At 68.6% G+C, this 110,929-nt stretch carries 114 protein-coding genes, 2 tRNA genes and 1 other RNA gene (2 of these 117 only partly in view); 93 read left to right on the top strand and 24 right to left on the bottom strand.

The window, feature by feature from the left end; all coding sequences use genetic code 11:
- The 16 genes from rpsH to rplQ all read left to right on the top strand — a co-directional run.
- A protein-coding gene (rpsH, locus tag ACWGO6_RS10395) for a 30S ribosomal protein S8 (protein WP_029260924.1) crosses the window boundary here: on the top strand, positions 1–94 show its end. It extends 305 nt beyond the left edge of the window; the window shows 94 of its 399 coding nt (coding positions 306–399); its start codon lies off the left edge, out of view; its stop codon occupies positions 92–94.
- A 6-nt stretch (positions 95–100) separates the two neighbouring features.
- Positions 101–637 (top strand): 50S ribosomal protein L6, encoded by a 537-nt coding sequence (rplF, locus tag ACWGO6_RS10390; RefSeq protein WP_183150772.1) that lies wholly within the window; start codon positions 101–103, stop codon positions 635–637.
- Between the two features lie 2 nt (positions 638–639).
- Complete coding sequence (gene rplR, locus ACWGO6_RS10385) at positions 640–999, top strand: 50S ribosomal protein L18 (RefSeq protein ID WP_029260926.1); 360 nt, start codon at positions 640–642, stop codon at positions 997–999.
- Between the two features lie 20 nt (positions 1,000–1,019).
- Positions 1,020–1,712, top strand: coding sequence for a 30S ribosomal protein S5 (rpsE, locus tag ACWGO6_RS10380; protein ID WP_372491805.1), 693 nt, complete (start codon positions 1,020–1,022; stop codon positions 1,710–1,712).
- Positions 1,712–1,897: a 50S ribosomal protein L30 gene (gene rpmD / locus ACWGO6_RS10375; protein WP_017201575.1), complete on the top strand. Its 186-nt coding sequence runs from the start codon at positions 1,712–1,714 to the stop codon at positions 1,895–1,897. Before rpsE ends, rpmD begins: the two co-directional genes overlap by 1 nt.
- Positions 1,897–2,532, top strand: a complete 636-nt coding sequence (rplO, locus tag ACWGO6_RS10370; protein WP_036302867.1) for a 50S ribosomal protein L15 — start codon at positions 1,897–1,899, stop codon at positions 2,530–2,532. The genes rpmD and rplO overlap by 1 nt, the downstream gene beginning before the upstream one ends.
- 182 nt (positions 2,533–2,714) lie before the next feature.
- Positions 2,715–4,037, top strand: coding sequence for a preprotein translocase subunit SecY (gene secY / locus ACWGO6_RS10365; RefSeq protein ID WP_452326653.1), 1,323 nt, complete (start codon positions 2,715–2,717; stop codon positions 4,035–4,037).
- Positions 4,034–4,639, top strand: a complete 606-nt coding sequence (locus ACWGO6_RS10360; RefSeq protein WP_136041046.1) for an adenylate kinase — start codon at positions 4,034–4,036, stop codon at positions 4,637–4,639. The genes secY and ACWGO6_RS10360 overlap by 4 nt, the downstream gene beginning before the upstream one ends.
- 1 nt (position 4,640) lies before the next feature.
- On the top strand, positions 4,641–5,492 hold the full coding sequence (gene map / locus ACWGO6_RS10355) for a type I methionyl aminopeptidase (RefSeq protein ID WP_452326652.1): 852 nt from the start codon (positions 4,641–4,643) through the stop codon (positions 5,490–5,492).
- Entirely contained in the window at positions 5,492–6,157 is a 666-nt protein-coding gene (locus ACWGO6_RS10350) for a DsbA family protein (RefSeq protein ID WP_136041044.1), read from the top strand. Before map ends, ACWGO6_RS10350 begins: the two co-directional genes overlap by 1 nt.
- A 164-nt stretch (positions 6,158–6,321) precedes the next feature.
- Positions 6,322–6,543, top strand: coding sequence for a translation initiation factor IF-1 (infA, locus tag ACWGO6_RS10345; RefSeq protein ID WP_017201569.1), 222 nt, complete (start codon positions 6,322–6,324; stop codon positions 6,541–6,543).
- A gap of 64 nt (positions 6,544–6,607) precedes the next feature.
- Positions 6,608–6,724 (top strand): 50S ribosomal protein L36, encoded by a 117-nt coding sequence (gene rpmJ / locus ACWGO6_RS10340; RefSeq protein WP_005050492.1) that lies wholly within the window; start codon positions 6,608–6,610, stop codon positions 6,722–6,724.
- 178 nt (positions 6,725–6,902) lie between these two features.
- Entirely contained in the window at positions 6,903–7,277 is a 375-nt protein-coding gene (gene rpsM, locus ACWGO6_RS10335; RefSeq protein ID WP_017829190.1) for a 30S ribosomal protein S13, read from the top strand.
- A gap of 31 nt (positions 7,278–7,308) precedes the next feature.
- On the top strand, positions 7,309–7,707 hold the full coding sequence (gene rpsK / locus ACWGO6_RS10330; RefSeq protein WP_017829189.1) for a 30S ribosomal protein S11: 399 nt from the start codon (positions 7,309–7,311) through the stop codon (positions 7,705–7,707).
- Between the two features lie 134 nt (positions 7,708–7,841).
- Positions 7,842–8,831: a DNA-directed RNA polymerase subunit alpha gene (locus tag ACWGO6_RS10325; protein WP_029260932.1), complete on the top strand. Its 990-nt coding sequence runs from the start codon at positions 7,842–7,844 to the stop codon at positions 8,829–8,831.
- 33 nt (positions 8,832–8,864) lie between these two features.
- A complete protein-coding gene (gene rplQ / locus ACWGO6_RS10320) occupies positions 8,865–9,428 on the top strand; it encodes a 50S ribosomal protein L17 (RefSeq protein WP_452326651.1) in 564 nt (187 codons plus the stop codon).
- 215 nt (positions 9,429–9,643) lie between these two features.
- Here rplQ and ACWGO6_RS10315 read toward each other — a convergent pair whose 3' ends face one another.
- Positions 9,644–11,218 (bottom strand): AMP-binding protein, encoded by a 1,575-nt coding sequence (locus ACWGO6_RS10315; RefSeq protein ID WP_452326650.1) that lies wholly within the window; start codon positions 11,216–11,218, stop codon positions 9,644–9,646.
- 92 nt (positions 11,219–11,310) lie between these two features.
- Complete coding sequence (locus tag ACWGO6_RS10310) at positions 11,311–12,531, bottom strand: PAS domain-containing protein (RefSeq protein WP_452326649.1); 1,221 nt, start codon at positions 12,529–12,531, stop codon at positions 11,311–11,313.
- A 163-nt stretch (positions 12,532–12,694) separates the two neighbouring features.
- Between ACWGO6_RS10310 and ACWGO6_RS10305 the strand changes: the two genes are divergently transcribed.
- The 13 genes from ACWGO6_RS10305 to ACWGO6_RS10245 all read left to right on the top strand — a co-directional run bounded on the left by ACWGO6_RS10305 (position 12,695) and on the right by ACWGO6_RS10245 (position 24,696).
- On the top strand, positions 12,695–13,717 hold the full coding sequence (locus tag ACWGO6_RS10305; RefSeq protein ID WP_452326648.1) for a Bug family tripartite tricarboxylate transporter substrate binding protein: 1,023 nt from the start codon (positions 12,695–12,697) through the stop codon (positions 13,715–13,717).
- A 40-nt stretch (positions 13,718–13,757) separates the two neighbouring features.
- On the top strand, positions 13,758–14,288 hold the full coding sequence (locus ACWGO6_RS10300; RefSeq protein WP_452326647.1) for a tripartite tricarboxylate transporter TctB family protein: 531 nt from the start codon (positions 13,758–13,760) through the stop codon (positions 14,286–14,288).
- The gene (locus ACWGO6_RS10295) at positions 14,288–15,835 is read left to right on the top strand and encodes a tripartite tricarboxylate transporter permease (protein ID WP_136041039.1); all 1,548 of its coding nucleotides are present in this window, start codon (positions 14,288–14,290) and stop codon (positions 15,833–15,835) included. Before ACWGO6_RS10300 ends, ACWGO6_RS10295 begins: the two co-directional genes overlap by 1 nt.
- Positions 15,836–15,886: 51 nt before the next feature.
- Complete coding sequence (locus tag ACWGO6_RS10290) at positions 15,887–16,684, top strand: sulfite exporter TauE/SafE family protein (RefSeq protein ID WP_452326646.1); 798 nt, start codon at positions 15,887–15,889, stop codon at positions 16,682–16,684.
- Positions 16,685–16,754: 70 nt separating this feature from the next.
- Entirely contained in the window at positions 16,755–17,042 is a 288-nt protein-coding gene (locus ACWGO6_RS10285) for a hypothetical protein (protein WP_452326645.1), read from the top strand.
- Positions 17,035–18,597 carry an ATP-binding protein gene (locus tag ACWGO6_RS10280; protein WP_452326644.1) on the top strand — a complete coding sequence of 521 codons (1,563 nt, stop codon included), beginning with the start codon at positions 17,035–17,037 and terminating at the stop codon, positions 18,595–18,597. The genes ACWGO6_RS10285 and ACWGO6_RS10280 overlap by 8 nt, the downstream gene beginning before the upstream one ends.
- A 1-nt stretch (position 18,598) precedes the next feature.
- Positions 18,599–19,258, top strand: a complete 660-nt coding sequence (locus tag ACWGO6_RS10275; protein WP_452326643.1) for a response regulator transcription factor — start codon at positions 18,599–18,601, stop codon at positions 19,256–19,258.
- Positions 19,255–20,868 (top strand): SLC13 family permease, encoded by a 1,614-nt coding sequence (locus tag ACWGO6_RS10270; RefSeq protein ID WP_452326642.1) that lies wholly within the window; start codon positions 19,255–19,257, stop codon positions 20,866–20,868. The genes ACWGO6_RS10275 and ACWGO6_RS10270 overlap by 4 nt, the downstream gene beginning before the upstream one ends.
- 118 nt (positions 20,869–20,986) lie before the next feature.
- Entirely contained in the window at positions 20,987–22,189 is a 1,203-nt protein-coding gene (locus ACWGO6_RS10265) for a glycerate kinase family protein (RefSeq protein ID WP_452326641.1), read from the top strand.
- Positions 22,190–22,235: 46 nt separating this feature from the next.
- Positions 22,236–22,703, top strand: a complete 468-nt coding sequence (locus ACWGO6_RS10260; protein WP_452326640.1) for an FAS1-like dehydratase domain-containing protein — start codon at positions 22,236–22,238, stop codon at positions 22,701–22,703.
- Positions 22,703–23,101 (top strand): MaoC/PaaZ C-terminal domain-containing protein, encoded by a 399-nt coding sequence (locus ACWGO6_RS10255; protein WP_452326639.1) that lies wholly within the window; start codon positions 22,703–22,705, stop codon positions 23,099–23,101. The genes ACWGO6_RS10260 and ACWGO6_RS10255 overlap by 1 nt, the downstream gene beginning before the upstream one ends.
- Before the next feature lie 13 nt (positions 23,102–23,114).
- Entirely contained in the window at positions 23,115–24,248 is a 1,134-nt protein-coding gene (locus ACWGO6_RS10250) for a UDP-N-acetylmuramate dehydrogenase (protein WP_452326638.1), read from the top strand.
- 46 nt (positions 24,249–24,294) lie between these two features.
- On the top strand, positions 24,295–24,696 hold the full coding sequence (locus ACWGO6_RS10245; RefSeq protein WP_452326637.1) for a VOC family protein: 402 nt from the start codon (positions 24,295–24,297) through the stop codon (positions 24,694–24,696).
- Positions 24,697–24,854: 158 nt separating this feature from the next.
- On the opposite strand, the gene ACWGO6_RS10240 is transcribed toward ACWGO6_RS10245, so the two are convergent.
- Positions 24,855–26,054: a pyridoxal phosphate-dependent aminotransferase gene (locus ACWGO6_RS10240; RefSeq protein ID WP_452326636.1), complete on the bottom strand. Its 1,200-nt coding sequence runs from the start codon at positions 26,052–26,054 to the stop codon at positions 24,855–24,857.
- A 180-nt stretch (positions 26,055–26,234) separates the two neighbouring features.
- The gene (ald, locus tag ACWGO6_RS10235) at positions 26,235–27,320 is read right to left on the bottom strand and encodes an alanine dehydrogenase (RefSeq protein ID WP_452326635.1); all 1,086 of its coding nucleotides are present in this window, start codon (positions 27,318–27,320) and stop codon (positions 26,235–26,237) included.
- A 102-nt stretch (positions 27,321–27,422) separates the two neighbouring features.
- On the opposite strand from ald, the gene ACWGO6_RS10230 reads away from it, so the two are divergent.
- Entirely contained in the window at positions 27,423–27,941 is a 519-nt protein-coding gene (locus ACWGO6_RS10230; protein ID WP_452326634.1) for an Lrp/AsnC family transcriptional regulator, read from the top strand.
- Positions 27,942–28,050: 109 nt separating this feature from the next.
- Here ACWGO6_RS10230 and pdxR read toward each other — a convergent pair whose 3' ends face one another.
- Positions 28,051–29,478 carry a MocR-like pyridoxine biosynthesis transcription factor PdxR gene (pdxR, locus tag ACWGO6_RS10225; RefSeq protein ID WP_452326633.1) on the bottom strand — a complete coding sequence of 476 codons (1,428 nt, stop codon included), beginning with the start codon at positions 29,476–29,478 and terminating at the stop codon, positions 28,051–28,053.
- Between the two features lie 67 nt (positions 29,479–29,545).
- On the opposite strand from pdxR, the gene ACWGO6_RS10220 reads away from it, so the two are divergent.
- Entirely contained in the window at positions 29,546–30,544 is a 999-nt protein-coding gene (locus ACWGO6_RS10220; protein ID WP_452326632.1) for an aldo/keto reductase, read from the top strand.
- A 13-nt stretch (positions 30,545–30,557) separates the two neighbouring features.
- Here the strand turns inward: ACWGO6_RS10220 and ACWGO6_RS10215 are convergent, their stop codons facing one another.
- The 3 genes from ACWGO6_RS10215 to aceA all read right to left on the bottom strand — a co-directional run bounded on the left by ACWGO6_RS10215 (position 30,558) and on the right by aceA (position 34,171).
- A complete protein-coding gene (locus ACWGO6_RS10215) occupies positions 30,558–30,989 on the bottom strand; it encodes a hypothetical protein (RefSeq protein WP_452326631.1) in 432 nt (143 codons plus the stop codon).
- Between the two features lie 96 nt (positions 30,990–31,085).
- Entirely contained in the window at positions 31,086–32,741 is a 1,656-nt protein-coding gene (gene aceB, locus ACWGO6_RS10210) for a malate synthase A (protein WP_452326630.1), read from the bottom strand.
- A gap of 104 nt (positions 32,742–32,845) precedes the next feature.
- Positions 32,846–34,171: an isocitrate lyase gene (aceA, locus tag ACWGO6_RS10205; RefSeq protein WP_452326629.1), complete on the bottom strand. Its 1,326-nt coding sequence runs from the start codon at positions 34,169–34,171 to the stop codon at positions 32,846–32,848.
- 133 nt (positions 34,172–34,304) lie between these two features.
- Between aceA and ACWGO6_RS10200 the strand changes: the two genes are divergently transcribed.
- From ACWGO6_RS10200 to ACWGO6_RS10165, 8 genes are all read left to right on the top strand, one after another.
- Positions 34,305–35,777: a helix-turn-helix domain-containing protein gene (locus tag ACWGO6_RS10200; RefSeq protein ID WP_452326628.1), complete on the top strand. Its 1,473-nt coding sequence runs from the start codon at positions 34,305–34,307 to the stop codon at positions 35,775–35,777.
- A gap of 225 nt (positions 35,778–36,002) precedes the next feature.
- Positions 36,003–37,559, top strand: coding sequence for a glucoamylase family protein (locus ACWGO6_RS10195; protein ID WP_136040728.1), 1,557 nt, complete (start codon positions 36,003–36,005; stop codon positions 37,557–37,559).
- A 37-nt stretch (positions 37,560–37,596) separates the two neighbouring features.
- Positions 37,597–38,223: a TetR/AcrR family transcriptional regulator gene (locus ACWGO6_RS10190; protein WP_136040726.1), complete on the top strand. Its 627-nt coding sequence runs from the start codon at positions 37,597–37,599 to the stop codon at positions 38,221–38,223.
- A 269-nt stretch (positions 38,224–38,492) separates the two neighbouring features.
- A complete protein-coding gene (locus tag ACWGO6_RS10185; protein ID WP_240744969.1) occupies positions 38,493–39,596 on the top strand; it encodes an ABC transporter substrate-binding protein in 1,104 nt (367 codons plus the stop codon).
- Complete coding sequence (locus tag ACWGO6_RS10180; RefSeq protein WP_452326627.1) at positions 39,596–40,393, top strand: ABC transporter ATP-binding protein; 798 nt, start codon at positions 39,596–39,598, stop codon at positions 40,391–40,393. Before ACWGO6_RS10185 ends, ACWGO6_RS10180 begins: the two co-directional genes overlap by 1 nt.
- Positions 40,386–41,234, top strand: coding sequence for an ABC transporter permease (locus tag ACWGO6_RS10175; RefSeq protein ID WP_136040720.1), 849 nt, complete (start codon positions 40,386–40,388; stop codon positions 41,232–41,234). The genes ACWGO6_RS10180 and ACWGO6_RS10175 overlap by 8 nt, the downstream gene beginning before the upstream one ends.
- A 108-nt stretch (positions 41,235–41,342) precedes the next feature.
- The gene (locus ACWGO6_RS10170) at positions 41,343–42,722 is read left to right on the top strand and encodes an NtaA/DmoA family FMN-dependent monooxygenase (RefSeq protein WP_452326626.1); all 1,380 of its coding nucleotides are present in this window, start codon (positions 41,343–41,345) and stop codon (positions 42,720–42,722) included.
- A complete protein-coding gene (locus tag ACWGO6_RS10165; protein WP_452326625.1) occupies positions 42,715–43,599 on the top strand; it encodes a ribokinase in 885 nt (294 codons plus the stop codon). The genes ACWGO6_RS10170 and ACWGO6_RS10165 overlap by 8 nt, the downstream gene beginning before the upstream one ends.
- Before the next feature lie 4 nt (positions 43,600–43,603).
- Here ACWGO6_RS10165 and ACWGO6_RS10160 read toward each other — a convergent pair whose 3' ends face one another.
- Entirely contained in the window at positions 43,604–44,209 is a 606-nt protein-coding gene (locus tag ACWGO6_RS10160) for a PadR family transcriptional regulator (RefSeq protein ID WP_452326624.1), read from the bottom strand.
- Positions 44,210–44,312: 103 nt separating this feature from the next.
- Here ACWGO6_RS10160 and ACWGO6_RS10155 point away from each other — a divergent pair, with 103 nt between their 5' ends.
- The 3 genes from ACWGO6_RS10155 to ACWGO6_RS10145 all read left to right on the top strand — a co-directional run bounded on the left by ACWGO6_RS10155 (position 44,313) and on the right by ACWGO6_RS10145 (position 45,825).
- Complete coding sequence (locus ACWGO6_RS10155) at positions 44,313–44,822, top strand: flavin reductase family protein (RefSeq protein ID WP_452326623.1); 510 nt, start codon at positions 44,313–44,315, stop codon at positions 44,820–44,822.
- A complete protein-coding gene (locus ACWGO6_RS10150; RefSeq protein ID WP_452326622.1) occupies positions 44,819–45,253 on the top strand; it encodes a riboflavin kinase in 435 nt (144 codons plus the stop codon). Before ACWGO6_RS10155 ends, ACWGO6_RS10150 begins: the two co-directional genes overlap by 4 nt.
- Before the next feature lie 98 nt (positions 45,254–45,351).
- Complete coding sequence (locus tag ACWGO6_RS10145) at positions 45,352–45,825, top strand: hypothetical protein (protein ID WP_136040710.1); 474 nt, start codon at positions 45,352–45,354, stop codon at positions 45,823–45,825.
- A gap of 25 nt (positions 45,826–45,850) precedes the next feature.
- Here ACWGO6_RS10145 and ACWGO6_RS10140 read toward each other — a convergent pair whose 3' ends face one another.
- A complete protein-coding gene (locus ACWGO6_RS10140) occupies positions 45,851–47,563 on the bottom strand; it encodes a GAF domain-containing protein (RefSeq protein WP_452326621.1) in 1,713 nt (570 codons plus the stop codon).
- Positions 47,564–47,844: 281 nt separating this feature from the next.
- Here ACWGO6_RS10140 and ACWGO6_RS10135 point away from each other — a divergent pair, with 281 nt between their 5' ends.
- The gene (locus ACWGO6_RS10135) at positions 47,845–48,489 is read left to right on the top strand and encodes a response regulator (RefSeq protein WP_136040708.1); all 645 of its coding nucleotides are present in this window, start codon (positions 47,845–47,847) and stop codon (positions 48,487–48,489) included.
- Between the two features lie 418 nt (positions 48,490–48,907).
- Here ACWGO6_RS10135 and ACWGO6_RS10130 read toward each other — a convergent pair whose 3' ends face one another.
- Positions 48,908–50,416: a PucR family transcriptional regulator gene (locus ACWGO6_RS10130; RefSeq protein ID WP_136040707.1), complete on the bottom strand. Its 1,509-nt coding sequence runs from the start codon at positions 50,414–50,416 to the stop codon at positions 48,908–48,910.
- 97 nt (positions 50,417–50,513) lie between these two features.
- Here ACWGO6_RS10130 and gabT point away from each other — a divergent pair, with 97 nt between their 5' ends.
- The 7 genes from gabT to ACWGO6_RS10095 all read left to right on the top strand — a co-directional run bounded on the left by gabT (position 50,514) and on the right by ACWGO6_RS10095 (position 59,198).
- Complete coding sequence (gene gabT / locus ACWGO6_RS10125; RefSeq protein ID WP_136040705.1) at positions 50,514–51,875, top strand: 4-aminobutyrate--2-oxoglutarate transaminase; 1,362 nt, start codon at positions 50,514–50,516, stop codon at positions 51,873–51,875.
- Between the two features lie 79 nt (positions 51,876–51,954).
- Entirely contained in the window at positions 51,955–53,358 is a 1,404-nt protein-coding gene (locus ACWGO6_RS10120) for a flavin monoamine oxidase family protein (protein WP_452326620.1), read from the top strand.
- Positions 53,358–54,242 carry a universal stress protein gene (locus ACWGO6_RS10115; protein WP_376100621.1) on the top strand — a complete coding sequence of 295 codons (885 nt, stop codon included), beginning with the start codon at positions 53,358–53,360 and terminating at the stop codon, positions 54,240–54,242. The genes ACWGO6_RS10120 and ACWGO6_RS10115 overlap by 1 nt, the downstream gene beginning before the upstream one ends.
- Entirely contained in the window at positions 54,242–55,789 is a 1,548-nt protein-coding gene (locus ACWGO6_RS10110) for an APC family permease (RefSeq protein ID WP_136040701.1), read from the top strand. Before ACWGO6_RS10115 ends, ACWGO6_RS10110 begins: the two co-directional genes overlap by 1 nt.
- A 22-nt stretch (positions 55,790–55,811) precedes the next feature.
- On the top strand, positions 55,812–57,278 hold the full coding sequence (locus tag ACWGO6_RS10105) for an NAD-dependent succinate-semialdehyde dehydrogenase (RefSeq protein ID WP_136040700.1): 1,467 nt from the start codon (positions 55,812–55,814) through the stop codon (positions 57,276–57,278).
- Between the two features lie 25 nt (positions 57,279–57,303).
- Positions 57,304–58,668: an NAD-dependent succinate-semialdehyde dehydrogenase gene (locus ACWGO6_RS10100; RefSeq protein WP_136040699.1), complete on the top strand. Its 1,365-nt coding sequence runs from the start codon at positions 57,304–57,306 to the stop codon at positions 58,666–58,668.
- A 92-nt stretch (positions 58,669–58,760) separates the two neighbouring features.
- Complete coding sequence (locus ACWGO6_RS10095; RefSeq protein ID WP_452326619.1) at positions 58,761–59,198, top strand: pyridoxamine 5'-phosphate oxidase family protein; 438 nt, start codon at positions 58,761–58,763, stop codon at positions 59,196–59,198.
- 6 nt (positions 59,199–59,204) lie between these two features.
- Here ACWGO6_RS10095 and ACWGO6_RS10090 read toward each other — a convergent pair whose 3' ends face one another.
- Entirely contained in the window at positions 59,205–59,375 is a 171-nt protein-coding gene (locus ACWGO6_RS10090) for a KOW domain-containing RNA-binding protein (protein WP_168429495.1), read from the bottom strand.
- A 182-nt stretch (positions 59,376–59,557) separates the two neighbouring features.
- Between ACWGO6_RS10090 and poxB the strand changes: the two genes are divergently transcribed.
- Positions 59,558–61,282 (top strand): ubiquinone-dependent pyruvate dehydrogenase, encoded by a 1,725-nt coding sequence (poxB, locus tag ACWGO6_RS10085; protein WP_136040697.1) that lies wholly within the window; start codon positions 59,558–59,560, stop codon positions 61,280–61,282.
- Positions 61,283–61,285: 3 nt separating this feature from the next.
- Here the strand turns inward: poxB and ACWGO6_RS10080 are convergent, their stop codons facing one another.
- Positions 61,286–64,084 (bottom strand): hypothetical protein, encoded by a 2,799-nt coding sequence (locus ACWGO6_RS10080; RefSeq protein WP_452326618.1) that lies wholly within the window; start codon positions 64,082–64,084, stop codon positions 61,286–61,288.
- Between the two features lie 23 nt (positions 64,085–64,107).
- Positions 64,108–65,931, bottom strand: a complete 1,824-nt coding sequence (locus tag ACWGO6_RS10075) for an HSP90 family protein (protein ID WP_452326617.1) — start codon at positions 65,929–65,931, stop codon at positions 64,108–64,110.
- A 195-nt stretch (positions 65,932–66,126) separates the two neighbouring features.
- Here ACWGO6_RS10075 and ACWGO6_RS10070 point away from each other — a divergent pair.
- The 3 genes from ACWGO6_RS10070 (at position 66,127) to nusG (ending at position 67,601) form a co-directional block, all read left to right on the top strand.
- A tRNA-Trp gene (locus ACWGO6_RS10070) sits at positions 66,127–66,199 on the top strand.
- A 40-nt stretch (positions 66,200–66,239) separates the two neighbouring features.
- Positions 66,240–66,512, top strand: a complete 273-nt coding sequence (gene secE / locus ACWGO6_RS10065) for a preprotein translocase subunit SecE (RefSeq protein WP_029260992.1) — start codon at positions 66,240–66,242, stop codon at positions 66,510–66,512.
- Positions 66,513–66,554: 42 nt separating this feature from the next.
- Positions 66,555–67,601: a transcription termination/antitermination protein NusG gene (gene nusG, locus ACWGO6_RS10060; RefSeq protein ID WP_136040694.1), complete on the top strand. Its 1,047-nt coding sequence runs from the start codon at positions 66,555–66,557 to the stop codon at positions 67,599–67,601.
- Positions 67,602–67,754: 153 nt separating this feature from the next.
- Here nusG and ACWGO6_RS10055 read toward each other — a convergent pair whose 3' ends face one another.
- Positions 67,755–68,153, bottom strand: coding sequence for a VOC family protein (locus ACWGO6_RS10055; protein ID WP_452326616.1), 399 nt, complete (start codon positions 68,151–68,153; stop codon positions 67,755–67,757).
- A gap of 97 nt (positions 68,154–68,250) precedes the next feature.
- Here ACWGO6_RS10055 and ACWGO6_RS10050 point away from each other — a divergent pair, with 97 nt between their 5' ends.
- From ACWGO6_RS10050 to ACWGO6_RS10020, 7 genes are all read left to right on the top strand, one after another.
- A complete protein-coding gene (locus ACWGO6_RS10050) occupies positions 68,251–69,255 on the top strand; it encodes a helix-turn-helix transcriptional regulator (protein ID WP_452326793.1) in 1,005 nt (334 codons plus the stop codon).
- A 122-nt stretch (positions 69,256–69,377) separates the two neighbouring features.
- The gene (rplK, locus tag ACWGO6_RS10045) at positions 69,378–69,809 is read left to right on the top strand and encodes a 50S ribosomal protein L11 (protein WP_017829145.1); all 432 of its coding nucleotides are present in this window, start codon (positions 69,378–69,380) and stop codon (positions 69,807–69,809) included.
- Positions 69,810–69,820: 11 nt separating this feature from the next.
- Positions 69,821–70,510 (top strand): 50S ribosomal protein L1, encoded by a 690-nt coding sequence (gene rplA / locus ACWGO6_RS10040; protein WP_029260994.1) that lies wholly within the window; start codon positions 69,821–69,823, stop codon positions 70,508–70,510.
- Positions 70,511–70,699: 189 nt separating this feature from the next.
- Entirely contained in the window at positions 70,700–71,512 is an 813-nt protein-coding gene (locus ACWGO6_RS10035; RefSeq protein WP_452326615.1) for an amino acid ABC transporter substrate-binding protein, read from the top strand.
- Positions 71,513–71,515: 3 nt separating this feature from the next.
- Positions 71,516–72,181, top strand: coding sequence for an amino acid ABC transporter permease (locus ACWGO6_RS10030; protein ID WP_136040690.1), 666 nt, complete (start codon positions 71,516–71,518; stop codon positions 72,179–72,181).
- The gene (locus tag ACWGO6_RS10025; protein ID WP_452326614.1) at positions 72,168–72,971 is read left to right on the top strand and encodes an amino acid ABC transporter ATP-binding protein; all 804 of its coding nucleotides are present in this window, start codon (positions 72,168–72,170) and stop codon (positions 72,969–72,971) included. Before ACWGO6_RS10030 ends, ACWGO6_RS10025 begins: the two co-directional genes overlap by 14 nt.
- Before the next feature lie 48 nt (positions 72,972–73,019).
- A complete protein-coding gene (locus ACWGO6_RS10020; RefSeq protein WP_136040689.1) occupies positions 73,020–73,376 on the top strand; it encodes an iron chaperone in 357 nt (118 codons plus the stop codon).
- 4 nt (positions 73,377–73,380) lie between these two features.
- Here the strand turns inward: ACWGO6_RS10020 and ACWGO6_RS10015 are convergent, their stop codons facing one another.
- On the bottom strand, positions 73,381–74,043 hold the full coding sequence (locus ACWGO6_RS10015; RefSeq protein WP_452326613.1) for a LysE/ArgO family amino acid transporter: 663 nt from the start codon (positions 74,041–74,043) through the stop codon (positions 73,381–73,383).
- Between the two features lie 70 nt (positions 74,044–74,113).
- Here ACWGO6_RS10015 and ACWGO6_RS10010 point away from each other — a divergent pair, with 70 nt between their 5' ends.
- The gene (locus tag ACWGO6_RS10010) at positions 74,114–75,058 is read left to right on the top strand and encodes a LysR family transcriptional regulator ArgP (protein WP_452326612.1); all 945 of its coding nucleotides are present in this window, start codon (positions 74,114–74,116) and stop codon (positions 75,056–75,058) included.
- Here the strand turns inward: ACWGO6_RS10010 and ACWGO6_RS10005 are convergent.
- Positions 74,997–75,485 (bottom strand): MarR family winged helix-turn-helix transcriptional regulator, encoded by a 489-nt coding sequence (locus ACWGO6_RS10005; RefSeq protein ID WP_452326611.1) that lies wholly within the window; start codon positions 75,483–75,485, stop codon positions 74,997–74,999. The genes ACWGO6_RS10010 and ACWGO6_RS10005 overlap by 62 nt on opposite strands.
- A complete protein-coding gene (locus ACWGO6_RS10000) occupies positions 75,472–77,199 on the bottom strand; it encodes an MDR family MFS transporter (protein ID WP_452326610.1) in 1,728 nt (575 codons plus the stop codon). Before ACWGO6_RS10000 ends, ACWGO6_RS10005 begins: the two co-directional genes overlap by 14 nt.
- A gap of 278 nt (positions 77,200–77,477) precedes the next feature.
- Here ACWGO6_RS10000 and ACWGO6_RS09995 point away from each other — a divergent pair, with 278 nt between their 5' ends.
- From ACWGO6_RS09995 to ACWGO6_RS09975, 5 genes are read left to right on the top strand one after another with little or no spacing between them, the layout of a single operon-like run.
- The gene (locus ACWGO6_RS09995; protein WP_136040684.1) at positions 77,478–78,035 is read left to right on the top strand and encodes a SipW-dependent-type signal peptide-containing protein; all 558 of its coding nucleotides are present in this window, start codon (positions 77,478–77,480) and stop codon (positions 78,033–78,035) included.
- Entirely contained in the window at positions 78,002–78,667 is a 666-nt protein-coding gene (locus tag ACWGO6_RS09990; RefSeq protein WP_136040683.1) for a SipW-dependent-type signal peptide-containing protein, read from the top strand. Before ACWGO6_RS09995 ends, ACWGO6_RS09990 begins: the two co-directional genes overlap by 34 nt.
- 8 nt (positions 78,668–78,675) lie before the next feature.
- Positions 78,676–79,299 carry a signal peptidase I gene (locus tag ACWGO6_RS09985; protein ID WP_452326609.1) on the top strand — a complete coding sequence of 208 codons (624 nt, stop codon included), beginning with the start codon at positions 78,676–78,678 and terminating at the stop codon, positions 79,297–79,299.
- Entirely contained in the window at positions 79,296–79,940 is a 645-nt protein-coding gene (locus ACWGO6_RS09980) for a hypothetical protein (protein WP_452326608.1), read from the top strand. The genes ACWGO6_RS09985 and ACWGO6_RS09980 overlap by 4 nt, the downstream gene beginning before the upstream one ends.
- A complete protein-coding gene (locus ACWGO6_RS09975; protein ID WP_136040680.1) occupies positions 79,937–80,479 on the top strand; it encodes a hypothetical protein in 543 nt (180 codons plus the stop codon). The genes ACWGO6_RS09980 and ACWGO6_RS09975 overlap by 4 nt, the downstream gene beginning before the upstream one ends.
- Before the next feature lie 15 nt (positions 80,480–80,494).
- On the opposite strand, the gene ACWGO6_RS09970 is transcribed toward ACWGO6_RS09975, so the two are convergent.
- Complete coding sequence (locus tag ACWGO6_RS09970) at positions 80,495–81,178, bottom strand: YqaJ viral recombinase family protein (RefSeq protein WP_136040679.1); 684 nt, start codon at positions 81,176–81,178, stop codon at positions 80,495–80,497.
- A gap of 315 nt (positions 81,179–81,493) precedes the next feature.
- Here ACWGO6_RS09970 and ACWGO6_RS09965 point away from each other — a divergent pair, with 315 nt between their 5' ends.
- The 3 genes from ACWGO6_RS09965 (at position 81,494) to rplL (ending at position 83,833) form a co-directional block, all read left to right on the top strand.
- The gene (locus ACWGO6_RS09965; RefSeq protein WP_136042466.1) at positions 81,494–82,471 is read left to right on the top strand and encodes a hypothetical protein; all 978 of its coding nucleotides are present in this window, start codon (positions 81,494–81,496) and stop codon (positions 82,469–82,471) included.
- Between the two features lie 441 nt (positions 82,472–82,912).
- Positions 82,913–83,401, top strand: coding sequence for a 50S ribosomal protein L10 (gene rplJ, locus ACWGO6_RS09960; protein ID WP_029261006.1), 489 nt, complete (start codon positions 82,913–82,915; stop codon positions 83,399–83,401).
- A gap of 48 nt (positions 83,402–83,449) precedes the next feature.
- Positions 83,450–83,833: a 50S ribosomal protein L7/L12 gene (gene rplL, locus ACWGO6_RS09955; RefSeq protein ID WP_029261007.1), complete on the top strand. Its 384-nt coding sequence runs from the start codon at positions 83,450–83,452 to the stop codon at positions 83,831–83,833.
- Between the two features lie 80 nt (positions 83,834–83,913).
- On the opposite strand, the gene ACWGO6_RS09950 is transcribed toward rplL, so the two are convergent.
- Positions 83,914–84,918 carry a LacI family DNA-binding transcriptional regulator gene (locus tag ACWGO6_RS09950; RefSeq protein ID WP_136040772.1) on the bottom strand — a complete coding sequence of 335 codons (1,005 nt, stop codon included), beginning with the start codon at positions 84,916–84,918 and terminating at the stop codon, positions 83,914–83,916.
- Between the two features lie 288 nt (positions 84,919–85,206).
- Between ACWGO6_RS09950 and ACWGO6_RS09945 the strand changes: the two genes are divergently transcribed.
- From ACWGO6_RS09945 to ACWGO6_RS09910, 8 genes are all read left to right on the top strand, one after another.
- The gene (locus ACWGO6_RS09945; RefSeq protein WP_136040771.1) at positions 85,207–86,523 is read left to right on the top strand and encodes an ABC transporter substrate-binding protein; all 1,317 of its coding nucleotides are present in this window, start codon (positions 85,207–85,209) and stop codon (positions 86,521–86,523) included.
- A gap of 103 nt (positions 86,524–86,626) precedes the next feature.
- A complete protein-coding gene (locus tag ACWGO6_RS09940) occupies positions 86,627–87,766 on the top strand; it encodes a carbohydrate ABC transporter permease (protein WP_136040770.1) in 1,140 nt (379 codons plus the stop codon).
- Positions 87,763–88,722, top strand: a complete 960-nt coding sequence (locus ACWGO6_RS09935) for a carbohydrate ABC transporter permease (protein ID WP_452326607.1) — start codon at positions 87,763–87,765, stop codon at positions 88,720–88,722. The genes ACWGO6_RS09940 and ACWGO6_RS09935 overlap by 4 nt, the downstream gene beginning before the upstream one ends.
- A 95-nt stretch (positions 88,723–88,817) precedes the next feature.
- The gene (locus ACWGO6_RS09930; protein ID WP_136040767.1) at positions 88,818–90,194 is read left to right on the top strand and encodes a cystathionine beta-synthase; all 1,377 of its coding nucleotides are present in this window, start codon (positions 88,818–88,820) and stop codon (positions 90,192–90,194) included.
- Between the two features lie 71 nt (positions 90,195–90,265).
- Positions 90,266–91,420, top strand: a complete 1,155-nt coding sequence (locus ACWGO6_RS09925) for a cystathionine gamma-synthase (protein WP_452326606.1) — start codon at positions 90,266–90,268, stop codon at positions 91,418–91,420.
- Positions 91,421–91,579: 159 nt separating this feature from the next.
- Positions 91,580–92,974, top strand: coding sequence for a multidrug effflux MFS transporter (locus ACWGO6_RS09920; protein ID WP_452326605.1), 1,395 nt, complete (start codon positions 91,580–91,582; stop codon positions 92,972–92,974).
- A gap of 31 nt (positions 92,975–93,005) precedes the next feature.
- Positions 93,006–93,635, top strand: a complete 630-nt coding sequence (locus ACWGO6_RS09915; RefSeq protein WP_452326604.1) for a phosphatase PAP2 family protein — start codon at positions 93,006–93,008, stop codon at positions 93,633–93,635.
- Positions 93,636–93,663: 28 nt separating this feature from the next.
- Positions 93,664–94,266 (top strand): N-acetyltransferase family protein, encoded by a 603-nt coding sequence (locus ACWGO6_RS09910; protein ID WP_452326603.1) that lies wholly within the window; start codon positions 93,664–93,666, stop codon positions 94,264–94,266.
- 185 nt (positions 94,267–94,451) lie between these two features.
- Here ACWGO6_RS09910 and ACWGO6_RS09905 read toward each other — a convergent pair.
- Positions 94,452–94,539, bottom strand: a tRNA-Ser gene (locus tag ACWGO6_RS09905).
- A 177-nt stretch (positions 94,540–94,716) separates the two neighbouring features.
- Between ACWGO6_RS09905 and mpaB (ACWGO6_RS09900) the strand changes: the two genes are divergently transcribed.
- From mpaB (ACWGO6_RS09900) to trhO, 13 genes are all read left to right on the top strand, one after another.
- On the top strand, positions 94,717–95,793 hold the full coding sequence (gene mpaB / locus ACWGO6_RS09900) for a daptide biosynthesis RiPP recognition protein (protein ID WP_136040762.1): 1,077 nt from the start codon (positions 94,717–94,719) through the stop codon (positions 95,791–95,793).
- Complete coding sequence (mpaB, locus tag ACWGO6_RS09895; protein WP_452326602.1) at positions 95,790–96,842, top strand: daptide biosynthesis RiPP recognition protein; 1,053 nt, start codon at positions 95,790–95,792, stop codon at positions 96,840–96,842. The genes mpaB (ACWGO6_RS09900) and mpaB (ACWGO6_RS09895) overlap by 4 nt, the downstream gene beginning before the upstream one ends.
- Positions 96,839–98,098 (top strand): daptide-type RiPP biosynthesis aminotransferase, encoded by a 1,260-nt coding sequence (mpaD, locus tag ACWGO6_RS09890; protein WP_136040758.1) that lies wholly within the window; start codon positions 96,839–96,841, stop codon positions 98,096–98,098. The genes mpaB (ACWGO6_RS09895) and mpaD overlap by 4 nt, the downstream gene beginning before the upstream one ends.
- A complete protein-coding gene (gene mpaC / locus ACWGO6_RS09885) occupies positions 98,095–99,282 on the top strand; it encodes a daptide-type RiPP biosynthesis dehydogenase (protein ID WP_452326601.1) in 1,188 nt (395 codons plus the stop codon). Before mpaD ends, mpaC begins: the two co-directional genes overlap by 4 nt.
- Positions 99,283–99,417: an MpaA1 family daptide-type RiPP gene (mpaA1, locus tag ACWGO6_RS09880; RefSeq protein WP_275087554.1), complete on the top strand. Its 135-nt coding sequence runs from the start codon at positions 99,283–99,285 to the stop codon at positions 99,415–99,417.
- A gap of 42 nt (positions 99,418–99,459) precedes the next feature.
- Complete coding sequence (mpaA2, locus tag ACWGO6_RS09875) at positions 99,460–99,585, top strand: MpaA2 family daptide-type RiPP (RefSeq protein WP_258131036.1); 126 nt, start codon at positions 99,460–99,462, stop codon at positions 99,583–99,585.
- Between the two features lie 35 nt (positions 99,586–99,620).
- Positions 99,621–99,740: an MpaA3 family daptide-type RiPP gene (mpaA3, locus tag ACWGO6_RS09870; RefSeq protein WP_308737017.1), complete on the top strand. Its 120-nt coding sequence runs from the start codon at positions 99,621–99,623 to the stop codon at positions 99,738–99,740.
- A gap of 88 nt (positions 99,741–99,828) precedes the next feature.
- Complete coding sequence (gene mpaM / locus ACWGO6_RS09865) at positions 99,829–100,632, top strand: daptide-type RiPP biosynthesis methyltransferase (RefSeq protein WP_452326600.1); 804 nt, start codon at positions 99,829–99,831, stop codon at positions 100,630–100,632.
- Positions 100,613–102,292: a daptide biosynthesis intramembrane metalloprotease gene (gene mpaP, locus ACWGO6_RS09860; RefSeq protein ID WP_452326599.1), complete on the top strand. Its 1,680-nt coding sequence runs from the start codon at positions 100,613–100,615 to the stop codon at positions 102,290–102,292. Before mpaM ends, mpaP begins: the two co-directional genes overlap by 20 nt.
- Positions 102,293–102,305: 13 nt before the next feature.
- Complete coding sequence (locus tag ACWGO6_RS09855; protein ID WP_376100563.1) at positions 102,306–103,022, top strand: ATP-binding cassette domain-containing protein; 717 nt, start codon at positions 102,306–102,308, stop codon at positions 103,020–103,022.
- Positions 103,019–103,747 carry an ABC transporter permease gene (locus ACWGO6_RS09850; RefSeq protein ID WP_452326598.1) on the top strand — a complete coding sequence of 243 codons (729 nt, stop codon included), beginning with the start codon at positions 103,019–103,021 and terminating at the stop codon, positions 103,745–103,747. The genes ACWGO6_RS09855 and ACWGO6_RS09850 overlap by 4 nt, the downstream gene beginning before the upstream one ends.
- Before the next feature lie 65 nt (positions 103,748–103,812).
- Positions 103,813–104,478, top strand: a complete 666-nt coding sequence (locus ACWGO6_RS09845) for a hypothetical protein (RefSeq protein WP_452326597.1) — start codon at positions 103,813–103,815, stop codon at positions 104,476–104,478.
- Between the two features lie 51 nt (positions 104,479–104,529).
- Complete coding sequence (gene trhO, locus ACWGO6_RS09840; RefSeq protein ID WP_452326596.1) at positions 104,530–105,420, top strand: oxygen-dependent tRNA uridine(34) hydroxylase TrhO; 891 nt, start codon at positions 104,530–104,532, stop codon at positions 105,418–105,420.
- A 39-nt stretch (positions 105,421–105,459) separates the two neighbouring features.
- Here the strand turns inward: trhO and ACWGO6_RS09835 are convergent, their stop codons facing one another.
- The 3 genes from ACWGO6_RS09835 to ACWGO6_RS09825 are packed head-to-tail and all read right to left on the bottom strand — an operon-like array spanning position 105,460 to position 109,905.
- Positions 105,460–107,727 (bottom strand): transglutaminase family protein, encoded by a 2,268-nt coding sequence (locus ACWGO6_RS09835; protein WP_452326595.1) that lies wholly within the window; start codon positions 107,725–107,727, stop codon positions 105,460–105,462.
- On the bottom strand, positions 107,714–108,904 hold the full coding sequence (locus ACWGO6_RS09830) for a DUF58 domain-containing protein (protein WP_452326594.1): 1,191 nt from the start codon (positions 108,902–108,904) through the stop codon (positions 107,714–107,716). The genes ACWGO6_RS09835 and ACWGO6_RS09830 overlap by 14 nt, the downstream gene beginning before the upstream one ends.
- Positions 108,905–108,915: 11 nt before the next feature.
- Complete coding sequence (locus ACWGO6_RS09825; RefSeq protein WP_136040742.1) at positions 108,916–109,905, bottom strand: AAA family ATPase; 990 nt, start codon at positions 109,903–109,905, stop codon at positions 108,916–108,918.
- 778 nt (positions 109,906–110,683) lie between these two features.
- Here ACWGO6_RS09825 and ffs point away from each other — a divergent pair.
- Together ffs and ACWGO6_RS09815 are read left to right on the top strand one after the other, a co-directional pair.
- An RNA gene (gene ffs / locus ACWGO6_RS09820) (signal recognition particle sRNA small type) lies at positions 110,684–110,780 on the top strand.
- A 64-nt stretch (positions 110,781–110,844) separates the two neighbouring features.
- Positions 110,845–110,929, top strand: partial view of a rhomboid family intramembrane serine protease gene (locus ACWGO6_RS09815; protein WP_452326593.1) — the 5' end (the start) only. 527 nt of this gene lie beyond the right edge of the window; only the first 85 of its 612 coding nucleotides appear in the window; the start codon lies at positions 110,845–110,847; its stop codon lies off the right edge, out of view.

Here is a 110,929-nt window from a genome sequence, read left to right as displayed (position 1 = left end):
CGTGGCCATCCTGTCCACCTCCTCCGGTCTTCTCACCGACCGTCAGGCTGAGCAGAAGGGCGTGGGCGGAGAAGTTCTCGCCTACGTGTGGTAATTCGAAATGTCGCGTATTGGACGACTTCCCATCGACGTTCCCGCGGGCGTGACCGTTTCGGTCGACAACCGCGTGGTCTCGGTGAAGGGCCCCAAGGGTGAGCTCACCCTGACGGTCGCCAACCCCATCGAGGTCGCGGTCGAGGAGAACCAGGTTCTGGTCTCCCGTCCCGACGACGAGCGCGAGTCGCGGTCGCTTCACGGCCTGACCCGCACGCTCATCAACAACAACATCATCGGCGTGACCCAGGGCTACACCAAGGGTCTCGAGGTCGTCGGCACCGGTTACCGCGTGCAGCAGAAGGGGAGCTCGGTCGAGTTCGCCCTCGGCTTCTCGCACCCGGTCCTGATCGACCCGCCCGCCGGCATCACGCTCACGGTAGAGGGCACCACGAAGCTCACCGTCAGCGGGATCGACAAGCAGGCTGTCGGCGAGGCAGCTGCCAACATCCGCAAGATCCGCAAGCCCGAGCCGTACAAGGGCAAGGGTGTGCGCTACGCCGGCGAGAACGTGCGTCGCAAGGCCGGAAAGAGTGGTAAGTAACCATGGCTCTCAAGTCAAAGTCTGACGCCCGCGCGCGTCGTCACGCCCGCCTTCGCAAGAAGGTCGTCGGCACCGAGGTGCGTCCGCGCCTCGTCGTCAACCGCTCGGCCCGCCACGTCTTCGTGCAGCTGGTCGACGACAGCAAGGGTCACACCGTCGCGTCGGCATCGACGCTCGAGACCGACCTGCGCTCGCTCGAGGGTGACAAGACCGCCAAGGCCCGCAAGGTCGGCGAGCTTCTCGCCGAGCGTGCGAAGGCTGCCGGCGTTTCCGAGGCAGTGTTCGACCGTGGCGGCAACCGCTACGCCGGTCGTGTCGCCGCCATCGCCGACGGCGCCCGCGAGGGGGGTCTGGCACTGTGAGTGACAACAAGGAGAACGAAGTGACCGAAACGGCTGCTGCCGCTCCCGAGGCGGCTGCTGTCGTCTCTGAGACGGCCGCCGGCACGACCCAGGCTGAGCCTGCTCGCGAAGGCCGCCGCGGTGGCGGTCGCGATCGCAACCAGGGCGGCGGTCGTGACCGCAACTCGCGTGACCGTGGCGACAACCAGTTCCTGGAGCGCGTCGTCACCATCAACCGCGTCTCGAAGGTCGTGAAGGGTGGTCGTCGCTTCAGCTTCACCGCCCTCGTGGTCGTCGGTGACGGCAACGGTCTGGTCGGCGTCGGCTACGGCAAGGCCCGAGAGGTCCCCCTGGCGATCTCGAAGGGTGTCGAAGAGGCCAAGCGCAACTTCTTCCGCGTTCCGCGCGTCGGCAGCACCATCCCGCACCCCGTGCAGGGTGAGGCCGCCGCTGGTGTGGTCCTGCTCCGCCCGGCCGCTGCCGGTACCGGTGTCATCGCCGGTGGTCCGGTCCGCGCCGTGCTCGAGTGCGCCGGTATCCACGACGTGCTGTCGAAGTCGCTCGGCTCGTCGAACACGATCAACATCGTGCACGCGACGGTCGCCGCCCTGAAGCAGCTCGAGGAGCCCCGTGCGGTCGCCGCGCGTCGTGGCCTCGAGTTCGACCAGGTCGCCCCTGCCCGCCTCGTGCGCGCAGAGGCCGAGGCCATCGCCGCACAGAAGGTAGGTGCCTGATGGCCGCGCGACTGAAGGTCACGCAGATCAAGTCCAAGGTGAGCGAGAAGCAGAACCAGCGTGACACGCTGCGCAGCCTCGGTCTCAAGCGGATCGGTGACACCACCGTCCGCCCCGACGACGCGCAGACGCGCGGTTACGTCAAGACCGTCGCACACCTCGTCAAGGTTGAGGAGATCGACTAATGGCTGAGAAGAACGAGGCCGTCGAGGCCGAGAAGGCCCCGAAGAAGGCTGCAGCTCCCAAGGCTGCCGCCGAGAAGAAGCCCGCCGCGAAGAAGGCTCCGGCCAAGACCGCTGCGTCCGCCGCCAAGGCTGACGCTCCGGCCAAGAAGCCGGCTGCCAAGAAGGCTGCGCCCGCGAAGGATGCTCCGGCATCCCGCCCCGGCGTGCTGAAGGTCCACCACCTGCGTCCGGTCCCCGGATCCAACACCGCCAAGACTCGCGTCGGCCGTGGTGAGGGCTCCAAGGGTAAGACCGCTGGTCGTGGTACCAAGGGCACCAAGGCGCGCAACACCGTTCGCGTCGGCTTCGAGGGTGGGCAGATGCCGCTGCACATGCGCACCCCGAAGCTGCGCGGGTTCAAGAACCCGTTCCGCGTCGAGTACCAGGTCGTGAACCTGGAGAAGCTCGCGGAGCTGTACCCCAAGGGTGGCGATGTCACCATCGGCGACCTGGTCGCCAAGGGTGCCGTTCGCAAGAACGAGAAGGTCAAGGTTCTCGGAAACGGCGACATCGCCGTGAAGCTCACCGTTTCGGTCGACAAGGTCTCGGGTTCTGCCGAGCAGAAGATCGTCGCGGCCGGCGGATCCGTCAAGTAACCGCACAATGAGAGGGGCCGGAGATTCTCCGGCCCCTCTCGTCGTTTCACACTCCGAGACCTCGCTCTGGGGCCGCATCCGGCGGGCCTGGTATCGGTGACGAATTCCGGGAACCCCGGATTGCGTTACCCTGGTCTTTCAGCCGTCCTTCGGGAATCGGCAACTTTTCAGGAGGAACGTCCTTGTTTAGCGCCATCGCGCGGATCTTCCGCACCCCGGACCTGCGTCGGAAGATCGGTTTCACCCTCGCCATCATCGCGATCTACCGTCTCGGCTCCAACGTCCCCGCGCCGTTCGTGAACTTCCCGAACGTCGAGGAGTGCCTCGCGGAGAACGCGGGCACCGACGGCCTGCTCGGACTGGTCAACCTCTTCTCCGGCGGTGCGCTGCTGCAGCTGTCGATCTTCGCGCTCGGCGTCATGCCGTACATCACGGCGACGATCATCACGCAGCTGCTCCGCGTGGTCATCCCGCACTTCGAGGCGCTGCACAAGGAAGGACAGGCCGGTCAGGCCCGTCTGACCCAGTACACCCGCTACCTCACCATCGCTCTCGCGTTGCTCCAGTCGACGACGCTCGTGACGGTGGCGCGCAGCGGGCAGCTCTTCGGCTCGACCGACCTCGCCGCCTGCCAGCAGCTCCTGACGAACGACGTGTGGTGGGCGCAGCTGCTCATCATCATGACGATGACGGCCGGCACCGGACTCATCATGTGGTTCGCCGAGCTCGTCACCGAGCGCGGAATCGGCAACGGCATGTCGCTGCTCATCTTCACGTCCATCGCCGCGACGTTCCCCGGCGCCATGGGCCTCATCTGGCAGACCAAGGGCTTCGAGGTCTTCCTGCTCGTACTGCTGGTCGGAATCGTCGTCATGGGTCTCGTCGTCTTCGTCGAGCAATCCCAGCGGCGGATCCCCGTGCAGTACGCCAAGCGCATGGTCGGCCGCCGCACGTACGGCGGCACCAACACGTACATCCCGATCAAGGTGAACATGGCGGGTGTGATCCCCGTGATCTTCGCGTCGTCGCTGCTGTACATCCCGGCCCTGATCGCGCAGTTCAACACTCCGCAGGACGGATCGACGCCGCCCGAGTGGGTCAGCTGGATCACCGCGAACTTCACGACGGGCAACAGCCCGGTCTACATGGCGGCGTACTTCCTCCTGATCATCGGCTTCACCTACTTCTACGTGGCGATCACGTTCAACCCGGTCGAGGTCGCGGACAACATGAAGAAGTACGGCGGGTTCATCCCCGGCATCCGTGCGGGTCGTCCGACCGCCGAGTACCTCGACTACGTGCTCACCCGCATCACGCTCCCGGGCTCGCTGTACCTCGGTCTGATCGCGCTCATCCCGCTGATCGCACTGGCCACGGTCGGCGCGAACCAGAACTTCCCGTTCGGCGGCGCCTCGATCCTCATCATCGTCGGTGTGGGTCTCGAGACGGTCAAGCAGATCGACGCGCAGCTGCAGCAGCGACACTATGAAGGGCTCCTCCGATGACAGCATCCGCACGTCTTCTCATCGTCGGCCCGCAGGGCTCCGGCAAGGGCACGCAGGGCGTGCGCATCGCCGAGTCCTACGGCATCCCGGTCGTCTCGACCGGTGACATCTTCCGCGCGAACATCAAGGAGGGGACGCCGCTGGGCCAGCAGGTCACGGCGATCCTCGACAAGGGTGACCTCGTCCCGGACGAGCTGACGAGCGAGATCGTGCGCGATCGGCTGTCGCAGGAAGACGCGGCTCACGGGTTCCTGCTCGACGGGTACCCGCGCAACACCGCGCAGGTCGCACATCTGGAGTCGTTCCTCGCGGAGCGGGGGGAGTCGCTCGACGCGGTCATCCTCCTCGACGTCCCGCGCGAGGAGAGCCTCGAGCGTCTCACGCTCCGTGCCACCGAGCAGGGCCGTTCGGACGACACGCCTGAGGCCATCGGCCACCGTCTGGACATCTACGAGCGCGAGACCGCTCCGATCATCGAGGTGTACGGCGCCAAGGGCATCGTCGACCGCATCGACGGCACCGGCGCTCTCGACGACGTCACCGAGCGGATCACGGCGGCTCTGGCCGCTCGTGGACTCCGCCTCGCGGCCTCCGCCTCCTGAGATGTTCCGCCGGTCGATCTACAAGACCCCCGCTCAGCTGAGCGCCATGGTCGAGCCGGGGCTCATCACCGCCGCGGCCCTGAAAGCCGTCCGCCCGCTGATCAAGGCCGGCGTCACGACGCTCGAGCTGGACGCGGTGGCCAACCGCACCATCCTGGCCCGCGGCGCGGAGTCGAACTTCCAGCTGGTGCGCGGCTACCACCACACGACGTGCATCTCGGTGAACGAGCAGGTCGTGCACGGGATCCCGAGTGACCGGGTGCTGCAGCCCGGGGACATCGTCTCGGTCGACTGCGGTGCGCAGTTCAAGGGCTGGAACGGCGACAGCGCGATCACGGTCGTGGTCCCCGACCCGGAGCGGCCCGAGCTGGTCGCGCAGCGCCAAGAGCTCTCGCGTGTGACCGAGGGGTCCATGTGGGCCGGCATCGCCGCCATGGCATCCGTGTCGTCGATCGACGAGATCGGCGCGGCGATCCAGGACTACATCGAGGCCCAGGGCCCTTCGGCGGTGTCGGGGGAGCCGTATGGCATCCTCCGCGAGTACGTCGGCCACGGCATCGGGCGCAAGATGCACGAAGCGCCCAGCGTCTTCAACTACCGCACGCCGGACCGCGGCGAAGAGGTCAAGCCGGGCCTGGTGCTCGCGATCGAGCCCATGGTCACGGCCGGTGGAGATTCGACGTTCATCGAGGACGACGACTGGACCGTCACGACGGTGGACGGCACGGACGGCTCCCATTGGGAACATAGCGTCGCCCTGCATGATGGGGGTGTCTGGGTGCTGACTGCGCCCGATGGCGGAAGAGCCGGACTCGCTCCATTCGGAGTCGAGCCTCGAGAGATCGGAAAGTAATGGCAGCGGCGAAGAGCAACACCAACTGGTTCGCGATCGGCGTCTCCATCGCCGTGGTCGTGGTGCTGGTGGCGATCGGTGGACTCGTGGTGTTCCTCAACCAGCAGGCGACTTCGCCCGGTGCGGCGCCCAAGGCTAACGACACGTTCAATTCCGAGACCGGTGCGATCTCGTTCGGCGACGGCGAGGACACGGTCGCGGTGTTCGTCGACTTCCAGTGCCCGATCTGCGCCAGCTTCGAAGAGCAGTACGGGGAGCAGCTGGAAGCGGCTGCCGCCGATGGTCGTATCACCCTCGAGTACCACCCCATCGCGATTCTGGACCGCTTCTCGCAGGGCACCGAGTACTCGTCTCGCTCCGCCGGCGCGGCATTCTGCGTTGCGGAGTCGAACCCGGATCTCTACCTCGATTACTCCAAGACGCTTTTCGAGAACCAGCCGGCAGAGAATTCCGCCGGTCTCACCACCGACCAGCTCGCCGAGTTCGCATCGCAGGTCGGCGCCGACGACGCGGTCTCGTGCATCACGGACGAGACGTACCGCAAGTTCGGAGCGGCGCAGGCGAAGGCCCATGACATCAAGGGCACGCCGACCATCGAGGTCAACGGCAAGCGCCTCGACCTGCAGGCCGGCGAGATCACCGAGATGGAGAAGCTGATCGGTTGATCCGACGGCTTCCCGCCGCGGACGGTCAAGTTGCCGGATGGCTCCGGAGCGTCTAACATAGATCTTTGGTGCTTTGTGCCTTGATTCGGCGTGTCCGTCGGCGCAGCACCACAAACCAATCACCCACCGCAGATCGACCGATCTGCAGAAGCGTCAGCGAGGCTATGGCTAAGAAAGACGGTGTCATCGAGATCGAGGGCGTGATCTCCGAGGCTCTGCCCAACGCGATGTTCCGCGTTGAGCTCAGCAACGGACACAAGGTCCTTGCAACGATCTCCGGCAAGATGCGACAGAACTACATCCGCATCATCCCCGAGGACCGTGTGGTCGTGGAGCTCAGCCCCTACGACCTGACCCGCGGCCGTATCGTCTACCGCTACCGCTGATCGGTCGAGAAGTAACGGCCTGCCCCTGCCTGGGGCGGTACGAAGACAGCGAACAGGAAACATCATGAAGGTCAACCCCAGCGTCAAGCCCATCTGCGATCACTGCAAGGTGATCCGCCGTCACGGCCGCGTCATGGTGATCTGCAAGAGCAACCCGCGTCACAAGCAGCGCCAGGGCTGAGTCCCCGGCGGGCCCGCCGATCCGATCGACGGGCCCGAGCTGCGCGGCATCGCTCACGCACATCTCATAACTGAACACACAACGGCAGGATCAGAACCCGCGCAAGCGGGGGACACCTCGGGGCGGAGGCCCGGGCACCGATCCTGTTCCATACCTCCACAACACCCAGGAGAACCGCATGGCACGTCTTGCCGGCGTTGACATCCCGCGCGACAAGCGCGTGGTGATCGCCCTTACCTACATCTACGGCGTCGGCCGTACCCGCTCGGTCGAGATCCTCAAGGCGACGGAGATCGACGAGAGCATCCGCGTGAAGGACCTCAGCGACGACCAGCTGATCGCCCTCCGCGACCACATCGAAGGCAACTACAAGGTGGAGGGTGACCTGCGCCGCGAGGTTGCAGCAGACATCCGCCGCAAGGTCGAGATCGGCTCCTACGAGGGCATCCGCCACCGTCGTGGTCTCCCGGTCCGTGGTCAGCGCACCAAGACCAACGCCCGTACCCGCAAGGGCCCGAAGCGCACCGTCGCAGGCAAGAAGAAGGCCCGCTAAGCGCGGCCCCAGGGACTAGGAGAACACTTTCATGGCTGCACCCAAGGCCGCCGCGCGCAAGCCGCGCCGCAAGGAAAAGAAGAACATCGCGCTGGGCCAGGCCCACATCAAGTCGACGTTCAACAACACGATCGTCTCGATCACCGACCCGTCCGGCGCTGTCATCGCCTGGGCATCGTCGGGTGGCGTGGGCTTCAAGGGCTCCCGCAAGTCGACCCCGTACGCCGCCGGTATGGCTGCCGAGTCCGCAGCCCGCCAGGCCGCGGAGCACGGCGTCAAGAAGGTCGACGTCCTCGTGAAGGGTCCGGGCTCCGGCCGCGAGACCGCGATCCGCTCGCTGCAGGCCGCAGGCCTCGAGGTCGGTTCGATCCAGGACGTCACGCCCCAGGCGCACAACGGCTGCCGTCCGCCGAAGCGCCGCCGCGTCTGATACGCGCCTCGAGCCGCTCGGCCCATTCGTGGTCCGAGCGGCTCGACGCCCGCGTACGGGCATCGACTTCCACAACTCAAAACCTCACCCCACCACATGTCATATAGCGGGCATGTGATCGAAAGGAACACAGAGTGCTTATTGCACAGCGTCCCACACTGACCGAGGAAAAGATCGTCGAGAACCGTAGCCGGTTCATCATCGAGCCTCTGGAGCCCGGCTTCGGTTACACGATCGGCAACGCGCTGCGCCGCAGCCTGCTGTCGTCGATCCCCGGTGCTGCTGTCACCAGCGTTCGCATCGACGGCGTGCTGCACGAGTTCAGCACCATCCCCGGCGTGAAGGAGGATGTCACCGAGATCATCCTCAACATCAAGCAGCTGGTCGTCTCCTCGGAGCGCGACGAGCCCATCACGGCGTACCTGCGCAAGACCGGTTCGGGCGAGGTCACCGCCGCCGACATCTCGGCTCCGGCCGGTGTCGAGGTGCAGAACCCCGAGCTCGTCATCGCGACGCTGAACGAGACCGCCAAGTTCGAGCTCGAGCTCACGATCGAGCGTGGCCGTGGCTACGTCTCGGCGACGCAGAACCGCAACGAGTACGCAGAGGCCGGTCAGATCCCGATCGACTCGATCTACTCGCCGGTCCTCAAGGTCAGCTACCGCGTCGAGGCGACTCGTGCCGGTGAGCGCACCGACTTCGACAAGCTCGTCCTCGACGTCGAGACCAAGTCGGCGATCAGCCCCCGCGACGCCGTCGCTTCGGCTGCGAAGACGCTCACCGAGCTGTTCGGTCTCGCCCGCGAGCTGAACGTCGAGGCCGAGGGCATCGAGATCGGCCCGGCGCCGGTGGAGGCTGTGAACTCCAGCGAGCTGTCGATGCCGATCGAGGACCTCGACCTGTCGGTCCGCTCGTACAACTGCCTGAAGCGTGAGGGCATCAACACTGTTTCGGAGCTCGTCGCCCTGTCGGAGACGCAGCTCATGAACATCCGCAATTTCGGCCAGAAGTCGGTCGACGAGGTGCGCGACAAGCTCATCTCGCTCGGTCTGTCGCTCAAGGATTCGGTGCCCGGTTTCGACGGCGCCCACTTCTACGGCGGCAGCGAAGACGAGTCCTTCTGAAACCCGACCTTTCTGACCAGGAGTTAGACGATTATGCCCAAGCCCACTAAGGGTCCCCGCCTCGGAGGCGGCCCCGCACACGAGCGCCTCATGCTTGCCAACCTCGCGGCGGCGCTCTACACCCACAAGTCGATCAAGACGACCGAGACCAAGGCCAAGCGCCTTCGTCCGCTCGCCGAGCGTCTGATCACCTTCGCCAAGCGTGGCGACCTGCACGCGCGTCGTCGCGTGCTGTCGGTCATCGGTGACAAGGAAGTCGTGCACATCCTGTTCTCCGAGATCGCACCGCTCGTCGCCGAGCGCGAGGGTGGCTACACCCGCATCACGAAGGTCGGCAACCGCAAGGGCGACAACGCTCCGATGGCCGTGATCGAGCTCGTTCTCGAGCCCGTCACCCCGAAGGCGAAGTCGACCAAGAAGGCTGCTGCGGCGCCGAAGGCCGACAAGGCCGAGAAGCCCGCCGAGGACGCTCCGGCTGAGGAGACCCCCGCTGAGGAGGCTCCCGCCGAGGACGCCGCCGCCGGTGCCGAGTCGCAGGCCGAGGGCGAAGCAGCCGAGGCTGCCGCCGAGGACGCTGTCGAGAAGAAGTCCGAGTAAGCACTTCGCTCAGGAAGAAGCCCGCCGCCCCAATTCGGGGTGGCGGGCTTCTTCGTTTTCCGGGCATGGGCGAGGCGGCGATCAGCGGAGTGACTGACGATTCGCCGAACCTTTCGCCCGATTCCGCAGTGGATCGTCAACTCCTCGGTGAATCGTCCGGGGCGGCGGCGCGGACGTGGCCGGGATGGACGTCGCGACGGGATGGTGGCTGCGGGTCAGCGGGCGCGCAGATCCTTGCGGAGGATCTTCCCGGAGCTGGACTTCGGGATCACGTCGATGAACTCGACCTGGCGCACCTTCTCGTGCGGGGCGACGCGGGCGGCGACGTGCGCCATGACGGCATCCGCGTCGAGGGCGGCATCGGGCTGCCGCACCACGAAGGCCTTCGGCACCTCCTGGCCGTCTTCGTCGAGCGCACCGATCACGGCGGCGTCAGCGATGGCGGGGTGTTCGAGCAGCACGGCCTCGAGCACCGCGGGGGCGACCTGGTAGCCCTTGTACTTGATGAGCTCCTTGAGCCGGTCGACGATGCGGTAGACGCCGTCGGGGGTGACGGTCGCGACATCGCCGGTGTGCAGCCAGCCGTCGGCGTCGAGCATCTCCGCCGTGGCGTCGGGGCGGTTCAGGTAGCCGACCATGACCTGCGGGCCGCGCACCCACAGCTCGCCCGGCCCGCTGGCGCCCTCGGCGGGCACGGCCACGTCCTCGCCCGATTCCGGATCGACGAGCCGCGCCTCGGTGTTGGGTACGAGGGGACCGATGGCCGAGCGGTCGATGTCGGTGCGCGTCTCGGAGGTGAGGTTCACGGCCGGGCTCGTCTCGGTCATGCCGTAGCCCTGGGTGACGATGCACCCGAGCCGGTTGGCCACCGCCGACGCCAGAGCGCCGTCGAGCGGAGCGGCTCCGGAGAAGACGACCTTCACAGACGAGAGGTCGTACTGGTCGACGATCGGATGCTTCGCCAGCGCGACCGCGATCGGGGGCGCGACGAAGACCCAGGTCGTCCGGTGCTCCGCGATGATGCGGAGGAACTCGGGCAGATCGAACTTCGGCATCGTGACGAGTCCGGCGCGCTGACGGAGGGCGAAGTTCAGCAGCACGGTCATGCCGTAGATGTGGAAGAAGGGGAGCACCGCGAGGAGTCGGTCGCTCGCCCCGACGCCGAGCACCGGCCGGCACTGCGACACGTTGGCCACGAGGTTCCGATGCGTGAGCATCACGCCCTTGGGGCGCCCGGTCGTGCCGGAGGAGTAGGGCAGGACGGCCAGGTGCGTCGCCGGATCGAACGACACCTCCGGTGCGTGATGCCCTTCGCTCAGCAGCGCGGGCAGCGACGGATGGCCCTCCGCTCCGTCGAGGACGATCACGTGATCGGCGGCGAAGCCGAGCTTCTCCGCAGCCGCCTGCGCCCCGGGGAGCAGCGGGGAGACCGTCACGAGCCAGGTCGCCCCGGCATCAGTGAGCTGATTCGCGATTTCTTCCGCCGTGTAGAGGGAGTTGATGGTCGTCGCCGTCGCGCCCGCGCGGAGGATGCCGTGGAACACCGTCGCGAACGCGGGGATGTTGGGACACAGCACGCCGACCGTGGTCCCCACACCCACTCCGCGGGCGGCGAGGGCTCCTGCGAAGAGGTCGATCTGCCCGACGAGCTGCCGGTAGCTGGTGGTCGCCCCGCTCACCCCGTCGATCAGCGCGATCGAGTCGAGCTCGGTCTCGTCGAGCCCGCCGAAGAGGAACTCGTGGATGGAGACCTCGGGGATCTCCACATCGGGATAGGCGCTGCGAACCATGAGATCTCCTTCGATCCGGGGATGCCGACGTCGTCGTCGAATGCGATCCAGTGTCGCACACAACGGCACCGGGTCCCAGAGATCGGAAAGGGTCAGACTGCACCGTTCAACCGGTAGCGCGTGCTCGGCCGGCCCTTCGTCGAGTAGTCGAGTGTGCGGATCGCTCGGCCGGTGCTCGCGAGATGCTCGAGATAGCGTCGTGCGCTGACCCGGGAGATGTCGACGTCCTCGCCGATCTCCGTCGCGGAGGCATCGGGGCGCGCTGCGAGCGCCGCGGAGACACGGTCGAGGGTCTCGGCGCTGAGTCCCTTGGGGACGCCGAACCGCTTACGGAACGCGATGATCGCATCCGCGGCCTCGACGCGGCGGACGACGTCGTGCAGCTCGGTGTGATCCCGAAGCAGCAGGGTCGCCCCGATGCCGCCGCCGTCCGCGTCGCTGCCGGTGCTCCGCGCGACGAGCACGTGGGAGCCGATGATCACGGGCCGCCCCGCCGACTCTCCCTCGCGGAGCACGGTCGTCAGCTCGGCGCCCAGCACCTCCGCGGCGGGAGCGCCGTCGAGGTCGGCGGCATCCCGGCCGAGGAATCGCGCGGCGGCATCGTTGACCAGTGTGATCCGCCCGGCTCCGTCCACCGTGATCACGCCTTCGCTGAGACCGTGCAGCGTGGTCTCCTGGTTCTTCACGAGCGCGGCGATCTGATGGGGCTCGAGGCCGTAGATACGACGACGGATGATCGAGGTCACCCACGCCGAGCCGAACACCCCGAACACGGCGGCGGCGAGCATCGCCGAGATCAACCAGGCGAGGTTGGCGGTGAACTCCTCGTTCAGCTCCGACTCGAGGATCCCGACCGACGCGGTGCCGATGACGATGCCGTCGTCGTCGCGGATCGGCACCTTGACCCGCCAGGACGTGCCGAGCGTTCCGGTCTGCGTGCCCACGAAGATCTCACCGGAGAGGGGTATCGAGGGGTCGGTGGAGACCTCCTCGCCGATGCGGTCCGGATTCGGGTGCGAGTAGCGGATGCCGTCCTCGTCGGCCACGACCACATACGCGAGATCGGACGCCTCGCGGATGACCTCGGCAATCGGCTGGATGGTGGTCGAGGGCTCCGGATCATCGAAGGCGTCCAGGACGGTCGGCAGCGCGGCCACCGACTGCGCCACCGCCTGCATCCGATCCTTGTAGGCCTCGCGGAGAGCCTGCTCCTGGAAGGCCCCGGCCACGATGCCGGTCGCCAGGGTCACCAGGAACACGATCAGCGCCTGGAGCAGGAGCAGCTGCACGCGGAGCGTCATCTTCGAGGCCACCTGATCATTGTCGCGCCTGCGTGAGGGCCCCGCGAGCCGGGGCGGAAACCGTCTCCGACCAATAGTTCCGAAACTCCGACCAATGGTTTCCGAAGCTTGAGCGACGGCGGCTGTCCTCCCAGGGTGGACGGACAGCAGCACGAACGCTCAAGGAGGAGCGCACATGAAGAACGCACGCATCGTCACCCTGACCGCACTCGCAGCGGTGGCCGCATTGACACTGACCTCGTGCGCCGGAGGGCGCACGGCCAACGGCGACGGCGACGGCGGCGAAGCCGATGTCGCGGCTGTCACGGACGTCTCGATCGTCGTCCCCGCAGACCCCGGCGGAGGCTGGGACCAGACCGGTCGCGCCCTGTCGCAGGTGCTCACCGAGGAGGACATCGTCAGCTCGGCGCCCGTGACGAACGTAGGCGGTGCCGGCGGAACCGTGGGCCTGGCGCAGCTCGCGAACGAGAAGGACCCGAACACCCTCATGGTGATGGGGCTCGTGATGGTCGGCGCCGTCGAGACGAACGCCTCGGCGGTGCGGATCGAGGACACGACGCCGATCGCCCGTCTCACGGACGAGCCGCTCGTCGTGGTCGTCCCCGCGGATTCGAAGTACGACACGCTCGAGGATCTGGCGGAGGACGTCGCCGACAACGGGCAATCGGTCACGATCACCGGCGGCTCGGCCGGAGGCGCCGATCACATCCTCGCCGGACTCATGCTCGAGGAGGCGGGCCTCGACGGTGCGGAGATCGCGGAGAAGCTGAACTACACCCCGAACTCGGGCGGCGGCGAGGCGGTCCCGCTGCTCATCGGCGGCAAGGTCGCGGCGGGCATCTCCGGTGTGGGGGAGTTCGCTCAGCACATCGAGAGCGGCGACCTCCGTGCGCTGGCGGTGTCGAGTGAGGAGCCGGTCCCGCAGCTCCCGGACGTGCCGACCATCACCGAGGAGGGCTACGACGTGGTGCTCACCAACTGGCGCGGCGTGATCGCGCCGGGGGGCATCTCGGACGGGGAGAAGGACGAGCTGGTGCGCGTGGTCACCGAGCTGCACGAGTCCGAGGCGTGGACCGAACAGCTGGAGACGAAGGGCTGGACCGATGCGTTCCTGGTCGGAGCCGAGTTCGACGAGTTCCTCACCGGGGACATCGAAGAGGTCACAGCGACGCTGAAGAACATCGGCCTGGTGCAGTGACATGACGGTCCCCGCATCGTCGGGGACCGAGGAGCGGGGCGTGCGAGACGGCCATGACGGCCGGCTCGCACGCCGTGCTCCCTCCGTCCCCATCGGCGAGCTCGTGTTCGCCGGAATCATGGTCGCCCTCGGCGTCTTCGCCGTGGTCGGCATTTTCCTGATCCATGTCCCCGTCGGCATGAAGGCCGGGCCGACGGTCTTCCCGATCTTCGTCTCGGTGATCCTGCTCGCCTCGGCGGTCGCCGTCCTGATCGGTGTGCTGCGCGGGGAGCGCGGCGGGGCGGAGGAGGCGGAGGACGTCGATCAGAGCCTCCCGACCGACTGGGTCACCCTCGCCAAGCTCGCGGGGCTCGTCGTCGCGCACCTGCTCCTGATCGAGCCGTTGGGATGGGTGCCCGCGGCCGCCCTGCTGTTCGGCGGAGTCGCGTGGTCACTCGCCGCCAAACGGTGGTGGATGGCGTTCCTCATCGGGCTCGTCGTGGCCCTCGTGATCCAGATCGTCTTCGGCGGTCTGCTCGGCCTGTCGCTGCCCTGGGGTCCTGCCCTCGGTTGGCTCGGAAGGATGTTCTGATGGACAGCTGGACCCTGCTCCTGGAGGGATTCGCGACGGCGCTGCAGCCGCAGTACCTCGCGTTCGCCTTCCTCGGCGTCTTCGTCGGCACCGCGGTCGGCGTGCTCCCGGGCATCGGCCCCGCCATGACGGTGGCGCTGCTGCTTCCCCTCACCTACACGCTCGACCCCGCCGCCGCGCTGATCACCTTCGCGGGCATCTATTACGGCGGCATGTACGGCGGCTCGACGACGAGCATCCTCCTGAACACACCGGGGGAGTCGGCGTCGATAGTCACGGCGATCGAGGGCAACAAGATGGCTCGGATGGGGCGCGGCGCAGCGGCGCTCGCCACCGCGGCCATCGGATCGTTCATCGCCGGCACCCTGGCGACCCTGGGACTCACGATGCTGGCCCCGCTGCTCGCGCAGTTCGCGGTGAACCTCGGGCCTGCCGACTACGTGGCCCTCATCGTCATCGCGTTCATCACGGTCGGCGCACTGATCGGCAGCTCGGTCTCCCGCGGCATGCTCTCACTAGGCGTGGGCCTGTTCCTCGGTCTCGTCGGCACCGACTGGCTCTCCGGGCAGCAGCGGTACACGCTCGGACTTCCCGCTCTGTCCGACGGCGTGGACATCGTCCTGGTCGCCGTCGGCCTGTTCGCTGTCGGGGAGACGTTCTACATCGCCGCGCGACTGCGGCACGGCGGCGTCGATGTGATCCCCGTGACGCGCGGATGGCGTTCGTGGATGACGAAGGCGGACTGGCGTCGTTCCTGGAAACCGTGGCTGCGGGGAACCGCGATCGGCTTCCCGATCGGCACCATCCCGGCCGGCGGAGCGGATGTCGCGACGTTCCTGTCGTATGCGACCGAACGCAAGCTGTCGAAGCACCGCGACGAGTTCGGACGCGGTGCGATCGAGGGCGTCGCGGGTCCCGAGTCGGCGAACAACGCGGCCGCGGCGGGTGTGCTGGTGCCCCTGCTCACGCTCGGCCTGCCGACGACGGCCACCGCGGCGATCATCCTCACGGCGTTCCAGTCGTACGGCATCCAGCCGGGGCCGCTGCTGTTCGAGGGGCAGTCGAACCTGGTGTGGGCGCTGATCGCGAGCCTGTACATCGGCAACGTCATCCTGATCGTGCTCAACCTTCCGCTGGTGGGCATGTGGGTGAAGCTGCTGCAGATCCCGCGGCCGTACCTCTACGCGGGCATCCTGCTCTTCGCCGTCTTCGGCGCATATGCGCTGCACAGCTCGCCGACCGACATCGTGATCCTCCTGATCGTCGGCATCCTCGGCTACTTCATGCGGCGCTACGGCTACCCGGTGGCGCCACTGGTGGTCGGGATGATCCTGGGGCCGATGGCCGAGGAGCAACTGCGCAAGGCGCTGCAGCTGAGCCAGGGCGACCTGAGCACGCTGGTCATGCAGCCGTTCGCGGCGATCGCCTACGGCGTGCTCGCGCTCCTGATCGTCGGCGGGCTGTGGCTGCGTCGACGGCAGCGCCGGTACGAGCAGGCGCTGACCGAGTCGATCGCCGTGCCGATCAAGGCCGACTCGGAGGTCTGAGTTCGAGGCGGGCGGTTCGAGAGGAGACCGGGCCGCGAGTAGGCTGATCCGGTGAGCGACGTACAGGCCCCCGCACGAGGGCCTCGCGCCTACGCAGCATTCATCGGCATCGGCCTTCTCGCCGGTCTCCTCTCCGGACTCTTCGGCGTCGGCGGCGGCACCGTCATCGTCCCGCTGCTGGTGCTGCTGCTGCACTTCGACCAGCGACTCGCGGCCGGGACCTCGCTCGCGGCGATCGTGCCGACGGCCAGCGTCGGCGTCATCTCCTACGCCACGACCGGGTCAGTGGCCTGGATCCCCGCCATCATCCTCGCGGCGGGGGCCGTCGTGGGCGCGCAGATCGGCACGCGATTGCTGCCGCGCATCTCGCAGACCGCGCTGCGGTGGGGATTCGTCGGCTTCCTCGTCGTCGTGATCGTCAGCCTGTTCCTGGTGATCCCCTCGCGCGACGCGGCCTTCGAACTGACCTGGCTGACCGGCATCGCCCTCGTCGGGGTCGGCATCGGCACCGGCATCCTCGCCGGGCTGATCGGTGTCGGCGGCGGCGTCATCGTGGTCCCGGTGCTGATGCTCGCCTTCGGCACGAGCGACCTGGTCGCCAAGGGGACCTCGCTGCTGATGATGATCCCGACCGCGATCTCGGGCACCGTGGGAAACCTCCGCAACCGCAACGTCGACCTGCTCGCCGCCGTGCTCATCGGCGTCTCCGCCTGTACGACGACCGCGCTCGGAGCGTGGCTGGCGACCGTCGTCGACCCCACGCTGGGCAACATGCTGTTCGCGGCATACCTCGTCGTGATCGCGGTGCAGATGGCGATCAAGGCGGTCCGAGGGCGCAAGCGCGCCTGAACGCCTGAGGATGAAAGGATCTTCATCCTCGGCTCATCTGCGCCTCATCATCGCCCGACATCATGGGGGGATGACCAGCCCCCGACGCCTTCTGATCCCCGGTGCCCTGATCGCCATCCCGGTGGCTTTCGCGGTCGGCAGCGTCGTGCTGGCGCAGATGCCGCCGTCGCCGCGGATACCGCCCGAGCCCGTGTCGGTGCAACTGGACCCGACGGCCCCGGTGCCCCCACCCGCTCCTGCACCGTCGGGTGCGCCGACGAAGAGCAGCCCGGTGCTGCCTCCCGCCCCGGCGCCGGCCCCCGCTCCCGCCCCGTTCGGCGGCGACGACGACGACGACGATGGCGGCGACGATGACTGACGCTCCCACGCTGCCGCTCGCGATCGATGCGAACGAGAAACCGGCGAGACGCCAGCCGATTCTGCCGCCTCGCGGCCACATCGTCGCGGGAGCTCCATTGCGCACGCTCCGCCGGCGCACCCTCCCTGCGCGCTGGCGGATCACCCTGTGGATCATCCTCAGCACCGTGATCACGATCCTCGCCGTCGGCATGATCGGGCGGGGGATCTTCCTCGCCAGCGTCGAGCAGGCGGCGAATGCCGAGATCGAGCAGGAGGCGGCCGAGTTCTCGCGATTCGCCGCGGATGCCGCAGGGAGCGGACACAGCACAGCCGAGGCGATGCTGAGCGAGTACCTCGCCCACCAGTCGGTGCACGAGGACGAGGTCGTCATCGGGACGGTGGAGGGCGGGGTCGTCGCGATCGCGAACGGTCGTACGGCGGCGACCGACCCCTCGACGCTGTCGGCCGTGCCCGGCGGCGAGGCGCTCGTGACGACGCTGCTCGGTGAGACGGCAGCCTCTGGAGCGACCGAGACGCCGGAGGCCGGTCCGCTGCGATGGGGTCGGCTCGACTTCGAGGCGGGAGACCGCTCCGGGGCGATCCTGATCGTGCAGTACACGCAGGAGGCGCGCGCCCAGGTGGACGCGGAGTTCACGACGATCGCGTGGGTGGCGCTGGTGGGAATCCTCCTCAGTTCGGGTGTCGCGTGGCTCGTGGCCGGTCAGATCTTGGCACCGGTGCGGGAGGTCTACCGCGTCGCCCGCGACATCGGCGAGCACGACCTCAGCGCCCGGGTCCCGGTCGAGGGCACGGACGACATCGCTGCGGTGGCCACGACCTTCAACCAGATGCTCGACCGCCTCGAAGCCGTGCATGCGACGCAGCAGCGCTTCGTGGACGACGCCGGGCACGAACTGCGCACGCCCATCACGATCGTGCGGGGGCAGCTCGAGCTGCTCAGCGAAGAGCCCGAGGAGCGTGCGGCGACCCTGCGGCTCGTGAGCGATGAGCTCGACCGGATGAGCCGTATCGTCACCGACCTCCTCGTCCTCGCGCGGGCGGAGCAGCCTGATTTCGTGCGGGTCGCGAACTGCGAGGTCTCGGCGCTCACCCTCGACATCGAGGCGAAGGCGCAGAACCTCGGCGATCGTCGCTGGCAGCTCATGGAGGTCGCAGAGGGAGTCGCGCCGCTGGACCCTCAGCGGGTCACCCAGGCGGTGCTGCAGCTCGCGGCGAATGCAGTGCAGGTCACCGAACAGGGCGACCGCATCCTGATCGGCTCTCGCTTCGAGGGCGACGGTGCCGAGCGGCGATTGCGCCTGTGGGTTCGTGATTCGGGTCCGGGCGTCGCGGCTGCCGATGCCGAGCGCATCTTCGAGCGCTTCGCGCGAGGTGACAGCTCCGGCGTGCGGCGCGGGTCGGGACTGGGGCTGGCGATCGTGCGTGCCATCACCGATGGTCACGGCGGCTCGGCCTGGGTGGACAGCGTGTTCGGCGAGGGCGCCACGTTCGGGATCGACCTCCCCGCCGCCGCCGATGAGCGGCGGGATGCCGCCGCAGAGAGGAGCGTGTGAGATGCGCAGCATCCTGATCGCCGAAGACGACCCGCACATCACCTCGTTCGTCCGTCGTGGTCTCCGCGCGGCCGGCTACGAGACGGCCGAAGCCGACGACGGACACAGTGCTCTCCTGATGGCGCGCAGCGGCATGCTCGACCTGGTGCTGCTCGACATCGGCCTCGGGGGCATGGACGGCTTCGACGTCGTCGCCAACCTGCGCGGCGAGGGCGTGACGACTCCGGTCATCATCCTCACCGCCCGCGACTCGGTCATCGACACCGTGCGGGGGCTCGAGAGCGGTGCGAACGACTACGTCACCAAGCCGTTCCAGTTCGCCGAGCTCATCGCCCGCGTGCGACTGCGGATCGGTGACGGAGAGGGGCGCGCGGCGGGCCCCGTCCTCACTCACGACGACGTCCGGGTCGACGTCCGCGCCCGCACCGTCACCGTCGACGGGGAGATGCGCGAGCTCACCTCGCGGGAGTTCTCGCTGCTCGAGGTGTTCCTCCAGAATGCGGGGCAGGTGCTGTCACGGGACCAGCTGATCGGGCACGTGTGGGGGATGGACTTCGATCCCGCATCCAACGTGGTCGATGTCTACGTGCGGGCCCTGCGTGGCAAGATCGGCGTCGATCGCATCGAGACCGTCCGCGGGGCGGGATACCGATTCCGATGACCGAGCAGACGCAGGCGGAGTCCGCTGCCGACCTGGACCAAGGCCCGGGAGAGCGTGCACGCTTCACGACGGTGCCGCCGCAGAGCTACGCCCTGCCCGCCGGGCGACGTCCGGTTCGGGTCCGCTCGTCCGGGCGACGTCTCGCGGTGGCTCGACCGCGGCGAGGCACCGTCCTTCGCCTCGTGGCCCTCGTATTCGTCTTCGCCATCGGTATCGCGATGGCCCTGTCGTCGATCAGGTCTCCCTCGGGGCCGGGCTCGATCACCCTGCCGATCACGATCACGGTCACGGTGTTCCTGCTCGCGGTGTGGGCCTGGACATCCACGCGCCTCGACGACACGCTCGTGGCCTTCCTCGCGGCCATCGCCCTGATCGTCACGGGCGTGCTCCCGGCCAGCGACTTCTTCGCGTCGCTGGGGGCTGAGACCATCTGGCTGCTCATCGGAGCATTCGTGATCGCGTCCGCCGTCTCGTCCTCGGGGCTCGCCCTGCGCGGAGCCTCGCATCTGCTCCGATTCGCGCGGGGACCGCGGAGCCTCTTTCACCTCACGACCGTCGCCCTCACCGTCACCGCTTTCGCGGTCCCCGCCACTTCGGGGCGTGCGGCGCTCGCCGTCCCGGTGTTCACGGCCGTGTCCGCGACCCTTCCCGGGCGCGAGCGCGCGATTCGATCCCTGGCGCTGCTGATGCCGACCGTGGTGCTGCTGTCGGCCGTCGCATCGCTCCTCGGCGCAGGTGCCCATGTCATCACGGACCAGCTGCTGCGGGCAGCCGGCGAGCAGGGCTTCACGTTCCTGAGCTGGCTCTGGTTCGGGTTGCCCCTGGCCCTCGTGTCGTCGCATCTCGCCTGCGAGCTCATCCTCTGGCGCTTTCTGCGCCCCGAGGACCGCGCGACGCCACTGCGCGTGGATGCCGCCGAGATCGGCCGTTCCGCCTCGACGGCGGTGACAGGACCACTCAGTGCGATGGAGCGGCGGGCGGCCCTGCTGCTGGGCGGCGTGATCCTGCTCTGGAGCACCGAGCCGCTGCACCACCTGCCTCCGGCCCTGGTCGCCCTCATCGGCGCCGTCGCCGCCGTCACACCCGGCATCGGCTGTCTCACCTTTCCGGCCGCGATCAAACGTGTGCCGTGGTCTCTGCTCCTGTTCCTCGCCGCCACCCTCGCTCTCGCCTCCGCGCTCACCACCACGGGCGCCGCGGCCTGGCTGAGCTCTTCGGCCCTCGCGCCGCTCCGCGGCCTGGGGGCCGCGGGAGCCGTCGCCTTCGTGATCGTGGTCATCGCGATCTCGATCGCCGCGCACCTGCTGATCCCGTCCCGGTCTGCACGCTCGGCCGCGATCATCCCCGTGGTGATCGCCCTCGCCCCGGCGGTGGGCGTCTCCCCGATGGCGGCCGCGTTCGCCTCGACGGCCGCGGCCGGCTTCTGCCACACGCTGCCCAGCTCCGCGAAGCCGGTCGCGATGTTCGCCGACCCCGACATCGTCAGGGGAGGGTTCACGGCGCAGGATCTGCGTCGATTGTCGGTGCTGCTGGCACCGGCGATGTTCATCCTGGTCGCCGTCTTCGCGCTGTGGGTCTGGCCCCTCATGGGGCTGCCGCTGCTGCTCTGAGTCGCGGCGCTCGCCCCATAGCCCCCCGCAATCACCCGAGTGCGCCGTCGGCGCACCGCTGTTCGTCGTGCCCGAAGATCGGGCGGTCGTCGCCCGTTCGGGCGCAGAAGGAGGAATCATGTCGATCCACACCCCGCAGCGGATCCTGGTCGCACCGAGCGGCTTCAAGGAGAGCCTGAGCGCTGAGACCGTGGCGCAGGCGATCGCGGCCGGCGTCCGCCGGGTGATCCCCGGCGTCCAGGTGGACGAGTATCCGGTGCCGGACGGCGGGGAGGGCACTGCCGCCGCGCTCGCCGCGGCCACGGGTGGCCACCTGGTCACTGCGCGGGTCACCGGACCGGTCGGCGATCCGGTGGACGCGCACTGGGCGCGGCTCGGCGGCCACGCCAGCGATACTGCCGTCGTCGAGATGGCCGCTGCGGCGGGACTCCGGCTCGTGCCGCGGGATCGGCGCGATCCGGGGGAGACCACCACCCGCGGGGTCGGAGAGCTCATCGTCGCGGCGCTGGACTCCGATGTCGAGCGCATCGTCGTCGGGTGCGGCGACTCCGGCACGAGCGACGGTGGCGCGGGGGCGCTCGAAGCGCTCGGTGCGCGCATCCTCGACCGTGATGGGAAGCCGCTTCCCGTCGGCGGACGACACCTCATCGAAGCCGCGCACCTGGATCTCACGGACCTGCACCCGCGCATCGGCGAGGTCGAGATCGTGCTCGCGTGCAACATCCACAACGTGCTGTGCGGACCCCGAGGCGTGGCGAGGGTTTTCGGTCCGCAGAAGGGTGCGACCCCGGATCAGGTGGATCAGCTCGCGGACGCCCTCGACGTCTGGGCCGGTGTGCTGGAAGCGCAGAGCCCATACGGCGCGGCGATGGATGTGCGCACCGGCGGCGGCACGGGAGCATCCGGCGGACTGGGCGCCGGGCTGGCTGCCGTGCTCGGCGCAGGCCTCGTTCCGCGCTTCGAAGTGCTGCTCGACGGCGGTCTGCTGCCCGAGGCGCTCGACGACCTGATGGCCGTCGCCGATCTCGTCATCACCGCCGAAGGCGCGATCGACTTCCAGACGCCGCGCGGCAAGGTGCCGGCGGAGATCGCGATGCGCGCCCGAGCGGCAGGTGTGCCGGTGCTCGGCATCGCCGGCTCCCTCGGCGTCGGGGCTCCGACCGTGCACGACATCGGCATCGGTGCCATCGCCTCGATCATCACGGTGCCCATGCCGCTGGAACAGGCCGTGGAGCAGGGGGAGGGGTTGCTCCGCGACGCTGCGGAACGCTGCATGCGGATGGTCCTCCTCGGATCGGCGATGTCGGCGCGGGCAGCCTGACACCCTCGCGGCCTGGTTCACCGCCACCCCTCGGTAGGATCGAGGGGTGGCAGTGAACCAAGAACTGGTCGGCCGGGAGTTCCCGCCGACGGCCCCCTACCTCGTCGGCCGCGAGAAGGTACGCGAGTTCGCTCGCGCCGTCTTCGCCGACGCCCCTCAGCACACCGACGTGGAGGCCGCCCGCGCGGCCGGCTTCTCCGACGTCGTCGCACCTCCGACCTTCGCGATGGTGATCCAGGACCTCACGCTCCAGCAGCTGCTGGAGCAGGAGGATTCGGGCATCGTGCTCGCCCGCACCATCCACGCCGAGCAGCGCTTCACCTACACGCGACCGATCGTCGCGGGCGATGAGCTCACCGCGCAGCTGCGCGTCACCGGCATCCGCATGATGGGCGGCAACGCCATGATCACCAGCGAGGCTGCGATCGCGGATGCCGCGGGAGCCCATGTCGTCACGGCGACGAGCGTGCTGCTGGTGGGTGCCGAGAGCACGGATGAAGGGGAGGCCGCCTGATGGGCTACACCGTCGGAGACGTGGTCGCCGAGCGCGCCGTGCATCTCACCCGCGAATCCCTCGTGCGCTACGCAGGGGCATCCGGAGACTTCAATCCGATCCACTACCGCGACGATGTCGCCGCCTCCGTCGGGCTTCCCGGCGTGCTCGCGCACGGCATGCTCACGATGGGCATCGCCTCGTCGGTGGTCGTCGCCGCCCTCGACCCGGCGACGAAGATCCTCGACTACGGGGTGCGCTTCACCAAGCCGGTCGTCGTCGACCCGGTCGACGGTGCCGACATCACCGTCGTCGCCACGGTCGGTGCGGTGGATGACGAGGTCGCGCGCATCGACCTCAAGGTCACGTTCGGCGAGACCACCGTGCTCGTCAAGGCGCAGCTGCGCGTCGCCGTCTGATGAGGACGCGGTGATGCGGGAGATCGAGCCGGTCCGACTGGCGGAGCTGACCACGCTCCGCACGGGCGCCGCACCCGAGCGGATGCAGGAGGCGACGACGACCGAGGGCCTGATCGAGGCGCTGCGTGACACCTGGGCGCGCGGCGACGAGTGGTTCGTCCTCGGTGGCGGATCCAACCTCTTCGTCGGCGACGAACCCTTCGAGGGCACCGTCATCCGGGTGCGCACCGAGGGCATCGAAGAGCTGCCGTCCCCGCACGCGGGCCGCATCCGTCTGCGCGCGCAGGCCGGGCACTCGTGGGACGACTTGGTCGCCTACGCGGTCGCGCACGGCTACGCCGGCCTCGAGGCCATGAGCGGGATCCCGGGTACGGTCGGCGCGTCCCCCGTGCAGAACATCGGGGCGTACGGGCAGGAGATCCAGGAGACGCTGGTCGAGGTCGAGCTCATCGACGAGTCGACCGGTGAGATCTCGACCGTTCCGGCGGCCGAGCTCGGACTGGGCTTCCGAACCTCGGTCCTCAAGCACCACCACGGCAGTGTGCCGCTCCGGCGTGCCGTGATCCTCTCCGTCACCGTCGACCTGGCGATCGCCGGTGAGCGGGTGGTGCGCGGCGAGCAGCTGCGTCGTGCACTCGGACTGACCGACGAGACACCGGTCCCGCTGAGCTGGGTGCGCGAGCGCATCCTCGCGACGCGTGCGTCGAAGGGCATGCTGCTCGACGAGGCCGACCCCGACACCCACGGCGTGGGCTCCTTCTTCCAGAACGCGATCGTGACCGCGGCGGTCGCCGGCGCGCTGCCGCCGGAGTGCCCGCGCTGGCCGGTCGCCCCCGATCTCGATGCGGTCACCGTGATCCCCCTCGCCTCCTACGACGGCCAGGTCCCGCTCTCGAAGCCGGCGACCGTGTCGGACGTGAAGGTGAGCGCGGCGTGGCTGATCGAGCAGGCCGGCATCCGCAAGGGGTTCAAGCTCCCGCGCTCCCGCGCATCCGTGTCGACGAAGCACGCGCTCGCGTTGACCAACCGCGGCGGCGCGACGGCGGGCGAGGTCGCCGAGCTCGCCCGGTTCATCCAGAGCCGGGTGCACGCCGAGTTCGGCCTCGTGCTGCAGCCGGAGCCGGTGCTGGTCGGCGTCGACCTGTAGGGCGATCCGCCTACAGGGCGTCGGCGGTCGCGGCTACACTCGCGGGATGAGCGGACTGATCCCGTACCTGCTGTTCCCCGGCAATGCCGCAGAGGCGCTGCGTCACTACCGCTCGGTGTTCGGCGGCGAGCTGCAGCTGCTCGACTACGCCGCGGCAGGTCGGCGCGACGGGCCCGACGATGCCATCGCGCACGGCCAGCTGAGCGGACCGGTCGAGCTCGCCGGTGCGGATGCCGGAGCCGACGACGACGCCGTGCAGATGAGCGGCATGTTCCTCTCGCTGCTCGGCACGGCCGATGCGCTGACCCTCACGGGGTGGTACGACACACTTGCCGCCGACGGCCGAGTGATCGACGCTCTGCAGAAGCGCCCGTGGGGAGACTTCGACGGCACGCTCGTCGACCGCTACGGCATCCGCTGGCTGATCGGCTTCCACCCCGAGGACTGATCGCGGCCGGAAGTCTGGGCCGGGGGGACTGGGCCGGAAGTCTGGGCCGGACGTCGAAGCCCCGGGTAGATGCCGAGACCCCCTCCTTGCGACGCGCATAGGAGGGGGTCTCGGCGATTAACCGGGGCTTCGGCGCACCGGATCGGTGCTTCCGTGGATCAGGTGAACAGTCGCTGGAGGCGCTGCACACCCTCGAGCAGCTGGTCGTCGCCCAGGGCGTACGACATGCGGATGTAGCCGGAGGGACCGAAAGCCTCGCCGGGGACGACCGCCACCTCGGCCTGGTCGAGGATGAGGTCGGCGAGTTCGAGCGAGGTGGTCGGCGTCACGCCGCCCCAGGTGCGACCCAGCAGACCCTGCACGTCGGGGTACACGTAGAACGCGCCGAGCGGGTTCGGCACGACGAGTCCGTCGATCTTCGACAGCTCGGAGACGATGAGCTTGCGGCGGCGGTCGAATGCCTCGCGGAACTGCTCGGCTTCGGTCTGCGGGCCGTTGAGCGCGGCGATCGCCGCCTTCTGCGCGACGTTGTTCACGTTGCTCGACAGGTGCGACTGCAGGTTGCCGGCGACCTTGATGGCGTCGGCGGGGCCGACCATCCAGCCCACGCGCCAGCCGGTCATGGCGTAAGTCTTCGCGACGCCGTTGACCAGGATGGTCTGGCCGGCGACCTCGGGCACGGCCTCGACGATCGAGGTGGCCTTGACCCCCTCGTAGGTGAGGTTCTGGTAGATCTCGTCGCTGATGATCCAGATGCCGTGCTCGAGTGCCCACTCGCCGATCGCGCGGGTCTCCTCGGCGGTGTACACCGAGCCGGTGGGGTTCGACGGCGAGACGAACACGAGGGCGGTGGTACGGGCGGTGCGAGCGGCCTCGAGCTGCTCCACCGTGACCTTGTACTCCTGGTCGGCGCCGGCGAACACCTCGACGGGCGTGCCGTCGGCGAGGCGGATGGCCTCGGGGTACGTGGTCCAATACGGCGCGGGCAGCAGCACCTCGTCGCCGGGGTTCACCACCGCCTGGAAGGCCTGGTAGACCGACTGCTTGCCGCCGTTGGTGACGATGACCTGGCTCGGTGAGACCTCGAGACCGGAGTCGCGTAGCGTCTTCGCGGCGATCGCCTCACGCAGCGCGGGAAGGCCCGGTGCCGGCGTGTAGCGGTAGCTCGCCGGGTCGGCCAGAGCCTCGGCCGCGGCATCCACGATGAACTGCGGCGTCGCGAAGTCGGGCTCACCGGCGGCATAGGAGATGACGTCCTTGCCTTCGGCCTTGAGGGCCTTGGCCTTGGCGTCTACCTTGAGGGTCGCGGACTCGGCGATGGCGGACAGCTTGCGGGAGAGAGGAGCGCGTTCGGTCACGACTACGAGCGTACTCGGGGGCGCGGGCGTCGTGCGGGCGAGGACGCCAGCAAGATCGCCGATTCTTTCCGCGGCGCCCCCGTGAGGGGTCAGGACATGCCGTATCGGGGAGTGGGCGTGCGGCGTGTTCTGACCCCTCAGGTTCGGCCGGCTGCCCGCGCCGCCCGGAGGATCTCCTCCTCAGAGGCCGTGCGCGCGGGCGACCGCGTCGAGCGTGATGCGTCCGCCCTGCACGTTCAGACCCTTCGCGAGTGCGGCGTCTTCGGATGCGGCGCGCTCCCAGCCCTTGCCGGCGATCGCCGAGACGTAGGGGAGGGTTGCGTTCGTCAGCGCGCGGGTCGCGGTCTCCGGAACGGCGCCCGGCATGTTCGCGACGCAGTAGTAGATGGAGTCGTGCACGGCGAACGTGGGGTCGTCGTGGGTGGTCGGCCGCGAGCCTTCGAAGCATCCGCCCTGGTCGATCGCGATGTCGACCAGCACCGAGCCGGGCTTCATCGCGGCGACCATGTCGTCTGTCACGAGCTTGGGGGCGGCCGCGCCGGGGATCAGCACGGATCCGATCACGAGGTCGGCCGTCTTGAGCTCTTCGGCGATGTCGTAGCGGCTCGACGCCCGGGTCTCCAGCGCGCCGCCGTAACGGTGCTCGAGCTCGCGCAGACGCGGCAGCGAGACGTCGACGACCGTCACCTTCGATCCGAGGCCGAGCGCGTTCGCGGCCGCGTGCTCTCCGGCGACGCCGCCTCCGATCACGACGGTCTTCGCACGCGGGGTGCCGGCGATCCCGCCCAGCAGCATCCCGCGGCCGCCTTGCGAGCGCAGCAGCGAGTGCGAGCCCATGACGACCGAGAGTCGTCCGGCGATCTCGCTCATGGGCACGAGCAGCGGCAGGCTGCGGTCGGGCAGCTGCACCGTCTCATAGGCGACGGCGGTGGTGCCGGCATCCACGAGCGCCGTGGTCAATGCGCGGTCGGCGGCGAGATGCAGGTAGGTGAAGAGGGTGAGGTCCTCGCGCAGGAATCCGTACTCCTGCGCGATCGGCTCTTTGACCTTGATGACGAGGTCGGCGTCGCCCCAGGCCTCGGCGGCGGTCTCCACGATCTCGGCGCCGGCTGCGCGGTAGTCGTCGTCGGTGATGCGCGAGCCGAGGCCCGCGCCGGACTGCACGAGCACGCGATGGCCCTCGTGCACCAGACGATCGGTGCCGGCGGGGGTGAGGGAGACGCGGTTCTCGTTGTTCTTGACCTCGGTGGGGACGCCGATCTTCATTGATCCTCCTGGGTTGATGCGGTGCGGCACCAGGATCGCAGAAACATCGACGGAACAACAGAATCACTGAAGATGATTCGATTTGAGGCAGCATCCTGAATAATGCTTCGTATGGAGACGACTTCCGGAGCCTCAGAGCCGAATACCGTTCGGGCGCCCGCCCTCGACCCGATCGACGCGCGGATCGTGCAGTTGATGACGGCCGACGGACGCATGACGAACGCCGAGCTCGCCGGTCGCCTCGGCGTCGCGCCCTCGACTGCGCACACCCGGCTGCGGGCCCTCGTCGACCGCGGCGTGATCACGGGGTTCCACGCGAGTGTGGACGAGCGGATGCTGGGCGCCGGACTCCAGGCCGTCATCGGCGTTACTCTGCGTCCGAGCGGACGGCGCGAGAGCATCGTCGAGTTCGCGGACCGCGTGCGTGTGCTGCCGCAGGTGATCCAGGTGTTCTTCCTCGGCGGCGACGACGACTTCCTGCTGCACATCGCGGTCGCCGACTCGTCCGAGATGCGCGAGTTCGTGCTCGAGCATCTCTCGGCGCAGAGCAGCGTCGCCTCCACCCGCACGAGCATCGTGTTCGACTATCACCGCAACTCGGTCGCGGCCTCGTTCCGCTGACGGGGGTCGAAGGCCTCGAGTTCGGTTCCGGTCGCAGTTTCTGTCGCTTCGACGCGCGACATCCGGCAGAAAGTGCGACCGGAGATGCGGGTGTGCGTGGCTCGAGCCTTCATCGGACGAGAGCCGCGAGGCGAGCGACTGCCTCCTCGACGAGGGTGTCGTCGAGATCTCCGTATCCGAGGACCAGCGCGTCCGGGCGATCGGCCGCGTCGGTGTAGCGGCGCAGCGAAGTGAGAGCCAGCCCCTCGGCGGCACCGGCGTCGACCACAGCGGAAGCCGGTAGATGCGACGGGAGCGTCAGCACCAGGTGCATACCGGCGGCGATACCCGCGACCGACAACTCGGGGAGTTCGATCGTCAAGGCGTCGAGCAGTCGCTGCCGACGGCGACGGAAGCGCGTGCGCGAGGCGCGCAGATGCCGCTCGAAGTCACCCTGAGTGACGAAATGCGCGAGGGCGGCCTGGTCGATCAGCGAGGGCGGCGCCGTCGAGACCGGGGGAGCGATGCCCGGAGGGAGCAGCATCCATCCGAGGCCCAGCGCGGGCGAGACCGACTTCGACAGCGAGCCGATGAGCGCGACGCGGTCCGGTGCGAGGCGCTGCAGGGCGGGAACGGGCCGGCGGTCGTAGCGGAACTCGGCGTCGTAGTCGTCTTCGATCACCAGCGCGTCGTGATCCCTGGCCCAGCGCACCAGCTCCTCGCGGCGGGCGGGGGCGAGCGCCGCGCCGAGGGGGAACTGGTGGGCGGGGGTGACGAGGGCGGCCCTTGCCCCGGTGCCGGATGCGAGCGAGCGCAGCTGCCCGGTGTCGATGCCGTCGCCGTCCACGGGCACCGGAATGGGGCGCAGGCCGTTGTCTTCGGCGACGATGCGCAGCCGTGGCCAACTCGGATCCTCCACGAGAATCGTCCGATGGCCGCGGCGGTGCAGTTCCCGGGCGAGCAGTCCCATGCCGTCGGTGGCGCCGTGGGTGATCGTGATCCGGGTGGCGTCGGCGACCGCGTGCCGCGAGCGCGAGAGGTACGCGGCGACCGCCTCGCGCGCCGGTGCGTAGCCGGACGGGTGAGCGGCGGCGAGGTCCTGGTCGGGGAGCGCTGCGAGGGCGGCGCGCAGCGCTGCCGCCCACCGCGATCGGGGAGTGGCGCGCAGGTCGGGGATGCCCGGACGCAGGTCGTAGCGGATGGGCGGTGCGGATGACGGCGCGGGGTCGCGCGGCACGGGAAACTCGATGCCCCGCGTGGCGTCCGGCATCTCCTGCCGCTCCGCCACGCGGGTGGCCGATCCGGTCCGGGCCTCCAGCACACCCTCCGCCACCAGCTGTCCGTACGCCTCGGTCACGACCCAGCGCGAGACCCCGAGCGTCTCTGAGAGAGTGCGGCTGGGCGGCACGGCGGCGCCAGCGGAGAGGCGACCCTCGTCGATGGCGCGGCGCAGCGCGGTCTCCACTCTGTCCCGCAGCGGTCCGGCAATGTCGGAGCCGCTCGCCGAGTCGAGGTCGAGGAGCGTCTCCCACGCAAGAATCGGTCTGGTGTTCTGCATCGTGATTGGAGTGTATCCCCGAGCCGATCACTCCCTACGGTGGAGCCATCCCTGAGAAAGGAACACCATGCAGTACCGCACCCTCTCCGATGCCCGCACCTCGTTCGACGTCTCGACGCTGTGCCTGGGAGCCATGAACTTCGGCACCCGCACCGACGGGGACACCTCGCGCGCCATCCTCGACCGCTTCGTCGAGGCGGGCGGCACCTTCATCGACACCGCCAACAACTACAGCCTCTGGGCGGGTGGTGCCGGCCGCGACAGTGAAGATCTGCTCGGGCGCTGGATGAGCGACCGCGGCAATCGCGACACGCTCCGCATCGCCACAAAGCTCGGCGCCGCGCAGAAGGACCCGTCGAAGCCGCTGTCGAACACACCGCCGACGAACTTCGAGGGCCTCTCGGCCGAGGTCATCCGTCGGCAGGCGCCGGAAAGTGCCCGCCACCTCGGCATCGACCACATCGACGTCCTCTACGGCCACGTCGACGACCGTGAGGTGGCGCTCGCGGAGACGGTCGGTGCCTTCGGGGAGCTTCAGGAAAAAGGCCTCGTCGGGATCACCGGCATCTCGAACGTGCCCACCTGGCGCGTGGTCGAAGCGCGACTGGAAGCGCAGCGGCAGGGCATCGCCCCCTATGGCCTGGTGCAGCAGCAGTACAGCTACCTCTATCCCGCACCGCGCATCGGGCGGAACAACTTCGTCACGCCCGACCTGCTCGACTACGCGGCATCCACCGGTACTCCCGACCGGCCGCCGCTCGCCATCACCGTGTACTCCCCGCTGCATCAGGGTGGGATCGCGCGTCTCGACAAGCCGCTGTGGGGCGGGGTCGATCATCCGACCAGCCATGCCCGTCGTGCGCTGCTGCACGAGGTTGCGGCCGAGATCGGCGCGACGCCGAATCAGGTCGCGCTCGCGTGGCTCCTCGGCGGCGAGGTCCCGGTCATCCCCGTCGTCGGGGTGTCGTCGCTCGCGCAGTTGGACGAGGCGCTGGGGGCGGCCGACCTGGTGCTGGATGACGAAGTCCGCGCGCGCCTCGACGCCGAACCGGGCGACGCACGCTGAGGGGGCTCGCGGATCAGGCTCCGTACGAGGCGGGCAGCGAGCAGTAGTCGGCGAACCGTCGCGCCGGATGCGCGGGGTCGCTCACATCGACGATCGACCCGGCGACCGTGTGCGGCGGTTCGTCGCCGGCGAGCTGCCACACCGCGTAGTTCCACATGCCCCTGGTGCGCTCGCCGAGCAGGGCCGCCGGCCCGGAGACGAGCAGGACCTCGTCGCTCTTGGGGCCCTCGCGGAACGTGGTGACCACGGCGCGGAGCCCGGCTTCGTCGCCTTCCGGCGAGTGCTCGCGGACGACCTGCTGCCCCGACGCCGTCAGCGCGGTCGTGAGGTCGTCAGCCGCCTGTCGTGAGCGCTCGGCATCCGCGCCAGCCACCGCGAGCAGCCGCCGCCCGCGCGGGTAGAAGTGCAGGAACTCGGTGGCGATGTCCGCCCAGGCGTCGGTCATGCCTCCAGGCTACGCCTGCCCGACAGCACGGGCTCCGGTTGCGGAAGAGCCCCCGGACCACGGCAGCAGCCGCAGCCCGGGGGCTCTTCCGTGCGCTCAGTCCTCGTCGACCAGGAACCGGCTGTAGGCGCCGAGGGTGAGGAAGGTGGGGAATTCCTCCTGCAGGGCGACCTCGCGGAAGATCTCCGCGGCATCGTCGTACCGGTCGCCGTGGCTGCGCGTCGCCTGCGCGAGCACCTGGGTGATCAGCCCTTCGATGTACTCCGCCGTGATCGGGGTGCCGTCCTGTGTGGTGCGGTCCTGGTGGATCCACTGCCACACCTGCGAGCGGCTGATCTCGGCCGTCGCGGCATCCTCCATCAGGTTGTCGATCGCCACGGCACCCAGTCCGCGCAGCCAGGCCTCCAGGTAGCGGATGGCGACCGACACGTTGTCCCGCACGCCCTGCGCGGTGATCGGCCGACCGATGTGCAGGTCGAGCAGGTCGCGGGCCTCGACGTGCACGTCGTCGCGCTGACGGTCGACCTGGTTGGGGCGGTCCCCCAGCACGGCGTCGAACTCCGCCTGAGCCGTGGGGATCAGGTCGGGGTGCGCCACCCAGGTGCCGTCGAAGCCGTCTCCGGCCTCGCGCTTCTTGTCGGCGGTGACCTTCTCGATCGCGCGTGCCGTCACCTCGGGGTCGCGGCGGTTCGGGATGAACGCGCTCATGCCGCCGATCGCGAAGGCGCCCCGCTTGTGGCAGGTCTGCACGAGCAGGTCGGTGTACGCCCGCATGAACGGCACCGTCATCGTGACCTCGCTGCGGTCGGGGAGCACGAAGCGCGCTCCGCGGCCGCGGTAGTTCTTGATGATCGAGAAGATGTAGTCCCAGCGGCCGGCGTTCAGCCCCGCGCAGTGATCGCGCAGCTCGTAGAGGATCTCGTCCATCTCGAACGCCGCCGGCAGCGTCTCGATCAGCACGGTCGCGCGAATCGTGCCATGCGGGAGGCCGATGTACTCCTCGCTGAACGAGAACACGTCGTCCCACAGCTTCGCCTCTTCACTCGATTCGAGCTTGGCGATGTAGAAGTACGGTCCGCGTCCTCCGTCGATCAGCGCCTGCGCGTTGTGCAGGAAGTAGAGGCCGAAGTCGACCAGCGATCCGGATGCCGAGGTGCGACGACCGGCACGGTCGATGAACGCGATGTGCTTCTCGGGCAGGTGCCACCCGCGCGGGCGCATCACGATCGTGGGCGTGCGCTCGGCCGTCACGCGGTACTCCTTGCCTTCCGGCGAGGTGAACGACAGCTCGCCGCGGATGGCGTCCCGCAGCGAGAGCTGGCCCTCGATGACGTTCTTCCAGGTCGGACTCGTGGCGTCCTCCTGGTCGGCGAGCCACACCCGGGCCCCGGAGTTCAGGGCGTTGATGGTCATCTTCGGGTCGGTGGGCCCGGTGATCTCGACGCGGCGGTCCTCGAGGCCGGGCCCGGCACCGGCGACGCGCCAGTCGCGGTCCTCGCGGATGTGAGCGGTGTCTTCGCGGAAACGGGGGTCGTGCCCGTTGCCGATCTCGAAGCGGCGGCGCATCCGGTCTGCGAGGCGGTCGTGACGGCGCGACGCGAAGCGGTGGTGCAGCTCGGTGAGGAAGGCGATGGCCTCGGGGGTGAGGATCTCGTCGTACCGGTCGCGCAGGGCGCCGGTGACCTCGATCGCGGGACCCTGCTGGGTCGTCTGGATCGGAGCCGTGGTCGGGGGAGCGGTGGGAGTGGTCATGATCGAGTCCTTTACGTGTGCTGAGACCCCGGCTTGTCGCCGAGACCCCGGGCTGTGGATGCTGACAGCGCGGGGTCTCGACGAGAACCGGGGGTCTCGACGGATCAGTGGAACTGCGCGGCTTCGGTGGAGCCGGCGAGGGCGAGCGTCGCGCTGTCGGGGTTGAGCGCGGTGGAGATGACGTCGAAGTAGCCGGTGCCCGCCTCGCGCTGGTGCTTGGTGGCGGTGTAACCGTGGGCTTCGGCGGCGAACTCGGCTTCCTGCAACTCGACGTACGCGCTCATGGCGCGATCGGCGTAGCCGCGGGCGAGGTCGAACATCGAGTGGTTCAGGGCGTGGAAGCCGGCGAGGGTGATGAACTGGAACTTGTAGCCCAGGTCTGCCAACTCCTGCTGGAACGTCGCGATCTCGGCGTCCGACAGGTGCTTCTTCCAGTTGAAGCTCGGCGAGCAGTTGTAGGCCAGGAGCTTACCCGGGAACTGCGCGTGGATGGCGGCGGCGAAGTTGCGCGCGAGCTCGATGTCGGGCTCTCCCGTCTCGACCCACAGCAGGTCCGCGTACGGGGCGAAGGCGAGGCCACGGCTGATGACCGATTCCAGACCTGGGCGGATCCGGTAGAACCCCTCGGTGGTGCGCTCGCCGGTGGTGAACTGCTGGTCGCGCTCGTCGACGTCGCTGGTGAGCAGGTCGGCGGCGAGGGCATCCGTGCGGGCGATGATGACGGTCGGCACACCCGCCACGTCAGCGGCGAGGCGGGCGGCGTTCAGCGTGCGGATGTGCTGCTGGGTGGGCACGAGCACCTTGCCGCCGAGGTGACCGCACTTCTTCTCGCTGGCCAGCTGGTCCTCCCAGTGGATGCCCGCGGCTCCCGACTGGATGAGCGACTGCGCGAGCTCGTAGGCGTTCAGCGGTCCGCCGAAGCCGGCCTCGGCGTCGGCCACGATCGGCGCGAGCCAATCCTGCGTGGTCTCGCCCTCGGCGTGCTCCAGCTGGTCCTGGCGGATGAGGGCGTTGTTGATGCGGCGCACGACCGCCGGCACCGAGTTCGCGGGGTACAGCGACTGGTCGGGGTAGGTCTGACCGGCGAGGTTGCCGTCGGCGGCGACCTGCCATCCGGAGAGGTAGATGGCCTTGAGGCCCGCCCGCACCTGCTGCACGGCCTGACCTCCGGTGTAGGCGCCGAGCGCCCGGACGTAGTCCTCGGTGTGCAGGAGGTTCCAGAGGTTGTCGGCACCGCGGTGCGCGAGGGTCGACTCTTCCCGGACCGAGCCGCGGATGCGGATGACGTCTTCGGCCGAGTAGGTGCGCTCGACGCCGTCCCAGCGGGGATCGGTGTCCCAGATCTCCTGGAGCTCGGCGGCCGTCTGAACCTGGTCGCCGGCTCGCAGACCGGCGGGGCGGGGCGTCGGGGTGTGGGCGGTGTTCGTCATGGTGTCTCCTCGGTGGATCCGGCTGCGGTGCCAGGGTGGCGTGGTTCCACTGTGGGTGAACTTCGGGACATCCGACGACCGATTTCGGAGAGAAGATCGTGCGAAATTCTGTTTCTGTGACAGAATCGTCGCCATGAGCCCATCGACGAGCTCAGGGACCCAGAGCTCTGAGGCAGAAGAGACCGACGCCCTCACGATCGGTCGACGCATCCGCCGGCTCCGTACGGCGAAGGGGATGACCCTCGACGACCTGGCCTCGGCCGTCGATCGGGCGCCGAGCCAGATGTCGATGATCGAGACCGGCAAGCGCGAACCCAAGCTCACCCAGCTGCAGGCGATCGCCCGAGCGCTCGGGGTCACGATCGACGCGTTGCTGGAGGGGGAGCCGCTCGACGAGCGCAGTGCCATCGAGATCGCCCTGGAACGCGCGATGAAGGGACAGACGTTCCAGGCGCTGGGCATCGAGCCGTTCCGCATCGCGAAGAGCCTGCCGACGGATGCTCTGAAGGCCCTGCTCGCGCTGCACGGGGAGATCGACCGGCTCAAGGACGAGCGCGCCGCGACGCCCGAGGAGGCCCGGCGGGCGAACGTCGAGCTGCGGCATCTGATGCGCCGGCAGGACAACCACTTCGCCGACCTCGAGGCCAAGGCCGCCGAGATCCTCGCGGCGGTCGGCCACCCCGGCGGGCCGCTGACGCAGCGCACCGCATCCGAGATCGCCGCCTACCTGGGCTTCACCCTGCACTACGCGCCCGACCTGCCGCAGACCACCCGCAGCGTCGCCGACCTCGCGAACGGCCGGCTGTACCTGTCGAGCAGCGTGCCCGCGAAGGGGGACGCCCGCACCGCGGTGCTGCAGGCGCTGTCGAGCCGTATTCTCGGCCACTCCGAGCCGCGCAGCTATGCCGAGTTCCTGCGGCAGCGGGTCGAGACCAACTATCTGACCGGTGCGCTCCTCATCCCGGAGGCGCATGTCGTGCCCGCGTTGAAGGATGCCAAGCAGCGGCGGGCGATCTCGATCGAAGACCTGCGCGACGCGTACTCGGTGTCGTACGAGACGGCGGCGCACCGCTTCACGAACCTCGCGACGCGTCACCTCGACATCCCGGTGCACTTCCTCAAGGTGCACGAGTCGGGCACGATCACGAAGGCGTACGAGAACGACGACGTGAACTTCCCGACCGATCGTCTCGGGGCCATCGAGGGGCAGATGTGCTGCCGCCGGTGGACCTCGCGGGTCGTGTTCGATGAGGACGACCGCTTCAACCCGTACTACCAGTACACCGACACCGGCAACGGCACGTACTGGTGCACCGCCCGGGTGGAGTCGTCGAGCGAGGGGTTGCACTCCGTGAGCGTGGGCGTGCGCTTCGACGACACGAAGTGGTTTGTGGGGCGCGACACCTCGCACCGCGGCGTCTCGAAGCACTCGGTCGAGGTGTGCTGCCGCCGGGCGCCCGCCGAGCTGGAAGGCCGCTGGCGCGAGAACTCCTGGCCCAACGTGAAGACGCCCCGCACGCTGCTCGCGACCCTGCCGACCGGCGCGTTCCCCGGCGTCGACACGACCGACGTGTACGAGTTCCTCGAGGCGCACGCTCCGCGCTGATCCCCACCCCACCCCTCGCCTCCAGCCCCTCGCTTCCAGCCCTCGCCCCTCGCCTCCGGTCGCACTTTCTGCCGCCCGGGAGCCGCGAGCGCGACAGAAAGTGCGACCGGAACGGATAGGGATGCTCCTCCGCGGGAGGGGGTTGAGTGAACACTGAACGCATGTTAGGTTTTCGCGTGTTGAGTGCGCCGTGATCAACGGCGCCGTTCTCGATGAGGAGACGCGATGAAGCGATGGATGAGCACGCTGGCGACGGTCGGACTGGTCGTCTCGGGACTGGCCCTCGCGGGGCCGGCCGCAGCGGGAGACGGACGCCAGGGCAACGCGGAGCTCAAGCGCTGGGCGCAGGACACCTGGGGTTCCCTGGTGGCGATGACCGACGAGGAGACGGGTCTTCCCGCCGACAACATCACCGGCGATCTGCAGACGTCCAGCGCCTACACCTCACCGACGAATATCGGCGGGTATCTGTGGTCGACCGTCACCGCGCGCGACCTCGGCATCATCAGTGCCGACGAGGCGCGGGGCCGGTTGTCCGCCACGCTCGACACCCTGCAAGGGCTCGAGCGCAACGAAGCGAGCGGGATGTTCTACAACTGGTACTCGCCGACGACGGGGGAGAAGCTGACGACCTGGCCCGATTCCGGGGACCCCGTGCATCCGTTCCTCAGCACCGTGGACAACGGGTGGCTGGCCGCAGCTCTACGCATCGTCGGTGAGGCCGATCCCGCGCTGGCTGCGCAGGCGGACGCCCTTTACGACTCGATGGACTTCGCCGCGTTCTTCGACCCTGCCGGTGCCGCAGGTCTCCCCGCCGGCACGAACCGCGGCGGCTTCTGGGAGCAGGCCCCGCCGGACTGCAGCGTTGCAGCTCCGATGTACAACGGATCGGGGGAGACCGCGTACTACACCTGCCACCACTACGACACGACCGTGAGCGAGAGCCGCATCGCCACCTACCTCGGCATCGCCAACGGGCAGATTCCGGCGACGGCGCTGTACGGCACGCACCGCACAATGCCGCCCGGCTGCGACTGGGCGTGGCAGGAGCAGCTCCCGCAAGGGGAATACCGCACCTACAGCGGAGTCGAGGTCTGGGAAGGCGCATACAGCTACGCGGGGATGTCGTTCGTTCCGAGCTGGGGTGGCAGCATGTTCGAGTCGCTGATGCCCGATCTCCTGGTCCCGGAGACGAAGTGGGGGCCGAAGTCCTGGCGGCTCAATCATCCGATCACCGTGGCCGTGCAGAAACAGCACGGTCTCGACGAGGCCGGATACGGGTACTGGGGGTTCTCGCCCGCGAGCAACCCGTTCGGTGGCTACGCGGAGTACGGCGTCGACATCGCGGGAATGCGGTCCGACGGCTACACGTCCGACGCCGAGAAGACCGACGTCGACATCGATCGGCCGGGGTGCGCGGCGGGCACGAATCCCTCCCCGGATTTCGGGGACGGCGTGGTGACCCCGCATGCGGCGTTCCTCGCGCTCCCCTATGACCGCAAGGGCGTGCTGAGCAACCTCGAGAGCATCGAGAACGACCTCGGCGCCTATGGTCCCGGCGGCTTCTACGACGCGGTCGCCGTGAAGAGCGGCACGATCGCCGAGCGCTATCTCTCGCTCGACCAGTCGATGATCATGGCGGCGATCGGCAACGAGCTCACGAAGGATAAGCTCAAGGACTACTTCGTGGATCGCGAGATGGAGAAGCTCCTGCGTCCCGCGATGCGACAGCAGGACTTCAGCTCGTCGTGGGGTGCGGGAGGCGACGGTCACCAGGGCTGAGCCCTCGCTTCCTCGCGTCGACAGACAGGAGCGCGCGGTGGGAACGGACGGGCAGTCGACGGCGGGGCGAGGCTCTCGCGGCCCCTACGCAACGGGGCAGGCGCGGCGGCAGGCGATCGTCGACGAGGCGCTGGTCGTCTTCTCTCGGACCGGGTTCCACGGCGGATCCCTGCGGGAGATCGCGAAGCGCGTCGGCGTGACACCCGCCGGGCTCCTGCATCATTTCGCCGACAAGGAGGAGCTGTTCACCGAGGTGCTGCACCAGCGCGACGAGAAGGTGCGGGCGGCGGCAGGCGACCCCGCCGAGCACACCCTGGTCGAGCAGGCCAAGCGGGTCGTCGCGCACAACCAGACCTCGCGCGGTCTCACGTCGCTCTACGCCATCGTGTCTGCCGAGGCGACCGACCCCGAGCATCCGTCGCATGCCGATTTCGCCGCGCGCTATCGGGCGCGTGCCGATGAAGCCGTGGAGATCCTCCGTCGCGGGCAGGAGGCCGGAGAAGTCCGGGATGACATCGACCCCGCGCTCGCCGCACGTCTGATCAGTGCGGTCATGGACGGCATCCAGCTGCAGTGGCTTCTCGATGAGTCGGTCGACATGGTTCCCCTCTTCGACGAGTTCGTCAGCCGCTACCTCTACCCGGCTGACGCGCCCCAGTCCTGACTCGCCCCGCTCCCGCTTCGCCCCGCTCCCTCTTCGCCCCTCGCCCCACTCGGGCTACGCCCCCGCGTCCTCGAGCGCACGGGATCCTGCCGAGTGCACCGCCTATTCGCGTCAACACGCCGTGCGCTCGGCGCGAAGCCGTGCACTCGACGTCTGGGCGGGCGGGGGTGCACGCGTTCTCGCCCCGTTTAGTTTGATCTTGCTTAGTCAATCTTGACTATGTTACTTTCGACGAGCCATCAATGACGAACGGCCGAGAAGGGACCCTCATGGCTACTTCCTCTGCGGAAACCCGATTCCGCATCACTGCCACCCTGACGTGCGTTCTCGCCGCCACGCTGACGCTCGGAGCATGCTCCGCGCAGACGCCAGGCGGCGATTCCGCCCCCACGAGTGCGAGCGACACCGACGCCTGCAAGCGCAATCAGGATGCCGGCACCATCACCTACATCTCCGGCTACGGCTACTCCGCCAGTGCCGGCCAGCTCGACGTGTTCCTCGCCGAGGAGCTGGGCTACTTCGACGACCTCTGCCTCGATGTCGAGATCAACGCCTCCGGGGCGAACGGGCAGCAGCTCGTGGCATCCGGTCAGGCGCAGTTCACGGCTCTCGGCTCGGCATCCGACGTGATGCTGGCAGCCGCGAACAGCAAGAACCTCACGGCAGTCGCCACCTACGGCACGACCCCGCCGTTCTCGATCTTCGGCAACGAGAAGCTCGAGAGCCTCAAGGATCTCGAGGGCGGATCGCTCGGCTACTTCATCAACCTGACCCCGATCGCCTCGGCCATGCTCGACGAGGCCGGTGTCGACGTCTCGAAGGTCGAGATGGTGAAGATGACCAACTACGACCCGACGGTCGTCGTCCGTGAGCAGGTCGACGCGATCGTCGGCTACGCCTCCAACCAGCCGCAGTCGCTCAAGGCGCAGGACCTGCCGTTCAGCGAGTTCCTCCCCGCCGACCTCGGCGTCGAGGGCACCTACAACGTGATGGAGGTCAACTCCCGATTCCTCGACGAGCACCGTGAAGTCGCCGCCGACTTCATGCGCGCGAGCCTGAAGGCGCTGCAGTACTGCCTCGACGAGTCGGATGCCTGCATCGACAAGCTCGCGAAGCTGGCGGAGGACAACAACCAGGGTGCCGCGTTCCCGCGCGATCAGTTGGCCCGCACGTGGGAGGTGGAGTCCGCCTGGGTGCGCGAGAGCGCCGGTGGCAACCCCGGTGTGCAGAACGAGTCCATGTGGGAGCCCGAGTACGCACTCGTGAAGAAGTACGGCGGCGTCAAGGACCTGCCCGCGATCGCCGACATGATGGACGCCGACCTGGTCGCCGACCTGTACGACGGCGACACCCTGACCTGGACCGCGAAGTGATGTCGGTCGCACAGGGAGCAGGCGTCGAGGTCAGAAACGTCTCGAAGTCCTTCGGCGTCGACGGTGCTCGGGTCACGGTGCTCGACGACGTGAGCCTCACGATCGGCATGGGCGAGTTCGTTTCCGTGATCGGCCCGAGCGGCTGTGGCAAGTCCACGCTGCTCAAGGTGGTCGCGGGTCTCCTCGACGCCGATTCCGGGACCGTCACGATCGATGGGGAGAGCGTCACCGCGGCTTCGCGCGACAAGAAGATCGGGCTCGTGCCGCAGTCTCCGGCGCTGCTGCCGTGGAAGACGGTGCGCGAGAACGTCGAGCTGCCGGTGCGCATCAACGCCAAGGCGAACTCCGGACGCGCACTGCGCGACCCGGCCGAGCTGCTGGCGACCTTCGGGCTCGGTCGGGCGATGAAGAAGTACCCCGGCCAGCTCTCGGGCGGCATGCAGCAGCGCGCCGCGATCGCGCGGGCGTTCGTGTTCGACCCGGCCATCATGCTGATGGATGAGCCCTTCTCGGCCCTCGACGAGATGAACCGCGACCTGCAGCGGATCGCCCTGCTGGAGTTCTGGCAGTCGAACCGCAAGGCCGTCATGTTCGTCACGCACTCCGTGCCGGAGGCGATCATGCTCTCCGACCGCATCGTGGTGATGGCCGCCCACCCGGGGCGCATCGCCCAGGTGATCGATGTGAACCTGCCGCGGCCGCGCACCGAGGAGGCCTACGCGACGGACGAGTTCCGCGAACTGGAAGCAGTCGTGCGCGGTGCGCTGCGCGCGCAGACGGAGAAGGCCCATGTCTGAGCTGACGATGAGAGACACCACCGCGACCCTCGCGACCGCCCGCCTGAAGGCGCAGCCCCGCCGCGGCGTTCCGACCTGGCTGCGCTGGGGATCGTGGGGACCCACACTGATCACCTTCGTGATCGCCGCTCTCCTCTGGCAGGTCGTGGCCTGGACCAACCCATACGTGCTCCCGACGCTGGAGGCGATCGGCGTGAGCCTCGTCGACGACGCCGGCATGTACTGGTCGAACTTCCTCGTCACGCTGCTCGAAGTCGTGGTCGGCGCTTCCGCCGGCATCCTCGCCGGCTTCCTGTTGGCCGTGGTCATGGCCGAGTTCCAGATCATCGAGCGCGCCGTGATGCCGCTCGTGATCATCGTGATGGTGACCCCGATCGTGGCGATCGCCCCGGCACTGGTCGTGGCGTTCGGCTTCGGCATGGTGCCGAAGTTCATCGTGACGGGGCTCGTGGTCTTCTTCCCGATGCTCGTGAACTCGCTCGCGGGGCTCCGTGACGTCGACCAGAAAGCGCTCGACGTCTTCAAGACGCTGCACGCCTCGCGGTGGGAGATCTTCCGTGAGCTGCGCTTCCCCGGCAGCATGCCCTACGTGTTCGCCGGTCTCCGCATAGCCCTGCCGCTCGCCGTGGTCGGTGCCGCGGTGGCCGAGTTCGTCGCGGCGGGGCAGCAGGCCGGACTCGGCTCGCTCGTCACGACATCGGCTGCACAGGCGAACCTGGCTGTGACCTGGGCCAGCATCGCCCTTCTCTGCCTCCTCGGCGTGCTCCTCATCATCGTCCTCGCCCTGGTGCGCAAGCGCGTGCTCTGGTGGAGCGACGGCGAGGTCACGGCGAAGGGCTGACGCGGCATCCGCATCCCGGGATGGACCCCCGTCCGTCCCGGGGTTCCTCCGGCGTGCCCGGAATCACTCCACAACGAACAGATCCAACCCCAAGGAAGGCACCCGCACATGACCGATCAGAAGACCGTCAAGCAGCTGCGTCTCGGTCTCTTCGAGAACGCCCAGGCGAACGACTCCGGCACCGCGACCTGGCGGCACCCCGACAACGGCCGCTACCTGTTCGACAAGCTCGAGTACTGGCGCGACACCGCGCGCCTGGTCGAGGACGCCGGGTTCGACTTCCTGTTCCTCGCGGATGCCTGGGGCTGGGCCGACGTCGCGGGCGAGCGTCCGGACATCTGCTCCGTCGAGGGCCTCGATCTGCCGCGTCTCGACCCGGCGATCATCCTGGCCGCGCTCATCCCCGAGACCACGCGCCTGGGGCTGGTCGCCACCGGATCCACGCTGCTCGAGCCGCCCTACTCGTTCGCGCGCCGCATGGCGACCCTCGACATCCTCTCCGGCGGACGCATCGGCTGGAACGTGGTCACCACCGGCACCGCCGACACGGCGGTGCAGGGCTTCGGCGTGCCGATGGTCGGCCACGACGAGCGCTATCTGATGGCCGACGACTTCATGCAGGTCGTCTACAAGCTCTGGGAGCAGGCCTGGGAGGACGGGGCGCTGGAGCGCGACAAGTCCGGTCGCTTCGCCGACCCCTCCAAGGTGCACCGGATCGCACACGACGGCCCCTACTTCCGCTCGCACGGCTACGGCAACACGCAGCGCTCGCCGCAGGGCACCCCGGTGCTGTTCCAGGCCGGCGCATCGCCGGCTGGCCGCGAGTTCGGCGGCAAGCACGGTGAGGCGATCTTCGTGGGCAGCGGGTCGGTCGAGCAGCTCCGCGCGCACTCCTCGGCGATCCGCGAGGAGGCCGTGAAGAACGGCCGTGGAGCCGACGAGGTCAAGATCATGTCGGCGTTCGCCGCGATCGTCGGCAGCACAGAGGAAGAGGCGCAGCGCAAGTACGCCGAGGTCGCCGACGCGCAGAACCCCGACGTCACCGTCGCCTCCTACGCCTGGTTCACCGGCCTCGACCTGTCGGCCTACGCGCCGAACACGCCGATGTCCGAATTGAGCACCGAGCTGTCGCAGACGCAGGTCGCCCGCTTCGCCGACAAGACCGTCGGCGACGTGCTCGGAGACTGGCACGCGCACGGTGTCGGCGCCCGCCCGATCGTCGGGACCCCCGAGCAGGTGGCGGACCGGATGATCGAGCTCGCCGACGGCGCCGACCTCGACGGGTTCCTCTTCGCCCCCGTCATCCCGCCGGCATCGACCGTCGACTTCATCGAGCACGTGCTGCCGATCCTCAAGGAGCGCGGCGCGATCGTCGAGCCGTCGGCCGAGCCGCAGTCGCTGCGTGAGCGCCTGATCGGCACTCCGACGCCCGCACTCGCCGACTCGCACACCGGATCGCAGTACCGGCGGACGATGTCGCGTGTCTGACACCCTCATCGGTGTCGCCGTCGTGGGGAGCGCGAACCTCGACCTCGTGGTCGAGGTCTCGCGCCCCCCGCGCGTCGGCGAGACGCTCCTCGGTCGGGCGGGAGGCCGCTTCTCCGGAGGCAAGGGGCTGAATCAGGCCGTCGCATCCGCCCGCAGCGGAGCACCGACCCGATTCTGCGCGGTGGTCGGTGACGATGAGGCCGCTGACGTGCTGCTGCAGACCTTGACGGATGCCGGGGTGGGGGCGTCCGTGCGACGCAGTGCCACTGTTCCGACCGGCGTCGCCCACGTGTTGGCGTTCGACGATGGGGACAACAGCATCATCGTCGCGGCCGGCGCGAATGCGGAGCTGACGCCCGAAGATGCCGCGGCGGGAGTCACGGACGCGGCGGTCGTGCTCGCGCAACTGGAGGTGCCCGTCGCCAGCGTGGCTGCCGCGCTGCGGGCGGGCCGGATGGCCGGAGCGGTCACGGTCATCAATGCCGCCCCCGCGCACCGGGCAGCCATCGAGATGCTCCCGGATGTCGACGTACTGGTCGTCAACGAGACCGAATGCGCGGAGCTCGGCGGCATCGACGGATTGCACGCGTCGGGCGCGCAGACCGTCGTGCTCACCCAGGGGGCCGGGGGAGTGACGCTGCATCGCGCAGGGCAGGGCGCCGTGCACGTCGCCGCCTTCCGGATCGATCCGGTGGATACCACGGGGGCTGGTGATGCATTCTGCGGCGCGCTCGCCGCGGCCCTCGCGCAGGGTGAGGCCGTCGAGGCCGCCCTGGTCCGCGCCAACGCGGCCGGGGCGGTCGTCGCGCAGCATCGCGGCGCGACGACGCCGGAGCTCTCACCCGCATCGATCGCGGCGCTCGTGGCCTCGCGCTGAGTGGCTACTTCGAAGACGCGGCGTCGGTCGGTGCTGCACCCTCGGCGGCCTCGCCCGCGAATGTGTACTCGCCGGCGCGGAGTCGCTCCAGCAGGTCGAGCAGCCATTGCTTCTCGGCCGTGAGGCGGGCGGTGGAGAGGTCGAAGATCTCCCGCACGTACTTCGGGGTCGTCTCGGAACGCAGGGTGTCCTGCACGTCGAAGCCGTTCTGCGTGATGATCGCGTCGCTCTTGATGAGGCGGTGCTCGAGACCCGCGATCACCTCCTGGCGGCTCAGCACGAACATGAACGAGGCCACGGTCATGATCGCCTGCGTGTCGAAGGCTGCGACGTTCCAGAGGTTCTCGCGCAGCATTCGCTGCAGTTCCACCTCGCCTGCCGGAGTGATGCGGTACGTCGTGCGGGCGGGGCGCTTGCCCTCGGCCTCAGTGCCGCTCTCGGCTATGTAGCCGTCGACCTCGAGGGCGCGCAGGGCGTTGTAGATCGATCCGGGCTGGATGTGCGCCCATTCGTCGACGTGCCAGGTCATCAGCTCGCGGCGGAGGAAGTACCCGTGCACGGGCTGGAACTGCTTCACGGCGCCGAGGACGACGAGGCGGGTGGTCGACATGCCCCTCATGCTAACGGCTGGCATCGCAGATTCCTGTTGTTTGCATGATCAAAATTGCCTATTATCAAAACTAGTCAAAGTTGACTAACGAAAGGAAGCCGAAATGACGACTGCCGTGACCGACGCCCTGCCGCGCGACCTCGCCCTCCGCCGGGCCTTCTCGGTGTATCCGACCGGTGTCGTAGCCCTCGCCGCGCACATCGACGATCGAGCCGTCGGGATGGCGGTCAACTCCTTCACCTCGATCTCGCTCGAACCCGCACTCGTCGCCATCAGCGCGGCCCGCACCTCGAAGACCTGGCCGGTGCTGCGCACGGTGCCCGAGCTCGGGATGAGCGTGCTCGCTGCCCACCACGAGCCGCTCAGCCGCTCGCTCTCAGCGCGGGAAGGCGACAGGTTCGGCGGGCACGACTGGAAGCGCACCGATGGTGGGGCCGTGCTGATTTCGGATGCCGCGCTCTGGCTCACCTGCCGCCTGCACAGCACCTTCGACGGCGGGGACCACGAGATCGCCCTGTACGAGATCGGCGACATCACTCTGTTCGACGATGTCGAGCCACTCGTCTTCCACCAGAGTCGCTATCGGTCCATCGCAGGCTCCGAGAGAGCGTGAGCACTCCGCCGCTCCCGACCATCGTCGGCGTGGTCGTGCCCGGCGACGGGCGGGGGCGCGAGCTCGGCTTCCCGACGGCCAACCTGGCGCTCGACCTCGACGGCCTGCCTGCCGACGGGATCTACGCGGCATGGACGCGTATCGACGATGACCCCGAGGTCTGGCCGGCGAGCGTCAGCGTCGGGACGAATCCCACTTTCGCGGGCGACCGAGACAGGCGGGTCGAGGTGCACCTGCACGATGTGGATCTCGATCTGTACGGTCGGACACTGGCGGTCACGCTCGTCGCTCGTCTGCGCCCCACGCTGCACTTCGAGGGGATCGAGGCGCTGGTCTCGCAGAGCGAGGACGATGTCAGCCGGTGTCGTGTGCTCCTGGCCGGTCGCGATCGAGAGGGGGTACGTGACGCGTCGCGCTCGCGCGATCGCTGAGCGGAGGTGTGAGCGGGGGCCGAGCGGGAGTGAGTACTGTTTTACATTTCACTCCTGTGGTACTTTCACCGGATCACCCAACATCCGGAGGAATTCCCATGCTCGTTCGCCAGAAGACCACCTGCCTCGCATCCGCCGTCGTGGCGCTCACCCTGTCGCTCACGGGCGTATCGTCGGCCTCTGCTGCGACGGGTCACGCCGCATCGGAGGTCACTGCCGCGACGAGCTCCGGCGTGCACGCCGCGGCGCTCGGTGCCACTCTCGATCCGCGCCTCGCCTCCTCGACCGATCTGGATCTGCTGATGCTGATCATGACGGGGCGCGGGACCCTGGCCGATGCGTACCCCGAGCTGATCGCCGAACTCGGCATCACCGTCTCCGCTCAGTCGGAAGCGGACGCGATGGCACCCGTCGCCCAGCAATTCCTCGCCGTCTCGCCGGCGTTCTCCGCCAACTGGGCGCCCGCGATCAGGAGCACCGACCCGGCCGTGGTCGCCGAGGGCATCTCGGGGTTCATGACCGACTTCCTGGCCTACGTCCAGTCGTACTGCCGACCCTCGTGCACCGTCTGAACCGGGCATCCGGCCTCAGCCGTGCTCATGCCGACGCAGTCCCGGGCGGATCGTGCCGAGCGCGATCCTCGCGGCGACGTGCCTCCGTGCTCGCCGGTCCACCGGGGGCCGGAGGGCGGGGCACCCTCCAACGCGCCACGGTTCCCCGCTCCGTCTGCTGATCCAGCGTGAACGTGCCTCCGTGCAGCGCAGCGCGCTCGGCGAGGTTCTCCGTGCCGCCGGGGTCGCCGGGCGATGCGGCGACCCCCTTGCCGTCGTCCTGCACCGCGACGACCACCTCGTTCTCCGAGACGGTGAGGATGACCGCGCTGTTGCGAGCCCGCGCATGGTGGGCGACGTTGGCGAGGGCTTCGCGGACGACGGCGATCACGTCGTCGGCGAGTTTCCCGGTGACGACCGGATCGACCGGACCGACGAACGTGATCGTGGGTGCCGACGGCAGCGCGGGAGTCAGCTCCGTGATCACGTCGAGCACCCGCTTGCGCACCGGGCGGTCCTTGCGTTTCCCGTGGCGCGTACGGAGCGAGAAGATCCCCGACCGGATGTCGGTGATGGCGGCGTCGATCTCTGTGACGTGCTGCTCGAGCTCCTCCGCGTGGCCCGGCTGGGTGGCGGCGAACGCCTGCAGGCTCATTCCCGTCGCGAACAACCGTTGGATCACGTTGTCGTGCAGATCGCGGGCGATGCGGTTCCGCTCTTCGATGATGTCGAGCTGCTGCCGATCCTCCCGCGCCCAGGCGAGCGAGGTCGCCACACCGGCCTGGACGACGAAGTCGGAGATGGCATCGATCTCGCTCGGAGAGAAGCTGCCACCCGAGGCCCCACGAGTGACGCACAGAGCTCCGATCGCATGACCGGCAGCGACGAGCGGGACGGCCACGGTCGGCCCCGCGGCATCCTGGTTTCCGGCGAGGTTCGTGTGCGTGGCTTCGTCGGTGAGTCGTCCGCTCGACATGTTCCCGCTCGCGATCGCGCTCGCGGCGATCGACGTCTCCGCAGGGAGTACTCCGTGCTCGAAGGCAGCGGACAGCGGCCCATGAGCCGCGTCGATGCGGAGGTGGTCGGCGTCCGCATGGACGACGACCGTGACGAGGTCGCAGGACACGACGTGGGTGACGCATTCGGCGATGACGTCCAGGATGTCTTCGCGCTCCGGGGTCAGCAGGGCGGTGCGGAGATCGGACAGCGCCCGACTCAGCCGCCTTTGACGGCGGGCTTCCTCGTGCTCGCGCGCATTGCGGATCGTGAGGCCAGCCGTCGCCGCCAAGGATCCGATGAGCTCTTCATCCTCGAGTGTGAAGACCCCTGTGCGGCGGTTCGTCAGCACGAGGACGCCGCACACCTCGCCCTGCGACCGGATCGGGACCCCGAGGAAACCCTCCCGGGGCGGATGATGCACGGGAAAGCCCGGGGACCGAGGATCATCGCTCAACTTGTTCAGTCGGATGGTACGGCCGCTGTCGAGCACGGCGTTGACCAGACTGCCCGGTTCCGGCAGGTCGGCGATCGTCTGCGCGCTTCCCTTGTCCACGCCCACATGGACGAAACGCTCGACGGCTCCGGCCGCATCGATCACGATGAGAGCTCCGTCGCGCGCTTCGATGAGATCAGCGGCCGCGCGGACGATCCGGTTGAGAGTCCTGTCGGCATCGGGTTCGGGGCCGGATGCATCCGGCGTGGAGTCGTGAAGGCCGCGAAGCTGGCGGCGAGTGGCGAGGAGCCGGGTGGCGCGTGTCACGGGAGCATCGTTCCCGTCGTCCTGCTGATGGCGGGGCGTGATATGCGTTTGTGTCGGCATCTGTCCTGCATCCCTCCACCTTCCCCGGAGACCGACCGGTCTGCAACGCTCAGCCGGTATATGGCAGACGCGTCGCCGACCGCGTACGCGACCGGCGACCCGCGTACCCGATCGGCGGGGACCATGGTCCCCACTTATGCGACGACAGGGCCGTTAGGGTGCCAGGGGCGCCGACGGGCGACCCCGGACGAGCGGCCGGCAGGAACAGGAGCGAGTGGGCGATGACGGCAGTGTTCCTTGTCGATGATCATGAGATGGTGCGAAGGGGCGTCGCCGGTGTGATCCAGGCGACCCCGGACCTCGAGGTCGTCGGGGAGGCGGGAGCCTGCCGGGAGGCGACGCGACGGATCGCGGCCACGCTTCCTGACGTCGTGGTGCTCGATGTGCACCTCCCCGACGGCAGCGGGATCGACCTGTGCCGCGCGATCCGACAGAGGCACCCTGCGATGCGGTGCCTGATCCTCACGGCCTATGACGACGATGACGCGGTGATCGCGGCCGTTATGGCCGGCGCCGACGGTCATCTCCTCAAGACCGTCCGTGCGGCGGACCTGCCGGATGCGGTGCGCGCTGTCGCTGCGGGCCGCCGGTTGCTCGACCCGGCGGCGGTGCGTCGAGCGACCGGGCAGGTCACTCCCGGATCGACTGATTCGGCCGATCCGCGATTCGCGTCCCTGAGCCTGCGCGAACGGCAGATCCTCGCGCTCATCGCCGATGCGCTGACGAACCGACAGATCGCGGACCGTCTGGGTCTCGCCGAGAAGACGATCAAGAACTACGTCACGTCGATGCTCGGGAAGCTCGGATTCACCCACCGGACCCAGGCGGCGGTCTTCGAGCTCTCGCGGATCCATGACGACGGCTGACGGTCGAGGGACGAAGGGCCCTACGGCCGTCTTCCTCCTGAGCGAGGGTGGCAGAGGGCGATCGACGCCCGACGAAGGGGCGAGACCGTGAGCAGTGTGATCCACAGCGAATCCGCTGGGCTGCGCACGATCGGGATGAAGGGCGGCGCGAACGGATATGGGGGCGTTCGACCGGTGATGGGGACTGCGCGGTCGGCCAGGGGGAGCCGTCCGAGTGGTCGCGGGGCCGTACGGGTGGCTGTGGGAGCCGCGCGGATGGCTGTCCGGGGTCGCGGACGGCGGGGGAGCCGTCCTGGGGATGTGGACGGCTGTGGGAGTCGTCCGGGGATGGAACGGGTGGCTGTGGGGGCTGTCCGGCAGCGAGGGGCGGGGAGGGCGCCCGCCCCTCGCTGATCGCCCGCGCGGGCCGGTGCAGGTGTCAATCCCGGGCGGTCTGCAGGAGCGTCCACAGCTCGGCGCGAGCGGGGAACGTCGACAGATCGATGTCGAGCAGGCCGCTCGCCTGCGCGATGCGGGAGCGCAGGGTGTGCCGATGCACGCCGAGGGTGGCGGCTGCGGCTTCGGCCCGGGCATCGTGTTCCAGCCAGGTGCGCAGTGAACGCTCCAGCTCGGCGCCGGTGCGGACGTCATGCTCGCGCAGCGGCGCGAGCCGGGACTCCGCGACGAGACGAGCCTCATCGGTGGCGAGCGCGGTGAGGATGTGGGAGCCCACCGTCTCGGAGTACCGCGCCACCCCGTGCGTCCCCTGCTGGCGGAGCGCCGTGAGAGCCTGTGCATGCGCACGGGCGAACGAGTCGTAGGCGTCGGGGTCGGAGACGCCGATGCGGATGCCGAAACGGGTGGCGACCTCGTCGAGCAGGGCATCCTCGCCGGCGGAGATGCACATCGTCACGCCGTCCGCGGACTCGGCGAGGAAGACCGGGGTGCCGTGTTCGGCGCGGTGCCGCTCCCACCAGTCGGAAAGCGGGCCGGCGGGGGCATCCGCGGTGACGGCCACGACGATCGGGGCAGGAGGCAGACCGCCCAGCACCCTCCGCGCCAGGGTGGGGTCGTCGGTGAGCAGCGACCCGAGCAGCTGGGCGTGCAGCCGCCGCCGGCTCCTGGCGAGCTGCTCGCTCTGCTCCATCGCGAGTCCGGCCATCGCGATCACCGAGGTGACCACCGAGCGTGCCTCGGGGTCGAGCGCGTCGACCGCCAGGGCGAGCACCCCGCGCAGGTGGCCCCCGCGCCCCACGGTGAACAGCATGAAGGTGCTCTCCCCGAGAGTGAGGGACTGCCCTGCCTCGAGACCGCGGGTGAGGATGTCCATCACACGCTCGCCCAGTGCGTCGCGGACCGCGGCATCCAATCGGTCGCGAGGATGCGAGGCGATCACCGCTCCCGCCGCGTCGAACATGCCCGCCCAGACCCCCAGTCGTCGTCCGAGCTCTGCGATGGTCGCTTCGAGTCCGCTCGGGCGCAGCGCCGCGAGTGCGAGTGCGCGCTGGGCGTCCAGTGCCCACGACCGGCGCGAGTACGCCTGGGCGGCGATCGCCTCGGCGTGTGCGCGGGCGACAGCGATGAACGGGGTGCGATACGGCACCGAGAACAGGGGGATCCCTCTCTCCGCGCAAGCGACGACGAGCTCCTCCGGAATGCCGGAGCGGTGCACCTCGGTGCCGAAGCCGAGTCCGAGGATGCCGCGATCGGCGAGGCGGGCGACATACGTGTCGATGTCGACGGCGTCGTCGAACTGGGTGCCGGTGGTCAGCAGCGCCAGGTCCTCGGAGAGGAACGGGGTCGGATCGGCGAGATCCGAGCTGTGCACCCAGCGCAGCGGGCGGTCGAGCGCGCCTTCCGGCAGGTCGTCCTCGAGCGGCACGAGCACGAGCCCGAGATCGCGACGGTGAAGCAGCGCCCGCAGGGTCGGATGTTCAGTGACGGCCATGACCGATCTCCCGGATGTACAGTGTGGCGAAGAGCCTGCTTAGATTGTACAAGTCGGCGAGTGCGAGGGTCTCGGTCGCGGCCGTACGCTCGCGAACATGGCACTCCTCGACACCGCAGCACCCGCAGTCCCTCTCGGTGGACCCGACCTCCCGCAGGAGCGTCGCCTGGTCACGGACCTTCCCGGCCCTCGCTCGGCCGAGATCCTCGCACGCAAGGCCGATGCCGTCGCAGCCGGTGTGGGCCACACCGTGCCGATCGCGGCCGTGGCCGCCGGCGGCGGAGTGATCGTCGACGCCGACGGCAACTCGCTCATCGACCTCGGCTCCGGCATCGCGGTGACCACGGTCGGCAACGCGCACCCGAAGGTCGCCGCAGCCGTGGCGGCGCAGGCCGCGCAGTTCACCCACACCTGCTTCATGATCTCGCCCTACGAGTCGTACGTCGGCGTCGCCGAGGCCCTCAACCGCGTCACCCCCGGTGACTTCGCGAAGAAGAGCGCCCTGTTCAACTCGGGAGCAGAGGCCGTCGAGAACGCGATCAAGATCGCCCGCAAGCACACCGGCCGTCAGGCGGTCGTCGCCTTCGACCACGGCTACCACGGCCGCACGAACCTGACCATGGCGCTCACCGCCAAGTCGATGCCGTACAAGAGCGGTTTCGGCCCGTTCGCCCCCGAGGTGTACCGCGCTCCGATGTCGTACCCGTTCCGCGACGGGCTCGACGGCCGCGAGGCTGCCGCCCGCGTCATCCTCCAGCTCGAGAAGCAGATCGGCGCCGACAACCTCGCCGCGGTCATCATCGAGCCGATCCAGGGCGAGGGCGGCTTCATCGTCCCGGCCGACGGCTTCCTGCCGGCGATCGTCGACTGGTGCCGCGCGAACGGCGTCGTCTTCATCGCCGACGAGGTGCAGACCGGCTTCGCCCGCACCGGGCACATGTTCGCGAGCGAGATCTTCGGCATCGAGCCCGACCTGATCACCACGGCAAAGGGCATCGCCGGCGGCCTCCCGCTCGCGGCGGTCACCGGTCGCTCCGAGATCATGGACGCCTCGCACTCCGGCGGCCTCGGCGGCACCTACGGCGGCAACCCGATCGCCTGCGCCGCCGCCCTCGCGTCCATCGACGTGTTCGAGAACGACGGCGTGATCGAGCGCGCCCGGGAGATCGGCGTGATCCTCACGGAGCGTCTCACCGCGATCCAGCAGAACGACCCGCGCGTCGGCGACGTCCGCGGACACGGTGCGATGATCGCCGCCGAGTTCGTCGATCCCGAGACCAAGGCTCCGGATGCCGCCCTCACGGCCGCCGTCGCGAAGGCGTGCATCGCCCAGGGCGTCGTCGTCCTCACCTGCGGAACCTACGGGAACGTCATCCGCTTCCTCCCCCCGCTCTCGATCGGCGACGATCTGCTGAACGAGGGACTCGACATCGTCGCCGCGGCGCTCGCCGCGGCCTGACACCCCTGTCCGGTCGCGACCCCGATCGGGGGATTTCGGGTCGCGACCGGCACTACTTCCCCCAACGAAGGAGTTGCAGATGGCTGAGATCACTCGCGACGTACTGATCGTCGGTGCCGGAGCCGCAGGGCTCACGGCGGCGAACGACCTCCGCAAGGCCGGCCTGTCGGTCGCCGTGCTGGAGGCCCGCGACCGCGTCGGCGGGCGCCTGTGGACCGACGTCATCGAGGGCGCCATGCTCGAGATCGGCGGCCAGTGGGTCTCGCCCGACCAGGACGCGCTCAAGGACACGATCGAGGAGCTGGGGCTCGAGACGTACAGCCGCTACCGCGAAGGCGACAGCGTCTACGTCGGCCCCGACGGACAGGCACACCGCTTCACCGGCGAGATGTTCCCGGTGGCGCCGGAGACCGAGGCCGAGATCGCCAGGATCACCGAGATCCTCGACGCGCTGGTCGCCGAGATCGACCCGGACCGTCCCTGGGCCCACCCCAACGCCGAAGACTGGGACACGATCACCTGGGACGCCTGGCTGCGCTCGCAGACCGACGACGACGAGGCCGTGCGCAACCTGGCCTTCGCCACGGGGTCGGCGATGCTCACCAAGCCCACGCACTCCTTCTCGCTGCTGCAGTCGCTGCTGATGGCGGCATCCGCCGGGTCGTACTCGAACCTCGTCGACGCGGACTTCATCCTCGACAAGCGCGTGGTCGGCGGACTGCAGCAGGTTCCGCTGCGGCTCGCGGAGCGCCTCGGCGACGACGTGCTGCTGAACCAGCCCGTGCGCAGCCTGGAATGGTCGGACCCTTCGACGGGCTCAGGGACCCAGGCTGTGGTGGCCACCACCGACGAGCACACGGTGCGCGCCCGCCACGCGATCCTCGCGCACGCGCCGGTGCTCTACAGCCGCATCGCGTTCGACCCGCCGCTGCCGCGCCGACAGCACCAGTTGCACCAGCACCTGTCGATGGGGTTCGTCATCAAGGTGCACGCCGTGTACGACCGGCCGTTCTGGCGCGAGCAGGGCCTCAGCGGCACCGCCTTCAGCCCGTACGAGCTCTCGCACGAGGCCTATGACAACACCAACCACGGCGACGAGCGCGGCACCCTCGTCGGCTTCGTCTCCGATGCCAACGCCGACGGCGTGTTCGAGCTCTCGGCCGAGGAGCGCAAGGAGCGCATCCTCGAGTCGCTCTCGCACTACTACGGCCCCGAGGCCAAGAACCCCGTCGTCTACTACGAGAGCGACTGGGGCAGCGAGGAGTGGACGCGGGGCGCATACGCCGCGAGCTTCGACATGGGGGGCCTGCACCGCTACGGCGCCGACCTCCGCACCGCGGTCGGGCCGATCCACTTCGCCTGCAGCGACATGGCCGGCGCCGGATACCAGCACGTCGACGGGGCGATCCGCATGGGTCACCTCGTGGCATCGAACATCGTCGACGCGAGCCGTGACACGGGCTCCGCTGAGAGCGGCAGCTGATGACCGGCTCTGTCGTCGTCGGATACACGGCGACGGATGCGGGAGCGGATGCCGCGGCGCTCGGCGCCCGGCTCGCCCGCAGCCTCGGTGCGACCCTGCACCTCGTGATCGTGCTGCCGAACGAGGGCACGCGCAGTGCGGCCGTTCCGCCCGAGCGCGCGTATGAGGAGCACCTCAGATCGCAGGCGAGGAAGTGGCTCGCGGACGCTGTGGTCCGGCTCCCTCAGGAGCTCACCCGCAGCGGTCACGTGCGCTTCGCCGAGTCGTTCGCCGAGGGGCTGATCGCCGCCGGTGAGGAATTCGGCGCGCGGGTGATCGTCATCGGCGCCGCGGGCGGGGGCATCTTCGGCCGTCACCGGCTCGGCAGCGTCGCCTCCGAGCTGCTGCACTCGTCGACCATCCCCGTCGCGCTCGCACCCGTCGGTGTCGCCCAGCAGGACGATCACGTCCTGCCGCGCGTCACGGTCGCCGTCGGCTCCCGGCCGGGTGCCGATGCCCTCCTCGACGAGGCCGTCGCGCTCGCGGCGGACAGCGGCGTCGACCTGCGGCTCGTGTCCCTCGTGCCCTTCGACGTGCCCCCGGGACTCGACACCGGAGCGATCCGCACGGTCGGTGACACGCACGGCCAGGAGGTGCTCGCGGTCGCGTCGGAACTGCTGCCCGACGGCCGTTCCGCCGCGGTCGAACAGGCACCGGGCGACTCCGTCGAAGACGCCGTCGCCCACCTCTCCTGGCTTCCGGGCGAGGTCGTCCTGGTCGGCTCCAGCAGGCTGGCGCAACCGCGCCGTCTGTTCCTGGGCTCCACGGCGGCGAAGATGCTGCACGAGCTGCCCGTTCCCATGATCGTCGTCCCGCGTACCCGCAACGAAGCAGGAGACCGCTGATGAGCAGCACGAACCGGGCGACGGAGCCCGAATCCGGTGTCACGACCGGCATCTCCACCAAAGGTCTGAGCGCCGGAACGGTCGGCCTGATCGGCGCGGTCGTGATCGGCATCTCGTGCATCGCCCCCGCCTACACCTTCACCGCCGCCGTCGGCCCCACGGCATCCGAGGTCGGAGCCCAGATCCCGGCGATCATCCTCGTCGGCTTCATCCCGATGCTCCTCGTCGCCTTCGGCTACCGCGAGCTCAACAACCGGATGCCGGACTCCGGCACGTCCTTCACCTGGGCGGCCCGCGCGTTCGGCCCGTGGGTCGGCTGGATGGCCGGCTGGGGTCTGGTCGTCGCGACGATCCTGGTGCTGTCGAACCTCGCCGGCGTCGCGGTCGATTTCCTCTTCCTTCTGCTGTCGCAGATCACCGGAAATCCGGAGATCGGCGACCTCGCCGGTGTCACCTGGATCAACATCGGCGTCTGCCTGCTGTTCATGCTCGGGGCGACGTGGATCTCATATCGCGACATGCAGACGACGCAGAAGCTGCAGTACTGGCTCGTCAGCTTCCAGATCCTCGTGCTGGTGTTCTTCGCCGTCGCTGCCATCGTGCAGGCGGTGAACGGCAACGGCTTCGACTACCAGCCGTTCGACCTGAACTGGTTCAACCCGTTCGCGATCTCCTCCTTCAGCGCGGTCGCCGCCGGTCTCTCGCTCTCGATCTTCATCTTCTGGGGCTGGGACGTCACGCTCACCATGAACGAGGAGACCAAGGACCCTGAGAAGACGCCGGGCCGCGCGGCCACCGTGACGGTGCTGACGATCGTCTCGCTGTACCTGCTGCTCGCGGTCGCGATGATCATGTTCGCCGGCGTCGGCACCGGGGCGCTGGGGCTCGGCAACGAAGACATCCAGGAGAACGTTTTCTTCCACCTCTCCGGACCGATCCTCGGACCGCTGGCCTTCCTGGTGTCGCTGGCGGTGTTGACCAGCTCGGCGTCGTCGCTGCAGTCCACGTTCGTGGGTCCCGCGCGGACCCTGCTGGCGATGGGGCACTACGGCGCCCTGCCGAAGGCGTTCGCGAGGGTCAGCCCCCGCTTCTTCACCCCCGGGTACGCGACCATCGTCTCGGCGATCGTGGCCTCCGCGTTCTACGCCGTGATGCGCGTCGTCAGCGAGGACACCCTGTGGGACACCATCCTCACCCTCGGCATGATGATCTGCTTCTACTACGGGATCACCGCGTTCGCGTGCGTCTGGTACTTCCGCAAGCAGTGGTTCGACTCGACGCGGAACTTCTTCTTCACGTTCCTCTTCCCGCTCGTCGGCGGCGCGATCCTCGCGGTGCTGTTCTTCACGACGCTGATCGACTCGATGGACCCGGAGTACGGCTCCGGATCGCAGATCGGCGGCGTCGGCATCGTCTTCATCCTCGGGATGCTGATCATCGTCGTCGGCATCGCGGTCATGATCTGGAACGCGGTCCGTCGGCCCGCTTTCTTCCGCGGCCAGACGCTGGGCATCGACGCACCGCCCAGCCGACGCAAGCGCGCATAGCCCTCCTCACAGAAAGAGAATCATGAGCACTCAGACCGAACAGGCGCTCCTCGACAGCATCCCCACCGGCCTCTTCATCGGCGGTCAGTGGATCGACGGCGAGACCGGCGGCACCTTCGACGTGCAGGACCCGGCGACGGGCTCCGTGATCCGGACCATCGCCGACGCGACACCGGCCGACGGCATCCGTGCCCTCGATGCCGCGGTCGCCGCTCAGGACGAGTGGGCGGCCACCGCGCCGCGCGTCCGCAGCGAGATCCTCCGCAAGGCGTTCGACCTCGTGCAGGAGCACAAGGAGGATCTGGCGCTGCTCATGACGCTCGAGATGGGCAAGCCGCTCGCGGAAGCCCGCGGCGAGGTCGTCTACGGCGGCGAGTTCCTGCGCTGGTTCAGCGAGGAGGCCGTGCGCATCAGCGGCCGCTACGGCATCAACCCCGAGGGCACCGGCCACATGGTCGTGTCGCAGCGTCCGGTGGGCCCGTCGTTCTTCGTGACGCCGTGGAACTTCCCCTTCGCGATGGCCACCCGCAAGATCGCCCCGGCACTCGCGGCGGGTTGCACGGTCGTCATCAAGCCCCCGGCACTGACCCCGTTGACGACGATCTTCTTCGTCTCGCTGCTCGAGAAGGCAGGGCTCCCTGCCGGTGTCGTCAACGTCGTGCAGACGTCGAAGTCCAGCGCGCTGTCCGCCCCGATCATCGCCGACCCGCGTCTGCGCAAGCTCTCCTTCACCGGATCGACCGAGGTCGGACGCAAGCTCATCGCGCAGGCGGCCGAGGGCGTGCTGCGCGTGTCGATGGAGCTCGGCGGCAACGCGCCGTTCGTGGTGTTCGACGACGCCGACCTGGACAAGGCCGTGGAGGGTGCACTCGCCGCGAAGTTCCGCAACATCGGCCAGGCGTGCACCGCGGCCAACCGCTTCATCGTGCACAAGGACGTCGCGGGTGAGTTCGCCAAGCGGGTCACCGAGCGGGTCAACGGGATGAAGATCGGCCGCGGCACCGAAGAGGGCGTCGCGATCGGACCGCTCATCGACGCGGATGCCGTCGCCAAGGCGGGCGAGCTCGTCGGTGACGCCGTGGACCGCGGTGCGACGCTGCTCGCCGGCGGCAAGGCCGTCGAGGGCACCGGCACGTTCTACGAGCCCACCGTGCTCACCGACGTGGTCGCGGGCAGTGCCATCCTCCGCGAGGAGATCTTCGGCCCGGTGCTGGCGATCGCGACCTTCGAGACCGAGGACGAGGCCGTGCACCTCGCGAACGACACCGAGTACGGACTCGTGTCGTACGTGTTCACCGAGAACCTGCAGCGCGGCCAGCGGATGATCGACAAGCTCGAGACGGGCATGATGGGACTCAACGTGGGCGTGGTCTCCAACGCCGCGGCCCCCTTCGGCGGCGTCAAGCAGTCCGGCGTCGGCCGCGAGGGCGGGTTCGAGGGCATCCACGAGTACCTGTCCACCAAGTACACGCTGATCCCGGTCTCCTGACCGAGCAGCCAGAGGAGGAGAGAACATGACCGACTACGCCGTCATCAACCCCGCCACCGGAGAGACGCTGGCGTCCTTCGACACCTTCACCGACGCTCAGATCGACCAGGCGGTCGCTGCCGCCGACGAGGCCCACCGCGAGTGGTCGCGCTCGTCGACGGTCGCCGAGCGCGCGGCCCTCGTGCGCCGTGCGGCCGAGCTGCACCGCGAGCGTCGCGAGGAGCTCGCCGACATCTTCGTGCGCGAGATGGGCAAGCCCCGCGAGGCCGCCCTCGGCGAGGTCGACTTCGCCGCGGACATCGCCGAGTACTACGCCGACCAGGCGGAGTCGATCATGGCCGATCAGCCGATCGCGATCCTGGGGGAGGGGTCGGCGATCATCCGCCGCTCCTCGCTCGGCCCGCTCGTCGGCATCATGCCGTGGAACTTCCCGGCGTACCAGATCGTGCGCTTCGCCGCTCCGAACCTGATCGTCGGCAACACGATCCTGCTCAAGCCCGCGCCGCAGTGCCCGGAGTCGTCGACCGCGATCGAGAAGATCTATCACGACGCCGGTTTCCCGAAGGGCGCCTATCAGAACGTGCTCGCCACCAACGAGCAGATCGCGACGATGATCGCCGACCCGCGCGTGCAGGGCGTCTCGCTCACGGGGTCCGAGCGTGCCGGTGCCGCGGTCGCCGAGATCGCCGGTCGCAACCTCAAGAAGGTCGCGCTGGAGCTGGGTGGCTCCGACCCCTTCATCGTGCTCTCCACCGACGACCTCGATGCGACCGTGCAGGCCGGCGTCGACGCGCGCCTCGACAACAACGGTCAGGCGTGCAACGGCGCGAAGCGCTTCATCATCGTCGACGGTCTCTACGACGCGTTCGTCGAGAAATTCACGGCGGCGATGGCGGCGGTCGAGGCGACCGATCCGATGCTCGACGACACTGTCCTCGGTCCGGTCTCGTCGGAGACGGCGGCGGTCAACCTGCAGAAGCAGGTCGACCAGGCCGTCGAGCAGGGTGCGACGCTGCTGACCGGCGGCACCCGCGACGGCGCGTTCTTCGCGCCGACCGTGCTCGCCGATGTGACACCCGAGATGAACGTGTACCGCGAAGAGCTCTTCGGCCCCGCCGCGGTCGTGTACCGCGTGGCGGACGAGGACGCGGCGGTCGAGCTCGCGAACGACACGACCTTCGGCCTCGGCTCCTACGTCTTCACGACGGACGCCGAGCAGGCCGAGCGCGTCGCCGACAAGATCGAGGCCGGCATGGTCTACGTCAACCTCGTGCTGGCCGACAGCCCCGAGCTGCCGTTCGGCGGCGTCAAGCGCAGCGGCACCGCGCGTGAGCTGGGGCACTTGGCGGCGGACGAGTTCGTCAACAAGAAGCTGATCCGCATCGGCTGAGTAGACCTCATTCCGGTCGCACTTTCTGTCGGTCACAGCGGCATTTTGCGACAGAAAGTGCGACCGGAATGCGCGCGAGGCACAATGGCGGCATGAGTGCGCAGACAGACCCCATCGAGACGCTGTCCCCTGACCAGAGCTGGGAACTGCTCGGCACCCAGGAGCTGGCACGACTCGTCACCCACGTGGGCGACACGATCGACATCTTCCCGGTGAACTATGTGATCGATGGCGACGGAATCTTGTTCCGAACGGCGCCCGGCAGCAAGCTCTTCGAGCTGACGGTGAACGCCGATGTGGTCTTCGAGGTCGACGACCACACGGACACGGATGCGTGGAGTGTCATCGTCCGCGGCCATGCAACCGCGTTGGAGACGGATGCCGACGTGCTGCGTGCGGAAGCCGCTGGTCTGCGGCCGTGGATCCCCACGCTCAAGCACGTGTTCGTGCGCGTCGCGCCGATCTCGGTGACCGGGCGGGCTTTCCGTCGCACTCCGGAGCCGGAGCGCGACGGGGCCCAGGAGTACTGAGCGCGCTCAAGCCGAGAAGAGTCTCAGCTCGTCAGCCGTGAAGTAGTTCTGGGTCACATCCGTGATTCGTACGAGGTACTTCCCGCGCTTCTCATCGATCGAGACGACGGTTCCGACGTTGCCGGTCATCGTCGGTCCGGTGACCTGCACGGTGTCTCCGATGGCGAAGTCGCTCATCCTGCATCCTTTCGTCACGCCGCGGCTCCAGGTGGAGCGGAGTAGCATCGGCTCTTGCTGATGCTTCGAGGCTAGATCGCGCACTCCAGCGAGGACAGTGCCGCATGTCGGCACTCCGGATTGCATCTGTCACGCCTGTCAACGCCCGAGCCGCCACCGCTGCTCGGGCGTAGGGTCGAAGCATGGCCAACGTCGCTGAGAACATCGTCAAGACTCTGCACGCCAACGGGATCGACCGTGTGTACGGCATCCCCGGGGACTCGCTGAACGGCTTCACGGACGCGCTCCGCAAGGACGGCACGATCCGCTGGGTGCATGTGCGGCACGAGGAATCCGCCGCCTTCGCCGCCGCCGCGGATGCCGCCACCACGGGAGAGCTCGCGGTCGTCGCCGGCTCCTGCGGTCCGGGCAACCTCCACCTGATCAACGGCCTCTACGACGCCAACCGCTCGCGCGTGCCCGTGCTCGCGATCGCGGCGCACATTCCGACCACCGAGATCGGAACCGGGTACTTCCAGGAGACGCATCCGCAGGAGCTGTTCCGCGAGTGCAGCGTGTACGTCGAATACGTCGCCGACCCGAAGCAGATGCCGCGGTTGCTCGAGATCGCCATGCGTGCCGCGATCGAGGAACGCGGTGTCGCGGTGCTCGTGATCCCCGGCGACGTGGCTCTCGCCGACATCGCGGACGACCGAGCCGTCGTGATCGAGCGGGCACGACCCGTGGTGGTCCCCAACGCGGCGGAGCTCGAGAAGGCGGCCACTCTGCTCAATGCAGCAGCGAAGGTCACGATCCTCGCCGGAGCCGGCGTGGAAGGCGCACACGACGAGGTCATCGCGCTCGCCGACAAGCTCGGCGCCCCCATCGTGCACGCCCTCCGCGGCAAGGAATTCATCGAGTACGACAACCCCTTCGACGTCGGCATGACGGGGCTGCTGGGCTTCGCCTCGGGATTCCGGGCCATGGAAGCCGCCGACACCCTGCTGGTGCTGGGCAGCGACTTCCCGTACGAGCAGTTCTATCCGGATCACGCCAAGACCATCCAGGTCGACATCCGCGGCGCGCAGCTCGGCAAGCGGCATCCGCTCGATCTCGGCCTGGTCGGCGACGTGCGCGCGACTTCCGAGGCGCTCCTTCCGCGGGTGGCGAGGAAGGACGACCGCGGCCACCTCGAGGATGCCATCGCGCACTACCGCAAGACGAGGAAGAAGCTCGACGAGCTCGCCGTGCCCGCGAAGGGCAAGCGCCCCATCCACCCCCAGTACCTGGCCCGGCTCCTGGACGAGTACGCGGCCGACGACGCGATCTTCACCGCCGACGTGGGGTCGCCGACCGTGTGGGCCGCTCGGTACCTCTCGATGACCGAGGATCGCCGTCTGATCGGCTCGTTCACCCACGGCTCGATGGCGAATGCCCTGATGCACGGTATCGGCGCGCAGGTCGCGCACCCCGACCGTCAGGTGGTCGCGCTGGCCGGCGACGGCGGACTCGCGATGATGCTCGGCGAGCTCCTCACCCTCACCCAGAACAATCTGCCGGTGAAGACGATCGTGGTGAACAACTCCTCGCTGAACTTCGTCGAGCTCGAGATGAAGGCCGCCGGCTTCGTCACCTACGGCACCGGGCTGGAGAACCCGAGCTTCGCGGCGATCGCCGAAGCCATGGGGATCTTCGCGCGCCGGGTGGAGCGCAGCGAAGACCTCCCGGATGCCGTGCGCGAGGTGCTCGCGCACGACGGACCCGCCCTGCTCGACGTCGTCACCGAGCGGCAGGAGCTGTCCATGCCGCCGGCGATCGAGGCCGCGCAGGTCAAGGGCTTCGCCCTCTATGCGATCCGTACGGTGATGTCCGGCCGCGGCGACGAGCTCCTCGACCTCGCCAAGGCCAACTGGCGCCAGCTGTTCTGACCGTCAGCTCTGAGCGAGAGTGCGCACCTCGGCCGCCTCGCCGTGACGCCCGAGCGACTCGAGGACGTTGCCGAGCTCGAGGGCTGCCACCTGGAGCAACGGCGGGTGGCCGGCGGCGTGGTCGATCGCGCTGCGGTAGACGGGCACGGCGTCGGCTGAGCGGTCGTTCCCTGCCAGGACGCGCCCCGCGAACAGCTCGGACCCACCGGCCGAGCCGAGATCTCCGAGTGCGGCGAAACCGTCGGCCGCGGTGAGCGCGGCCGCGACCGCCTCGTCGATCCGGCCGAGCTCGGCGAACGCCCGACCCCGCGAATCGGTGACGTCGGCGAGGAGCCACTCGGCCTCATGCTGCTGAGCGAGGGCGGCGACCTCGTCGAAGAGCGTGAACGCCCGCTCGTCGCCGCGTCCGCCGTATGCCTGTCCGAGGCTGTGCAGCACTTCGGTCACGGCTCCCACGGCATCCGGGGCCCGGCGTACGATGTCGGCCGCCGATTCGAGCAGCCCGATCGCGTCGTCGTGCTCGTCGAAGCGCGCGAGGATCTTGGCCTGCTCGGTCATCGACATCGCCTGGTCGGCGTGCTCCTCCGCCTGCCCGAACAGCTCGGAGGCGTAGCCGTGAGCACCGACTGCCTGGCCGAACTCACCGGCGGCGCTCAGCGAGCGCGCCAGCATCGAGGCGGTCATCGCGCGCGAGCCGGCGGCCACCTCTGCCTCCTCCTCGCGCTGCAGCACGTCGCCGAACAGCTCTGCTGCCTCTTCGGCGTCGCCGACGCGCAGCATGGTCCGGGCGAGCCGGAAGTCCACGCCGGTCGAGTCGCCGTCGCCCTCGCTCGCGATGCGCGCGGCGACGCGGTAGCGGGAGACGGCCTTCTCCGGCTCATCCGCGTCTTCCCAGAGTGCTCCGGCGAGAAGGTGGGCCTCACCGAGGGCGCGCGTCGCGCCCAGCTCGGCGAGCAGCCGGCACACCTCGTCGGCGTCGACTGCGCCTTCCGCATAGGAGTCGCTGCCGCCGCGCACGCGCGCCCTGGTCTGCAGCGCCTGCGCCCGATGCCCGGTGCTGAGGTCGTCCTGTGCGAGGAAGCGGTCGAGCAATGCGGTCGCCGCCTCCATGTCGCCCTTTCTCAATACGGCCGAGATCGCCATGAGCGTCGTGGTGTTGGCGAGACGGGCGTCATCGGCCTCGGCGAACGAGCGCGCGGCGAGCTCGGCGAGGTCGAGCGCGGCATCCGCTTCCCCCGCTCGCAGGTGCAGCGCGGCGCGGCTGATGGCCAGGTCGCCGCGCGACCAGGCGGGCAGCGATGCGGCATCGGCGATCGCATCCTCCAGGTCGGCGGTCGCCTCGGGGGTATCGATCCCGAAGGTCGCGAGCCCGAGGCGCTCCTCCAGGTCGGCCTGCTCGACGCGGCCGGCGGCGCGGAGGGCGGCGACCCGCTGCGGAAGCAGTTCCAGGGCCTCGTCGGCGCGTTCGAGGGCGATGAGGATCCCGATGCGCATCGAGAGCAGCTGGGCGCGCTTGTAGGGGTCTTCCACCTCGAGGGCGCGGGGGAGGGCTTCGAGGGTCTCGTGCTCCGCTCCGAACTGGGCGAGCTGCATGGCGCGCTCGAACCAGCCGTCGGCGTCCGCCGGCGTGTTCGAGGGGGTCGGAGCCACGAACGCGTCCGATCGGATCGGCACGTCGTACTGCTCATCGGCGAGTGCGCGCATGCGGGCCAGGCTGCGTGCGTGGCCATCGGTCCCGTCGCGCTCGTCGAACGCGGCGGCGATGCGGTCCGCCGCCGACCAGGCGGACGCCGCGAGCTCGGCAGCGCTCCAGCGGCCCTCATGCTCTCCGAAGAAGGGGACGAGCGCGGGCGACTCCGCTCCGCGCACGGGGGTGTCGCCGTGGCCCACTGCCGTGACCCGATCCAGGGCGACGGCGAGGGCGGCGAGGGCGGCGAAGTGCGCGTCGACGTTCAGCCCGTCATGGGCGAGCCAGGCGATGTGCTTCTCGACGAGTGCGAGTGCACGGGCCTCGTTGCCGGTGAGCGCCGTGAACACGATGTTGTTGGCGACGATGCGCAGGTTGTCGGGGTTGTCCTTGGCCAACCGGTAGCTGCGCAGGTGCGCGGTTTTGGCCTCGTCGAACCGCCCGGCGCGCAGATAGGGAAGGAGCACGCGCGAGAGGGCGTGCTCCGGCTCTTCGCCGCACGAGAAGCCGCCCTCGATCATCTCCTCCACCAGGACGATGGCCTCGGCGTCGCGGTCGGTGTCCGCGAAGAAGCCCGCGATCTGGCTCCGGCCGCAGGCGTCGCAGTGGCTGTGGTCGTCGCGCGGTGTGGCCTCCAGCTGCACCCGCAGCGCCTCGGCCTCGTCCATGCGTCCGGCATCCCAGGCATCCTCGAATCGGGCGGTGAGCACACCGCTCACTCCGAGGCCGCCGGCGCGGTAGTGCTTCTCCATGTCATCGAGCACCGCGGCGATCTGCTCCTGGGAGAACGCCGGCGAAGAGCGCAGGGATGACGCCATCCACTTGAACTGCCACATCAGGTCGGCGCCGCCGTTGTCGAAGTCGGCGGGGAATCGCTGCGGGTCGGCCTCGTGGTGCGCGAGGCACCAGGCGAACGAGTTCAGCATCACATCGGTCGCGCCGCCCATGTTCGCCGACGCCGTCTGCCGCATCCGTGCCTCGTACTCGAGCCGCTCATCGCCGATCTCGATCGCGAGGGCCACCGCTTCCGCGACGAGGGCCTGCTCGGCGGGCCCCCACGGGGTGCGGTCGATCTCCTCGATCAGCTGCTGGAAGCGCTTCTTCGGACGTGCCATGGGGGATCCTTCGGTGGGATGTGTCAGCGGCCTTCGACGAACGGGATCTGGTCCCCTTCGATGCCGGCCGAAAGGGAGACGAGGTCGGCGAGTGCGCTGGTCATCAGGGCACGATCGGCGTCGGCGAGCGGATGGTGCCCGGCGAGCAGCGCCTGGATGTAGAGCAGCTGCACGGTGCGGGCGAAGACGGCGTCGTCCTGCACGCGCACCAGGGCGCGGACCACCCGGTTCGACCAGTTCAGGCACAGGCGGGCGCGGAGGTCGTCCTCGCGCGCCGAGGACATCGTCTTGTCGATGCGGTCCAGCACGCCGCCCCAGAGCGCGCCCGTGACGCCCTTGGTGCGTCCGCGGTCGATCGCGCGCAGCACCTCAGGGTCGGCGACGTAGAGTCCGGCGAGGTCGGGGCGGTCGATCGAGCGCACGACCACCGAGCAGTCGGATGCGGCCAGCACAGCGCCCGCACGTGTCTCCAGGGCCACGGCGGCGTCGCGGTCGTCGAGCGGGGGAGGGTCGAGGCGGTCGAGCTCTCCGGTGACGTCGACCTTCTCGACGGTGACGTGCGGGAAGAGGTCGGGCAGCATCCGGATCAGGTCGGCGTCGTAGAGGTACCCGCCGTTGACGAGCACCTCGTCGGCGGGGGAGATGCCGGCCACCTGGCGGAACTCGTCGACGGTCTGCGCATACCGCACGTTCGGGTATCGCTCCACGAGGTCGCCGATCCGCATCGTGCCGTGCGTGGTCTCGACGGTCAGCCAGCGCGAGATGAAGTGGGCCAGCTCCTCGTCGTGGCGCACGAGCGACTTGAGCCCGACCTCGTGCACGGCCACGAACTGCGCGAGACGATGCGGCTCGCTCAGGCCCAGCTCCAGGACCCAGCGGCGGATGCCGGCGCCGAGCTGTTCACGCACGCGCTCGAGCGCCGCGTCCTCGACCAGAGACTCCCGGCTCGCGGTGGGGGCGAGGCCGGTGGAGTCGATCACGGCGCGGACGAAGAACGCCCACTCGGGGAGCACGTCGTCGACGCGCTCGGAGAGCAGCATCCGTCCCAGATACATGCGCGTCGCCTGACGTGCACCCGGCGGCGGGGCGTAGGGAAGCACGTACGCGAGGCCGCGGGTCCCGGTGGCGGGCTCGCCCAGCTCGATCACGTCGAGCGGGCCCGCGCCGAGGAGGTCGCGCCCGTACTGCACGGCGGCCTCGGGGTCGCGGGCGGCATCGAGGAAGGGCGCATCCCTGGTGATGTCGATGTCGCCGCCGGGGCCGTCGAGCGTGACCCGCACGGGCAGGAACTCGCCGAACGTCGTCGCCAGCTCGTGCACGGCGGCAGGGCGCAGGAGCTCGTCGGCGTCGAAGCGCGGCACGAGGTGCACGCTGGTGCCGATGGGAAGCTCCTCGTCGATCTCGGCCACCTGGAACGTGCCGTCGGCGCTTCCCGTCCATTCGACCGACGCGCCGCCGCGGGCGCTGCGGGAGCGGATGACGATGGTGTCGGCGACCATGAAGCAGCTGAGCAGACCGATGCCGAACTGGCCGAGGTAGTCGCTGCGGGGAAGGTCGAAGATGTCGCGCTTGGAGCTGCGCCCGACGGTGGCCAGCAGATCCGCGACCTCCGTCGCGGTGAGACCCACGCCGTCGTCGCGCAGCACGAACTCGCCGTTCTCCGCGGTCAGCGGGGTGATCCGGATGCGTCCGCCTCCGCCGTCGACCTCGCGGCGTGCGGTGATCGCGTCGCGGGCGTTCTGCAGCAGCTCCCGCAGGTACACCCGTGGACTGGAGTAGATGTGTCTGCTGAGCAGATCGACCACCCCGCGCAGATCCACCTGGAACTGCTGCACCTCAGCGCTCACCGGCGCTCCCTCCTCCTGCATACGCTCGCTGAGCCTAACAAGAACACGCCTTCGCGATCCCGGTTCGGCGCCACCGGATCGATGCCGTATGCTTGTGGGGCAGTTGTTCTCTGCATTCTTTCGCCATGCCTGGGGTCTCCTGATCACAGTCACGGTGGCAGAGTGGAGAGAGAACCCCGAGACCTCCCGGTCTCTAGGGCGGTAGCTCAATTGGCAGAGCAGCGGTCTCCAAAACCGCAGGTTGCAGGTTCGATTCCTGTCCGCCCTGCGCGTCAGCGCAACGCTGACACACGAAAGGTACATTCAGGATGGATCAGGACGAACCGCGCGGCGAGGTCGTCGCGGCCGGCGCCACCCGCGAGAAGAAGGGCAACCCCTTCTCACGGTTCTTCGGGGGTATCGCCCTGTTCATCCGCCAGGTCATCGCCGAGCTCCGCAAGGTCGTCACTCCGACTCGCAAGGAGCTGTTCAAGTTCACCCTGGTGGTGCTCGTCTTCGTTCTGATCGTCATGGGCATCGTCTACGGCTTGGACACGCTGTTCGCGTTCTTGACGCACTGGGTGTTCGGAATCCCTGGCTGATGACCCCCGCGGCTCGCGCCGCAGCTATGGAGAAGAAACAACGTGTCTGAACGATATTCCGACGACGCCGACTGGGCGACCGCCGCAGAGCAGTCCAGCGAGGAAGACGAAGCCCAGGAGGGCAACGTCCTCGCCGAGGAAGAGCTCTCGGCCACTTCGGCCGAGCACGTCGCCGTCCACGTCGAAGACGAAGACGGCGAAGCGGATGACACGGCTGACATCGACATCGACATCGACGACCCGGAGGCGGACGCGATCGTGAACGACGCTCTGAACCTGGACGAAGCGGCTGAGTCTGAGGCTGCCGCTGAGGTCCTCAACGAATCTGTGGCCGAAGAGGCCGCCGACCTCGACGCGGCTGCGGCCGACGAGGTCACCCCCTACGACGGTCCGGATGTCAACGGCGACGAGGACTCCTCCGCCGATGACGAGGACTCCGCAGACGCCGACGACGAGGACGCAGAGGAAGACCCGTACGAGGCCTTCCGCATGGACCTCCGCATGCTCCCGGGCAAGTGGTACGTCATCCACTCCTACGCCGGCTTCGAGCGCAAGGTGAAGGCCAACATCGAGCAGCGCAAGTCGACGCTCGAGGTCGAGGACGAGATCTACCAGATCGAGGTCCCGATGGAAGACGTGGTCGAGATCAAGAACGGCCAGCGCAAGATGGTCACCCGCGTGCGCATCCCCGGCTACGTGCTGGTGCGCATGGAGCTCACGGAAGACACCTGGTCGGTCGTGCGTCACACCCCGGGTGTCACCGGCTTCGTGGGCAACGCCCACAACCCCACGCCGCTGCGCTTCGAAGAGGCCTTCAACATGCTGAAGTCGCTCGTCGAGGTCAAGGACGTCCCCACGGCCAAGAACATCGCGTCGAAGGGCGGCGTCGCCGTCGCTCGTCCGCTGCCGGCCGAGGTCGACTTCGAGGTCGGCGAGACCATCACGATCAAGGAGGGCTCGTTCGCGGGTCTTCCCGGTTCGATCAGCGAGATCAAGCCCGAGAGCGGCAAGCTCACGGTCCTCGTTTCCCTCTTCGAGCGCGAGACCCCGGTCGAGCTGTCGTTCGACCAGGTCACCAAGATGGTCTGACCCACACATCCTCACGAGAACGGCCGTCCCTTCCGGGGCGGCCGTTCTTGCGTTGCGCCGCGCGTTGATTCAGTTCCGGTCGCACTTGATGTCGCCTTATCGTCCGCGAGGCGGCAGCAACTGCGACCGGAACGGCGCCCTCGCTGCGTACCGTCACTCGGCGTGCTGTGCGGCCCAGTGCGGGCTCTGGATGAGTCCGATCAGGTTGCCGAACGGGTCGCTGACGGATGCCGACCACCAGCCTTCTCCGCGCTGGGTGACCGGGTCGAAAGCCGTGGCGCCCAGTTCGAGGAGCCGGGCCACCTCCGCGTGGATGTCGTCGACGTGCATGCTCACCAGCGCGCCACCCGGCTGGGGAAGCGCGGGGCGGAAGCGGGCATCCATCAGGGCGAACTCGTCTTCGTCGTCGCCGAACCGCCACTCCGCGTATTGTGCGGGACCGGCCTCGGGGCGCGTGAAGTAGGGGCCCGATCCGAAGACCGCGGTGTACCAGGCGACGGCGGCGGGCATGTCCTCGGCGACGAGGTTGAGATTTGCGAGACCACGGAACATGGGATTCTCCTTCTGAGTGGGTACTTCTGCTGATGGGCTTCTTCTTCTATGCTCGCGGTTGAAGTGATCACCAAATGATCACTTCTGAAAAGAGGTTCTGATCCGCGCCGACCGCCTCATCCAGGCGCTTCTGCTCCTGCAGGGCAGAGCGCACATCACGGCTGCGCAGCTCGCGGCCGAACTCGAGGTGTCGGTGCCGACCGCGCGCCGCGACCTCGAAGCCTTGGCGATGTCCGGGGTGCCCATCTATCCGAGTCGGGGGAGAGGCGGCGGGTGGCGGCTCATCGGCGGCGCGCGCACCTATCTCACCGGCCTCACGCAGGGAGAGGTGACGTCGCTGCTCGTCGCACTGACCCAGAGCGGTGCAGCGACCCCGGAGCGGATCGCCGCCACGCGCAAGCTCGTCCGCGCGCTGCCGGAGCCGTTCCGTGAGGGCGCTCAGCGCGTCGCTGCCACGACGGTGCGCGATGCCCCGTGGGGCGTGACCGAGACCGACGCGGTGCCGCCGTCGGTCGCGGAGCTCCAGCGGGCGATCGCGGGAGGGTTCCGTGTCGAGCTGCGCTACGAAGGAGCATCCGGATCATCCTCCTTCGAGGTCATCCCCCTGATGGTCGGCAGCCGTGGGCCGCGCTGGTACTTGCTCGCCGCGCCGGCGACCGCCGGGACGGACGACGCCGACGAGGAGGCGTTGCGCACATATCGGGCGGATCGGATCGTGGAGGTCCGTGTGCTGTCGTCTCGCGGTTCCGCTCCTGCCGGTTTCGACCATTCGCGGGCGTGGTCGGAGATGGTCGAGCGAGTTGAGGAGATGCGCGGCGCGGCTCGGGCCGTGGTCGGCGTGGAACCCTGGGCGGTGAAGGCGCTGCACGACCGGTTCGGCGCGCAGGCGCGGATGCTCCCCGATGAGCCAGGCGCCGATGGGCGCGTGCGGATGGAGGTCAGTGCGCACCGTGTCGATGCGCTCGCGGAGCAGCTGGCGGGCTGGACGGGCGCCGTGGAGGTCATCGAACCCGCCGCCGTCCGCGCCGCGCTCCTGGCGCTCGGCGTGCGGATCGTGTCCCAGTACGGCGATGATGGCCGGGGTCCGCGCGACTCGTCCTGATCGGGTAGACTTGTGTGGTTTGTGTGCCGCTTCGGCGTGCGCAGAGACGACCACGGTCCGGAAACGCCGGATCTGTGGGAGAAGCGGATGCTCCGGCATCCGATTCGATGAAAGGAAAGAGAATGGCACCGAAGAAGAAGGTGACCGGCCTGATCAAGCTTCAGATCAACGCCGGTGCAGCCAACCCGGCGCCGCCGATCGGCCCCGCGCTCGGTCAGCATGGCGTCAACATCATGGAGTTCTGCAAGGCGTACAACGCCGCGACCGAGTCGCAGCGCGGCAACGTCATCCCCGTCGAGATCACCGTCTACGAGGACCGCAGCTTCACCTTCGTCCTGAAGACCCCGCCGGCGGCGGAGCTCATCAAGAAGGCCGCAGGCGTCCCCAAGGGCTCTGCGACCCCGCACACCGTCAAGGTCGCGAAGATCACCAAGGACCAGGTCCGCCAGATCGCCGAGACCAAGCAGGCCGACCTGAACGCGAACGACATCGAGGCCGCGATCTCGATCATCGCCGGCACCGCCCGCTCCATGGGCATCACGGTCGAGGGCTGAGGAGAATAATCATGGCTACCAAGTCCAAGGCTTACAAGGCTGCCGCCGAGAAGATCGAGGCAGACCGTTTCTACACCCCGACCGAGGCAGTCGCCCTCGCGAAGGAGACCGGCTCGTCGAAGTTCGACTCGACAGTCGAGGTCGCGCTGAAGCTCGCCGTCGACCCCCGCAAGGCAGACCAGATGGTGCGCGGCACCGTCATCCTGCCCCACGGCACCGGTAAGACCGCCCGCGTCATCGTCTTCGCCACCGGCCCCGCGGCCGAGGCAGCGATCGCCGCAGGTGCAGATGAGGTCGGCGGCGCCGAGCTCATCCAGAAGGTCGCCGATGGCTGGACCAACTTCGACGCCGCTGTCTCCACCCCGGAGCTCATGGGCCAGGTCGGTCGTCTCGGAAAGGTGCTCGGACCGCGTGGTCTGATGCCGAACCCGAAGACCGGCACCGTGACCCCGAACCCGGCCAAGGCCGTCGAGGAGATCAAGGGCGGAAAGATCGAGTTCCGCGTCGACAAGCACGCCAACGTGCACTTCGTCGTCGGCAAGGCATCGTTCACCGCTGAGCAGCTCGATGAGAACATCGGCGCAGCGCTCGAGGAGATCGTCCGCCTCAAGCCGTCGAGCTCGAAGGGCCGTTACATCCAGAAGGGTGCGGTGTCGACCACGTTCGGCCCCGGCATCCCGCTGGACGTCAACTCCATCTGACGCTTCGACAAGCTCAGCGACCCAGTCGCAGAGGAACGCCCCCGGGTCCGCCCGGGGGCGTTTCTGCGTTCATCCCCCACGAAACGAAACGTCATCGGATGCGGAGACGCGGCCCCGTCCGCGTACTGTGAGGGAGTTCCCGCGACGGTCGCGTAAACTCGCACCGCGCTTCTCACCCCAGGAGGGTCCATGTCCCGTCGTCTCATCGCCGTCACCGCACTCGTCGTCGCCGCCGCGGCGCTCACCGCCTGCAGCGGGTCGAGCACGCCCGCCAGCACATCCGACGGCGCAGAGGGTTCCGACTTCGGGCTGGTGCAGGAGGGCACGCTCACGGTCGCGACCGAGGGCACCTACCGCCCCTTCAGCTTCCACGGCGACGGCGGCTCGGGCGACCTCACCGGCTTCGACGTGGAGATCATCCAGGCCGTCGCCGACAAGCTCGGCCTCGAGGTGAAGTTCCAGGAGACGCAGTGGGATGCGATCTTCGCGGGCCTCGACGCGGGACGTTTCGACGTCATCGCCAACCAGGTCTCGATCAACGACGAGCGCGAGGCGAAGTACCTCTTCAGCGCCCCGTACACGGTCTCGCCCGGCGTCATCGTCGTGGCCGAGGACGACGACTCGATCTCCTCGTTCGACGACCTCGACGGCAAGACCACCGCACAGTCGCTCACCAGCAACTGGTACGAGCTGGCCACCGACTCGGGAGCGAAGGTGGAAGCGGTCGAAGGCTGGGCGCAGGCGGTGGAGCTGCTGCGCCAGGGCCGCGTGGATGCGACGGTCAACGACAAGCTGACCTTCCTCGACTACGAGACCACCAACAGCCCGACCGGACTGAAGATCGCCGCCGAGACGGATGAGGCTGGCGAGCAGGCTTTCGTGTTCACCCAGGACAAGGAGGCGCTCGTCGAGGCCGTCGACGGTGCCCTCGAAGAACTCCGTGCCGACGGGACCCTGGCCGAGATCAGCGACAAGTACTTCGGCGAAGACGTCACGAAGTAGTCGATGGAGAGCCCCTGGCAGCTGTTCTTCGATTCGCTCGGGCCGATCGCCTGGGCGGGCCTGACGGCGACGGTGCCCCTGGCCCTGGTGTCGTTCGTCCTGGGGCTCGTCATCGCCGTCGGCGTCGCACTGATGCGGATCTCGGTGCACCCGGTCGTCTCCGGCGTCGCCCGGTTCTACATCTCGGTGATCCGCGGCACGCCCATGCTCGTGCAGCTGTTCGTGATCTTCTACGGCATGCCGTCGATCGGGATCACGCTCGACCCCTGGCCCAGCGCCATCATCGCGCTCTCGCTCAACGTGGGCGGCTACGGCGCCGAGGTGGTGCGTGCGGCGATCCTCTCGGTCCCGAAGGGGCAGTGGGAGGCGGCGTACACGGTCGGGATGAACCGCACCCGCACGCTGACCCGGATCATCCTGCCTCAGGCGGCACGCGTGTCGGTGCCGCCGCTGTCCAACACGTTCATCTCGCTCGTCAAGGACACCTCTCTCACCTCGCTGATCCTGGTGACGGAGCTGTTCAAGGTGGCGCAGCAGATCGCTGCGACGACCCTCGAGTTCATGGTGGTCTACCTCGCCGCGGCGCTGGTGTACTGGGTGTTCTGCCTGGTGCTGTCCTTCGGACAGAGCGCCCTCGAGAGGAGGCTCGACAGCCGTGTCGCCCATTGACAACACACCCGAACCGCTCCTCACGGCCCGCGGTCTGCGCAAGAGCTTCGGGGACAACGAGGTGCTGCGCGGCATCGACCTGACGCTGCACCGCGGCGAGGTCGTCGTCCTCATCGGTCCGAGCGGTTCGGGGAAGACGACGGTGCTGCGCGCGCTCAACGGCCTCGAGACCCCCGACGCGGGAACCATCGCCGTCGCGGGAGGGCCCGAGATCGACTTCGCACACGCCGCCAAGCCCGGGAACCGCGAGCAGAAGCAGAAGCGGCTCGCCCTGCGCGACCGGTCGGCGATGGTGTTCCAGCATCACAATCTCTTCCCGCACCTCACCGTCCTCGAGAACGTGATCGAGGGACCGTGGAGGGTGCAGGGGCGTCCCAAGGCCGAGGTCGTGACCGACGCCCTCCTCCTGCTCGACCGCGTGGGTCTGGCAGACAAGGCGCACGCGCGGCCGCATCAGCTCTCGGGTGGTCAGCAGCAGCGCGTCGGCATCGTGCGGGCGCTCGCGCTCAAGCCCGACCTGCTGCTCTTCGACGAGCCGACCAGCGCGCTCGACCCGGAGCTGGTGGGGGAGGTGCTGCTGGTGATCAAGGAGCTGGCGGATGAGAACTGGACCATGGCGGTCGTGACGCACGAGCTGAGCTTCGCGCGCGAGGCAGCCGACCATGTGCTGTTCATGGATGCCGGTGTGGTCGTGGAGCAGGGCCCGCCGGCCGAACTCTTCCGCGCGCCGAAGCACGAGCGCACGCAGCGTTTCCTCACGCGCATCATGCGTCCGCTCGACGGCGCCTGATCCCGCCCGGTCCTCGCCCTGCGCGCGGAACGGTGGAAGGATGCCGTGATGGGCACCGTCGACGACTACCTCGAAGAACTCCTCCCTGCGGACCGTGACGCCATCGACCGGGTCTATGCGGTCGCGCGACGGGAGGCGCCGGACGCGGAGCAGGGCAAGGGCTACGGGATGCCGGCCCTCGTGTATGGAGGCAAGCCGCTCCTGTCGGTGATGCGCGCCAAGAAACACATCGGGATCTATCCGTTCAGCCCGGATGCGGTCGCGGCTGTCGCGAGCGCGTTGGAGGGACATCCGGGGGTGAGCGTCGACAAGGGGACCATCCGGTTCCAGCCGGAGCATCCGATCCCCGACGACGTGCTCGACCGCCTGGTCAAGGCCCGGCTCGCCCAGATCGACGGCAGCTGATCCGTCAGCCGCCCAGCACCGGCAGCACGAGGCTGATGGCGATGGCGATCATCACCACAGCGATCACCGCATCCAGGATGCGCCAGGAGCGCGGCGTGCGCAGCCAGCGACCCAGATAGCGCGCGCCGAACCCCAGAGCCGTGAACCACAGCAGGCTGGCAGCCATGGCCCCGCCCGCGAAGAGCCAGCGGTCGTCGCCGTGCGTCGCCGCGATCGAGCCGAGCATGAGCACCGTGTCGAGGTAGACGTGCGGGTTCAGCCACGTCAGGGCGAGCGTGGTCAGGATCACTGGCGCCAGCCGGGTGCGGGTGGCGGTCGCCGTCGAGCCGACCGATGTCGTCGACCCGGAGCCGGGGGCATCCGCGACGTCCACCTGAAGCTCTTCGCCGCCGCGCCAGGCCCGCCGAGCGGCCAGGATGCCGTAGCTCAGCAGGAAGAGCGCCCCCGCCCAGCGGGCCACGACGATGAGCCACGGAGCGGCCGACAGCACGAATCCGAGTCCGGCGACGCCGGAGGCGATGAGGGCGGCATCCGACAGGGCGCAGATGATCACGACAGCCCACACGTGCTCGCGGCGGATGCCCTGGCGCAGCACGAAGACGTTCTGCGCGCCGATGGCGACGATGAGGGAGAGGCCGAGTCCGAGGCCGGCGAGAACGGTGAGCATGGCTCCAGCCTAGGAATCCGTCAGCATGAAGAGAAGCGAAGATTCCTACCGTGCCATTAGCATCGCTAATGTGAGGATCGATCCCGAACTGGCCGCCACGCTCGCCGCGATCGTCGACGAGGGCACACTGGATGCCGCGTCGAGGCGACTGCAGATCACTCCGTCGGCGGTGAGCCAGCGCCTGAAGACATTGGAGCAGCAACTCGGTCGGATCCTGGTGGTGCGGACGAAGCCCGCGCGGCTGACCGAGGCGGGAGAGGCCGTCGTCCGTCTGGCCCGCCAGATCGCGCTGCTCGAACATGACGCGCTCATCGGGGTGGGCATCGATGAGGTGGCGGGCAGCCGGCGGATCACCATCCCGCTCGCCGTGAACGCCGATTCGATGGCGACGTGGTTCCTCGCGCCACTGTCCCGGCTCGCGGCCGGCCACGACATCGACTTCGACCTGCACCGCGACGACCAGAACTTCACCGCGCGGCTCCTGGAATCCGGCACCGTGATGGCCGCGGTCACGAGCGAGGCCGCGCCGGTCGCCGGATGCTCGGTGTCGCCTCTCGGCGTGCTCGAGTACCGGGCGATGGCGGAATCGGGATTCGCATCGCGGTGGTTCCCTGACGGGGTGACGGCGGATGCCCTGACAGCCGCACCGTTCGTCGACTTCGACAGACGGGACACGCTGCAGCACGAGTGGCTCCGAGCGATGTCCGTCGATGAGGCGGGGGTGCCGCGGCACTACGTCCCGGCATCGCACGACTATGCGGTCGCCGTAGCGCTCGGGCTCGGGTGGGGGATGGTCCCGCTCCTGCAGGAGTCGTCCGGGCTGGTCCCGCTGGGTGGCCCGACCCTTCGTGTCCAGCTCTACTGGCAGCAGTGGAACCTGCGCTCAGAGCTGCTCGACACCATCGCCGCCGAGGTCGCCCTCGAAGCGCGCCGCGTGCTCGCCGAGGTGCCCGTCACTCGGCCGCGGTCGCGTCCGGGCTCGCGCCCGAAGCCAGGGCGTGGAGCAGACGGGTGAGGCTGCCGATGTCGGCGAGGCTCCAGTCTTCGAGCGTGCGCAGCAGCCTGCCCTCCTGAGGGAGCCGCGCGGCCGCGAGGCGCTCTTCGCCCAACGGGGTGAGCTGCAGCAGGAAGGAGCGTCCATCCGCGGGATCGGTCGAGCGCTCGACGAGCCCGAGCTCCTCGAGTTCCCGCACCATCCGGCTGACCTGGCCCTTGTCCAGCAGCATCCGCTCGGACAGCGCCGACACCGTGACCGTCTCGCATCGCGCGATCGTGGTGAAGGTCTTGTACGCGCCCGGCAGCAGACCGGGGCTCACGCGGTTCGCATTCTCCGAGATCACGCGGCGGAAGTGCGTGATCAGCTCGCCGAACTCCGCCTCGAGGGCGCGGACCGCAGTGGCCCGCGCCTCGGGGGTGTCGGAGAGGCGGTCAGCGTCCGGCATCGGAGGCCGAATCGTCGCGGGCGCGACCGACCACGCCGACGGTGCCCGTCGTCGGTGCGCCGGAGAGCGCTGCGGCGTCGTCGATCGCGACGTCTGCCGCGTCGTCGACCGGGGTACCGCTGCCGTATGCGGCTGCATCCGACTTCGCCGCATCCGCCCGTGCGCGCTCGGTCGTCGTCATCGTGGTGAGCGGACGGTTCGGCAGGAACAGGATCGCGATGAGGCTGATCACGGCGAGCGGAATGCCGATCAGGAAGGCGTGCGAGATGGCCTGCGCGTAGAAGTCCTCGACGATCGAGCGCACCGGCTCCGGAAGCAGCCGGACCTCGGGCAGCGTTCCGCTGGACAGCTGAGCCGCCACCTCGGCGCCCTTGTCGCCGAGCCTCGCGATCGCGGTGCCCAGGCGCTCCTTCCCGTCGCTGAACAGGCCCGTGAGGCTGTTCGCGAGCACGGCGCCCATGACCGAGACGCCGACCGTGCCGCCGAGGCTGCGGAAGAAGGTGACGCCCGAGCTGGCGACACCCATCTCGCTGGGCTTCGCGACATTCTGCACGATGAGGACGAGGTTCTGCATGGTCATGCCGACGCCGGCGCCCATCACGAACATGTAGATCGAGACGAGGATGAAGTTCGTGTCGTAGTGCAGCGTCGACAGCATGACGGAACCGGCGATCAGCAGCACGGAGCCGAGGATCAGGTAGCCCTTCCACTTGCCGAAGCGGGTCACGAGCTGGCCGATCACCATCGACGAGATCAGGAGCCCTGCCATCATCGGCAGCGTCATGAGCCCCGCCTCGGTGGGCGTGGCGCCGCGCGAGAGCTGCATGTACTGCGCGAGGTACACCGAGGTGCCGAACATCGCGACGCCGATGGAGATCGAGGCCAGCACCGACAGCGTGAAGGTGCGACCGCGGAAGAGCGTGAGCGGGATGAGCGGCTCGCGCACCTTGAGCTCGACGATGATGAAGGCGATGGCCGAGACGATCGCGCCGCCGACCATGAGCACGGTCTCGGTGCTCCACCAGTCGAACGTCGAGCCGGCGTTCGTGATCCAGATGAGGATCAGCGACACGGCGGCCGAGAGCAGCACGATGCCGACGTAGTCGATCGAGACCTTGCGGGTGCGCTCGGTGCTGATGTGCAGCGTCTTCTGCAGGATGATCAGCGCGGCGACGGCGAAGGGGAGCGCGACGAAGAAGTTCCAGCGCCAGTTCGCGACGTCGGTGATCCAGCCGCCGAGCAGCGGGCCGCCCACGGTGGCGACGGCCATCACGGCGCCGAACAGCCCCATGTACCGGCCGCGCTCGCGCGGGCTGATGATGTCGGCCATGATGACCTGGCTGAGGGCGGCGAGTCCGCCTCCGCCGATGCCCTGGATCGCTCGGAAGGCGATGAGGGTGTTCGTGTCCTGGGCGAAGCCGGCGGCGGCGGTCGCGCCGACGAAGATCACGATCGCGATCTGGATCAGCAGCTTGCGGTTGAAGAGGTCGGCGAGCTTGCCCCAGATCGGGGTGGAGATCGCGGTGGTGAGGAGGGTCGCGGTGATGACCCAGGTGTACGCGGCCTGGTCGCCGCCGAGATCGTGCACGATGACCGGCATCGATGTGGAGACCACCGTGGTGGCGATCATCGAGACGAACATGCCGAGCAGGAGACCGGTGAGGGCTTCCAGCACCTGGCGATGCGTCATCTTGACGGGGGAGTCCGTGGTCATGCGAGACCTTTCGCGGTCGGAAGGGAGGATGCTGCGACAGCTGTGGCGCGCACGAGATGGTTGAACTGGGTCAACTATATGACAATCGTTGATCTACGTCAACCATCGGGGGGTGGGGTCTCGAAGTGCGCGCGATGTGCGGGCAACGTGCGCGAAACCGCCTTGTTCTGTGGGAAGGCGTCAGTGAGGATGAGGGCACGGCGGGGATGCCGGGGCCACCGCGAGGAGGCCGTTCCCAAGCATTCACGCGGAACGCCTGATTCCTGAGGGGGACTCCGATGGCTACCAAAGACACGAAGCGCAAGGTTCTCGCCTTTCTGGCGGGTGGACTCGTCCTCGGGGTGGGGGCGGCGGTCACGCTCGCCGCCTGGAACGATTCCGAGTTCGCGAACGGGACCTTCACCGCCGGCTCCTTCACGTTCACGGGATCGACGGATGGGACGACGTTCAGTGACCATGCCACCGACGATGCGGCAGCTGCGCTGACCTTCGAGCTCGACCCGACGAACCTCAGCCCGGGGGATGTGGTCTACGCGCCCTACGCCCTGCGGCTCGGCGGCACCTACGACGCGACGCTCGACTCGGTGGCCCCGGTGGGGGCGGGCGACTTCGCCACTGCCGGCAAGCTGACCTACGGCATCGTGTCCACGGGGGCGACCTTCGGATGCGATGCGACCGCGTTCGCCGCGGGAACCGCAGTGCCCGCGACGATGACTCCCGGAACGGACGTCAACCTGTGCATCCAGGTCACCGCCGCCTCCGGTGCGGGCGGGATCGAACAGGGCGACACGGGAACCGTCACATGGCAGTGGAACGCGACCTCGGTGCAGCCGTAGCGCCCACCCGTCGCTCGTTGCGTGCATCCGTCCGTTCGAAGCCCTCGCGCACCTTTCGACGCGTGCGGGCGCTGCTCGCCGGCGGGCTGGTGCTCGGTGTCGGCGCGACGATGACGATCGCGGCGTGGACCGACCAGGAACTCGCGACGACCACGGTCAGCGCGGGGAGCTTCTCGATCGCATCGCGGTCGGACCAGGGAGCGTTCGTCTCGCACGGACCCACCGAGACCGTGCTCACGGTGCCCCTGGACGCATCGGGCCTCTACCCGGGGGTGAAGAAGGCGGCGTACGTGCAGGTGCAGGCGTCGGGCACCCTGGGCGGTACCGTCAACCTCACCGGCGTCGCCGTGACGAACAATGCGGGCACGACGCCGACCGGGGCCGACCTCGCGCTGCAGAATGCGATCAGGGTCAACATCGCCGTGGTCGCGGCACCCGCCAACTGCACGACGGGTGCCACCGCGACGGCCGCGCTGACCGCTGTTCCCGCGCTTCCCGCGCAGCCCCTGACCGTGACCCCGCTCAACACGATCACGTACTGCATCGTGCTCGAGCTGCCGGCGGACGCGACCGGAACGGCGCAGGGTGGCACCGTCAAACCGACCTGGACCTTCACCGGAAGCACGAGCTGAGCGACGACATGGCCACCATCGCACGCGGCGCCCGCGCAGTGGGACGCGGAGTGCGCGAGGTGCTGCTCACCCTGGCGGCCATCGGCGGTGTGATCTGCATCGTGCTCGTGATCATGGCCTTCACCGGCGGCTATTCGCTCATCATGTTCAAGACCGGATCGATGACTCCGAGCATCCCGGCGGGGTCCGTCGCCCTCGTGCAGAAGATCCCCGCCTCCGACATCGCGGTCGGTGATGTCGTGACGGTGGATCGGGATGCGGCCCTGCCGATCACGCACCGCGTCACCGGCATCGAGCCGGCGGATGCGGGCGACATCCGGACCATCACCATGAAGGGCGATGCGAACGACGTCGAGGATCCGTCGCCGTACACCGTCTCTGATGTCCGTATCGTCCGCGGCTCGGTACCCGCCCTCGCGAATGTGATCGTCTGGTTCGGCAGCCCGTGGGTGCTCGGCGGGGTCACGCTCGGCGCATCGCTGCTGGTGGTCTGGGCGTTCTGGCCGCGGAGGGAACGCGCGGCGGCCGAGGAATCTTCCGGGGGCGTCGTAGAGCCAGCGGCTGACGAAGAGCCCGCGGCTACGGAGGCGCTGGTCGCGGCGGGAACGCGGCGCAGGGATCGACGCTCATGAGACGCCTGAGCGCTGGAGTCGCCGTGCTCGCCTTGCTGCTCGGCTCGGCCGCTCCGGCCTGGGCGGCACCCACCACGGAGATCATCCAGGGGCGCATCCTGCGGCTCGTCTCGGTCGCGGACTGGGAAGCCGCCGGATCCCTGCTCCCCGGGCAGCAGGTGCGATGGGACGTCGCGGTCAGCGCAGAGGCGCCCGATCCGGGGATCGTCACGATCGCTCTGAGTGCCACGGGTGACGCGCCGCTCGTCCTCGACGTGTCGATCTGTCTGCGCGAATGGCAGGAGAGTGGGTGCCCGGGTGGCGCCATGGTGGAGCGCTCGGCATGGCCGATCCCGCGCGACGGTGGGGAGGTGCAGCTCGGCGAAGTCACCGACATCGACGTCGCGCATGTGCGGCTCTCCATCGGGCTCGGTGAGGGTGAGGGCGCGGGCTCGACGAACGTCCGGCTCCATGCCAGCGGTGTCGGAGAAGACGTGACAGTGGGCCCCGCTGGGGGACTGGCTGCGACCGGACCATCGCCGCTGCCGCCCTGGGCGCTCGCTGGAGGGGCTGCGCTGGTCGTCGTCGGCGTTCTGCTCGTCGCTCGTCGTCGCGTCGTCGCGATCGGCGTCGTTTCGCGTGAACCGGGCGGTGACCGATGAGCCCGGCGAAAGGCCTGCGTTCGGCGGGCGCCGTGCTCGGGATCTCGCTGCTGGTCGCCGTCGGTCTCGTCCCGACCGTCCCCTCGACCGAGGCGGCGTGGACCGACGCCGAGCGGGCGACCGCGACGGGAACCTCGATCAACATCCCCGAACCCATCGCCTCGGGTTCCCCGGGGTGTGTGGCCAGCAGCGGGCTGCTGGGCGCCAACCCCCGAGTGACAATCTCGTGGCGGGCGCCCGCCGCCGCGACGGGATACGACCTCACGAAGGCGGAGTTCGGGCAGATCGCCAATCAGGGACTCCTCGAGCCGATCCTGAGCAACCTTCTCGGAAACGTCCAGACGTCGGGGAACGCGGCCGCCTACGTCACGGTCATCGACGGCGGGCTGCTCACGGGGCTTCTCGGGGCGACGAAGACCTTCGGCATCCGCTTCATCGGGCCGGGCGGGTGGCGGTCGGACTGGCTCGTCGCGAACGCGAGCATGGGGCTCCTCGGCGCGAACCCGCAGTGCGCGATGGCCACAGCGCGCAGCTATTAGGCGGAAGCCGACGGCTCAGTCGGCGAGTGCCAGCGCGCGGAACGCGTCGCGTTCGCGGAGCTGCTCGCGGCGGCTGGCCGCGGCGTCGTCCGGGGTCCTGCTCGGAACCTGCCGACCGGTGGTGCGTCGATAGAGCTCGTCGATCAGGTTGGTGGCGAGGCCGACCAGCTTGGCGATCTCGCGGTCGTCGCGGTCGATCCACACGCAGCGCGGCTCGTCGTGGATCGGGGCGAAGTCGACGTGCTCCTCCCAGACGAACAGCGTCCGCTCGGCACCGAGGACGTGCTGCTGCCACCAGATCTGGCGGAGGTAGGTGCGGGGGATGCCGCGGAACGCCTTGTTCGTCGTCTTGATCTCGGCGAGCTTCACACGCCCGTCGGCGTCGACCGCGATGCCGTCGGGTGTGGCGAGGTGACGGTGCTCGATCTCGGCGCGGAACAGGGCGGACGAGGGGAGGATGCCGTGGGTCGCTGCCACCCATGCGGCGATCTCGGGTTCCCGTCGCCGGCCGTGGTCGGTGTAGGCGTTGCCGCCGAAGCGGGGGCCTCCGCCGAGCTTGGAGTCCGCGGCGCGGGCGATCGACTTCTCGGAGGTGAGCCCGGCGACGTCGGTGGCGGTGATGCCGCGGGATCGTGCCCGCATCCACGCCACGCGGTCGCGAGAGTCCGCGACGATGCGTGCAGCGAGTTCCGGGGTCACCTTACGACCCTAACCCCGCCCGCCGACCCTCCCTTCCCCACACGCCGCCCTCTCCGTCCCTCCCGCCTCTTCCTTCCCTCCCTCCCTCCCTCCCTCCCTCCCTCCCTCCCTCCCTCCCTCCCTTCCTCCCGTCCGCCGAGTGCACGGGTTGCTGCCGAGCGCACGACCTGTTCACGCGTGCGACCCGTGCACTCGGCAGCATCCGGTGCACTCGCGACTGGTCACTCCTCCTGCACAAAGAGCCGGGGACGCGAAGGAGAGCGGACGCGTTGGGGAAACCGGGGTTTGGGGATGGACGGGGGAGAACCATGGGGCATGCCGACGACGACTGCTCCCGTTCTCTCCCAGCTCGTGCGATCGCGGGCCGACCTCGTTCTGAACGGATGGACGGATCGCGGGATCGCCGCCGCGCTGCAGAGCGGAGCACTGTTCGCCATCCGGCGAGGATGGTTCATGGATGCCGTCGAGCGAGAGCCGCTGTGGCCGGAACAGAGGCACCATGCGCACGTCATCGCTGTGGCTCGCGATGCGAGCGGGCTCGCAGTCATGTCCCATACATCGGCGGCCGTGCTCTGGGGCCTTCCGCTATATGCGACGAGACTCCTGCGGGTGCACATGACGACTCCTTCTCCGCGGCGGATCTCGAGTGCTCCAGATGTGTTCCGTCATGTCGCGCCGCTCCCGTCTGTCGACGTCACGGTACGCGGCGGCATCCGGTGCACCACGTTGTCGCGCACGGTGTTCGATCTCATCCGAGTGCTGCCGGTCCCGGCTGCTGTGGCGCTGGCGGATGCCGCTGAGCGTCAGATGGCGGAGCGGCAGTGGGAGTGGGACATGGATGCCGTCCTCTCGTGGCGTGGTGAGCTCGCGACCAGGTTGACCGCCGCCGGGGGAGCTCGGGGGATCCGTCAGGCGCGATGGGTGGCGGACTTCGCCGACGGGCGGGCGCAGCTTCCCGGCGAAAGTGTGAGCCGGGTGCATCTACACAGACTCGGCTTCGCCGCTCCGGATCTGCAGGTGCCGATCGACGGACCGGACGGCCGCGCGTACTTCGTTGACTTCGGGCTCGCAGACGTCCGTAGCTTCGGCGAGTTCGACGGCAAGACGAAGTACCTCGACGAGGCTTTGCGTTCCGGCCGCACGGTCGAGCAGGTCCTCCTCGCGGAGAAGCAGCGCGAGGACTGGATCCGGGGTCGCACGCACTGGCGCTTCGCGCGATGGGGGACGGAGCACATCGCGACGTCCGCGGCTCTCGCCGCTCGACTCGCCTCCTTCCACATCACTCCTCCCTGACCCGCCCTGCACCGCCCCGCCCTGTCACGCCACGCCACGCCTTGCCACCCATCGGTGAGCGCACGGCTTGCGGCCGAGCGCACCGCATCTGCACGTCACCATCCCGTGCACTCGGCGACATCCCGTGCACTCGGCGATCGCGTCAGGAAGGGGAGAGGGAGAGGGGGGAGGGAGAGAGGGGGAGGGAGGGAGAGGGAGGGAGAGGGAGGGAGAGGGGGATTTGGGGGACGGGAGCGGGTGGGGTAGAGTTGGGGCAACCGAAGACCGCTGGTCATCAGGCGTGCGCAAGCACGCAGGATCGAAGCTCTGCACAGCAGGGGCCCGCGCAGGACACGAACTTCTCAAAGCTCCGTGCGCTTGCGCCGGAGCTTTTTTCTGTGCAGGTGGTCCAGGTCGGCGCCCCACCACCGTGCGGCGCCTCGTACACACCAAGGAGTGACCATGGCGCAGAAGGATGCATCGGTCGCCGAGCTCACGAAGTCATTCGAGAACTCGAACGCCGTCCTGCTGACCGAGTACCGCGGTCTGACGGTTGCCCAGCTCAAGGAGCTGCGCAACAGCATCCGTCAGGACGCTGAGTACGCCGTGGTGAAGAACACGCTGACCAAGATCGCCGCCAACAAGGCTGGCATCTCCGCGCTGGACGACGACCTCAAGGGTCCGTCGGCTGTCGCGTTCGTGCACGGTGACTTCGTCGCCACCGCCAAGGCTCTGCGTGACTTCGCCAAGGCCAACCCGCTTCTCGTGATCAAGTCCGGCATCTTCGAGGGCAACGCCCTCACCGCGGACGAGGTCAACAAGTACGCCGCGCTCGAGAGCCGTGAGGTTCTGCTGGCGAAGGCTGCGGGCATGATGAAGGCGACGATGGGCAAGGCTGCCGCCACCATCGATGCTCTTCGCGAAAAGCTGGAGACCGCAGAGGCCGCGTAAGCGACCTGCGATCTCGTCTACAAACCCCATCTATCTAGGAGATACATCATGGCTAAGCTCACCACTGAGGAGCTGCTCGAGCAGTTCGCCGGCCTGACCCTCGTCGAGCTCAACGACTTCGTCAAGGCGTTCGAGGAGAAGTTCGAGGTCACCGCTGCTGCTCCCGTCGCCGTTGCCGGTGCTGCGGGTGGCGCAGGCGCTGCTGAGGCTGAGGAAGAGAAGGACTCCTTCGACGTCATCCTCGAGGCTGCTGGCGACAAGAAGATCCAGGTCATCAAGACCGTCCGCGAGCTCACCTCGCTGGGTCTCGGCGAGGCCAAGGCTGTCGTCGACGGTGCCCCGAAGGCTGTCCTTGAGGGCGCCAACAAGGAGACCGCCGAGAAGGCCAAGGCTGCTCTCGAAGAGGCAGGCGCAACGGTTACCCTCAAGTAATCGCGACGCTCACGCGTTTCTGATCGAAGGCCCCGGGTTCGCCCGGGGCCTTCGTGCGTCTCCGGCGCTTCCCGAGCGGGTCAGCGCGGCGGAGCGGTGGAGTTGCGCACCACCAGGGCGGATGCTGCGGCGAGGTGATCGAGCGGAGCATCCGGCCGGTCGATCCGCTGCATGAGGAGTCGCACGGCCTCGTGCCCCTGTTCGCGGGGTGATTGGCCGATCGTGGTCAGGGCGAACATGTCGGCGTGCTCATGGTCGTCGATGCCCACCACGCTGAGTTCGGTCGGCACAGCGATGCCCAGGCGGCGAGCGGCGATGATCGCGCCGATGGCCGCCTCGTCGCATACCCCGACGATCGCGGTCGGGCGGCTGCGACGGTCGCCGAGCAGGCCGGCTGTCGCCGTGAACCCTCCCGGCATGGTCGGCGCCGCGCCGACGATACGCGCGTGGGCCGCGAGGGCGGCGGCCTGCATGGCATCGTTGTAGCCGGCCAGACGCCGGGCGTCCCCGAAGCTCTGCTCGGTGCCGTCCCCGGAACCGCCGACGAAGGCGATGTCGGTGTGGCCGAGTTCGATCAGATGCTCGGTGGCGATGCGCGCCGCAGCCGTGTCGTCGATCGAGACCGCGCTCGACCCGTCGCTGTACGGGCCCACGCTCACCAGCGGGCGCCCGGTGCGCTGCAGGCGTTCGAGCTCGCGCGCGCTGGGCTGGATGCCCACCGCGATGATGCCGTCGAAGCGGCGCCCCGGCAGTACGTTCTCGAACAGCCGCTCCCGGGTCTGCGAGCGCTCAGGTACCCCGTAGAGGGAGAGGTCGTAGTCGAGCGCGAACAGAGACTCCTGGATCCCCGCCAGCAGCTCGGCGAAGAACCAGCGGTCCACGGGCGGCATCACGACGCCGACGGTCTGCGTCCGACCGGTGGCCAGGCTCGTCGCGGAGGAGTGCGCGACATACGACAGCTCGCGGGCCGCATCCGCGACGCGGGCACGGGTGTCGTCCGAGACGTAGCCGCGTCCGCTCAGTGCTCGACTCGCGGTGGCCTTCGACACCCCGGCACGCGCAGCGACGTCTGCGATCGTGCTCATCGGTCCTCCTCGACCTGTTCACGCGGTTGCGTGGGTGGCGGCGCGGTGGCCGCGCCGGGTGACAGCGTAGTCGCCGAGGCGCTCAAAAGGAACCGGTTCCACACTGCGCGCGAGGGAGCGCTCCCACCGACGTCATGGAGGAGAGTCGAATGGTTGTGAGCTTGTGACCCTTCCGTGTTGTGTCGGGATATCGATCGCCAGTAGGTTGGCCTGGAATCGGTTCCCTACCGATGCCGCGGGGTGGCATCGAATCAGGTCGGGACCCTGTACTCGAAGAGGAGAATTCACATGGCTCTGTCACAGCGTTCCCGGCGTTACGCGCCGCTCGCCCTGCTGGGGGTCGCGGGCATCGCGCTCGCCGGATGCGGGGCTCCCGGTGGGACCTCCGGAGGCGGCGGAGGTGGCGGCGGAGACAACACCGTCACGATCTACGGCACGATCGTCGAGGGCGAAGCCGAACTCCTCGCGGAATCCTGGGCGGATTTCGAGAAGGAGAACGACATCGAGATCAAGTACGAGGGAAGCCAGGACTTCGAGACGCAGCTCGGCACCCGCGCGCAGGGCGGCAACCCGCCCGACATCGCGATCTTCCCGCAGCCCGGTCTGTTCGCGGACTACGCCTCGCGTGATCTGCTGAAGCCGGCTCCGGAAGCGGTTAAGAAGAACGCCGAGGAGTACTGGACGCAGGGCTGGGTCGACTTCGGCACCTACGACGGCACGTTCTACGGCGCACCGCTGATGGCGAGCGTCAAGGGCTGGGTCTGGTACTCGCCCACCAAGTTCGCTGAATGGGGTGTCGAGGAGCCGACCAGCTGGGACGAGCTGCTGACGCTGACGCAGACCATCAAGGACAAGAGCGGTGCCGCCCCCTGGTGCGCCGGCTTCGAGTCCGGTGTCGCGACCGGGTGGCCGGGTACCGACTGGATCGAAGACCTCGTGCTCCGCAACGCGGGCCCCGACGTCTACGACCAGTGGGTCAAGAACGAGGTCCCCTTCACCGACCCGCAGATCAAGGAGGCGTTCGACGCCACGGGTGAGATCCTGCTGAACCCGGAGTACGTCAACGCCGGCTTCGGTGACGTGCGCTCGATCAACTCCACCGCGTTCGGTGACGTGGCCGCGAAGGTCGCCAGCGGCGAGTGCGGGCTGACCCACCAGGCCTCGTTCCTGTCGGGCTTCTACCCCGAGGGCACGAACTTCGCCGAGGACGGCGACGTCTGGGCGTTCCTGACGCCGAGCCCGAACCCGGATGAGACCCTCATCACCGGTGGTGGCGAGATCGTGGGTGCATTCAGCGACTCCGAGGCGACGCAGAAGGTGCTCGAGTACCTGTCCAGCCCCGAGTGGGCCAACAGCCGTCTCGCCCTCGGTGGCGTGACGTCGGCCAACAAGGGCGTCGACCTCGACGTGGTCGAGGACCCGATCCTGCAGGAGTCGATCAAGCTGCTCCAGGACGACTCGGTGACGTTCCGCTTCGACGGGTCGGACCAGATGCCGGGTGCTGTCGGATCCGGCACCTTCTGGAAGGGCATGGTCGCCTGGATCAACGGGACCTCCACCGATGAGGTGCTGACCCAGATCGAGACCGGCTGGCCTTCCAGCTGATCGGATGAGGAGGGCCGCCCCGATGGGCGGCCCTCCTTCTCACACCCGGTCAGCGCATCGCCGCGCCGACCGCTGATCAGCTCCGTCTCATGAAGGGGATTCCATGAACGCGACTGTGTTCTTCCAATGGATCGGGACACTCCCGCCGATCCTCCAGGCCGTGGCCGTGGTCATCGCATTCGCGGTGGTCGTGGTGATCATCCTGCTGCTCGTCGACATCGCGCCGCGCAAGGGCGCGCTCTACACCGGCATCCGTCTCGCGATGTGCCTGCTCATCCCGCTCGCGGTGATGTGGTTCTTCAACTCCTACTACTGGGCGATGGGAGTCGCGGTCGCCGTCGGCGCGCTGTTCTTCTTCCTGGACTACCGGTCCCGCGACGGCGCGGGATACCTGATCCAGCTCGTGGCTTTCATGGCCCCGGCCATGCTGCTCCTCCTCGCCGGACTCATCCTGCCGTCGATCCAGACCGTGTACGCGTCGTTCTGGAACTCGACCGGCAGCGACTTCGTCGGCTTCTCCAACTACCTCTGGATCTTCACGCAGTCCGACGGCGTGACCGCGGTGATCAACACGATCGTGTGGGTGCTGCTCGTCCCGACGCTCTCCACCATGATCGGCCTGGCTTATGCGGTGTTCATCGACCGGACGCGCGGCGAGAAGATCTACAAACTGCTGGTCTTCATGCCGATGGCCATCTCGTTCGTGGGCGCCAGCATCATCTGGCGATTCGTGTACGCCTACCGCGGCCCGGAGTTCGAGCAGATCGGTCTGCTCAACCAGATCCTGGTCTGGTTCGGCGGTGAGCCGCAGCAGTTCCTGTTGAACGGTCCGTGGAACAACCTGGCGCTCATCGTGGTGCTGATCTGGGTGCAGACCGGTTTCGCGATGGTCGTGCTCTCGGCGTCGATCAAGGGCGTCCCGGCCGAACTGCTCGAGGCGGCTGAGCTCGACGGCGCCAACGCCTGGGAGCGCTTCAAGTCGGTGACGATCCCCTCGATCCGTCCGGCGCTCATCGTCGTGCTGACCACGATCTCGATCGCCTCCCTGAAGGTGTTCGACATCGTCCGCACGATGACCGGTGGAAACTACGGCACCTCGGTGCTGGCGAACGAGATGTACACCCAGTTCTCGAAGTTCGAGGCGGGTCGCAGCGCTGCGCTGTCCGTCATCCTGTTCATCCTGGTGCTGCCGATCGTCATCTACAACGCACGCCAGATCAAGAAGCAGCGGGAGATCCGATGACCGACACCGTGAAGACAGACGCCGGCGACAGCACGCGGGCCATCACGACCGCAGGCCGGTTCGATGCTTCCGCCGGACGCGCGCGCAAGCGCCTCAGCCGGCCCTGGGCGAGTGTCGCAGCGATCATCATCGCCGTCATGTGGACCGTTCCGACGCTCGGGCTCTTCATCTCGTCGTTCCGCGAGCGGGACGCGATCGAGACCACCGGGTGGTGGACGGTCTTCACCAACCCGCAGCTGACGCTGGACAACTACGTGGCTGTGCTGCAGTCCGGCACCACCCAGCTGACGATCCTGGAGTCCTTCTTCAACTCGATCGTCATCACCATCCCGGCCACGCTCATCCCGTTGATGATCGCGGCGATGGCGGCGTACGCGTTCTCGTGGATCGATTTCAAGGGCCGCAACGCGCTGTTCATCTTCGTGTTCGCGCTGCAGATCGTACCGATCCAGATGGCGCTCGTGCCCCTCCTGTCGTCGTTCTCCCGCGGGATCAACCTGTTCGGCGTCCAGGTGACGGAGGGACTCGATGTCGCCGGCGGCTATGCGCAGGTGTGGTTCGCCCACACGATGTTCGCGCTGCCGCTCGCGATCTATCTGCTGCACAACTTCATGTCGGAGATCCCCGGCGAGATCATCGAGGCCGCGCGCGTCGACGGAGCCTCGCGCGGACAGATCTTCTTCCGGGTGGTGCTGCCGCTCACGATGCCGGCGATCGCGTCGGTGGCGATCTTCCAGTTCCTCTGGGTCTGGAACGATCTGCTCGTGGCCCTCGTGTTCGCCGACGGAGCCGCGTCGCCGATCACGAAGGTGCTCGCCGAGATCACGGGTCGCGGCGAGGGCTGGTACCTGCTGACGGCGGGCGCGTTCGTGTCGATCATCGTTCCGCTGATCGTGTTCTTCGCACTGCAGCGCTACTTCGTCCGCGGGCTGCTGGCGGGATCGACGAAGGGCTGACGCATCGAAGGACTCCGGTCCTTCCACGAGAACGGATGCCGCGGGCGGGTGAAACACAGCCCCGCCCGCGGCATCCGCGCGTCTACCCTGAAGTCATGAAGTACGCAGACTCGATCGTCGACCTCGTAGGCGACACCCCCCTCGTGAAGCTCACGCGCGTCACCGAGGGCGTCGCGTGCACGGTGCTCGTCAAGCTCGAATACCTGAACCCGGGTGGGTCGTCGAAGGATCGCATCGCCGCGCGCATCATCGATGCCGCCGAGGCATCGGGCGACCTGAAGCCCGGTGGCACGATCGTCGAACCCACCAGCGGCAACACCGGAGTGGGTCTCGCGCTGGTCGCTCAACAGCGCGGATACAAGTGCGTGTTCGTGCTGCCCGACAAGGTGGGCGAGGACAAGATCGACGTGCTGCGGGCCTACGGGGCGGAAGTCGTCGTGACCCCGACCTCGGTTGCGCCGGACAGCCCGGAGTCGTACTACAGCGTCAGCGACCGACTCACCCGTGAGATCCCCGGCGCGTTCAAGCCGAACCAGTACGAGAACCCGAACGGCCCTCGCAGCCACTACGAGACCACCGGGCCGGAGATCTGGCGCGACACCGAGGGGAAGGTCACGCATTTCGTGGCCGGAGTCGGTACGGGCGGCACGATCACGGGCACCGGAAGATACCTCCGCGAGGTGTCGGAAGGCCGCGTGCGCATCGTCGGCGTCGACCCGGAGGGCAGCGTCTACAGCGGCGGCACCGGTCGCCCCTACCTCGTCGAAGGCGTCGGGGAGGACATCTGGCCCGGTGCCTACGACCCGACCGTCCCGCACGAGATCGTGGCCGTGGGCGATGCGGACTCGTTCGCGATGACGAGGCGGCTGGCGCGCGAGGAGGGGATCCTCGTCGGCGGATCGAGCGGCATGGCCGTCGTCGGCGCGCTGCGCGTGGCGCGGGATCTGCCCGCGGATGCCGTCATGGTCGTGCTCCTTCCGGACGGTGGCCGCGGCTACCTCGGCAAGATCTTCAACGACGGGTGGATGCGGTCCTACGGATTCAGCGACGTGGAAGAGGGCGAGACCGTCGCCGACGTGCTCGCCGCACGGCCGTCGCGCCAGGGGGAGGGGATTCCCGACCTCGTGCACGCGCACCCGACGGACACGGTGCTCGAGGCCATCAGGATGATGACGCAGTACGACGTCTCGCAGCTGGTCGTCCTCAGCGCCGAACCGCCCGTCATGATGGGCGAGGTTGTCGGCACGGTCGACGAGAAGGGACTGCTCGACCTGCTGTTCCGTGGCGACGCGAGTGCGACGGATGCCGTCGGCGCACATGTGGGGGAGCGGCTTCCGCTCATCGGCATCCATGCCTCGGTCGCCCAGGCGAAGACGGCGCTCGCCGACGCCGATGCGCTGCTCGTCACGGAAGACGGGAAGCCGCACACCGTCCTGACGCGCCAGGATCTGCTCGGGTACCTGTCCCGCTGAGCGTCGGGCGGCCGATGACCCCGGGCGTAACGGGAAGGCCGCCGTTGCGAGGGCGGTCGTAGGCTGAGGGCATGTCCGACCACGCCTTCGCCACCCGCGCCATCCATGCAGGACAAGCTCCCGATCCGACGACGGGGGCGATCATCCCGCCGATCTACCAGTCCTCCACGCACGTGCAGGACGGCATCGGCGGGTTCCGCGAGGGCTACGAGTACAACCGTGCCGGCAACCCCACGCGGTCGTCGCTCGAGACGCAGCTCGCCGCGCTCGAAGGCGGTGCGAGCGCCCTCTCATTCGCCTCGGGACTTGCCGCCGAAGATGCGCTGCTGCGCGGCATCCTGAAGCCCGGCGACCACGTGCTCCTCGGCAACGACGTGTACGGCGGGACCTACCGACTGCTCACCAAGGTGCTGGCACCGTGGGGCATCGACACGACGACGGTCGAGCTCTCGGACGTGGATGTGCTCCGCGCCGCGATCCGCCCCGAGACGAAGATCGTGTGGCTGGAGACGCCGAGCAACCCGCTGCTGAAGGTCGTCGACATCGCGCTCATCGCCGAGATCGCGCACGAGTCCGGCGCGATCGTGGTCGTGGACAACACCTTCGCCTCGCCCGCGCTGCAGCAGCCCCTCGCGCTCGGCGCCGACCTGGTCGTGCACTCCACGACGAAGTACCTCGGCGGACACTCCGACGTGCTCGGCGGCGCCGTCGTGTTCGGCGACGACCGCTTCTTCGACCAGGTGAAGTTCCAGCAGTTCGCCGTCGGTGCGGTGTCCGCGCCCCTGGACGCCTGGCTCACCACCCGCGGCATCAAGACGCTCGCACTGCGGATGCGGCAGCACTCCGAGAACGCGCAGGCGATCGCGGAGTGGGCGGCGGCGCGTCCCGAATTCGCGCAGGTGTACTACCCCGGACTCGCCTCGCACCCCGGTCACGAGATCGCCGCGAAGCAGATGAGTGGATTCGGAGGGATGCTCTCGCTCGGGCTCGCCGCGGGCGCCGACGCCGCGCGGGCCTTCGCCGAGAGCACCTCCCTGTTCCAACTGGCCGAGTCGCTGGGCGGTGTGGAATCCCTCATCGGGTACCCGCCGGACATGACGCACGCGTCGGTGCGCGGCACCGAGCTCGCCGTGCCCGAGAACGTCGTGCGGCTCTCGGTCGGGATCGAGGACATCGGCGACCTGATCGCCGACCTCGAGCAGGGGCTGGAGCGGATCACCGCCTGATCTCCGCATCACGCGGCTCCGAGAACGCACCTCCGGCACGGTCGGGGGTGCGTTCTCGATCTAGGCGAGGGATGGCGACGCCGCTGCGGCGGTAACATGGGTGCTTCCCCTCAGGCCGAATCGATTCGACCGCGCGCACCCGAACTCTGGAAGGACGTCGTGTCCGACGCTCCCCGCACTGACTCCATCCCCACCTCGCGACCCGACGGGTCGGACGCCGTTCCGTCCGCAGAACCCGAGCGCACCGCCACCGGCAGCATCCGCACCTCCACGGCCACCGGCGCCATCCGCACCCTCGGTGCGAACCCGGCGACCGCCCCGATCATGCTGCACCCGGGGGACGCGATCCCCCTCGGTCGCCGGACGCTCTACATCATCCTGCTCGGCGCGCTCACGGCGCTCGGACCGTTCACGATCGACCTCTACCTCCCGGCCTTCCCGGTGCTGGAGGAGGACTTCCAGACCACGGCAGCGGCGATCCAGCTGACGCTCACCGGCACGATGATCGGCTTCGCCCTCGGGCAGCTCGTCGTCGGTCCGCTCAGCGACAAGGTCGGCCGCCGGGTGCCGCTGATCGCGGTCACGGCGCTCCACGTCCTCGCCAGCATCGGCGCCGCCTTCGCCCCGGACCTCGCCCTGCTCAGTGCCGCGCGCGTGCTCATGGGAGTGGGGGCCGCGGCCGGTGGCGTCGTGGCGATGGCCATCGTGCGCGACCTGTTCGGCGGCCGCCGCCTGGTCGTGATGCTCTCGCGGCTCGCTCTGGTGTCGGGTGTCGCCCCCGTCATCGCGCCGCTCATCGGCTCGTGGCTCCTCACCCTCATGCCCTGGCGGGGGATCTTCGTAGTCCTCGCCGCGTACGGCATCGTGATGCTCCTCTCGGCGATCCTGTTCATCCCCGAGACGCTGCCCGTCGCCCGCCGGCAGGACCGCGGGGGCGCGACCATGCTGCAGCGCTACCGCTCGGTGCTCACGGACCGGGTATTCATCGGTGTGCTGGTGATCGGCGGCATGACCTTCTCCGGCCTGTTCTCCTACCTCTCGGCATCGCCCTTCCTGTTCCAGGAGACGCACGGGCTCGATGCGCAGGAGTACGGCCTATTGTTCGCCGTGAACTCGCTCGGCGTGGTCGCCGGCGTGCAGACCGCGTCTCGGCTGGCCGCGCGCTTCGGACCGCAGTGGGTCATGGCGTACTCCACCGGGGTGCTGCTGCTCGCGGGTGTCGCGATCATCGTCACAGACCAGCTCGGGCTCGGGCTCTGGGGAACGGTCATCCCGCTCTTCGTGTTCATGACCGCCTGCGGCTTCACGTTCCCCAATGTGCAGGTGCTCGCGTTGGATCGTCACGGGAAGGCGGCCGGCACCGCGGCCTCCATCATCGGCGCGACGAACTTCGGTGTCGCCGGGCTCATCTCCCCGGTCGTCGGATGGCTCTCCCACGGCTCCGGGATCACCGCGACCACCATGGCCTCGGTCATGGTGGGCTGCGCCGTCATCGGCATCCTCTCGCTCTGGTTCGTCGTGCGACCGCGGACCGTAGGGATGCTCAATCCCTGATCGGCGCCGCGTCGTCCCGCAGAATGGGACGATGGACAGACGGATGCTGCTGTGGTGGGGAGTGGGCCTGCTCGCCCTCGCGACGGCCCTCGGTGCCGTGGTGGTGTTCGTCTATCCCGAGACGCCCGGCTTCGACCACTGGTGGAACGAGATGGTCGCGGGTATCCGGGGCGACTGGCTGCTGCAGTTCGCGTTGGTCATGGACTGGATCGGCGGGGGCTGGGTGGCGATCCTCGGGGTGCCGCTGTTGGCGATCCTCGCTCTCCTGCTGGCGCGCCGGTGGCGTAGCGCGGTGTTCGCGGCCGTGTGCTTCGCCGTGAGCGCCGGGGCGGTGCAGCTGCTCAAGCAGCTCTTCGGGAGAGCGCGGCCCGAGGACATGCTGGTCGTGAGCGACTACGGCTCGTTCCCGTCGGGCCACACCGCGAACGCCGCCACGATCGCGCTCGTGATCTGGGTGCTGTTCCCGCGCGTGTGGACGGCGATCCTCGGTGCACTGTGGGTGCTCGCGATGGCGCTCTCGCGCACGTTCCTGTCGGTGCACTGGGCCACCGACACGCTCGGCGGTGCCCTCGTCGGCGCCGGCGTGGTGCTCGTGCTGGCGGCCTGGCTGCTGCCGTGGGTGCAGCGGAAGAAGTCCGAGGTCGACGCGCCGATAGGCTGATTCCGACCGTTCAGTCAGAGGAGCCTTCGTGTCGCGCATCCGTCCCTACCGCCCCACCGATCGTGCCGCGTTGTACGACATCTGCGTGAAGACCGCCGATGCGGGAGGCGATGCGACCGGCATCCTCCCCGACGACTCGCTGTGGGGCGACCTGTTCGCCGTTCCCTATGCCGAACGGCACCCTGACCTCGCCTGGGTCGTGGAGAGCGACGACGAGCGGACCATCGGCTACATCGTCGCGACGGATGACACCGACGTGTTCTACGCCTGGTTCCGGGACGAGTGGTGGCCCACGCTGCAGGAGCGCTACCCGCGGCCCGCGGAGCCCGCGACCCGCGAGGACCGCATGGTGGAGTACGGGTACGAGCGCGCTCCCGGCATCGAGCCGAACGCCGCGGAGTACCCCGCGCACCTCCACATCGATCTGCTGCCGGAGACGCAGGGGCAGGGGCTCGGGCGGGGGCTCATGGAGACCCTGTTCGCCGAGCTCACCCGCCGCGGGGTGCGCGGCCTGCATCTGGGGATCGACCCGAACAACGCCGGCGCGGCCGCGTTCTACGAGCGGCTCGGGATGACGCGGCTGCCGGCGGCGCCCGGCGGGCAGATCTACGGCGTGCGCTTCGACGGCTGACGGCTGATCCCCGGTACTCGAGAGAAACGCAAGAAGGGCCTCCGCTGGTGCGGAGACCCTTCTTGCGTTTCTGGCGGTGACGGCGGGACTCCGGTGCTCGCTGCGCTCGCTCCTCCCCGAATCCCCAGTGCTCGATAGAAACGCAAGAAGGGCCCCCGCTGGCGCGGAGACCCTTCTTGCGTTTCTGGCGGTGACGGCGGGATTCGAACCCGCGGTTGCTTGCACAACACACGCTTTCCAAGCGTGCTCCTTCGGCCGCTCGGACACGTCACCAGGAACAACCTGTCCATCCTATCCGATCGGGGGAGGGCGGCGTGACAGGGTCGTCGCGCTCAGCGATGGCCGCTTCCGACGGACCTGTGGACGGAATATTGCATGTCACACGTCGCGTGTATAACCTCAGATGAGGACACATCATCTTCAAACGGGATTCGTGCTTCTGGGGGAAACATGCAAGACAGCTCGACCACGGCGTCACGGCCCGGCCACCGCACGGCGACCGCTTTCGAGCAGTACGTCACCGGGAGGCGAGGGATCGTCGAGGGTGCGGTGTTCTTTCTCGAATCCGGAGACCACCTCGACGAAGTGCTTCGTGTGGCAGAGCCCTGCGACGTCGTGATCGCCCCCGCCGCCGCCCTCGCACCACATGCGGATCCCCGGACCATCGGATACGACGGTTCTTACATGGAGCCTGGCGACGAGATCACCCTCGATGGGCGGCACACCTTCGAGCTGCAGGACTACATCGCCCTCCCGTTCCTCTCCGTCGTCGGACCGACCGTCGTCCGGCAGCGCTCGGCAGCAGCCATCGCCGCCTTCCTCAGCGATGCCGACACGGCGTGGGAGTCCGGGGCCTTCATCGGACAGCTCCTGAGTGCCGACGTTCGGTTGGATTCCCGGGACTCCTTTCTCCCGGCTGACTCCGCCGGCGATTCGCTTGTACGAATCCATGTCACGCGTCGCGGCGAGTATCGAGACGGACCCGATGGGCTTCTCCTCGGGAAAGTGGGGGAGGAACGGGCCGACGTCGAGTCGGAGGCAGCGTCGAGGGCGGGGCGCGGCCGATCATTCGCCGGGATCGTCGACCCGCGAGTCCTCGAGGCGGACCTCGACGACCGCCCGTGGTTCGAGCGCTATCTGGCGGCTCTCGACCTGCTGCGACTCTGGGGGAGCGCGCCCGAGCGCCCCGCCATTTCCGGCTTCGGTGGCCACCTTGTCGCGGCGCTCGACGAGGGCGGGTCGTACCCCGCGGCACTGTCGGCACGCGCACCCTTCCTCGTCACAGGGGACGGCGATGAATACGTCCTGGTCGATCGGATCAACCGCAGACGCATACGTCTCACCGTCGATTCCGCGAGGGCGGCCGAATGTCTGATCGCCACGTCTGACGAGTCGGAGGCCGCGGCACTGCTTGCGATCGAACTCGGGAGCCGGGTGAGCAGTGTGACTCCGTTGGTGCGCGAGCTACGAGACAGATTCGCGGCGGCAGGGCTCGACCTCACGGCGATGCGGCGGGATGGAGCATGACGCGGGACGAGGCGGCAGGCGTGGAGAGGGACGCCGTCGGAGCCCGGGCGCTGCGGGAGTGGATCACCGGATCGCGTGAACAGTACCCGCGGGTCTTTCTCGTCGAGAGCGGAGCTTCGGCGCGGAGCCTGAACACGGTGGCGGGCAAGGGCGACGTCGTTCTGTTGCCGGCGGACAGCGAGCCATATGCCGGACCCGCCACGGCCGTCCATTACGGCGGAGCGCTTCATGATGTCGGTGACGAGCTGTTCTTCGGCGAACGCAGAGTCGAGCTCCAGGACTATGTCGCAGCCGACTACGTGCAGATCGTCGGACCCACTGCAGTGTGCTTTTTCGACATGTCGAGTTGGCGTGCCTTCCTCGACGACGCTGAGCTCGCCCGCCAGACGGGCGTCTTTCCCTCAGCGTTGATCGACCCCAGGATTCTCCTCGCGAACCGCGCAGCGCTCGCCGACCCCGGTGCTCTCGAGGCTCCGAGTGCCATCCGAGTGAGTCCCGATGGCAGCGCCAGCATCGGTGTTCGAGGGCCCGTCATCGGCCACGTCGACGACCTGCACCGCTTGCTCACGGTCCCGCTTCCCCATGTTGCTGTGTGGGAAGACATCGCACCCAGGGAGGTCTTCCTCGCTGATCTCGCGAGTCGGAGATGGATCGGTCGATACCTCAACGCAACGGATCTCATGAAGATACTCCGGCTCGCCAACGGTGCGGCGAGGATCGCGGGGTTCGGCTGGTCGCTGATCGACGATGCCCTCGACGATGCCGAACCGCAGGCGAGCGATCCATTCTTGCTCGAGACCGCAGACGGCTTCCTGCTGGCAGACCCCACCACCCGGAGGCGCCAGCTGCTGTCGCCCCTGACCGCCATGGTGGTCGCGGTCGTGCAGACCTCGAGCGCTCAGCAGCTCGCGGCGGAGCGCGTGGCGCGGCAGCTCGGCATTCCCGTGCCGGAGGCGGGATCCCTGTGCGGTGAGGCCCTTGCGGCTCTCGGCATACATTTCGGCAGCCGCGCTGCCTCCGTACGACGCACCACGGGAGTCGACGCATGACCGACCCGCACGCGCTGTGGACCTCGATGCTCCCGGCAGACGCGACCTTCACGAGTGACCGGATCGCCGTCGGCGCGGCCGGAAATCGAATCGAGTTCGCAGACGGCTCGACTCGGCTCTGCGCGACGAGTGGGCTATGGAACGCTCCACTCGGCTTCGGCAACCCCGCGGTCGCCGAAGCAGTGAGCAGGGCGACACATGATGCCTCGTACCTCTCCCTGTTCAGAGCGCCGCACAGGTACGCGGAAGTCGCGGCGGAGGCTCTCGTCGAACTGGCGAACCCGAGCAGGTACGGCCGTGTCATCTTCTCCACATCGGGCGGAGCAGCGAATGATGCGGCCGTGAAGCTGACACGGCAGTACTGGGCACAGAAGGGGGCCGGATCCCGCTCGCTCGTCGTCGGTCTGAAGGGCAGCTATCACGGCACCATGTACGGCAGTCACGCGCTGAGCGGCGATGACCTCCTCCAAGCGGTGTATTCGGTCGACCGCAGGTCAGTGCGGCACGTCTCGCACAGCGACGACGGGGAAGAGCTGGCGACATTGCTCTCACGCGAAGGCTCGCGGGTGGCCTCGGTGGTCGTCGAGCCCGTCCTCGGCAGCGGGGCGTACGCGCTCTCCGCTGCCTTCGTGTCCCGTCTTCTCGCTCTCCGAGAGGAGTACGGGTTCCTGATCGTGGCCGATGAGGTCGCGACAGGATTCGGCCGCACCGGGACGATGTTCGCCACTGACCGCTGGGCCGCCGCACCCGACGTCCTCATTCTCTCCAAAGCGCTGACGAACGGCGCGATGGGCGCCGCCGCACTCCTCATCGGGCACCGACTGGCCTCCGAGTTCGTCCGAGGAGGCTGGACGTTCGTTCACGGCGAGACGCAGGCGGGCACACCCGCGTGCGCGGCGGCCATCGTCGCCGTCATCGAAGAACTGCACCGCATCGACGTGGAATCGGTGACCACGTCACTGGCCGACGACTTGTCGCAGCTCACGACGCGGTTGGTGTCGGACGGTGTCGTCGACCGGGTCGCGGGACGCGGCTGCTTCCTTGGACTGGAACTCCACGACCGAGACGGGAATCCGCTGTCCGGCCCCGAGGTTCTCCGCGTCGTCTCCGCAATCGCGGAGAAAGGCGTCGTGGTGCAGCCGGGGCCGAGCTGCATCGAACTGATTCCCGCGTATGGGTTCACCGCTGCCGAACTCATCGAGATGGATACGGCGGTGCGTGCGGGTGTCGTGCAGGCGTGGGAGCTCTCCGCATGACCCGGGAATCTGCCGAGCGCATTCCCACGCTGTGGCACGGGACAGGGCTGGCGCGCGAGAGGGTGGTATCCCTCACGGCAGGGCGCGAGACTCTCGTGATCGCGGATTCGGCCGTCACCGTTCCCCTGCTGGACGACTACGGCGCGCGGATGATCGCCGTCGACGCACTCGCGGTGGATGTCACGACGGTGACGGACATCGCACGCGAGATCGTTCGTCGTCCTCCCCGAGTCATCGTGGCGGTCGGCGGGGGTAGCATTCTCGATGCGAGCAAGATCGCGGCCCTGGCGCTCGCCCCCGGACGGGTGTTCGATTACGCCGTCGGGCATGCATCGAGGTCAGCGCTGACCTTCTTGCCCGATTCGCCGCCGCCCGTGGAAATCGTGGCGGTGCCGACGACGCTCGGCACTTCGTCGGAGACGAACAGCGTCAGCATCCTCAAGAACGAAATAGGCTACCGGCTCATCGTCGGGCGCTCTCTGAGACCGCGTCACGCGATCATCGATCCCTCCAACCTGATCACCCTCTCGCACGCCGCAGTCAGGGAAGGGGCGATGGAGGCGTTCCTGCGTCTGGCGGGTGCGTCGACGAGTTCTCGACGAAGCGCCAGGGCGAACGGCGACGCCGTCGCCCTCGGCAGGGCGCTCCTCGAAACGGCCGCTCGCGACTCGGCGTCCGCCGCGGGGAGGCTGCGTCTCGCTCGCTTGAGCGCAGCCACGCAGCGCACGGCGGCACTGCGCGGTGACCCCTACAGCGCGCGCCACTGGTACCTCGCGAACGAGGTCGCCTTCCTGCTCGAGGTGCGCAAGATGGTCGCCACGGCCGCGGTCATCGCTGCGATCTGGCGCCGGATCTGCTCGGGAGACGCGAGGTGGGGCGATCGGGAGAGCCTTGAGGACTTCTGGACGAGGATCGCAGGCGGGGTGGCACTGCCGCTCCATCCACCCGCCGGCATCGCTGCGCTCATCGACCGCTGGGGGATCCCGTGTCCACGGCGGCCGAGCGCTCACGATATCGGCCGCATCTCCGCTGCCACAGAACGAGCATGGGGAAATCACCACCCGATGCTCCCAGGTCTCGTCGCACAAGACTTCTGCGACGTGCTCCGCGATTCCTGCTGGAGCCCTCAGCCGGTCGGCAACGCGTGCCGACCATCGACATTCGCATCGGAGGAGGTGAATTGAATGAACCACAGCACGGAAAAGCAGATCCACTTCCAAGAGCTGGAGGAGATGGATGCCCCCGACTGGGAGAGCTTCTACAGGGGCGTCGGAAGCGCTCTGATACTCATCGGGATCGGCGCGGCCGCTGCCACGTGATGTCATCGGCCGGATCAATCGACAAGAGAAGGGAAAGTCAGCATGCAAGCCACAACCCCGAAGCTCGAGTTCACCGAACTCGAGGCTATGGAAGCACTGAACGACGCTGATGACTACATGCGGGGCTTCGCCGTTGGCGTGATCATCGGAATCCTCGCGCTGACGTAGGAGTCGCATTCGCATGTCGACCCAGGAGGTATGAATTGCAGACGAAGTCGCTGGAGTTCCAGGAACTCGAACAGATCGACTCGCCACTCGAATGGTGGGAGCACGCGAGCTACATCATCGCCATCATCGGCGGTGCGGCCGCGATCGCGACCTGACCGAGGGGTGCGGGCGCATCGCGCGCCCGCACCCCATTGCTCCCCGCTGAAAGGCGATTGTTGAATGTCAGGTTTCATCACCGAAGCCATGTCGGCGCGACTGGAGATGGTCGGCGCCGTCCCCCAGGAGCAGGACCTGTACGCGGGCACCGGCACCGACTTCTACGAGCGGCTGGTCGGTTCCGATCGCGCAGAGATTCGAGAAGTGCTAGCGCTTGCAAGAGACACCGCCGGTCCGATCCTCGATGTCGCGGCTGGCAGCGGGAGGCTGACGATCCCGCTGGTGAGATCCGGTAATCGAGTCACCGCCGTCGACCTCTCGGACGACATGCTCGCCCATCTTCGTCGTGCCCTGCCGGACCAGTCGGCATGGGAGTGCGTCGTCGCGGACATGCGCGACTTCTCCCTGGGACGTCGATACGGGCTCGTCATCATCGGCGCGACATCCATCACGTTGCTCGACCGCGTGGGGAGATCGCTTCTCTACGCGAACGTGCAGCGTCACCTCGCGCCCGGAGGGGTGTTCGCCTTCACGGTCGCCGCAGGGGCGTCTGCGCACAGCCTTGCCGTGCCGAGGGAGCAAGAGATCAGGGTCCCCGGTGCAGGCCAAGACGAGATCTATCTCTTCTCGCAGCAGGTGGAACCGGACGGCGCGGCGCGGGTGGTCAACTGGGTCCGTGCCTCTGACCTGACAGACGGGGGAGAAGTCACCGTTCTCACGAGCAGATTGCAGCTTCTCAGCCACGAAGTCCTCTCGAGAGAACTCGTCGAAGCCGGTTTCGACGAGCCCGCTGTATCTCCCGTTCGAACGCACCTCGGCGCGGAGATCCTCCTTCTCAAGACTTCGTGGCCGGCAACCCCGGGGCTGGCGGATGGCGATGTTTCCGACTAGCTCGCTTCGGGGGCGGAAGAGATCCACGCCGACTCCGCTCACTGCAAATGCGTGTCCGCTTCTGTCGTCCGGAGTCACGTTCGTGGGAGCCGACGATGAATCGATGGCGATAGCGGTGCTGCACGGCGTGCCTTCATCCCGGGTCTCGCCGCCGGTCATCGCCCTGCTGTCGGCGATGGACGGCACGACCTCGCTGCAGGATCTGCACCTGCGCTTCGCCGCATCCGAGTCGTCGGAGGCTTTCCTGGAGCTGGTCGAGCGTTTTCGCGCCACGGGGCTGCTCGAGGGCGAAACGAAGCTGCCGCCCGGTCGGCTGACCTATCGGCCTCCGTTCACGCTGCAGATCGCAACGCTTCGCGCGGCCGCCATCTTCGGTCGAGTGGACCGTTTGATCGCGCCCCTCTCACGCCGGGTGATCCTGGTATCCGTTGCCACCCTGCTCTGCCTGGGGTTCGTGGCCGCCATCCTTCAGGCGAGAGAGCTGCTGAATGTCGTCACCACGCCCTTACCCTTGGTGGCGATCGTGGTTCTCGTCGCCGTGCTCGCTTGCCTCACCCTGCTCCATGAGAGCGCCCACGGCCTCACACTCACGCGCTACGGTGGCAGGCCCCGGCGCGCTGGCGTCATGCTCTTCTACCTCGCTCCCGCTTTTTTCGTCGATGTGACGGATGGCTGGCGCCTGGCTCGCCGCCGGCAGCGCGTGGACGTGGCGCTTGCCGGACCGGCCGTACACACTGTGGTCGCCGCGATCGCACTCACGGCGGCACTGGTGGCTCCGCAACCGATCGTCCGCGAGACCCTGCAGATCCTCGGTCTCTCCTGCACGGCCATCGTTCTCGTCAATCTGATCCCGTTCGTGCGGTTCGACGGGTATATCGCGCTCATGAGTGCGCTGGACGAGCCGAACCTCAGGAATCGGACGATTCGCGACGGAGCGAACTTCCTGACCCGCCTCCTCTTCGGCGGACGACGCATGAGCAAGAGCGTGAACACGTGGTGGAGCGTGCCGTTCGGCCTCGCGAGCCTCATCGCACCGATCGTGCTGGTGCTGTTCGCCGTCACACGCGCGGTCCGATCGCTGGCCGCGGGCGGACCGATTCTCGGGATGTTCGTGGTGGCGCTGGAAGCCGTCGTCGTGCTCGTCGGGATGGGGCTTTTGTGGAGGGCCCTGCACCGGGTGCTCCGGTCGGGCAGGTCGCGGCTGCGGTTCACCTCGGTCTGCGCCGCGCTGGGCGTGAGCATGGTGATCGCCGGAGCCTTGATCTCCGTTCCGATGACCGCCACATTCGGCTTCTCCACAGAAGGCGGCCGAGTGGTCCTTGTCCACGCCGACGGGCAGACGCCCGTGAAGATACGGGCTGGGAGCCCTATCGTGCTCTTGAGCAGCGGCATCCTCGGGAGCCGGCCGGTCGGTGAAGGAACGGCAAGACCGCAGCGACCCGAAGCGACGAGGGTGCCGCTCGATGCTCTGGTCCCTGCAACGGCGGAGGGCGTGTCCGTCCCGGCAGTGTCCTTCGCCGAAGTGGATATATCCGACAGAAGCGGGAGTCCTCCCGAGGCCGGGCAGGCGAGGGTCGAGCTCGGCACGTCGAGTCTGTGGGAGTTCCTCTGGGTCACCGGCGTGATTCAGCCGCTGTCGGCCCACCCGAGCGAGAAGTAGGAAGAGGATCAAGATGAACGATCATGCAATCGAAGTCCGAGCACTCACGAAGCGATACGGGAAGCGGACGGCCGTCGAAGCGCTGTCTTTCGCTGTGCCGCGCGGTTCCATCGTCGGTCTGCTCGGTCCCAACGGCGCGGGCAAGTCGACGACTCTGCGCAGCATCGTGGGCCTGCTCGCGCCGACCAGCGGCGACAGCCTCATCGATGGTGCGCCGTTCACCTCACTCGACAACCCCGCATCGCACGTCGGCGTCCACATGGACGGGTTCGGGTTCGAGCTGGGTATCACCGCGAGAAGGCATCTGGAGATATCCCGAGTCGCGGCCGGCGCACCACCCGACCGGGTCGACGAGGTGCTGGAGGTGGTCGGACTCGCAGCAGATGCGCGTCGCCGCGTCAAGACCTATTCGACGGGGATGGCCCAGCGGCTCGGACTCGCTGCTGCTCTCATCGGTTCGCCCCGGACTCTCATCCTGGACGAGCCGGCGAACGGGCTGGACCCCGACGGCATCCGGTGGCTCCGGCGGTTCCTCCGCGGCTTCGCGGACAGCGGCGGCACCGTCTTGATCGCCAGTCATCAACTGCCCGAACTGCAACAGGTCGTGGATGAGGTCGTCGTCATCAAGCGGCGCGCGCTGTACGCCGGACGGCTCGGCGACCTCGTGACGAGTGACGGCGACTCGCTCGAGAGCAAGTACTTCGACCTCGTCGAAGGAGCACCCGCATGAGAAGCGCCATTCGAAGCGAAGTGCTCCGTGCCACGAGCGGACTCTCTATTCTGCCGGTGTACTTCATAGCGATCCTCATGCCTCTGTTCGTGCTCTTCTCCGACGGCTCCCGCTTCGATCTCGCCGGCCTCGATGCCGGTGCGGCGACCGTCCGGCTCCTGGAGCCGCTCGCCTGGTCTGCCGTCGCTGCGGCGTTCGTCGGGGCATACGGTGTCACCCGTGAGTACTACTACGGCTCGATGGACCGGACACTCACCGGAGTCGGCTTCCGTCGAGTGTTCACCGGGAAGCTCGTGGCCGGTGCCCTCGTCGCCGTCGCACTGTCTTCTTGCATCATGGTGCTGTGGACCGTGGGCGTTCATTTCGTCCTGATCCAAGACGGACTGGTGCTCGCGCTCACGACGGATGCCTGGCGCATGTACGCAGGCGCTCTGTTGGGGGCGGTGCTCGGCGCGCTCGTGGGAGGCGCCACCGGCTGGATCACCCGTAACTACTACGTGACTGCGGCACTCGTGCTCGCCGTTCCGATGGCGGTCGAGTTCGCGCTGCTGCGCAACGCGCCCGAGGTGGCGAGGTTCTCGCCCGGGCTGGCTCTCGCCGCGCTGAGCGTCCCCGGATACCAGGACCGACTGCTCGAGTTCGTGCCTGCCCTCGGCGTCGCGCTCGCATGGACTCTCGGCCTCGTCGCACTCGCATGGCACCGACGGCGAAGGGCGGTCGCGTGATCCGGCGGGCTCTCCGAGCACAGGCCCGCAGCTTCAGGTCTGACGTCGTCCTCCTCTGGAGCGCGGTGGCGGCGATCGTGGTGTCGCTCTCCCTTGCGACGACCATCCCGCCGGAGTTCGCGGACGCCCCTGCTGATGCTCGCGAGGCGCTCATCGCGCCCTTCGCGGCCGTGCTCGCGACCTATGGATCAGTTCTCGCCGCTGTCTACGGCTCGTTCCGATACACCGTCGACCGGCGAGATGGTGTCATCGCGCAGCGGCTGATGCTGCAGCCTCGCTGGGCGATCCTCCTCGTCCGGCTGCCCACTTCCGCCCTGGGTGGGGCGGTCGTCGCGCTCGCGGGCGTCGTCGGGGGTCACGTTGCGCTCACGATCGCCATGGGCGGCATCCCGATGCAGTGGTCATCGGTCGGGACCGCCGTCGCGCTCGGTGCTGTCGCCGGCCTCTGGGGTCTGGGGCTGGGGATCGTCATCCAGGCCCATCTGGTGGCGCTGTTCGTCGCCTCCATGTCCATGGCGGTGGCGTTGCTGGTCGCGCCGTTCTGGAGCGTCGGCGCTGCCTACTTCCCGCTGCTCGCGATGCTCGAGGCGTTTCAGTTCGACCTCGTCACCGTGGGACTGGCACCGGAAGACGCCCTCGACACCTCCCTGGCCGTGCTGGTGGGAGCAGGGTGGGTGGTGCTGGCGCTCGCGGCCGGTGCCGTCGCGTTCCTGAAGCGTGACGTGAAGTAGCGGCTCTGAGCGAGTTCCACCCACCGCCTATCCCCGACGTAGGATTCCTGGGTGGCAACCCCCAAGATCGTCCTCTTCTATGCGTTCACGCCCCTCGCCGACCCCGACGCCGTGCGCGTCTGGCAGCGCGATCTCGGCGAGGCGCTCGGGCTGCGTGGGCGACTGCTCATCTCGAAGGACGGGATCAACGGCACGCTGGGCGGCGACATCACGGTCCTCAAGAAGTGGCTCCGTTCCTTCCGCTCGTACGCGCCGTTCGCGGACGCCGACATCAAGTGGAGCGAGGGGACCGGCTTGGATGCCGAGGGCCGCAGCCTCGACTTCCCCAAGCTCAGCGTCAAGGTGCGCGACGAGATCGTGTCGTTCGGGGCTCCCGGCGAGCTGCGGGTCGACGAGCACGGCGTCGTCGGCGGAGGGACGCGTCTCACCCCCGAGGAACTGCACGGGCTGATCGAGGAGCGCGGCGACGACGTGGTGTTCTTCGACGGCCGCAACGCCCTCGAGGCGCAGATCGGGCGGTTCCGCGGCGCGGTCGTGCCCGACACCGAGACCACCCGGGATTTCGTGCAGCTCCTCGACTCCGGTGCCTACGACGAGCTCAAGGGCAAGCCCGTGGTCACCTACTGCACCGGCGGGATCCGCTGCGAGGTGTTGTCGAGCCTGATGACGGCTCGCGGCTTCGGCGAGGTCTACCAGCTCGAGGGCGGCATCGTCCGCTACGGCGAGAAGTACGGCGACGACGGCCTCTGGGACGGGTCGCTCTATGTGTTCGACGGCCGGGGCTCGGTCGACTTCTCGGACCATGCCCGCGTCATCGGCGAATGCGTCGGGTGCGGGGCGCCCACCAAGCGCACCGCCAACTGCCCCGACCTCTCGTGCCGCTCGCAGTTCGTGGTGTGCGAGGCCTGCGTCGCTGTGCCCTGCTCGGCGCACGCCGCCTGAACGCGACCGTCCAGCGCCCGCCCTCGCGGCGCGCCGCCGTCAGACCGCGGCACCCGGCTCGGCGGCCCGTGGCGCGTACAGCGAGCGCGGCAGCAGCGCGGCGCGCACTCGGGTCGGTCGGTCGACGCTGGCGCGCAACTGCCCCAGGACCTGGCGCAGCGGCTCGGAGAGGTCAGTCGATGCCTCACCGGAGCGGGCGTAGTTGGACTGCTCGACGGCATCCGTGAGTCGCCGCATCGCCGCCGCGTCGACGTGACGCTCCCGCACGAGCCCCGCCGCACGCACGCGCGGGGTCTCGGCGTCGGACACGTCCAGCTGCAGGTCGATCAGGGTGTCGCGGAGCTCGGCCCAGGCCGCCGCGGGATCCCCGTCGCGCGCTCGGCTCAGACGGCCGCGGCGCTCGACGACGCGGATGAGCGCCGGCAGCAGGAGCAGCACGACGACTCCGAGTGCCGTGAGCAGGACCGGTGTCGTATCCAGGCTGCGCTGTGCACCGCCGTCTGCGGAGTCCCCGCCGGCATCCTCGCGGTCCACTTCCGGCCCCGAGGTCTCCTCGCTCTGCGGGGCCGTGGTGGGCACGGGGACGGAAGGATCTCCGGGTCCACCGCCCTGCGTCACTCCCGCACGGAACGCGGTCGGCACGCCCAGGGAGGCGGTCGGCTCGAACGGAACCCAGCCGACTCCGGGGAAGAGCACCTCCGGCCAGGAGTGCAGCTGATCGCTGGTCACCGAGAAGACCGACTCCGTGCCGCGCTTCTCGTCGGTGAGCGACCCCGGCAGGTAGCCGACAACGATGCGCACCTGCATCCCCAGGCTCTCGGCCATCAGCGCGAACGCTCCGGCGAAGTGCACGCAGTACCCCTGGCGCGCTTCGAGGAACTGCGCCACGGCGTCGGCGCCGGTGCCGTCGAAGCCGTCCTGCACCGGCGTCTCGAGGGAGTACGCGAACTGCGAGCGGAACCAGTTCTGCAGAGCCACGAGTCGGTCGTAGTCGGTGCTCGCGGCCGCGGTCACGTCGGTGGCCGTCTCGGCGATGATGCCCGGCAGCTCCACCGGTTCGGCTTCGGGGTCCACGACGGGTGCTGCCGCGTCGATCGCGCGGATCTGCTCGAGCGTCGGGTTCAGCCGGGACGAGGTGACGGTGTAGTCGTTGCCGACGGCATCCGCGCTGCGGGAGAAGAGCGTGCGGTTGTCGGGGGAGACCCGCCACGAGCCGCTGAGACCCTGCACGGCGGTAGCGGGGTACGGCACCGGAAGCCACGAGCTCGACATGCGCAGCACCCGGATGGAGGTGTTCTGCTCCTCCGTCGCGATCTCCTCGCTCCACTCGGGGGCGCCGAAGCCGTCGTCCTGCGACTGCAGGTCGCCCCGGTCCGGCTGCCAGACGCGTCCGTCGAAACGGGAGAGCGTCGTCAGTCGGAGATAGGGCGCCGCATCCCCGTCCGCCGCCACGGTCAGCACCTCGACCGGGTTCGGCTGACGCAGATCGTCGCCGAGCCGCAGCGACGCATCGACCGTGACGCCGACGCCGGTGCCGGCCATGCTCGTGGCGACGGGCAGCGCGGGGGCGATGGCGACGGTCGTGACGAGCGCGGCGGCTCCGATCGCGACCGCGAGGGAGGCCGACGACCGCCGCGGCGATTCCGGATGCCGGCGCGCGGTGTACCGGAAGAGAAGCAGGGCCATCACGCCGTAGAGCACGAACCAGACCACGTTGGTGTCACCGAGGGTGATGATCATCGGCACCGCGCCGATGGCTCCGGTCAGCAGCGCCGCCAGCACGGCCGACCGGTGCGCCACGAGGTGATCGACGAGGATCGCGACGATCGCGAAGCCCGCGCCCATCGTGGCGGCGAGCCCGGGCGAAGCATCCAGCGGTGCGGAACCGAACGCCACCTCCTCGAAGGCGGCGGCTCCGAGAGCCCCGAACACCGCGATGGTGGTGGTCGTCGGGATCACCCCGAAGATCGCGGTGTCACCCGCGACGAGTAGCGTCACGACGCCGATGGCCACGAGGATCTGCGTAAGGAGGGTGCCGGTGTCCTGCAGCCATGCCGCTCGCCGGCGCAGGAGGTGACGCAGCAGCATGCCCGTTCCCGCCACGACGATGACCACGACGAGGACGGTGCCTGACCAGGTTCCCGGAGAGATGACGGACGTGTACGGCCACGTCGCGACGAGTGTCGCCACGGCCGCCAGCGCACCGGGACCCACCACGCCGGTCGGCTCCTCGCGATCGCGATGCCACCGCGGTGCCGTCGGTGCGGGGGCGGCCGCGGTCGGGGGCGACTGCTCAGCGCGGAACATCGCCGACTCCGATCCGCGCCGAGACGGCATCCTCCCACGCCTCGGCGATGTCCCCTCCGAGCTCGACGACGGTCCAGCCGTGCGGGGTGGAGGCCTCGACGGCACCGGGCAGCAGTTCGGTGCTGAACAGCATCGGAGCGGTGGCTCCCGCCGGACGCAGCAGTGCGGCATCCTCCTCGTCGAGGCGCCCGGTGATGTAGACCAGCGGGCCCGGAGGCGTCCCGCCGATGAGCGACGCGAGATCCCGGCTCTCACCCCGGGGCGTCACCATCGCCAGCGCCACGAGCAGACCGTCGCGGTCGTCTTCGTGTCCGCGCAGAGCGCCGAGCAGGGTCCCCGCGCCGTCGATCACGTCGACGCTGTACCCCTCCCCCGCGAGATGGATGGCGGAGGATGCGCACAGCGACACGGCGGCTTCGAAGGCGGGATCGGCGTCGACGCCCGGCGCGTCCCAGTGGTGGCTGCTGCGATCGAGCACGACGACCGCGTCGGGGCTCGATTCCTCCTCCTCCTGCCGCACCATGAGCTGCCCGCGGTGCGCGGTCGCCCGCCAGTGGATGCGGCGCATCGAGTCGCCGGGGATGTAACCCCGCGGCGACAGGTTGTCGCTGCCCTGCCCGAGCCTCGTCGAGGAGGTGTGCGCGGTTCCGCCGGCGGCCCCGACCCGCACCGCGAGAGGCGCGAGGGCGAAGACCTCGGGCACGACGGTGATGCTGCGGGTGTCGCCGAACGACTGTTCGCGCTGGGCCAGCCCGAACGGATCCACGGTGCGCAGCATGAGCGGCCCCAGCGGCCAGACCCCGCGTCGGACGCCGGTGATCAGGTAGCTCAGCTGACCCGTCTCTGCCGGGTACTCGCCGCCGGAGTCCCCGGTGACGGCGTCGGGCAGCACGTCGTGCCACAGCCCGCGCGGCACACGGAGGGCGCGCAACGTGAAGCGCACCGTGACCCGCGAGGTCTCCGACACCGTGAGCAAGTCGGTGGAGATCTGACGCGTGACCGTCCCGGATCGGCGGGGGAGGCGGACGGCGAGGAGCGAGAAGAGGGTGAGGGTTGCGAGCAGCACCCCGATGTAGAGCAGGATGCGGGCGCCGAGCACGTTGGCGGCGATCATGCAGCCCAGCGCGGCGATGAGCGCACCGGCGCCGCGGCTGGTGAGGGATCGGCGTCGTCGCATGAGGGTCTCGGTCAGGAACGGGTCGCGACGGGCACGCGCACGCGTTCGACGATCTGGCTCAGCGCGGCCTCGACGGGCTGCGCTCCCGCACGGTGGGCGCCGCGCGCGGGAAGCAGGCGGTGCGCCAGCACGGGGATCAGCAGCGCGGTGATGTCATCGGGGATGACGAAGTCTCGTCCGTCGAGGGCGGCCCACACCTTCGCCGCCCGGATTAGCTGCAGCGTCGCGCGGGGGCTCGCCCCGAGGTGGAGGTTCGGGTCGGAGCGGGTCGACTGTGCCAGGGCGACCGTGTACTCCTCGAGCGCAGGAGCCACGTGGACGGAGCGCGCCCACGCGATGAGTTGCGAGATGGATGCCGCATCGGCGACGGGTGTCACCGCGGCCAGCGGGCTCACGACATCGCGCTGGCGGAGCATGAGAGCTTCGGCTGCGGCATCCGGGTAGCCCATCGAGATGCGCATCATGAAGCGGTCGCGCTGCGCTTCGGGCAGGGCGTAGGTGCCCTCCATCTCGAGCGGGTTCTGGGTCGCGACGACCAGGAACGGCTTCGGGAGCAGATGCGTCGCACCGTCGACCGTCACCTGACCTTCCTCCATCGCCTCGAGCAGCGCGGACTGCGTCTTGGGCGAGGAGCGGTTGATCTCGTCGGCGATCACGATGTGGGCGAACACCGCACCGCGCTTGAACTCGAACTCCCGATCGACCGGGTTGTACACCGAGACGCCGGTGACGTCGCCGGGAAGCAGGTCGGGCGTGAACTGGATGCGGCGCACCGTCGCGTCCACGCTCGCGGCGAGTGCGCGCGCGAGCATCGTCTTGCCGACCCCGGGCACGTCTTCGATGAGCAGATGCCCCTCCGCGAGCAGGCAGACGAGAGCGCTGCGCACGGCATCCGGCTTGCCGTCGATGACCTGACCGATGGAGCCGAGGATCGCTGAGGTCTGCGCGGCGAACCGCTCGGCGTCGATCATCACCGGGACCAGGGGGGCGTTCTCGGGCATGCGTTCCCTCTCACATCGGCGCTGCGGTGCGCGTTACTCGATCGTAACCCTGTGGCGGGGGTATCGCTCTGGCAGTTCCTCGCGCTGAGGTCGGGCGTCGCAGGAGGCGAGGGCCGTAACAGTAAAGTACGGCCCCCAGAACCACAGCTGGTTCTGGGGGCCGTACTCGCGTTTGCCTCTTATTTCCGAGATCTGGTCTTGTCCCCGGCGTGCTTCTTATGGGATCGGCGGGTGAACGAGAAGAACACCACCAAGAAGAGCATCGCCGACATCATTGCCCAAAGCATGCGGCGAATCTAACACTTCACGCTTGTGGGGATGAACGATGGCACGTCCAGTTTGAGGCGCGTGGTGATGGACGAATATCTCATGAGCTTCTTCCTTCTCTTTCCTATAGCACTCGCTGTCTGAGAGTGTCACGTTACCTTTTAGATCTCGATATGTCTGTCCTCCGAATGGCTGACTCGCCGGATAGGGGCGACCGGAGTATCATCGGCGCCCCGTCATGGTTCTGCCCTCCGCGGAGGAGCCGAGTCGTGGGCCTGTGGATGTAGACGGCGGTTGCGTTGACGGTCGGTCGACGCTGGCTCGTTGGCACCCGCCGGACGCGACCCAGCTCGGATCGACGCGCTTCATCGCGCCTCCGCCTCATGCGAGCGCAGGGTGCCGCGGAAAACGCCGTGACTAGAGCGGGAGACTGATGGCATCCGTGATCTGCTCAGTCCGCCAAAGAGCGGGGGAGTGTCGTCGAGCCCGTCGTCGCCGGGTTAGGATGGTTGACGGCTCTCCGCGTGGCGGCATCCAGGCCAATTCCCCCAGGGCGGAAACGCAGCAAGGGTAACCGGGCTCTGCTGGGTGCGCGGAGAGTCACTTTCTTTTTCTGCGGGTGGTCCGCCCGACGCTCAGTCGCCTCCGGGCTGCACCTGCGACAATCGTCCGGTGACCGTCACCCAGCCGCCGAAGGCGCAGCATCCGCTCGGCCGATTCGCCTCGCCAGTGCTCCTCCTCGTCGCGATGTGGGTCG

It is taken from the genome of Microbacterium sp. NPDC055665 (genome assembly GCF_053618035.1).
The sequence above is the reverse complement of the archived record's forward strand: the minus strand, read 5'-3'. Positions and strand labels throughout refer to the sequence as shown.

Excerpts from the sequence above, each read along its gene's own strand:
- rplF (WP_183150772.1), top strand. The coding sequence starts at position 101 with ATGTCGCGTATTGGACGACTTCCCATCGACGTTCCCGCGGGCGTGACC.
- rplR (WP_029260926.1), top strand. The coding sequence starts at position 640 with ATGGCTCTCAAGTCAAAGTCTGACGCCCGCGCGCGTCGTCACGCCCGC.
- rpmD (WP_017201575.1), top strand. The coding sequence starts at position 1,712 with ATGGCCGCGCGACTGAAGGTCACGCAGATCAAGTCCAAGGTGAGCGAG.
- rplO (WP_036302867.1), top strand. The coding sequence starts at position 1,897 with ATGGCTGAGAAGAACGAGGCCGTCGAGGCCGAGAAGGCCCCGAAGAAG.
- ACWGO6_RS10360 (WP_136041046.1), top strand. The coding sequence starts at position 4,034 with ATGACAGCATCCGCACGTCTTCTCATCGTCGGCCCGCAGGGCTCCGGC.
- map (WP_452326652.1), top strand. The coding sequence starts at position 4,641 with ATGTTCCGCCGGTCGATCTACAAGACCCCCGCTCAGCTGAGCGCCATG.
- ACWGO6_RS10350 (WP_136041044.1), top strand. The coding sequence starts at position 5,492 with ATGGCAGCGGCGAAGAGCAACACCAACTGGTTCGCGATCGGCGTCTCC.
- infA (WP_017201569.1), top strand. The coding sequence starts at position 6,322 with ATGGCTAAGAAAGACGGTGTCATCGAGATCGAGGGCGTGATCTCCGAG.
- rpmJ (WP_005050492.1), top strand. The coding sequence starts at position 6,608 with ATGAAGGTCAACCCCAGCGTCAAGCCCATCTGCGATCACTGCAAGGTG.
- rpsM (WP_017829190.1), top strand. The coding sequence starts at position 6,903 with ATGGCACGTCTTGCCGGCGTTGACATCCCGCGCGACAAGCGCGTGGTG.
- rpsK (WP_017829189.1), top strand. The coding sequence starts at position 7,309 with ATGGCTGCACCCAAGGCCGCCGCGCGCAAGCCGCGCCGCAAGGAAAAG.
- rplQ (WP_452326651.1), top strand. The coding sequence starts at position 8,865 with ATGCCCAAGCCCACTAAGGGTCCCCGCCTCGGAGGCGGCCCCGCACAC.
- ACWGO6_RS10315 (WP_452326650.1), bottom strand. The coding sequence starts at position 11,218 with ATGGTTCGCAGCGCCTATCCCGATGTGGAGATCCCCGAGGTCTCCATC.
- ACWGO6_RS10305 (WP_452326648.1), top strand. The coding sequence starts at position 12,695 with ATGAAGAACGCACGCATCGTCACCCTGACCGCACTCGCAGCGGTGGCC.
- ACWGO6_RS10295 (WP_136041039.1), top strand. The coding sequence starts at position 14,288 with ATGGACAGCTGGACCCTGCTCCTGGAGGGATTCGCGACGGCGCTGCAG.
- ACWGO6_RS10285 (WP_452326645.1), top strand. The coding sequence starts at position 16,755 with ATGACCAGCCCCCGACGCCTTCTGATCCCCGGTGCCCTGATCGCCATC.
- ACWGO6_RS10280 (WP_452326644.1), top strand. The coding sequence starts at position 17,035 with ATGACTGACGCTCCCACGCTGCCGCTCGCGATCGATGCGAACGAGAAA.
- ACWGO6_RS10275 (WP_452326643.1), top strand. The coding sequence starts at position 18,599 with ATGCGCAGCATCCTGATCGCCGAAGACGACCCGCACATCACCTCGTTC.
- ACWGO6_RS10270 (WP_452326642.1), top strand. The coding sequence starts at position 19,255 with ATGACCGAGCAGACGCAGGCGGAGTCCGCTGCCGACCTGGACCAAGGC.
- ACWGO6_RS10265 (WP_452326641.1), top strand. The coding sequence starts at position 20,987 with ATGTCGATCCACACCCCGCAGCGGATCCTGGTCGCACCGAGCGGCTTC.
- ACWGO6_RS10255 (WP_452326639.1), top strand. The coding sequence starts at position 22,703 with ATGGGCTACACCGTCGGAGACGTGGTCGCCGAGCGCGCCGTGCATCTC.
- ACWGO6_RS10250 (WP_452326638.1), top strand. The coding sequence starts at position 23,115 with ATGCGGGAGATCGAGCCGGTCCGACTGGCGGAGCTGACCACGCTCCGC.
- ACWGO6_RS10245 (WP_452326637.1), top strand. The coding sequence starts at position 24,295 with ATGAGCGGACTGATCCCGTACCTGCTGTTCCCCGGCAATGCCGCAGAG.
- ald (WP_452326635.1), bottom strand. The coding sequence starts at position 27,320 with ATGAAGATCGGCGTCCCCACCGAGGTCAAGAACAACGAGAACCGCGTC.
- ACWGO6_RS10230 (WP_452326634.1), top strand. The coding sequence starts at position 27,423 with ATGCTTCGTATGGAGACGACTTCCGGAGCCTCAGAGCCGAATACCGTT.
- pdxR (WP_452326633.1), bottom strand. The coding sequence starts at position 29,478 with ATGCAGAACACCAGACCGATTCTTGCGTGGGAGACGCTCCTCGACCTC.
- ACWGO6_RS10220 (WP_452326632.1), top strand. The coding sequence starts at position 29,546 with ATGCAGTACCGCACCCTCTCCGATGCCCGCACCTCGTTCGACGTCTCG.
- ACWGO6_RS10215 (WP_452326631.1), bottom strand. The coding sequence starts at position 30,989 with ATGACCGACGCCTGGGCGGACATCGCCACCGAGTTCCTGCACTTCTAC.
- aceB (WP_452326630.1), bottom strand. The coding sequence starts at position 32,741 with ATGACCACTCCCACCGCTCCCCCGACCACGGCTCCGATCCAGACGACC.
- aceA (WP_452326629.1), bottom strand. The coding sequence starts at position 34,171 with ATGACGAACACCGCCCACACCCCGACGCCCCGCCCCGCCGGTCTGCGA.
- ACWGO6_RS10200 (WP_452326628.1), top strand. The coding sequence starts at position 34,305 with ATGAGCCCATCGACGAGCTCAGGGACCCAGAGCTCTGAGGCAGAAGAG.
- ACWGO6_RS10195 (WP_136040728.1), top strand. The coding sequence starts at position 36,003 with ATGAAGCGATGGATGAGCACGCTGGCGACGGTCGGACTGGTCGTCTCG.
- ACWGO6_RS10185 (WP_240744969.1), top strand. The coding sequence starts at position 38,493 with ATGGCTACTTCCTCTGCGGAAACCCGATTCCGCATCACTGCCACCCTG.
- ACWGO6_RS10180 (WP_452326627.1), top strand. The coding sequence starts at position 39,596 with ATGTCGGTCGCACAGGGAGCAGGCGTCGAGGTCAGAAACGTCTCGAAG.
- ACWGO6_RS10175 (WP_136040720.1), top strand. The coding sequence starts at position 40,386 with ATGTCTGAGCTGACGATGAGAGACACCACCGCGACCCTCGCGACCGCC.
- ACWGO6_RS10170 (WP_452326626.1), top strand. The coding sequence starts at position 41,343 with ATGACCGATCAGAAGACCGTCAAGCAGCTGCGTCTCGGTCTCTTCGAG.
- ACWGO6_RS10160 (WP_452326624.1), bottom strand. The coding sequence starts at position 44,209 with ATGTCGACCACCCGCCTCGTCGTCCTCGGCGCCGTGAAGCAGTTCCAG.
- ACWGO6_RS10155 (WP_452326623.1), top strand. The coding sequence starts at position 44,313 with ATGACGACTGCCGTGACCGACGCCCTGCCGCGCGACCTCGCCCTCCGC.
- ACWGO6_RS10145 (WP_136040710.1), top strand. The coding sequence starts at position 45,352 with ATGCTCGTTCGCCAGAAGACCACCTGCCTCGCATCCGCCGTCGTGGCG.
- ACWGO6_RS10135 (WP_136040708.1), top strand. The coding sequence starts at position 47,845 with ATGACGGCAGTGTTCCTTGTCGATGATCATGAGATGGTGCGAAGGGGC.
- ACWGO6_RS10130 (WP_136040707.1), bottom strand. The coding sequence starts at position 50,416 with ATGGCCGTCACTGAACATCCGACCCTGCGGGCGCTGCTTCACCGTCGC.
- gabT (WP_136040705.1), top strand. The coding sequence starts at position 50,514 with ATGGCACTCCTCGACACCGCAGCACCCGCAGTCCCTCTCGGTGGACCC.
- ACWGO6_RS10120 (WP_452326620.1), top strand. The coding sequence starts at position 51,955 with ATGGCTGAGATCACTCGCGACGTACTGATCGTCGGTGCCGGAGCCGCA.
- ACWGO6_RS10115 (WP_376100621.1), top strand. The coding sequence starts at position 53,358 with ATGACCGGCTCTGTCGTCGTCGGATACACGGCGACGGATGCGGGAGCG.
- ACWGO6_RS10110 (WP_136040701.1), top strand. The coding sequence starts at position 54,242 with ATGAGCAGCACGAACCGGGCGACGGAGCCCGAATCCGGTGTCACGACC.
- ACWGO6_RS10105 (WP_136040700.1), top strand. The coding sequence starts at position 55,812 with ATGAGCACTCAGACCGAACAGGCGCTCCTCGACAGCATCCCCACCGGC.
- ACWGO6_RS10100 (WP_136040699.1), top strand. The coding sequence starts at position 57,304 with ATGACCGACTACGCCGTCATCAACCCCGCCACCGGAGAGACGCTGGCG.
- ACWGO6_RS10095 (WP_452326619.1), top strand. The coding sequence starts at position 58,761 with ATGAGTGCGCAGACAGACCCCATCGAGACGCTGTCCCCTGACCAGAGC.
- ACWGO6_RS10090 (WP_168429495.1), bottom strand. The coding sequence starts at position 59,375 with ATGAGCGACTTCGCCATCGGAGACACCGTGCAGGTCACCGGACCGACG.
- poxB (WP_136040697.1), top strand. The coding sequence starts at position 59,558 with ATGGCCAACGTCGCTGAGAACATCGTCAAGACTCTGCACGCCAACGGG.
- ACWGO6_RS10080 (WP_452326618.1), bottom strand. The coding sequence starts at position 64,084 with ATGGCACGTCCGAAGAAGCGCTTCCAGCAGCTGATCGAGGAGATCGAC.
- secE (WP_029260992.1), top strand. The coding sequence starts at position 66,240 with ATGGATCAGGACGAACCGCGCGGCGAGGTCGTCGCGGCCGGCGCCACC.
- ACWGO6_RS10055 (WP_452326616.1), bottom strand. The coding sequence starts at position 68,153 with ATGTTCCGTGGTCTCGCAAATCTCAACCTCGTCGCCGAGGACATGCCC.
- rplK (WP_017829145.1), top strand. The coding sequence starts at position 69,378 with ATGGCACCGAAGAAGAAGGTGACCGGCCTGATCAAGCTTCAGATCAAC.
- rplA (WP_029260994.1), top strand. The coding sequence starts at position 69,821 with ATGGCTACCAAGTCCAAGGCTTACAAGGCTGCCGCCGAGAAGATCGAG.
- ACWGO6_RS10035 (WP_452326615.1), top strand. The coding sequence starts at position 70,700 with ATGTCCCGTCGTCTCATCGCCGTCACCGCACTCGTCGTCGCCGCCGCG.
- ACWGO6_RS10030 (WP_136040690.1), top strand. The coding sequence starts at position 71,516 with ATGGAGAGCCCCTGGCAGCTGTTCTTCGATTCGCTCGGGCCGATCGCC.
- ACWGO6_RS10020 (WP_136040689.1), top strand. The coding sequence starts at position 73,020 with ATGGGCACCGTCGACGACTACCTCGAAGAACTCCTCCCTGCGGACCGT.
- ACWGO6_RS10015 (WP_452326613.1), bottom strand. The coding sequence starts at position 74,043 with ATGCTCACCGTTCTCGCCGGCCTCGGACTCGGCCTCTCCCTCATCGTC.
- ACWGO6_RS10005 (WP_452326611.1), bottom strand. The coding sequence starts at position 75,485 with ATGCCGGACGCTGACCGCCTCTCCGACACCCCCGAGGCGCGGGCCACT.
- ACWGO6_RS10000 (WP_452326610.1), bottom strand. The coding sequence starts at position 77,199 with ATGACCACGGACTCCCCCGTCAAGATGACGCATCGCCAGGTGCTGGAA.
- ACWGO6_RS09995 (WP_136040684.1), top strand. The coding sequence starts at position 77,478 with ATGGCTACCAAAGACACGAAGCGCAAGGTTCTCGCCTTTCTGGCGGGT.
- ACWGO6_RS09990 (WP_136040683.1), top strand. The coding sequence starts at position 78,002 with ATGGCAGTGGAACGCGACCTCGGTGCAGCCGTAGCGCCCACCCGTCGC.
- ACWGO6_RS09985 (WP_452326609.1), top strand. The coding sequence starts at position 78,676 with ATGGCCACCATCGCACGCGGCGCCCGCGCAGTGGGACGCGGAGTGCGC.
- ACWGO6_RS09980 (WP_452326608.1), top strand. The coding sequence starts at position 79,296 with ATGAGACGCCTGAGCGCTGGAGTCGCCGTGCTCGCCTTGCTGCTCGGC.
- ACWGO6_RS09975 (WP_136040680.1), top strand. The coding sequence starts at position 79,937 with ATGAGCCCGGCGAAAGGCCTGCGTTCGGCGGGCGCCGTGCTCGGGATC.
- ACWGO6_RS09965 (WP_136042466.1), top strand. The coding sequence starts at position 81,494 with ATGCCGACGACGACTGCTCCCGTTCTCTCCCAGCTCGTGCGATCGCGG.
- rplJ (WP_029261006.1), top strand. The coding sequence starts at position 82,913 with ATGGCGCAGAAGGATGCATCGGTCGCCGAGCTCACGAAGTCATTCGAG.
- rplL (WP_029261007.1), top strand. The coding sequence starts at position 83,450 with ATGGCTAAGCTCACCACTGAGGAGCTGCTCGAGCAGTTCGCCGGCCTG.
- ACWGO6_RS09950 (WP_136040772.1), bottom strand. The coding sequence starts at position 84,918 with ATGAGCACGATCGCAGACGTCGCTGCGCGTGCCGGGGTGTCGAAGGCC.
- ACWGO6_RS09945 (WP_136040771.1), top strand. The coding sequence starts at position 85,207 with ATGGCTCTGTCACAGCGTTCCCGGCGTTACGCGCCGCTCGCCCTGCTG.
- ACWGO6_RS09940 (WP_136040770.1), top strand. The coding sequence starts at position 86,627 with ATGAACGCGACTGTGTTCTTCCAATGGATCGGGACACTCCCGCCGATC.
- ACWGO6_RS09935 (WP_452326607.1), top strand. The coding sequence starts at position 87,763 with ATGACCGACACCGTGAAGACAGACGCCGGCGACAGCACGCGGGCCATC.
- ACWGO6_RS09930 (WP_136040767.1), top strand. The coding sequence starts at position 88,818 with ATGAAGTACGCAGACTCGATCGTCGACCTCGTAGGCGACACCCCCCTC.
- ACWGO6_RS09925 (WP_452326606.1), top strand. The coding sequence starts at position 90,266 with ATGTCCGACCACGCCTTCGCCACCCGCGCCATCCATGCAGGACAAGCT.
- ACWGO6_RS09915 (WP_452326604.1), top strand. The coding sequence starts at position 93,006 with ATGGACAGACGGATGCTGCTGTGGTGGGGAGTGGGCCTGCTCGCCCTC.
- mpaB (WP_136040762.1), top strand. The coding sequence starts at position 94,717 with ATGCAAGACAGCTCGACCACGGCGTCACGGCCCGGCCACCGCACGGCG.
- mpaB (WP_452326602.1), top strand. The coding sequence starts at position 95,790 with ATGACGCGGGACGAGGCGGCAGGCGTGGAGAGGGACGCCGTCGGAGCC.
- mpaD (WP_136040758.1), top strand. The coding sequence starts at position 96,839 with ATGACCGACCCGCACGCGCTGTGGACCTCGATGCTCCCGGCAGACGCG.
- mpaC (WP_452326601.1), top strand. The coding sequence starts at position 98,095 with ATGACCCGGGAATCTGCCGAGCGCATTCCCACGCTGTGGCACGGGACA.
- mpaA1 (WP_275087554.1), top strand. The coding sequence starts at position 99,283 with ATGAACCACAGCACGGAAAAGCAGATCCACTTCCAAGAGCTGGAGGAG.
- mpaA2 (WP_258131036.1), top strand. The coding sequence starts at position 99,460 with ATGCAAGCCACAACCCCGAAGCTCGAGTTCACCGAACTCGAGGCTATG.
- mpaM (WP_452326600.1), top strand. The coding sequence starts at position 99,829 with ATGTCGGCGCGACTGGAGATGGTCGGCGCCGTCCCCCAGGAGCAGGAC.
- mpaP (WP_452326599.1), top strand. The coding sequence starts at position 100,613 with ATGGCGATGTTTCCGACTAGCTCGCTTCGGGGGCGGAAGAGATCCACG.
- ACWGO6_RS09855 (WP_376100563.1), top strand. The coding sequence starts at position 102,306 with ATGAACGATCATGCAATCGAAGTCCGAGCACTCACGAAGCGATACGGG.
- ACWGO6_RS09850 (WP_452326598.1), top strand. The coding sequence starts at position 103,019 with ATGAGAAGCGCCATTCGAAGCGAAGTGCTCCGTGCCACGAGCGGACTC.
- ACWGO6_RS09835 (WP_452326595.1), bottom strand. The coding sequence starts at position 107,727 with ATGTTCCGCGCTGAGCAGTCGCCCCCGACCGCGGCCGCCCCCGCACCG.
- ACWGO6_RS09830 (WP_452326594.1), bottom strand. The coding sequence starts at position 108,904 with ATGCGACGACGCCGATCCCTCACCAGCCGCGGCGCCGGTGCGCTCATC.
- ACWGO6_RS09825 (WP_136040742.1), bottom strand. The coding sequence starts at position 109,905 with ATGCCCGAGAACGCCCCCCTGGTCCCGGTGATGATCGACGCCGAGCGG.